This window comes from Burkholderia sp. ZZQ-2, assembly GCF_050768715.1.
Classification (GTDB): domain Bacteria; phylum Pseudomonadota; class Gammaproteobacteria; order Burkholderiales; family Burkholderiaceae; genus Burkholderia; species Burkholderia cepacia.
In genome coordinates this window covers 1-112,595 of the sequence record NZ_LDVA01000362.1, presented here as the reverse complement: position 1 = coordinate 112,595, position 112,595 = coordinate 1, and the positions used below count along the sequence as shown (strand labels likewise).

Annotated in this window: 103 protein-coding genes, 3 pseudogenes and 1 riboswitch (1 of these 107 running past the window's edge); of the genes and pseudogenes, 53 read left to right on the top strand and 53 right to left on the bottom strand. The window is 67.9% G+C overall.

Annotation, left to right across the window (positions count from 1 at the left end):
- Positions 1-621, top strand: the final stretch of a protein-coding gene (locus ABY44_RS36430; protein WP_060170705.1) for an alkaline phosphatase family protein. The gene continues 627 nt to the left of window position 1, outside the view; only the last 621 of its 1,248 coding nucleotides appear in the window; its start codon lies off the left edge, out of view; its stop codon occupies positions 619-621.
- Positions 618-860, top strand: coding sequence for a hypothetical protein (locus ABY44_RS36425; protein WP_060170707.1), 243 nt, complete (start codon positions 618-620; stop codon positions 858-860). The genes ABY44_RS36430 and ABY44_RS36425 overlap by 4 nt, the downstream gene beginning before the upstream one ends.
- On the opposite strand, the pseudogene ABY44_RS36420 reads toward ABY44_RS36425, so the two are convergent.
- The 7 genes and pseudogenes from ABY44_RS36420 to ABY44_RS36390 all read right to left on the bottom strand — a co-directional run.
- A pseudogene (locus tag ABY44_RS36420) lies at positions 831-1,046 on the bottom strand (MFS transporter); the annotation flags it as partial. The gene ABY44_RS36425 and the pseudogene ABY44_RS36420 overlap by 30 nt on opposite strands.
- Before the next feature lie 3 nt (positions 1,047-1,049).
- On the bottom strand, positions 1,050-2,081 hold the full coding sequence (gene dmpG / locus ABY44_RS36415; RefSeq protein ID WP_027791712.1) for a 4-hydroxy-2-oxovalerate aldolase: 1,032 nt from the start codon (positions 2,079-2,081) through the stop codon (positions 1,050-1,052).
- 16 nt (positions 2,082-2,097) lie between these two features.
- Positions 2,098-2,997, bottom strand: coding sequence for an acetaldehyde dehydrogenase (acetylating) (locus ABY44_RS36410; RefSeq protein ID WP_060170709.1), 900 nt, complete (start codon positions 2,995-2,997; stop codon positions 2,098-2,100).
- 13 nt (positions 2,998-3,010) lie between these two features.
- The gene (gene dmpE, locus ABY44_RS36405) at positions 3,011-3,793 is read right to left on the bottom strand and encodes a 2-oxopent-4-enoate hydratase (protein ID WP_060170712.1); all 783 of its coding nucleotides are present in this window, start codon (positions 3,791-3,793) and stop codon (positions 3,011-3,013) included.
- Positions 3,794-3,895: 102 nt separating this feature from the next.
- Complete coding sequence (locus tag ABY44_RS36400) at positions 3,896-5,278, bottom strand: DUF1329 domain-containing protein (RefSeq protein ID WP_060170714.1); 1,383 nt, start codon at positions 5,276-5,278, stop codon at positions 3,896-3,898.
- Between the two features lie 38 nt (positions 5,279-5,316).
- A complete protein-coding gene (locus ABY44_RS36395; RefSeq protein WP_060170716.1) occupies positions 5,317-6,882 on the bottom strand; it encodes a DUF1302 domain-containing protein in 1,566 nt (521 codons plus the stop codon).
- A gap of 153 nt (positions 6,883-7,035) precedes the next feature.
- Positions 7,036-7,815, bottom strand: a complete 780-nt coding sequence (locus tag ABY44_RS36390) for an SDR family oxidoreductase (protein WP_060170718.1) — start codon at positions 7,813-7,815, stop codon at positions 7,036-7,038.
- A gap of 139 nt (positions 7,816-7,954) precedes the next feature.
- Here ABY44_RS36390 and ABY44_RS36385 point away from each other — a divergent pair, with 139 nt between their 5' ends.
- From ABY44_RS36385 to ABY44_RS36330, 12 genes are all read left to right on the top strand, one after another.
- Positions 7,955-8,791: an alpha/beta fold hydrolase gene (locus ABY44_RS36385; protein ID WP_060170720.1), complete on the top strand. Its 837-nt coding sequence runs from the start codon at positions 7,955-7,957 to the stop codon at positions 8,789-8,791.
- A 66-nt stretch (positions 8,792-8,857) separates the two neighbouring features.
- Positions 8,858-9,646: an SDR family NAD(P)-dependent oxidoreductase gene (locus tag ABY44_RS36380; protein WP_027791706.1), complete on the top strand. Its 789-nt coding sequence runs from the start codon at positions 8,858-8,860 to the stop codon at positions 9,644-9,646.
- Between the two features lie 32 nt (positions 9,647-9,678).
- Positions 9,679-10,428 (top strand): electron transfer flavoprotein subunit beta/FixA family protein, encoded by a 750-nt coding sequence (locus ABY44_RS36375; protein ID WP_060170723.1) that lies wholly within the window; start codon positions 9,679-9,681, stop codon positions 10,426-10,428.
- A gap of 16 nt (positions 10,429-10,444) precedes the next feature.
- The gene (locus tag ABY44_RS36370) at positions 10,445-11,389 is read left to right on the top strand and encodes an electron transfer flavoprotein subunit alpha/FixB family protein (RefSeq protein ID WP_060170725.1); all 945 of its coding nucleotides are present in this window, start codon (positions 10,445-10,447) and stop codon (positions 11,387-11,389) included.
- Positions 11,390-11,391: 2 nt separating this feature from the next.
- On the top strand, positions 11,392-11,919 hold the full coding sequence (locus ABY44_RS36365; RefSeq protein ID WP_027791703.1) for a transferase hexapeptide repeat family protein: 528 nt from the start codon (positions 11,392-11,394) through the stop codon (positions 11,917-11,919).
- 94 nt (positions 11,920-12,013) lie between these two features.
- A complete protein-coding gene (locus ABY44_RS36360; RefSeq protein WP_060170727.1) occupies positions 12,014-12,262 on the top strand; it encodes a hypothetical protein in 249 nt (82 codons plus the stop codon).
- A gap of 42 nt (positions 12,263-12,304) precedes the next feature.
- The gene (locus ABY44_RS36355) at positions 12,305-12,712 is read left to right on the top strand and encodes a helix-turn-helix domain-containing protein (protein WP_155637844.1); all 408 of its coding nucleotides are present in this window, start codon (positions 12,305-12,307) and stop codon (positions 12,710-12,712) included.
- Between the two features lie 39 nt (positions 12,713-12,751).
- Complete coding sequence (locus tag ABY44_RS36350; RefSeq protein WP_021164379.1) at positions 12,752-13,051, top strand: hypothetical protein; 300 nt, start codon at positions 12,752-12,754, stop codon at positions 13,049-13,051.
- A 178-nt stretch (positions 13,052-13,229) separates the two neighbouring features.
- A complete protein-coding gene (locus ABY44_RS36345) occupies positions 13,230-13,874 on the top strand; it encodes a DUF1326 domain-containing protein (RefSeq protein WP_027791701.1) in 645 nt (214 codons plus the stop codon).
- Positions 13,871-14,662 carry a DUF2182 domain-containing protein gene (locus ABY44_RS36340; RefSeq protein ID WP_060170730.1) on the top strand — a complete coding sequence of 264 codons (792 nt, stop codon included), beginning with the start codon at positions 13,871-13,873 and terminating at the stop codon, positions 14,660-14,662. The genes ABY44_RS36345 and ABY44_RS36340 overlap by 4 nt, the downstream gene beginning before the upstream one ends.
- 66 nt (positions 14,663-14,728) lie before the next feature.
- A complete protein-coding gene (locus tag ABY44_RS36335) occupies positions 14,729-15,076 on the top strand; it encodes a copper-binding protein (protein ID WP_027791699.1) in 348 nt (115 codons plus the stop codon).
- 281 nt (positions 15,077-15,357) lie between these two features.
- On the top strand, positions 15,358-16,770 hold the full coding sequence (locus tag ABY44_RS36330) for a collagen-like triple helix repeat-containing protein (RefSeq protein ID WP_431643539.1): 1,413 nt from the start codon (positions 15,358-15,360) through the stop codon (positions 16,768-16,770).
- Positions 16,771-16,892: 122 nt separating this feature from the next.
- Here ABY44_RS36330 and ABY44_RS36325 read toward each other — a convergent pair whose 3' ends face one another.
- Positions 16,893-17,354: an Lrp/AsnC family transcriptional regulator gene (locus ABY44_RS36325; protein ID WP_027791696.1), complete on the bottom strand. Its 462-nt coding sequence runs from the start codon at positions 17,352-17,354 to the stop codon at positions 16,893-16,895.
- 116 nt (positions 17,355-17,470) lie between these two features.
- Between ABY44_RS36325 and ABY44_RS36320 the strand changes: the two genes are divergently transcribed.
- Complete coding sequence (locus ABY44_RS36320; protein WP_060170734.1) at positions 17,471-18,103, top strand: LysE family translocator; 633 nt, start codon at positions 17,471-17,473, stop codon at positions 18,101-18,103.
- Here ABY44_RS36320 and ABY44_RS36315 read toward each other — a convergent pair.
- The 8 genes from ABY44_RS36315 to ABY44_RS36280 form a co-directional block, all read right to left on the bottom strand.
- Complete coding sequence (locus ABY44_RS36315) at positions 18,100-18,525, bottom strand: DUF6331 family protein (RefSeq protein WP_059683668.1); 426 nt, start codon at positions 18,523-18,525, stop codon at positions 18,100-18,102. The two genes, ABY44_RS36320 and ABY44_RS36315, sit on opposite strands and share 4 nt — an antisense overlap.
- A 19-nt stretch (positions 18,526-18,544) precedes the next feature.
- On the bottom strand, positions 18,545-19,540 hold the full coding sequence (locus ABY44_RS36310) for an alpha/beta hydrolase (protein ID WP_059683666.1): 996 nt from the start codon (positions 19,538-19,540) through the stop codon (positions 18,545-18,547).
- Positions 19,541-19,562: 22 nt separating this feature from the next.
- On the bottom strand, positions 19,563-20,135 hold the full coding sequence (locus tag ABY44_RS36305; protein WP_021164256.1) for a TetR/AcrR family transcriptional regulator: 573 nt from the start codon (positions 20,133-20,135) through the stop codon (positions 19,563-19,565).
- A gap of 402 nt (positions 20,136-20,537) precedes the next feature.
- Positions 20,538-21,383: a GNAT family N-acetyltransferase gene (locus ABY44_RS36300; RefSeq protein ID WP_060170736.1), complete on the bottom strand. Its 846-nt coding sequence runs from the start codon at positions 21,381-21,383 to the stop codon at positions 20,538-20,540.
- A gap of 204 nt (positions 21,384-21,587) precedes the next feature.
- Positions 21,588-22,157: a YdeI/OmpD-associated family protein gene (locus tag ABY44_RS36295; protein WP_060170738.1), complete on the bottom strand. Its 570-nt coding sequence runs from the start codon at positions 22,155-22,157 to the stop codon at positions 21,588-21,590.
- A gap of 235 nt (positions 22,158-22,392) precedes the next feature.
- Positions 22,393-24,321, bottom strand: a complete 1,929-nt coding sequence (locus tag ABY44_RS36290; protein ID WP_060170740.1) for a TonB-dependent receptor domain-containing protein — start codon at positions 24,319-24,321, stop codon at positions 22,393-22,395.
- 83 nt (positions 24,322-24,404) lie between these two features.
- Positions 24,405-24,572, bottom strand: coding sequence for a hypothetical protein (locus ABY44_RS36285; protein WP_155633642.1), 168 nt, complete (start codon positions 24,570-24,572; stop codon positions 24,405-24,407).
- A gap of 91 nt (positions 24,573-24,663) precedes the next feature.
- Positions 24,664-24,856, bottom strand: a riboswitch (cobalamin riboswitch).
- Positions 24,857-24,945: 89 nt separating this feature from the next.
- The gene (locus tag ABY44_RS36280) at positions 24,946-26,004 is read right to left on the bottom strand and encodes an AraC family transcriptional regulator ligand-binding domain-containing protein (protein ID WP_431643538.1); all 1,059 of its coding nucleotides are present in this window, start codon (positions 26,002-26,004) and stop codon (positions 24,946-24,948) included.
- A gap of 167 nt (positions 26,005-26,171) precedes the next feature.
- Here ABY44_RS36280 and ABY44_RS36275 point away from each other — a divergent pair, with 167 nt between their 5' ends.
- From ABY44_RS36275 to ABY44_RS36255, 5 genes are read left to right on the top strand one after another with little or no spacing between them, the layout of a single operon-like run.
- Positions 26,172-26,516 (top strand): hypothetical protein, encoded by a 345-nt coding sequence (locus tag ABY44_RS36275; protein ID WP_059683657.1) that lies wholly within the window; start codon positions 26,172-26,174, stop codon positions 26,514-26,516.
- The gene (locus ABY44_RS36270) at positions 26,506-27,162 is read left to right on the top strand and encodes a Dabb family protein (RefSeq protein ID WP_060170745.1); all 657 of its coding nucleotides are present in this window, start codon (positions 26,506-26,508) and stop codon (positions 27,160-27,162) included. Before ABY44_RS36275 ends, ABY44_RS36270 begins: the two co-directional genes overlap by 11 nt.
- A gap of 44 nt (positions 27,163-27,206) precedes the next feature.
- Positions 27,207-28,199: an NADP-dependent oxidoreductase gene (locus ABY44_RS36265; RefSeq protein WP_060170747.1), complete on the top strand. Its 993-nt coding sequence runs from the start codon at positions 27,207-27,209 to the stop codon at positions 28,197-28,199.
- Between the two features lie 31 nt (positions 28,200-28,230).
- The gene (locus ABY44_RS36260; RefSeq protein WP_060170749.1) at positions 28,231-29,106 is read left to right on the top strand and encodes an SDR family NAD(P)-dependent oxidoreductase; all 876 of its coding nucleotides are present in this window, start codon (positions 28,231-28,233) and stop codon (positions 29,104-29,106) included.
- Positions 29,107-29,111: 5 nt separating this feature from the next.
- On the top strand, positions 29,112-29,936 hold the full coding sequence (locus tag ABY44_RS36255; RefSeq protein ID WP_060170751.1) for an SDR family NAD(P)-dependent oxidoreductase: 825 nt from the start codon (positions 29,112-29,114) through the stop codon (positions 29,934-29,936).
- Between the two features lie 33 nt (positions 29,937-29,969).
- Here the strand turns inward: ABY44_RS36255 and ABY44_RS36250 are convergent, their stop codons facing one another.
- The 5 genes from ABY44_RS36250 to ABY44_RS36230 form a co-directional block, all read right to left on the bottom strand.
- A complete protein-coding gene (locus ABY44_RS36250) occupies positions 29,970-30,218 on the bottom strand; it encodes a hypothetical protein (protein ID WP_059683648.1) in 249 nt (82 codons plus the stop codon).
- A gap of 139 nt (positions 30,219-30,357) precedes the next feature.
- Positions 30,358-31,332 (bottom strand): threo-3-hydroxy-L-aspartate ammonia-lyase, encoded by a 975-nt coding sequence (locus ABY44_RS36245; RefSeq protein ID WP_060170753.1) that lies wholly within the window; start codon positions 31,330-31,332, stop codon positions 30,358-30,360.
- A 66-nt stretch (positions 31,333-31,398) separates the two neighbouring features.
- Complete coding sequence (locus tag ABY44_RS36240; RefSeq protein ID WP_060170756.1) at positions 31,399-32,037, bottom strand: helix-turn-helix transcriptional regulator; 639 nt, start codon at positions 32,035-32,037, stop codon at positions 31,399-31,401.
- A 76-nt stretch (positions 32,038-32,113) separates the two neighbouring features.
- Positions 32,114-32,617 (bottom strand): YbaK/prolyl-tRNA synthetase associated domain-containing protein, encoded by a 504-nt coding sequence (locus ABY44_RS36235; protein WP_060170758.1) that lies wholly within the window; start codon positions 32,615-32,617, stop codon positions 32,114-32,116.
- A 317-nt stretch (positions 32,618-32,934) separates the two neighbouring features.
- A complete protein-coding gene (locus ABY44_RS36230) occupies positions 32,935-33,093 on the bottom strand; it encodes a hypothetical protein (RefSeq protein ID WP_196494411.1) in 159 nt (52 codons plus the stop codon).
- A gap of 107 nt (positions 33,094-33,200) precedes the next feature.
- Here ABY44_RS36230 and ABY44_RS36225 point away from each other — a divergent pair, with 107 nt between their 5' ends.
- The 3 genes from ABY44_RS36225 to ABY44_RS36215 all read left to right on the top strand — a co-directional run bounded on the left by ABY44_RS36225 (position 33,201) and on the right by ABY44_RS36215 (position 35,753).
- Positions 33,201-33,602 (top strand): TetR family transcriptional regulator C-terminal domain-containing protein, encoded by a 402-nt coding sequence (locus ABY44_RS36225; RefSeq protein WP_059683644.1) that lies wholly within the window; start codon positions 33,201-33,203, stop codon positions 33,600-33,602.
- A 141-nt stretch (positions 33,603-33,743) separates the two neighbouring features.
- Positions 33,744-34,613 carry a hypothetical protein gene (locus ABY44_RS36220; RefSeq protein ID WP_060170760.1) on the top strand — a complete coding sequence of 290 codons (870 nt, stop codon included), beginning with the start codon at positions 33,744-33,746 and terminating at the stop codon, positions 34,611-34,613.
- 174 nt (positions 34,614-34,787) lie between these two features.
- Positions 34,788-35,753 (top strand): alpha/beta hydrolase, encoded by a 966-nt coding sequence (locus tag ABY44_RS36215; protein ID WP_230948729.1) that lies wholly within the window; start codon positions 34,788-34,790, stop codon positions 35,751-35,753.
- Positions 35,754-35,945: 192 nt separating this feature from the next.
- On the opposite strand, the gene ABY44_RS36210 is transcribed toward ABY44_RS36215, so the two are convergent.
- Complete coding sequence (locus tag ABY44_RS36210; protein WP_059697296.1) at positions 35,946-36,365, bottom strand: NUDIX hydrolase; 420 nt, start codon at positions 36,363-36,365, stop codon at positions 35,946-35,948.
- 156 nt (positions 36,366-36,521) lie between these two features.
- Between ABY44_RS36210 and ABY44_RS36205 the strand changes: the two genes are divergently transcribed.
- Both ABY44_RS36205 and ABY44_RS36200 read left to right on the top strand, forming a co-directional pair.
- A complete protein-coding gene (locus tag ABY44_RS36205; RefSeq protein WP_060170763.1) occupies positions 36,522-37,286 on the top strand; it encodes an alpha/beta fold hydrolase in 765 nt (254 codons plus the stop codon).
- A 124-nt stretch (positions 37,287-37,410) separates the two neighbouring features.
- A complete protein-coding gene (locus tag ABY44_RS36200) occupies positions 37,411-37,776 on the top strand; it encodes a hypothetical protein (protein ID WP_060170765.1) in 366 nt (121 codons plus the stop codon).
- A gap of 86 nt (positions 37,777-37,862) precedes the next feature.
- Here the strand turns inward: ABY44_RS36200 and ABY44_RS36195 are convergent, their stop codons facing one another.
- Both ABY44_RS36195 and ABY44_RS36190 read right to left on the bottom strand, forming a co-directional pair.
- Positions 37,863-38,579, bottom strand: a complete 717-nt coding sequence (locus ABY44_RS36195; protein ID WP_060170767.1) for an EthD domain-containing protein — start codon at positions 38,577-38,579, stop codon at positions 37,863-37,865.
- 51 nt (positions 38,580-38,630) lie between these two features.
- Positions 38,631-39,143: a nuclear transport factor 2 family protein gene (locus ABY44_RS36190; protein WP_060170769.1), complete on the bottom strand. Its 513-nt coding sequence runs from the start codon at positions 39,141-39,143 to the stop codon at positions 38,631-38,633.
- Positions 39,144-39,355: 212 nt separating this feature from the next.
- Here ABY44_RS36190 and ABY44_RS36185 point away from each other — a divergent pair, with 212 nt between their 5' ends.
- From ABY44_RS36185 to ABY44_RS36165, 5 genes and pseudogenes are all read left to right on the top strand, one after another.
- Positions 39,356-39,856: a nuclear transport factor 2 family protein gene (locus tag ABY44_RS36185; protein ID WP_060170771.1), complete on the top strand. Its 501-nt coding sequence runs from the start codon at positions 39,356-39,358 to the stop codon at positions 39,854-39,856.
- Between the two features lie 50 nt (positions 39,857-39,906).
- Positions 39,907-40,773 carry an SDR family NAD(P)-dependent oxidoreductase gene (locus ABY44_RS36180; protein WP_060170773.1) on the top strand — a complete coding sequence of 289 codons (867 nt, stop codon included), beginning with the start codon at positions 39,907-39,909 and terminating at the stop codon, positions 40,771-40,773.
- A 9-nt stretch (positions 40,774-40,782) separates the two neighbouring features.
- Complete coding sequence (locus tag ABY44_RS36175; protein WP_060170775.1) at positions 40,783-41,538, top strand: SDR family NAD(P)-dependent oxidoreductase; 756 nt, start codon at positions 40,783-40,785, stop codon at positions 41,536-41,538.
- Positions 41,539-41,653: 115 nt separating this feature from the next.
- A pseudogene (locus tag ABY44_RS36170) lies at positions 41,654-42,430 on the top strand (glucose 1-dehydrogenase).
- 526 nt (positions 42,431-42,956) lie between these two features.
- Positions 42,957-44,822: a phosphoenolpyruvate carboxykinase (GTP) gene (locus ABY44_RS36165; protein ID WP_060170779.1), complete on the top strand. Its 1,866-nt coding sequence runs from the start codon at positions 42,957-42,959 to the stop codon at positions 44,820-44,822.
- Positions 44,823-44,919: 97 nt separating this feature from the next.
- Here the strand turns inward: ABY44_RS36165 and ABY44_RS36160 are convergent, their stop codons facing one another.
- From ABY44_RS36160 to ABY44_RS36140, 5 genes are read right to left on the bottom strand one after another with little or no spacing between them, the layout of a single operon-like run.
- Entirely contained in the window at positions 44,920-45,828 is a 909-nt protein-coding gene (locus tag ABY44_RS36160) for an NAD-dependent epimerase/dehydratase family protein (RefSeq protein ID WP_060170781.1), read from the bottom strand.
- A gap of 58 nt (positions 45,829-45,886) precedes the next feature.
- Positions 45,887-46,723, bottom strand: a complete 837-nt coding sequence (locus ABY44_RS36155; RefSeq protein ID WP_060170783.1) for an SDR family NAD(P)-dependent oxidoreductase — start codon at positions 46,721-46,723, stop codon at positions 45,887-45,889.
- A 37-nt stretch (positions 46,724-46,760) separates the two neighbouring features.
- On the bottom strand, positions 46,761-47,519 hold the full coding sequence (locus ABY44_RS36150; RefSeq protein ID WP_027791663.1) for an SDR family oxidoreductase: 759 nt from the start codon (positions 47,517-47,519) through the stop codon (positions 46,761-46,763).
- 40 nt (positions 47,520-47,559) lie between these two features.
- Positions 47,560-48,417 carry an SDR family NAD(P)-dependent oxidoreductase gene (locus tag ABY44_RS36145; RefSeq protein WP_060170785.1) on the bottom strand — a complete coding sequence of 286 codons (858 nt, stop codon included), beginning with the start codon at positions 48,415-48,417 and terminating at the stop codon, positions 47,560-47,562.
- Between the two features lie 3 nt (positions 48,418-48,420).
- Entirely contained in the window at positions 48,421-48,837 is a 417-nt protein-coding gene (locus tag ABY44_RS36140) for a nuclear transport factor 2 family protein (protein ID WP_060170787.1), read from the bottom strand.
- A gap of 460 nt (positions 48,838-49,297) precedes the next feature.
- Between ABY44_RS36140 and ABY44_RS36135 the strand changes: the two genes are divergently transcribed.
- Both ABY44_RS36135 and ABY44_RS36130 read left to right on the top strand, forming a co-directional pair.
- On the top strand, positions 49,298-49,507 hold the full coding sequence (locus ABY44_RS36135) for a hypothetical protein (protein ID WP_027791660.1): 210 nt from the start codon (positions 49,298-49,300) through the stop codon (positions 49,505-49,507).
- Between the two features lie 281 nt (positions 49,508-49,788).
- Positions 49,789-51,285: an FAD-dependent oxidoreductase gene (locus ABY44_RS36130; RefSeq protein ID WP_060170789.1), complete on the top strand. Its 1,497-nt coding sequence runs from the start codon at positions 49,789-49,791 to the stop codon at positions 51,283-51,285.
- 146 nt (positions 51,286-51,431) lie between these two features.
- Here ABY44_RS36130 and ABY44_RS36125 read toward each other — a convergent pair whose 3' ends face one another.
- Positions 51,432-53,090 carry an acid phosphatase gene (locus ABY44_RS36125; protein ID WP_027791658.1) on the bottom strand — a complete coding sequence of 553 codons (1,659 nt, stop codon included), beginning with the start codon at positions 53,088-53,090 and terminating at the stop codon, positions 51,432-51,434.
- 472 nt (positions 53,091-53,562) lie between these two features.
- Between ABY44_RS36125 and ftsH the strand changes: the two genes are divergently transcribed.
- Together ftsH and ABY44_RS36115 are read left to right on the top strand one after the other, a co-directional pair.
- Complete coding sequence (ftsH, locus tag ABY44_RS36120) at positions 53,563-55,545, top strand: ATP-dependent zinc metalloprotease FtsH (protein WP_124838498.1); 1,983 nt, start codon at positions 53,563-53,565, stop codon at positions 55,543-55,545.
- An 83-nt stretch (positions 55,546-55,628) separates the two neighbouring features.
- Positions 55,629-56,096, top strand: coding sequence for an OsmC family protein (locus ABY44_RS36115; protein WP_027791656.1), 468 nt, complete (start codon positions 55,629-55,631; stop codon positions 56,094-56,096).
- 7 nt (positions 56,097-56,103) lie between these two features.
- On the opposite strand, the gene otsA is transcribed toward ABY44_RS36115, so the two are convergent.
- The 3 genes from otsA to ABY44_RS36100 all read right to left on the bottom strand — a co-directional run bounded on the left by otsA (position 56,104) and on the right by ABY44_RS36100 (position 62,276).
- Positions 56,104-57,510 carry an alpha,alpha-trehalose-phosphate synthase (UDP-forming) gene (gene otsA / locus ABY44_RS36110; RefSeq protein ID WP_027791655.1) on the bottom strand — a complete coding sequence of 469 codons (1,407 nt, stop codon included), beginning with the start codon at positions 57,508-57,510 and terminating at the stop codon, positions 56,104-56,106.
- A 598-nt stretch (positions 57,511-58,108) separates the two neighbouring features.
- Entirely contained in the window at positions 58,109-59,728 is a 1,620-nt protein-coding gene (locus tag ABY44_RS36105) for a methyl-accepting chemotaxis protein (protein ID WP_027791654.1), read from the bottom strand.
- Positions 59,729-60,197: 469 nt separating this feature from the next.
- Complete coding sequence (locus ABY44_RS36100; protein WP_230948728.1) at positions 60,198-62,276, bottom strand: TonB-dependent receptor; 2,079 nt, start codon at positions 62,274-62,276, stop codon at positions 60,198-60,200.
- 420 nt (positions 62,277-62,696) lie between these two features.
- On the opposite strand from ABY44_RS36100, the gene adhP reads away from it, so the two are divergent.
- Positions 62,697-63,725 (top strand): alcohol dehydrogenase AdhP, encoded by a 1,029-nt coding sequence (gene adhP / locus ABY44_RS36095; RefSeq protein WP_027791652.1) that lies wholly within the window; start codon positions 62,697-62,699, stop codon positions 63,723-63,725.
- A gap of 64 nt (positions 63,726-63,789) precedes the next feature.
- Here adhP and ABY44_RS36090 read toward each other — a convergent pair whose 3' ends face one another.
- The 3 genes from ABY44_RS36090 to ABY44_RS36080 all read right to left on the bottom strand — a co-directional run bounded on the left by ABY44_RS36090 (position 63,790) and on the right by ABY44_RS36080 (position 67,061).
- Positions 63,790-65,259, bottom strand: a complete 1,470-nt coding sequence (locus tag ABY44_RS36090) for a sialidase family protein (RefSeq protein ID WP_060170795.1) — start codon at positions 65,257-65,259, stop codon at positions 63,790-63,792.
- Positions 65,260-65,715: 456 nt separating this feature from the next.
- A complete protein-coding gene (locus ABY44_RS36085) occupies positions 65,716-66,147 on the bottom strand; it encodes a MarR family winged helix-turn-helix transcriptional regulator (protein WP_027791650.1) in 432 nt (143 codons plus the stop codon).
- Positions 66,144-67,061: an alpha/beta hydrolase family protein gene (locus ABY44_RS36080; protein WP_060170796.1), complete on the bottom strand. Its 918-nt coding sequence runs from the start codon at positions 67,059-67,061 to the stop codon at positions 66,144-66,146. The genes ABY44_RS36085 and ABY44_RS36080 overlap by 4 nt, the downstream gene beginning before the upstream one ends.
- A gap of 355 nt (positions 67,062-67,416) precedes the next feature.
- On the opposite strand from ABY44_RS36080, the gene ABY44_RS36075 reads away from it, so the two are divergent.
- Positions 67,417-68,328, top strand: coding sequence for an ABC transporter substrate-binding protein (locus ABY44_RS36075; RefSeq protein ID WP_049117255.1), 912 nt, complete (start codon positions 67,417-67,419; stop codon positions 68,326-68,328).
- A 52-nt stretch (positions 68,329-68,380) separates the two neighbouring features.
- On the top strand, positions 68,381-69,475 hold the full coding sequence (locus ABY44_RS36070; protein ID WP_060170800.1) for an LLM class flavin-dependent oxidoreductase: 1,095 nt from the start codon (positions 68,381-68,383) through the stop codon (positions 69,473-69,475).
- A gap of 105 nt (positions 69,476-69,580) precedes the next feature.
- On the opposite strand, the gene ABY44_RS36065 is transcribed toward ABY44_RS36070, so the two are convergent.
- The 11 genes from ABY44_RS36065 to ABY44_RS36015 all read right to left on the bottom strand — a co-directional run bounded on the left by ABY44_RS36065 (position 69,581) and on the right by ABY44_RS36015 (position 80,929).
- A complete protein-coding gene (locus ABY44_RS36065; RefSeq protein WP_060170801.1) occupies positions 69,581-70,513 on the bottom strand; it encodes an ABC transporter substrate-binding protein in 933 nt (310 codons plus the stop codon).
- Positions 70,514-70,547: 34 nt separating this feature from the next.
- On the bottom strand, positions 70,548-72,335 hold the full coding sequence (locus tag ABY44_RS36060; RefSeq protein ID WP_081072577.1) for an amino acid ABC transporter permease/ATP-binding protein: 1,788 nt from the start codon (positions 72,333-72,335) through the stop codon (positions 70,548-70,550).
- Positions 72,336-72,399: 64 nt separating this feature from the next.
- Positions 72,400-73,752, bottom strand: a complete 1,353-nt coding sequence (locus tag ABY44_RS36055) for an LLM class flavin-dependent oxidoreductase (RefSeq protein ID WP_060170804.1) — start codon at positions 73,750-73,752, stop codon at positions 72,400-72,402.
- Between the two features lie 7 nt (positions 73,753-73,759).
- Positions 73,760-74,809 carry an LLM class flavin-dependent oxidoreductase gene (locus ABY44_RS36050; RefSeq protein ID WP_060170806.1) on the bottom strand — a complete coding sequence of 350 codons (1,050 nt, stop codon included), beginning with the start codon at positions 74,807-74,809 and terminating at the stop codon, positions 73,760-73,762.
- Between the two features lie 63 nt (positions 74,810-74,872).
- The gene (locus tag ABY44_RS36045; RefSeq protein WP_027791643.1) at positions 74,873-75,826 is read right to left on the bottom strand and encodes an ABC transporter substrate-binding protein; all 954 of its coding nucleotides are present in this window, start codon (positions 75,824-75,826) and stop codon (positions 74,873-74,875) included.
- A gap of 56 nt (positions 75,827-75,882) precedes the next feature.
- Entirely contained in the window at positions 75,883-76,443 is a 561-nt protein-coding gene (locus ABY44_RS36040) for a GNAT family N-acetyltransferase (RefSeq protein WP_431643537.1), read from the bottom strand.
- Positions 76,444-76,760: 317 nt separating this feature from the next.
- Positions 76,761-77,162, bottom strand: coding sequence for a type II toxin-antitoxin system MqsA family antitoxin (locus tag ABY44_RS36035; protein ID WP_060170811.1), 402 nt, complete (start codon positions 77,160-77,162; stop codon positions 76,761-76,763).
- A gap of 2 nt (positions 77,163-77,164) precedes the next feature.
- Positions 77,165-77,461 (bottom strand): type II toxin-antitoxin system MqsR family toxin, encoded by a 297-nt coding sequence (locus ABY44_RS36030; protein ID WP_027791640.1) that lies wholly within the window; start codon positions 77,459-77,461, stop codon positions 77,165-77,167.
- A 103-nt stretch (positions 77,462-77,564) separates the two neighbouring features.
- Positions 77,565-78,605, bottom strand: coding sequence for a succinylglutamate desuccinylase/aspartoacylase family protein (locus ABY44_RS36025; RefSeq protein WP_059697269.1), 1,041 nt, complete (start codon positions 78,603-78,605; stop codon positions 77,565-77,567).
- A 254-nt stretch (positions 78,606-78,859) separates the two neighbouring features.
- Complete coding sequence (locus ABY44_RS36020; RefSeq protein ID WP_027791638.1) at positions 78,860-79,135, bottom strand: hypothetical protein; 276 nt, start codon at positions 79,133-79,135, stop codon at positions 78,860-78,862.
- Positions 79,136-79,378: 243 nt separating this feature from the next.
- Positions 79,379-80,929: a sensor domain-containing diguanylate cyclase gene (locus ABY44_RS36015; RefSeq protein ID WP_059697268.1), complete on the bottom strand. Its 1,551-nt coding sequence runs from the start codon at positions 80,927-80,929 to the stop codon at positions 79,379-79,381.
- A gap of 505 nt (positions 80,930-81,434) precedes the next feature.
- On the opposite strand from ABY44_RS36015, the gene ABY44_RS36010 reads away from it, so the two are divergent.
- From ABY44_RS36010 to ABY44_RS36000, 3 genes are read left to right on the top strand one after another with little or no spacing between them, the layout of a single operon-like run.
- Positions 81,435-84,311: a xanthine dehydrogenase family protein molybdopterin-binding subunit gene (locus ABY44_RS36010; protein WP_060170813.1), complete on the top strand. Its 2,877-nt coding sequence runs from the start codon at positions 81,435-81,437 to the stop codon at positions 84,309-84,311.
- Positions 84,308-85,015: a (2Fe-2S)-binding protein gene (locus ABY44_RS36005; RefSeq protein WP_060170815.1), complete on the top strand. Its 708-nt coding sequence runs from the start codon at positions 84,308-84,310 to the stop codon at positions 85,013-85,015. Before ABY44_RS36010 ends, ABY44_RS36005 begins: the two co-directional genes overlap by 4 nt.
- On the top strand, positions 85,012-86,271 hold the full coding sequence (locus tag ABY44_RS36000) for a cytochrome c (RefSeq protein WP_060170818.1): 1,260 nt from the start codon (positions 85,012-85,014) through the stop codon (positions 86,269-86,271). Before ABY44_RS36005 ends, ABY44_RS36000 begins: the two co-directional genes overlap by 4 nt.
- Before the next feature lie 89 nt (positions 86,272-86,360).
- Here ABY44_RS36000 and ABY44_RS35995 read toward each other — a convergent pair whose 3' ends face one another.
- Positions 86,361-86,525, bottom strand: coding sequence for a hypothetical protein (locus ABY44_RS35995; protein ID WP_168799511.1), 165 nt, complete (start codon positions 86,523-86,525; stop codon positions 86,361-86,363).
- Positions 86,526-86,728: 203 nt separating this feature from the next.
- Between ABY44_RS35995 and ABY44_RS35990 the strand changes: the two genes are divergently transcribed.
- Positions 86,729-87,193: a hypothetical protein gene (locus ABY44_RS35990; protein WP_060170820.1), complete on the top strand. Its 465-nt coding sequence runs from the start codon at positions 86,729-86,731 to the stop codon at positions 87,191-87,193.
- 142 nt (positions 87,194-87,335) lie between these two features.
- Here ABY44_RS35990 and pal read toward each other — a convergent pair whose 3' ends face one another.
- The 4 genes from pal to ABY44_RS35970 form a co-directional block, all read right to left on the bottom strand.
- Entirely contained in the window at positions 87,336-87,827 is a 492-nt protein-coding gene (gene pal / locus ABY44_RS35985) for a peptidoglycan-associated lipoprotein Pal (RefSeq protein WP_027791632.1), read from the bottom strand.
- A 389-nt stretch (positions 87,828-88,216) separates the two neighbouring features.
- Positions 88,217-89,413, bottom strand: a complete 1,197-nt coding sequence (locus tag ABY44_RS35980; RefSeq protein ID WP_060170822.1) for a porin — start codon at positions 89,411-89,413, stop codon at positions 88,217-88,219.
- 279 nt (positions 89,414-89,692) lie between these two features.
- The gene (locus ABY44_RS35975) at positions 89,693-90,271 is read right to left on the bottom strand and encodes a hypothetical protein (protein WP_060170824.1); all 579 of its coding nucleotides are present in this window, start codon (positions 90,269-90,271) and stop codon (positions 89,693-89,695) included.
- 186 nt (positions 90,272-90,457) lie between these two features.
- Positions 90,458-91,450, bottom strand: coding sequence for a GlxA family transcriptional regulator (locus tag ABY44_RS35970; RefSeq protein WP_027791629.1), 993 nt, complete (start codon positions 91,448-91,450; stop codon positions 90,458-90,460).
- Positions 91,451-91,786: 336 nt separating this feature from the next.
- Here ABY44_RS35970 and ABY44_RS35965 point away from each other — a divergent pair, with 336 nt between their 5' ends.
- The 7 genes from ABY44_RS35965 to ABY44_RS35935 all read left to right on the top strand — a co-directional run bounded on the left by ABY44_RS35965 (position 91,787) and on the right by ABY44_RS35935 (position 104,944).
- Entirely contained in the window at positions 91,787-92,761 is a 975-nt protein-coding gene (locus ABY44_RS35965) for an NAD(P)H-dependent flavin oxidoreductase (protein ID WP_431643536.1), read from the top strand.
- 540 nt (positions 92,762-93,301) lie between these two features.
- Entirely contained in the window at positions 93,302-94,408 is a 1,107-nt protein-coding gene (locus ABY44_RS35960; RefSeq protein WP_021158777.1) for an ATP-binding protein, read from the top strand.
- Positions 94,409-94,416: 8 nt separating this feature from the next.
- A complete protein-coding gene (locus ABY44_RS35955) occupies positions 94,417-94,548 on the top strand; it encodes a hypothetical protein (RefSeq protein WP_269113162.1) in 132 nt (43 codons plus the stop codon).
- Between the two features lie 10 nt (positions 94,549-94,558).
- Entirely contained in the window at positions 94,559-97,045 is a 2,487-nt protein-coding gene (locus ABY44_RS35950) for a DUF5682 family protein (RefSeq protein WP_060170828.1), read from the top strand.
- A gap of 100 nt (positions 97,046-97,145) precedes the next feature.
- The gene (locus ABY44_RS35945; RefSeq protein WP_060170830.1) at positions 97,146-98,270 is read left to right on the top strand and encodes a vWA domain-containing protein; all 1,125 of its coding nucleotides are present in this window, start codon (positions 97,146-97,148) and stop codon (positions 98,268-98,270) included.
- The gene (locus tag ABY44_RS35940; protein ID WP_060170832.1) at positions 98,267-100,504 is read left to right on the top strand and encodes a hypothetical protein; all 2,238 of its coding nucleotides are present in this window, start codon (positions 98,267-98,269) and stop codon (positions 100,502-100,504) included. Before ABY44_RS35945 ends, ABY44_RS35940 begins: the two co-directional genes overlap by 4 nt.
- A gap of 168 nt (positions 100,505-100,672) precedes the next feature.
- Positions 100,673-104,944 carry a WGR and DUF4132 domain-containing protein gene (locus ABY44_RS35935; RefSeq protein WP_060171234.1) on the top strand — a complete coding sequence of 1,424 codons (4,272 nt, stop codon included), beginning with the start codon at positions 100,673-100,675 and terminating at the stop codon, positions 104,942-104,944.
- 199 nt (positions 104,945-105,143) lie between these two features.
- On the opposite strand, the pseudogene ABY44_RS35930 reads toward ABY44_RS35935, so the two are convergent.
- A pseudogene (locus ABY44_RS35930) lies at positions 105,144-105,381 on the bottom strand (transposase); the annotation flags it as partial.
- Positions 105,382-106,079: 698 nt separating this feature from the next.
- Between ABY44_RS35930 and ABY44_RS35925 the strand changes: the two are divergent.
- From ABY44_RS35925 to ABY44_RS35905, 5 genes are all read left to right on the top strand, one after another.
- Positions 106,080-106,322, top strand: a complete 243-nt coding sequence (locus ABY44_RS35925; protein WP_059522764.1) for a hypothetical protein — start codon at positions 106,080-106,082, stop codon at positions 106,320-106,322.
- A 179-nt stretch (positions 106,323-106,501) separates the two neighbouring features.
- Complete coding sequence (locus ABY44_RS35920) at positions 106,502-107,773, top strand: HlyD family secretion protein (protein WP_059697765.1); 1,272 nt, start codon at positions 106,502-106,504, stop codon at positions 107,771-107,773.
- Positions 107,774-107,784: 11 nt separating this feature from the next.
- Entirely contained in the window at positions 107,785-110,019 is a 2,235-nt protein-coding gene (locus ABY44_RS35915; RefSeq protein ID WP_060170834.1) for a peptidase domain-containing ABC transporter, read from the top strand.
- On the top strand, positions 110,020-111,447 hold the full coding sequence (locus ABY44_RS35910; RefSeq protein WP_060170836.1) for a TolC family protein: 1,428 nt from the start codon (positions 110,020-110,022) through the stop codon (positions 111,445-111,447).
- The coding region (locus ABY44_RS35905; protein WP_431643535.1) for an ACP S-malonyltransferase at positions 111,429-112,595 on the top strand (1,167 nt) is incomplete at its 3' end. The genes ABY44_RS35910 and ABY44_RS35905, both read left to right, overlap by 19 nt.

Sequence of the window (112,595 nt, the reverse complement as noted above, 5' to 3'; positions counted from 1 at the left end):
ATCTACCAGGACCAGACGGGCAATCCGGTCGGCCACGTGCCGCAGGTCGCGTCGCTGAAGGGCATCAGCTTCTTCGACATCGACGACCTCGCGCATTTCGAGGCCGATCTCGCGGCGGGCCATACGGCGCGCTATACGTTCATCGAGCCCGGTTACGGCGACATCGTGCACGGCACCTACCAGAACGGCAGCTCGCAGCATCCGATGGACGGCCTCGCCGGCGGCGACCAGCTCGTCGCGCGCGTGTATAACGCGATCCGCAATTCGCCGGTGTGGAACAGCAGCCTGCTCGTGATCTGCTACGACGAGCACGGCGGCTTCTACGATTCGGTCGGGCCGGGCGCCGCGCCGCCGCCGAACGATGGCGCGGCGGCGACGCTGAACGCGAGCGGCTTCGGGTTCGACGTGTACGGCGTGCGGGTGCCGGCGATCGTGATTTCGCCGTGGGTCGCGGCCGGGCAGGTCGACCATACGACGTATGACCATGCGTCGGTCGCCGCGACGCTCGAGCGGCTGTTCGGCCTGGCGCCGCTGACCGACCGCGACCGTCTCGCGAACGACCTGCTGGGGCTCGTGACGACTACGTGCCGGACGGATTGTCCGCAAAGGATCGGAACATGAGTACGACACCGGACCCGCGCGATGCGCTGCCCGTGCGCGACGGCACGAGCCTGATCGCGTACCTGCACATCCTGAAGAAAGCGCATGCGGCGCTGGTCGGCCATGACAAGGCCCATCAGCGCTTCAGCGAGATCGTGACGCGAGGGCAGGCGCGGCAATACATCGAGGAACTGATGCCGTCGCTGCTGCAGGCGCGCGAAGCGCATCGGCAGCGCAGGCACAGCCGGAAGCATCAATGATGCGGCGAGCGGCACCGATACCGAAGGTGCGAGCGCGCACAGCAGCGACGCGACGGTGAAGGGAGCCGTGCCCGCGATGAAGATGCGGCGCCGGCCGTGCAAATCGGCGAGCAGCCGGCCCGTCGGCAGCAGAAGCGAGGTTGCCGCGCTGCCGACGACCCGTTGCACTGCGCCGACGCCCGCGTTCGCTTACGCCACCACCTCCCGCGCCCGCACCATCGTCAGCGCCGCATCCTCGATCATGTCCTCCTGCCCGCCGACGAGCCGCTGCCGGCCCAGTTCGACGAGGATGTCGCGCGCGGGAATCCCGTACTTCGCTTCCGCGCGCTTCGCGAACAGCAGGAACGACGAATAGACGCCCGCATAGCCGAGCGTCAGCGCATCGCGGTCGAGGCGGATCGGCGAATCCATGATCGGCACGACGAGATCCTCGGCGACGTCCGAGATCGCGAACACGTCGACGCCCGTCTCGATCCCCATCCGGTCGCATACCGCGACGAACACTTCCATCGGCGTGTTGCCCGCGCCGGCGCCGAGGCCGGCCGCGGCCGCATCGATCCGGTTCGCACCGGCCGCCACGGCCGCGACCGAGTTCGCGACGCCCATCGCGAGGTTGTGATGGCCGTGGAAACCCAACTCCGTCTCCGGCTTCAGCGCATCGCGCACCTGGCCGATCCGCGCGGTCACGTCGTCGGGCAGCATGTGGCCGGCCGAATCGGTGATGTAGATGCAGTTCGCGCCATACGATTCCATCAGCTTCGCCTGCACGACGAGCTGCGCCGGCGACGACATGTGCGCCATCATCAGGAATCCGACCGTATCGAGGCCGAGCGTGCGCGCGAGGCCGATGTGCTGTTCCGATACGTCCGCTTCGGTGCAGTGCGTCGCGACGCGGATCGTGCCGACGCCGAGTTCGTGCGCCATGCGCAGATGCTCGACGGTGCCGATGCCGGGCAGCAGCAGCGCCGACACCTTCGCCTGCTTCAGCTCCGGGATCACGGCGCCCAGGTACGCCTCGTCGGTGTGCGCGGGGAAACCGTAGTTGACCGAGGCGCCGCCGAGCCCGTCGCCGTGCGTGACCTCGATCAGCGGCACGCCGGCCGCGTCGAGCCCGCGCGCGATGTTGCGCATCTGGTCGAGCGTGATCTGGTGGCGCTTCGGGTGCATCCCGTCGCGCAGCGACATGTCGTGGACGGTGATCTTCTTGCCTGCAAGTGACATCGTGTGACTCCTCGACTCAAGCGGTGGCGGCCGTCGCGGCCAGCATCTGTTCGGCGAAACGCTCGGCCGTGGCGGCCGCGGCGGCGGTCATGATGTCGAGGTTGCCCGCGTACTTCGGCAGGTAGTCGCCGAGCCCTTCGACCTCCATGAACACCGACACGCGATTGCCGTCGAACACCGGGCCGTTCTTCAGCGTGTAGCCGGGCACGTAGCGCTGCACTTCCTTGACCATCGCATGCACGGACGCGGTGATCGCGTCGACGTCGGGCGGGCCGTCGGTCAGGCAGTGGATCGTGTCGCGCATGATCAGCGGCGGCTCGGCCGGGTTGATCACGATGATCGCCTTGCCCTTGCGTGCGCCGCCGACCTGTTCGATCGCGCCGGACGTCGTGCGCGTGAATTCGTCGATGTTCTTGCGCGTGCCGGGGCCGACCGATCGCGACGATACCGTCGCGACGATCTCGCCGTATGCGACCGGCTGCACGCGCGACACCGCGTACACCATCGGGATCGTCGCCTGGCCGCCGCAGGTGACCATGTTCACGTTCACCTGCGCGCTGTCGAGATGCGCGTCGAGGTTCACCGGCGGCACGCAGTACGGCCCGATCGCGGCGGGCGTCAGGTCGATCATCTTCACGCCGAGCGCGGTGAGCTTGTCGGAGTTGTCGCGGTGCACGTAGGCCGACGTCGCGTCGAACGCGATGCGGATCTCGTCGGCGGCGACGTGCGGCAGCAGCCCGTCGACGCCCTTGTCTGTGGTCTTCAGGCCGAACTCGCGTGCCCGCGCGAGGCCGTCGGAGGCCGGATCGATGCCGACCATCCACACCGGTTCGAGCACCGGCGAGCGGCGCAGCTTGACCAGCAGGTCGGTGCCGATGTTGCCGGGCCCGATCAGTGCGCATTTGATTTTCTTCATCAGGATTGTTCCTTTAGATAAAGCGGACGTCGCAACTGCCGATGCCGGAGATATGCATCGACAGTGCGTCGCCGGCCGTGACCGGAATCAGTTTCGCGAGCGAGCCGGACAGCACGATCTCGCCGGCGAGCAGCGGTACGTCATACGCGGCGAGCGTGTTCGCGAGCCACGCGACCGCGTCGGCGGGATGGCCGAGCGCCGCATCGCCGCGGCCTTGCGCGACGGGCTCGCCGTTCTTCTCGATCGTCATCTCGCACGCGGCGAGATCGAGCGTGCGCGGGTCGACGCGCGTTTCGCCGAGCACGTATACGCCGCACGACGCGTTGTCGGCGACGGTGTCCTCGATGCGGATCGCCCAGTCGCGGATGCGCGAGTCGACGATCTCGAAGCAGGGCGCGACGGCGGCCGTCGCGGCGATCACGTCGGTGCGGTCGATGCCGGGGCCGCGCAGGTCGCGCGCGAGGATGAACGCGATCTCGCCCTCGGCGCGCGGCGCGATCAGCGAATCGGCGGCGATCGCTTCGCCGGCCGCGTAGTGCATGCCCGACAGCAGGATGCCGAAATCGGGCTGGCGCACGTTCAGCATGTCCTGCACGGCCTGGCTCGTCACGCCGATCTTCTTGCCGACGACCGCTTCGCCGTGTTCGACGCGGCGTTCGATGAAGCGCTGCTGGATGCGGTACGCGTCGTCGAGCGACAGGCGGCGCGCCCGGCCCGACAGCGGCGCGACCGGTGTGCGCGCGTGCCATGCGGCGTACAGCTCGTCGCCGAGCGTCGTATGCAGGCGGGAAGACATGAAAGGGCCCTCGAATGGAAATGGCCGCCGTCACGGGCGGCGTCGTGCGCCGGAGCGGGGCTCCGGCGCGTGGGTCGCGGGCATGCCGCGTCGGTCGGTCGATCAGTTGCCCGAACTGCGGATCGCGTCAGGCGAGAAATACGCCTCGTTGAACTGCGGGCTGTTGTCGAGCTTCGGCATCGGGCCTTCGTTCGTCAGGCGGTCGGCCATGTACGCGCCGGAGATCAGGTCGTGGAAGAACACCGCGCTCGGGTAGAACACCTTCGCGTCGTAGGCGTACAGCGACGTCGCGACGTTGGTGCGCCACAGCTGGCCGCGCGCGTCGTAGTTGTCCGCGAGCAGCGATTGCCACGAATCCTCGTCGATGTACAGCACGCGCTTCGCGTACTGGTGACGGTAGCCGCTCTTCAGCGTGGCCTGCAGCACCCACACGCGATGCAGTTCGTAGCGGATGTAGCTCGGGTTCTCGTGGCCCTTGGTCAGCAGTTCGCCGTACTTCACCGCGCTGTCCATCACCTTGTAGTTGTTGTACGGCACGTAGATCTCGCGCTTGCCGACGATCTTCCAGTCGTAGCGATCGCCGGGGCCGTTGTACAGGCGGTCGTCGTCGACCGTGCGGAAGCCGCCCGGGCCCTGCGGCTGGTCGTAGCCGTATTCAGGCGCCTGGCGCACGCGCCGCGTGCCGGGGTTGTACATCCACGTGCGCGACGAGTTGTCCGCGCCGGCCTTGTCCCAGTTCGTGAAGCCGACGATCAGCGAGCCGCGGTCGGACAGCGGCAGCTCCGTCGCGTTGCGGTAGTACGTGCGGTTGTTCAGGTCGCTCTTCACGTCGTACTTGCCGACGTTGCGCGGCGAGTAGATGTCGTAGCGCACCTTGCCCCACGCGATGTTGCCGTCGGAGTAGATGACCGCCTGGTCGTAGGTGGCCTGCTCGGTACCGATCGACGACGAGAAGCGCTGGTTCCACAGCAATTCGGCGGCGGTCTTCGGGATCGGATAGGGCACCGTCGGCGGCGCGTTCGTGAGGCCGTTCGCGTCGGACGTCATCGTCGAATCCGGCGCGTACGTGCGAATGTCCTTGTAGACGGAATCCGGATAGCGGAAGTCGCGGTGGGTCGGGTAGACGATGATCTTGAACGTGGCCGGATAGCGCTTGAACATCGCCTTCTGGCCGTCGGTCAGGTGCTCCGCGTACTGCGCCATGTTTTCCGCGGTGATCGTCGCGACCGGCTTCTCGCTCGCGTACGGATCGGGGTAACGGCTGCCGCGCTTGTACTGCACGTCCGGCGGCGTGCCGAGCCACTTGCCCGACCACTCGGGCACGCCGTTGTCCTTGCTCGCGGCGCGCACGGCGCCCATCGGGGTCAACTGGCCGTCGAGCGCCTTCAGGTCGTCCGGCGTGACCTTCGGGTACGACGCCGTCGCGGCGAGTGCGCACGCGGCGATCACCGACGCGCGCAGGAGGGGGAGACGAATTCGCTTCATGACAAATCCTCTTGCTGAGTGACGAGCGGCCGGGCCGCTCAGAAGTGGTAGGTCGCCGTGGCCAGCACGTAGTCGCGATCCGCGAGCGGGCGCGTGACCGGGTTCGGCGAGCCGAGGAACTTCGCATAGACGAGCGACAGCTGCAGGTTGCTCAGGCGCGTGAACGTCACGCCGGCCGTCACGCGGTGGTCGCCCTGGCCCGTCAGCGAGCCGAGCGCGCCGGCGAGCGGCGACGTGCCCGTCAGGTCGTGCGTGTAGGTCAGCGGCACGTCGAGATCCCAGCCGTTGAACACGTTCTTGTAGCTGAGCGTCCACGCGATCTCCATCGCGAGCGCGTTGCGCGAGTTGGCGAGCGTGGTCGACCCGTCGAGCTCGGAGATGCTGCCCGCATGCACGTACGTCAGTTCGCCGATCAGCGACTGCGAATTCGCGAGGAAGCTCGGCCCGATCGAGTAGATGCCGGACAGGTTGGTCTGCAGCACGTTCGCGCGGGTCGACTGCGGGCCCGTCGCGGTATTGACGAGCACCGCCGCGCCCTGGCGGTACGACACTTCGCCCGCGACGTTCACCGGGCCGACCTGCGTCGAGAAGCTCGCGCCGGTCAGCTTGATGTTGCTGAAGTAGGTCTGCTGGTACTGGAGCGTCGGGAAGTACGTGGTGACGACACTCGGGTTCATGTCGTTGTAGTGCAGGTGGTACAGGCCCAGCTCGGTGTCGCCGAGCACGCGAAAGCGCGCGCCGATCCCCCACTGGTTACGTGCGCTCGGCTTGTCGTCGGGGCCGCGCGGAATGATCATCCCGCCCGGGCCGATGATGAACTGCGCGCCCGGGCCGGTCACGTCGGAGTAGCTCCAGTACGTGCCGGGCGCGGTCAGCCGGTTCTGCTGGTACGAGAACTGGTAGTAGCCGAGCAGGCTGAAGTTCGGCGTGATCTGCCACTGCGTCGAGATCTGCGGCACCGGCAGCAGGATGTCCTTCACCTCGGCGCCGGCCATGTACGACTTGGTTGCGTCGGACGGCCCCTGTGCACCCGCGATGTTCGGGAAGAACAGGCTTTCGCCCCACGCGACCACTTGATCGCCGACCTTCACGTTCAGGCTCGTCGAACCGATGTGGAACGTGTTGTATGCATACGCGGCGAGCAGCGTCGTGTGGCCGCCCGACCAGTAGCGCGCGTCGCTCGTGAAATTGTTGTACTGGCCCGACTGGTTCACGGTGCCCGGCGCGTCGTTGTAGTTCGGGCGGCGATAGGCCTGGTCGTAGAACGTGTCGGCACGCACGAACACACCCCAGTCGTCGTGCTTCAGGTTCACTTCGCCGAGCAGGCTGACCTGGTTCTCGATCAGCTTGTTCTTCGCGAAGTTGCGGTCGCCGTCGTCGCCGTTGATGTTCGCCGGCGTGAGGAGATTGCCGCTCGGTGCGCGGGTGCGCATGCCGAGGCCGTAGCTGAGCGTGAACGTGTAGTCCAGCGTCGTGTCGGCGCCCAGCTCGATCGTGCTGCCGGCGTGCGCGCCGGGAACGGCGCACGACAGCAGCGCGGCGGCCAGCGTCGACAGCGTGGCGGTGGCCCGCTTGTCGGTACGGCGCGAAATCCGTTGATGCATGGTGTCTCCTCTTGGGGGTATCGACGACGGTCGACTATGTGTTGTCGTGAGAGGCAGAGTAGGGAGATCGCGGTAGCAGGGAATCGTCAAAATGAACTAGATGACTTCCCTAGGACTGGCAACGATCGCGCGATGCCGCGTGCGCGACGCGTGTCAACGCGCGTTGGCCTGTGCCGCCGACAGGAACGCGGGCCGTTCACCGCCGCCGTCGAGCCGCAGGTTCGCGCCCGACGTGTACGACGCGTCGGGCGACGCGAGAAAGAGGCACGCGGAGGCAACGTCGTCGGGTGTCGCGAGGCGGCCGGCGGGAATCGTCGCGCGGATCGCGTCGAGCGCATCGTCGTCGCCGTAGTGGCCTTCGGTGGCCGATTCCGTCTGCACGAGGCTCGGGCTGATCGCGCACACGCGCACCCGCGGCGCCCACTCGACCGCGAGCGACGTGACCGCATTGACGAGGCCCGCTTTCGCGGCGCCGTACGCGGCCGTGCCGGGCGACGGCCGCGACGCGCTGACGCTCGCGATGAACAGCATCACGCCGCCTTCGGGCTGCGGCTGCATGATCGCGTTCACGCGCTGCGCGAGCTGCAGCGGCGCGATCAGGTTCAGCCGCACGATCGATTCGGTGAAGCGCGGCGACGCATCGGCCGCAAGCGCGAACGGCGAGCCGCCCGCGTTGTTGACGAGCACGTCGAGGCCGCCGGCCTCCGCGCGGAGGGTTGCGAGCATCGCGTCGACCTGCTCGATGTCGCGCAGGTCGGCCGCGACGAATGCCGCCTCGCGGCCGCCGGCCGCGGGCGGCGTGCCGGGCGCGCTGCGTCCGCAGACGAACACGCGCGCCCCCGCCGCGAGAAACCGTTCGGCGATGCGCCGCCCGATGCCCTTGGTGCCGCCCGTCACGAGCACCGTCTTGCCGCTGTAGTCGAATCCGTTCATCGTCTGCCTCCGTTTCGGTGGGCCGATGATAGGAAGAAGCGCGCGCGGCTTCGTAGTCTGAAAGGATGATGCCGGCCGGCGCCGGCGACGCAATCATCGTGGTCAGGCATCCATCGAACGACGAAGGAGACAACCCGCGATGACGATCCCCACGACGCCGCCGGCCGGCATCTTCACCGACGTGCCGGGCGGCCTGCGCCTGCACCACTACGAGGCGGGCGAAGGCCGGCCCGTGGTGTTCATCCACGGCAGCGGCCCGGGCGCCAGCGGTTTCAGCAACTTCAAGCACAACGTGCCCGCGTTCGCGGCGGCCGGCCATCGCGCGATCGTCGTCGACCTGCCGGGCTACGGGCAGTCGTCGAAGCCGTCCGACGTCGCCTATACGCTCGATTTCTTCGTCGGCACGCTGCATGCGCAACTGGACGCGCTCGGGATCGGGCCGGCCGTGCTGCTCGGCAATTCGCTCGGCGGCGCGATCGCGCTCAAGTACGCGCTCGACTACCCGGACGAAGTCGACGGGCTGATCATGATGGCGCCGGGCGGCGTCGAGGATCGCGACACCTATTTCCGGATGGAAGGCATCCAGCGGATGGTGAAGCTGTTCACCAATCGCCAGATGAATGACGACACGATGCGCGAGCTGCTGACGCTGCTCGTGCATGATCCGGCGATCGTCACCGACGCGCTCGTGGCCGAGCGGATGAAGGTGTGCGTCGAGCAGCCGACCGAAGTGCTCTCGACGATGAGCGTGCCGAACCTGACTGGTGTGCTCGGCGACCTGCGTTGCCCGGTGCTGGGTTTCTGGGGAACGGACGACCGTTTCAATCCGGTCGGCGGCGCGCTGAAGTTCCTCGAACGCTGCCGCGACGCGCGTTTCGTGCTGATGAACCGGTGCGGCCACTGGGTGATGGTGGAACACGCCGACTATTTCAATCGGGAATGCCTCGATTTTCTTGCGGCGCGGAATACGCGATAACGCCGGATGCCCGCGAGGGCCTGCCCCGATGCGGGCGGGCCGTCTGAACACATACATGGAGACGACATGAAGCTCATCGAAGACCTGTTCGACCTGCGCGGCAAGGTGGCCGCGATCACCGGCGGCGCGCGCGGCATCGGCGCGGAGACCGCGCGCACGCTGGCCGCGGCCGGTGCGAGCGTCGCGATTCTCGACGTGCTGTCGCAACCGGCGGAAGCGCTCGTCGAGGAGATCCGCGCGCAGGGCGGCCAGGCCGCGTTCTGGTCGCTCGACGTGACGCAGGAGGCCGACGTGGCACGCGTGTTCGGCGAGATCGTCGCGCGCTTCGGGCGCCTCGACGTGCTCGTGAACAACGCGGGCATCGAAGGCCACAACGTGCCGACGCACGAGCTCACGCTCGCGCAGTGGCAGCGCGTGCAGGACGTGAACGTGAACGGTGTGTTCCTGTGCACGCGTGCCGCGATTCCGCATATCGACGCGGCCGGCGGCGGGTCGATCGTGAACCTGTCGTCGATGTACGGGATCGTCGGCGGGCCCGACGTGCCCGCGTATCACGCGTCGAAGGCCGCGGTGCGGATGATGGCGAAGGTCGACGCGATGCTGTACGCGGCGAAGAACATCCGTGCGAACTCGGTGCATCCCGGCTATATCCGTACGCCGATGCTCGAGGAAGCGTTCCGCCAGATGGGGCAGGATCCCGACAACGTGTTCGGCTACCTGCAGACGCACGTGCCGATGGCGAAGATCGGCAGCCCGCGCGACATCGCGGCCGGCATCCTGTATCTCGTGTCGCCGGCCGGCCGTTATGTGACGGGCGCGGAGCTCGTGATCGACGGCGGTTATACCGCGCGCTGACGCGGCGATCGCACCACAAGGGAGACGTGCAGTTGAAAGTGCTCGTGGCAGTGAAACGCGTGGTCGACGCGAACGTGAAGGTCGGCGTGAAATCCGACCGGACGGGCGTCGACATCGCGAACGTGAAGATGTCGATGAACCCGTTCGACGAGATTGCGGTGGAGGAGGCCGTGCGGTTGAAGGAGGCCGGTGTCGTGACCGAAGTGATAGCCGTGTCGGTCGGCGTCGCGCAGGCGCAGGAAACGCTGCGCACGGCGCTCGCGATCGGCGCGGATCGCGCGATCCTCGTCGAATCGAACGACAGTGTTGAACCGCTGGGCGTCGCGAAGGTGTTGAAGGCGCTGGTCGACAAGGAACAGCCGTCGCTCGTGATCCTCGGCAAGCAGGCGATCGACGACGATTCGAACCAGACCGGGCAGATGCTGGCCGCGCTGGCAGGTTTGCCACAGGCGACGTTTGCATCGAAGGTGAGGGTGGCCGACGGGCGTGCGACGGTTGCGCGCGAAGTCGACGGCGGCGCGGAAACGCTGTCGCTTCGACTGCCGGCCGTGGTGACCACCGACCTGCGTTTGAACGAGCCGCGCTACGTGACCTTGCCGAACATCATGAAGGCGAAGAAGAAACCGCTCGAGATCGTGCAGCCCGGCGACCTTGGCGTGGATGTGACGCCGCGTTTGAAAGTGCTCAACGTGAACGAGCCGCCGAAGCGCGCGGCCGGCATGAAGGTGCCGGACGTGCAGACGCTGGTCGCGAAGCTGAAGACCGAAGCCAGGGTGCTGTAACAGGGAACGCAACGAAATGACGATTCTGGTAATTGCGGAACACGACAACGCATCGATCAGGGCGGCGACACTCAATGCGGTGGCGGCTGCGCGGGTGCTCGGTGCGGCAGGCGGCGGTGACGTGCATGTTCTGGTCGCGGGCCACAACGCGCAAGCGGCGGCCGACGCGGCAGCGAAGATCGCGGGGGTATCGAAGGTGCTGCTGGCCGATGCGCCGCAACTCGAAGCGGGCCTCGCGGAAAACGTCGAAGCGACCGCGCTGAACATCGCGAAGGACTATTCGCACATCCTCGCGCCGGCGACGGCCTACGGCAAGAACATCGCGCCGCGTATCGCCGCGAAGCTGGACGTCGCGCAGATCTCCGAGATCACGGCGGTCGTGTCGGCCGACACGTTCGAGCGCCCGATCTACGCGGGCAACGCGATTGCGACGGTGCAGTCGAGCGACCCGATCAAGGTCATCACGGTGCGTGCGACGGGTTTCGATCCGGTGGCAGCGGAAGGCGGCAGCGCGTCGGTCGAGAAGATCGAGGCAGCGGCCGATTCCGGCAAGTCGCGGTTCGTGAGCCGTGAAGTGACGAAGCTGGACCGTCCGGAGCTGACCAGCGCGAAGATCATCGTGTCGGGCGGCCGCGGTCTGGGCAGCGGTGAGAACTACACGAAGGTGCTGGAGCCGCTGGCCGACAAGCTGAACGCGGCACTCGGCGCGTCGCGCGCGGCAGTCGACGCCGGCTACGTGCCGAACGACTACCAGGTCGGCCAGACCGGCAAGATCGTCGCGCCGCAGCTGTACATCGCGGTGGGTATCTCGGGTGCGATCCAGCATCTGGCCGGCATGAAGGATTCGAAGGTGATCGTCGCGATCAACAAGGACCCGGAAGCGCCGATCTTCAGCGTGGCCGACTACGGCGTGGTAGGCGACCTGTTCACGCTCGTGCCGGAAGCGGTCGCGGCGCTCTGACGATGCCGCTGTTCGAATTCAACGGAATGCGGCCGCGCGTCGATCCGTCCGCGTATGTCGACCCGAGCGCGGTCGTGATCGGCGACGTGACGATCGGCGCGCGCTGCTACATCGGCCCGCATGCGAGCCTGCGCGGCGACTTCGGCGCGATCGTCGTCGAAGACGGCAGCAACGTGCAGGATGGCTGCGTGCTGCATGTCGGGATCGGCGAGACGTGCCGGCTCGGCGTCAACAGCCACATCGGCCACGGTGCGATCGTGCATGGCGCGACGCTCGAACCCGACACGATGATCGGAATGAATGCGGTCGTGATGGACGGCGCGACCATCGGCGCCACGACGATCGTCGCCGCGTGCGCATTCGTGAAGGCCGGCTACGACGTGCCGCGCGGCGTGCTGCTCGCGGGCATGCCGGGGCGCGTCGTGCGTCGGCTGAGCGACGCGGAGATCGACGCGAAGGCGAACGGCACGCGGATTTATCAGCAGCTGGCGGCGGATTGCCTGAGGACGATCAGGCGGATCGACGCGTGAGCGAAGGGCATCCGGGGGCAGGATGCGACGGATTGCCGGGCAGGTTGCCGTTGCCGTAAGATCGGCACTGGCTTTCCACCGGCATTCGCGTCACATGAAAAAGAACGTCCGTTTGCGGCTCACGGTCATCGCGTCGGCTTTTGCTGTCTACAGCGTTTATATGCACATCCAGCAGTTCATCAGCGGCTGCGTGTGGGTCAGGGGCCATCAGCGCTGCAGCTTCGAAAACAGCGCGAATTTCGAAGGCTGGATGGATCTCGACCTGATGATCGCCTGTTGCTGGGTCGCCGCGGCGGTGGTGGGCTGGATTTCCGTCGCGCAGGCCACGAAGAAGCCGGGTTGAAGGCGGGCACTTCTGTCGCGCGAATCCGGGTTCTGTCAATCCGTGACAACGATCATCGGCGCCGCGCCGTCCGTGATCGACACGCATGTGCGGCTGCTCGAGGAGGCGACCGGCGTATCGTTGCTCGAGCGCGCGCCGCGCGGGCTGCGGCTGACGTCGGCCGGCAAGATACTGCCGGCGCCCCCTGCGCAAGACGCCGCCGGAATGCCGGCAGGTCGACCCCGTGTTCCGCCCCCATTCGATCGGGACGATGAAGCGCGTTGCCGGCGCAAGCGAAAGCATCGCGATCCTGAGCAAGTTCGATATCACCGCGTAGTACCGTCAGAGATTCCGATTTTCCGACCGATCCGCGATTCCGCGTTTCGCCGCGACGTGCTTGCGCTCTCGCGCCGCGAACGGCGCGGCCTGCTGCCGGCCGGCGTTGTGCATTTCCCCTCCGCGCCGGGATAATGATCCGGCGTCGCGCGCGATGCGCGAGGGGAGGCTCCCATGCAATTTCCGACGGGATCGGTGGTCGCGCTCAGTTCGGCCGCCGCGACGATGTTTTCGATGGGCATGCTGTTTCTCGGCTACTGGGGATTGCACGAACCGTTGCCCTGGCGGTTCGGCGATTACGTCGTGATCGTGCTCGCGCTCGCGGGTTTCGCGTGCCTCGCCAGCGTGCCGTTCCTCGCGACTTCGCCGATGAAGACAGCCGGCGACGAGTCGCGGATGCTCGTCGCGCGACGCGTGTTTCTGTGCGGCGCAAGTGCCGTGTGGTGTGCGATCGTCGCGTCGCTGGTCGTGTGACGTGCGGGCGTGACGTCTGGACCTGAGCGGCCGTCCGCGAGCCGGTCGACGCGCCATGCGCGACACCGGAATTCGCGGGTTTCTCCCGTCGTATCGATCATCCGTTCCCGCTTTGATTTCCCCGATGCCGTGCACTAGATTCGAAGCGTTCATGTGTTACAGCGCGCGAGGTGAAGCCATGACGCCGTGGGAGATTCAGGGCACCGAAATGATGAGCTGCAATTGCTCATACGGATGCCCTTGCCAGTTCAATGCACCGCCGACCCACGGCGGATGCGAAGCAATGGGTGCGATTTCGATCGACAGCGGCCACTACGGCGACGTGGTGCTCGACGGCGTCAGGATCGCGGTCGTGTTTCAGTGGCCGGGGGCGGTCCACGAAGGCCGGGGCAAGTGCCAGCCGATCGTCGACGAGCGTGCGAGTCCCGCGCAGCGCGAAGCGGTGCTGAAGATCATGACCGGTCAGGATACCGATCCGTTTGCGACGATGTTCGCGGTATTCGCGTCGACGCTCGAGCACGCGTTCGAGCCGATCTTCACGAAGATCGATTTCGACGTCGATGTCGATGCGCGGCACGGCCGGATTCATGTCGACGGCGTGTTCGACGTCGCGGGCGATCCGATCCGCAACCCGGTGACGGGCGCCGAGCATCGCGCGCGGATCGACCTGCCGAACGGTTTCGAGTACGAACTCGCCGAGATCGGTTCGGGCACCGGGCGCTCGCAAGGCAACATCGTGCTGAACCTCGACGGAACCTATGCGCAGTTCGCGCGGCTGCATCTGAACAACCACGGGCTGATCCGGCATCGCGCGGCGGCATGACTCCGTTCGACATCTGGCTCGGGCGCGAGCGCGTCGTCACGCTGCTCGGCATGGCCGCGCTCGTCGGCGTGTGCTGGTTCTACCTGTGGACCGGCGCGGGCACCGGCATGTCGGCGCTGCAGATGACGGCGATCGCGCTCTTTCCGCATCGGCTGCCGGGCGACATGGGCAGCATGGATCCGTCGCTGCCGACCGTGATCGCGATGTGGTGGGTGATGATGATCGCGATGATGACGCCCAGCGCGGCGCCGCTCGTGATGCTGTACCGGCGCGTGCTCAGGCATCGCGGCGCGGACGGCGCGGCGGCTGCGTTGACGTCGATGTCGCTGCTGGCCGGCTATCTGGCCGCGTGGTTCGCGTTCTCGGTCGGCGCGGCGTTGCTCCAGGAACTGCTGCAGCCGGCCGGGCTGATCTCCGCGATGATGCTGTGGTCGAAGAGTGCGGTGCTTTCCGCGGCCGTGCTCGCGCTGGCCGGGCTTTATCAATTCTCGCCGCTGAAACGTGCGTGCCTTCGGCAATGCCGCGCGCCGGCGGCCTTTCTGGTCGCGCACTGGCGTCCGGGCATCGCCGGCAGTTTCCTGCTCGGTGCGCGACACGGGATGTATTGCGTCGGGTGCTGCGGGATGCTGATGGCGCTGCTGTTCGTCGGCGGCGTGATGAACGTCGTGTGGATCGCCGCGCTGTCGGTGTTCGTGTTCGCGGAAAAAATCCTGCCCGGCGGCGAGCGCGCCGGGCGCATGCTGGGCGTCGTGCTGATCGCATGGGCCGGTGCGACGTTGTTCGTTTGAGCCGGGCATCCGCGTCGCGGCTTCGATGAACAACGGGAATGTCTTCGGAGCCGCGGGGGGCTGTCGATGAAGACCTGCTTTCACGCGTTCGCCGCGTGGTGCGCGGCGGCCGTCGTTGCGATGCCGGCGTTCGCGGGCAGCGACATGCCTGCGATGAGCATGGGGCGTTCGACGATGTCGGCGCCGGATGCGGCGCTGACCGATGCCGAGGTCAAGGAGATCGATGCCGGGCGCGGGCTGGTCATGTTGAAGCATGGCGCGCTCGACAACGTCGGGATGCCGCCGATGACGATGGCGTTCAAGGTCGGCGATGCGGCGATGCTGACGTCGCTTCATGTCGACGACAAGGTCAGGGTGCGGGTCGAAAGCGTGAACGGCACGCTTACGATTGTGAAGATCGTGAAGCGTCGGTGACGACGCGTGGCATGCGCAATGTGCCGGGACCGGCGGTGTGCGGTCCCGGCCGTTTTTTTTGGAGTCGTGCTACGTAACGCCGGATCGGTGTTACGTCGGTGCTGCCGGAACGCACGGTCGGATCGAACGCCGCGGGTGGAGGAGCGGGCGATGTGCTGCGCGGGAGTATGGCGTCGGCAGGGGCGCTGCGGTGCGGCGGCGGGATCGTTACCGGAATCGACGGGTATGGCACGCTAGATGCTTGCAGGAAGGATCGCGCTGAATTGCGGACGGGGGCTTCCATGCAAAATCATTTCATCAAGGCGAACGTTGCGTTCGCCGCCATTGCCGCGGCGTGGGCGCTGGCGGCTTGTGGCGGCAGCGATGTTACGGCGCCGAAGCCGGGTGGTAACAACATCGGAACGAGTACGAGCGGAACGGGCGGGACTAGTGGCACGAGCGGGACTAGTGGCACGAGCGGAACTAGTGGCACGAGCGGGACTAGTGGCACGAGCGGAACTAGTGGCACGAGCGGAACCAGTGGCACGAGTGGAACCAGTGGCACGAGTGGAACTAGTGGCACGAGCGGAACCAGTGGCACGAGTGGAACTAGTGGCACGAGTGGAACTAGTGGCACGAGCGGGACTAGCGGAACGAGTGGGACCAGCGGAACGAGTGGAACCAGCGGCACGAGTGGGACCAGCGGAACGAGCGGAACGAGCGGAACCAGCGGAACCAGCGGAACCAGCGGAACCAGCGGAACCAGCGGAACCAGCGGCACCAGCGGAACCAGCGGAACCAGCGGCACCAGCGGCACGAACGGAACCGGCGGCACAAGCGGCACCAGCGGAACCCCCGGCACGAACGGCATCATCAGTTCCGTCGGCGTGGTTGTCATGGATGCCGGCGCCACGATCAGCGGCGTGAGCCCGCCCGGAGTCGGCAAGGGCGTCACCACCGGCCTCGGCAACACGGTCACGGGCGTGGGCACGATCATCAGCGACACGTCGAACGCCGTGAGCAACGGCATCGGCCAGACCGGTTTCACGGCGAACCCCGTCGGCACGACGGTCGCCGGGCTCGGCTCCATCGTCGGCTCGGTCGGCAATCCGGTCGCCGGCCTCGGCGACACGGTGAAGGCGCTCGGCACCGGCCCGCTGTCGCCGTTGGCGCCGCTCACGACACCGGTCGGCGGCCTGCTCGACACCGTGTCCGGCGGCATCAAGACGGGCGGCACCATGCTCGGCTCGGCCCTGTCGTCGGGCCCGGTCCAGCAGACGACGCAGGCGATCAGCACGGCGATCACGCCGCTCGTCACGACTGTCGGCCGGGTCACGCAGCAGGTCGGCACGGCGACCGGCCTCGGACAGCCGGTCGCGGGCCTGCTCGGACAGATCGGCGGCGCGATCACGTCGGCGGGATGGAAGGTGACGTCCACGTCGCCCCAGCCGCTGGTCGGCGGCGTCGGCGGGCTCGTTCGCGCGGTCGGCAACACCGTGACCAACGTGGGCGGCCTCGTGAACCCGAGCGGCGCGAACGGCGCGGTGCCGGTCGCAGGCCTGGTGACGAGCGTGGTCGGCGGCATGCCGGCGACCGTTCGCAACGGTTCCGCGACCGGCGCGGACGGCGGCTCGCCGCTGGGTGCGCTTGCCAATCCGCTCGCGCCCATTACGGGGCTGGTGGGCGGCCTGCTTGGCGGCGTGGCCGGCAAGTAGCCGATCGGTCCGGATCGTCACGGCGGTAACCGGCCAGATGAAGATTGGCCTCCGGTTGCCGCCGGCCGGGATTGCTCGATGGTCTCCCGAGGAAAGCGGACCGGGCGGGGCCGCTCGATGCGTCAATCGCGAACGATGTCGCGCGGCGACGGCGGTCGCGCCAATCCGCGTGCGGGCAGAGGCGTCGACATCACGATCGACGTGCGTGTTTCGCCGTACAGGTTGATGCGTTCGATCAGTTGTTCGAGATGGGTCATGCTGATCGCGACGAGTCGCATCACATACGAGTCCGCGCCCGTCACGTGATGGCATTCGACGACTTCGGGAATCGTCTCCAGCAACCGGAGGAATTTCGCTTTCGCCGGTTGCGGCACCGTGATGCCGATCAGCGCGCTGACCGGATAGCCGGCGGCGGCAGGATTGATCCGCGCGGTGTAGCCCTCGACGACGCCGGCCGCTTCGAGGCGCTTCACGCGCTCCGTCACCGCCGGCACCGACAGGTGCACCTGGCGCGCCAGCTCCGTGTAGCTGATGCGGCCGTTGGCCTGCAACAGCGCCAGTACCTTCCAGTCCAGATCGTCCATCGCGGTGGAATTTTTTAAGGTAGAGCCGCCATTTTTCCTTAAAAACCGCATTCAGCGATGACCGGACTTTCCCTACGATGCCTGTTCAACGCGTCATATGTCGCAAGGAGCAGGCGATGCTGTTCATCAAGTCCGTCGTAATGGGGCTGTCGATCGCGGTGCCGGTCGGCCCGATCGGCATGCTGTGCATCCAGCGCAGCCTGAGCCGCGGCTTTCAGGCGGGATTCGCGACGGGCGTCGGCGCCGCGTGCGCCGATGCGATCTATGGCCTGCTCGGTGCGCTCGGCATCGCGGGTATCGTCACGGCGTTCCCGATGCTGACCGTCGGGTTGAAAATCGCTGGGGGCGCATTCCTCGTGTGGCTGGCGTGGGCCATCGCGCGCCAGGCGCCGGCCGCGTCGACGGCGCAACGCGACCTGCCGCGCACGACCGTCCTGCGCGATTTCCTGACGACGTTCGGCCTGACGCTGTCGAACCCGATGACGATCCTGTCGTTCGTCGGGATCTTCGCGGCGCTCGGCCCGCTGTCGGGGGCACGGGAAGGCGCGATGTGGCCGTCCGTGGCGCTGATGGTCGCCGGTGTGTTCACCGGCTCCGCAACGTGGTGGCTGTGCCTGAGCGGTACGACCGCCGCGTTGCGCACGCGGATGTCGTTCGGGTTCATGCACGGGCTGTCGCGCGTGTCGGCCGCGGTCGTCGCGGGGTTCGGCGTGATTCAGGTGGTCGCGGGCGTGCGCGGCGTCATTTAGGTCGATGCGTCGCGCGCATCGCGCTGCGACCGGATCGCGTCGATAGTCGTCCGGATATGCGCGAGCAACTCGAGTAACACCGCCTTCCTGAAAAACTGGTTCATCCGCGTGCTGACGACGAGATCGGACGGCAACGCGTCGATCGCACGCTGAACCGACAGCAGATCGTCGGCGAGCCGTGCCAGCGCAGCGCGATCGAGCGTGCTCACGGCAACCGCGATCTCGTCCGGCCAGAAACCGAATGCGTCGATGCCGCAGCATGCGGCGACACAGTCCGTCTCCAGTGCATCGATCAACGACATGACCCCGGCCAGACAGGGATCGATCGCGACCGCCTGCGCCTGCCCGCCCGACAGATCGCCGAATTCGATCCAGCGATCCGGGCCGATGCCGATGTCGTCCTTGTGGGGTTTGCCGTTCATCGTCTGACGCTCGACGGATTCAATTCAATGCAGGCAAATGCGCACGCACGAAGCGCGCGATTTCCTGGCCCAGTTCCATGTCCTCGGGTGCGCCCATGAACCCGCCATGCGGCATGCCTTCGAACAGGTGAAGCTCGGTCGGCACCTGCGCGCGCCGCAATGCGCGGTGCAGGCGGACCGCGTTCGACAGGAACAGGTCGCGTGTGCCGCTCTGGATGAAGGTCGGCGGGAAACCGGCAGCGAAATCGCCGAACAGCGGCGACAGATACGGATGCGCGAGATCGGCGCCGTTCGCGTAGAGCAGGTTGTTCGGCATCAGCGACGTCGGCAACACCACGTCGACGAGGCGGTTGGTTTCGAAGCTGTCGCCGGATTCGGTCAGGTCGACTTCCGGCGACAGCAGCACCAGCGCGGCCGGCAGCGGCAGCCCTTCGTCGCGGGCGCGCAGCACCATCGCGGCGGCGAGGTTGCCGCCCGCCGAGCGCCCGCCGATGACGATGTTTTCCGGTGCGTAGCGCTCCAGCACGTACGCATACGCGGCGATGCAATCGTCGAGTGCGGCCGGATACGGATGTTCGGGCGGCAGGCGATAGTCGACGCCGTAGCATCGAATGCCGAGCCGGTCGGCTTGCATCTGCGCGCCGGCGCGGCATGCGGCGCCGCCGCCGAGAACCAGCGCACCGCCATGCAAGTCGATGTACGCGCATTCGCCGGAAGCCACTGCCTCGGGCGTGGCGACGTGCACGTCCGCAGCGCCGGCCCGGATCGTCTCCACGCTTGAACGCAGATGACCGCCGAGCTGCTCGATGGCCGCCGCGTAGTGCGCGTCAGCGGCCGCCTTCACGCGCATCCATGCGTCGAAATCGTCCGGGGCAGGCATCACGTGCAGCGCGTTCAGCGGCACGCCGTCGCTGCCGACCAGCCGTTGCAACGCGGCTCGCGCCTCTTCGCTGATCGAGGCCGGGAAGGGGACGACACGGCTCGGCAGGACCACGCCGTCGGGTTGGTCTTTCATCGATTCAGCTCCGTTGGGCGAGTCATGCGGCGCAAGGCCAGTGGCGCAGCATCACGTCCAGCGCATCGAGACTGCGCAACCACGACGCGTCGGAAGCCGGTGCACTGTGCGAGAACCCGCCGGCGCTTTCGAGTGTGACGTAGCCCATGAAAAAGCCGCCGAGCAGGCGGATCGCATGCGGCTGCTCGGCTTCCGGCATGTCGTAGCTGCGCAGCACGGCCGAGGTCATCCTGACGAGCCGGCCGCCGGCGCTTTCAGTGGCGCGCTCGACGCTCAGCGGGTGGCGCGCGGCTGCAAAACGGCCGGGGTGCTCGCGCGCGTAGTCGCGATAGACGTTGGCGAGCGCTGTCAGCGCGTCCTTGGCGGTACGGCCGGCCAGTGCTTCGGTTGCGCGATCGGCGAGTTCCCTCAGCGCGAAGAGTGCGATCCGGCTCTTGAGGTCGTCGAAACTCGGGACATGAGAGTACAGGCTGGCGAGCTTGACGTCGAAGTGACGCGCGAGCGCTGCGCCGGTCAGGTGCTCGAAGCCGGTCTCATCGGCGAGCTGTGCGCCGGCTTCGACGAGTTTGTCCAGGGTGATGCCGGCGCGTGCCATGACAGATGCTATTCAAGTTAGTCAAGCGGCTAATTGTATTAGGTTTTGTGGGGTTGTCAATTTCCCGGGCGTGCCGGTTCTGCCTATGCGTCATTGGGGTGACGTGTTCCGGTGCGTCGAAGCGCTATGGCTTCATGTGATCGGGGATGGCCGCTTGGGTCGGGTGTCGTGCGTCAGGAAGCGGAGACAAACATGTGCCGGGCATGTAAGCCATATCCACCCGGCTGTCGCGGCGATCGGGATCTGCGTCGTCTGCGCATCACCCGTTCCGACGGGTGGCCCGTTGATGCCCGCACGATGCCCGTACCTGCCGTACAAGGGCCGTAGAGGGCGGAATTACCCAGCCACGCTTGCTGACGTTGCATCGCATAGCGACTTGGGCGTCCGCCCTGTTCGTGACGATTACCCCAGCTCGAACGACGTCACCCCGAACACGCGCTCGATTGCAATCGTCGGCGCGTCTTTCGTGTACATCCGCGCGGTTTCGAAGACGCTCGTCATGCCGTGCCGTTCCGCCAGCGCGACGGCTGCGGGGTTCGTTTCCGGCACGTCGAGCACGATGACCTCGCCGGGCATGCGCGCGGCCAGCGCGCGAAACAGCCCGGTGGCAACGCCAGCGTCGTCGGCGAACAGCGGGCCGACCTTGCAGCCCGCCTTGCAGCGGCGCACGACACCGTATCCGGCGATACGGCCGGCGTCGACGGTCACGAGCGCCACGGCATCCGGCTGCGCGATCCACGCGGAGACGAAACGCTCGCGTGCCGCTGGAAAGCACTGGCGGTCGTAGGCGAGCAACTGCTCGAACGGCACGTCGGCCGCGGCGGTCACATGCGCGCACCCGATGCCGTCCACGCGCCCCTGATAGCGGATGTTGCGGTACGCGAGCGCGAATCCGGACTTCCGGTAGTTCGCCTGCTGGGCCACGACACCATCGAGCCCGATGTTGCGATCGGCGAGGTAACGCATGCCGTGCTGCCAGATTCGGATGCCGAAGCCCTTGCCGCGAAACCCGGGTTTCACGATGTAGAGGCCGATGAAACCAAAGCGTTCGTCGTAGGCGACGGCGGCGAGGCACGCGACGGGCTCGCCGCGCCAGACGCCGACGAAGAACCCGGCCGGATCCGCTTCCCTGAAACAGGACGGATCATGCAGGCCGGGGTTCCAGCCTTCCGCCGCCGCCCATTCGATCGACATGGCCACCTCGTCGGCCGACATGGTGCGCACGATGAAGTCTTCGTATTGATCCATGATTCACCCCGGTCGCTGCGCTCGGGAATGCGCGTTGCGTTACGTGAAATGCATCGAGGAAGCGTGGGCCGGCAGCCCCGTGGCTGTCGGCCGGATCATCATAGTCCGAAGAATGGAACGAGTGTGTGATGACGGATGCCGAGCCGAAGCGGCCGTCATGGGTCATATACCCGACGTTCGGGAAAATATCCGTCGGCGAAAAATTCATGGATGGAAGGTTTCGCCACGCAGCAGCATGTCGATGAACTCCCCGATTTTGCGCGCCCTTGTTTCGGGCTTTTTGGCATTCTGTATGCGATACAGGATCGCATAGCGGTTACGGCTGTTCAGGGTTGCGAAGAATTTCCTGGCGCCGGGATTGGCGTCCAAGGCCGCCTGCAGGTCGTCCGGCACGGTCGAGTTGCTGGCCGACGTATAAGCAGCGTTCCAGCGGCCGTCCTTCCGGGCTTTCTCGATTTCGCTCATGCCGGGCGGGCGCATTCTGCCTGCGGCGATCAGTGCTTCAGCCCGGTCCTTGTTGAGTTGCGACCACAGGCTTTTTGCGGAGCGTGGGGTGAAGCGTTGCAACCAGTATTGGTCGTTCCCGGCCCGCTTTTGACCATCGATCCAGCCGTGGCAGAGGGCGCTTTCCAGCGCCTGTTCGTAGGTGACGGTTCGCTGCCCGGTGCCTTTTTTCGCGAGACGCAGCCATGCGCCGGTTGACGTGCTGCCGTTTTCCCCTAACCAGCTTTCCCATTCGATCTGACTGGCAAACGTGAGCGTGCATTCGGTCATGTCGATGTCCTGAATGGTGAGTACATCTACGGGGAAGGCGTCCGCAGTCTAACAGTGTTGATACGGACATTGACGCCCGTGGCGCGACCGAAAGACCGGCAGATCCGCAGTCACCAGCGCGTCGACCGGTTTGAGTCGGAATACCGTTTTCCATACCCGGTGACGGAAGCATCGAACACCGCTTCCCGACGGGAGACCTCGCCGCCCACCGCGCCAAGGCCTCCTCATTCACCCGTCAGAACGTGTAACTTACCTTCCCGAACGCCGTCCGTCCAAGCGTGTTGTATCCATACGCGGTCATGTACTGCCGGTCGAACAGGTTCGACACCGTCGCCGACACCGTCAGGTGCGAATTGATCCGGTACGACGCGCGCAGGCCCACCGTCAGGTACGACGGCAGATAGGTCGAGTTGGCCGGATCGTCGAACGTCGTGCCGCCATAAAGCAGCGACGCCCCCGTGCTCAACGCATGCAGGTGGAGTTCATCCCACGTGTGATCGATGTTGACGCTGACCGTCTGGCGCGGACGGCGGCTGAGCCAGGAGTCGTTGGTCTCGTCCTGCGGATTCAGGATCCCGACCGCGACGCTCACCGGCGTCGAGCGGCCGATCGTCCCCTTGTACGACAGGTCGATGCCGCGAATATGCGCGCGACCGATGTTCATCGGCGAGAACGTCGCCGGGTTGTACGCGATCAGGTTGGTGACCCGCGTGTCGTAGATCGCGGCCGTGAACGTACCGTACGACGTGTTCGCATCGACCGCGGCCTCGACCGACGTGTTGCGTTCCGGGCTGAGCCCCGGATTGCCGTAGCCGGGGTAGTACAGGTCGTTGAACGTCGGCAGCTTGAACGCATTGCCGTACGACACGCGCGCCGTATACACCGGCGTGATCGCCCACGACAGCGCCGCGTTACCCGTATTCACCGACTGCCCGGCGATGATTTCATGGCGCCCCGCGAGGAACATCGTCACGCTGCCGAGCGTCGCCGACTGATGCAGCGAGAACGCGGAATCGTTGCGCGTCGGTATGCCGTCCGGAATATCGACCGGCAGGAACGCCTGCTCGCGCGTGAAGTCGTACGCGAGCTTGGTCTCGCCCGACAGCGGCAGCCCGAACAGGTGGAACCCGCGTTCCTGATGCGTCAACGACGTCGACGTGCTGATGCGCTGCGAATTGATCTGGTCGGTCGGGATGGCCGGATCGCTCGCGTAGAGGAACTGGCGATCGTTCGCATAACCGAACGACTGGTCGAACTGCGTGTCGGGTGTGATGTCGAGATGGAACGCGATACCGGTCGTCAGCTGATGATCGAGCTGGCGGTTCGCATAACCGCTGTTGTCGTAGGACAGATCGGACCGGTGATACAGCGCGAACGTCGAGATCGACCAGTTGTCGCGCGCGTAGCCGAGGCGCGCATCGAGATCCTGCGCGTGGTACGGGTTGCGGCCGGCCTCATGGTACGGCAGCACGGGCCGCGTCGAGTCGATGCCGGCCGTGTTGTACGAGCGCAGGCCGAGCGAGTAGGTGAGCCCGCCGAGCGCGGCGAGCGGCCCGGTCGACGGCACCGTGCCCGACGTGCGGAGCTGCGTGTCGAACGTCTTGTTCGACCCGCCGCCGAACGACACGGTCGTCTGGTTCGGCTGGTTGGCGGCGCGGCGCGTGAAGAGCTGCACGACGCCGCCCATCGCATTGGCGCCGAACGACGCGGCAGCCGGCCCCGAAATCACTTCCACGCGTTCGAACGCTTCGGTCGGCAAGTCGGCCCACGGCGCGATGCCGGTGGTCGGCGAGCCGATCCGGATGCCGTCGATGAACACGGCGACCTGGTTGGCCGACGAGCCGCGGATGCTGACCGACGCGGACGAACCGGGGCCGCCGTTCTGCGAGACGGTCACGCCGGGCAGCGTCGCAAGCGCCTGCGTGATGCTCGGGTCGCTCGGCGACAGCCGGTCGAGATCGGTGCGCGTGAGCACCTGGGTCGTCGCATAACGCTGGTCGAACGACTCGGGCAGGCGCCGCGTGTCGGTCACGTTGATCGTCGGCAGGTCGGTGCCTTCGGCGGCCGGGGCCGGTTGCGAAACCGCGGTGTCGCCGGCGGCGTGGGCGAGGGGCGAGAGGAGCGCGGTCGCGGCGGACGTGGCAAGGAGGTGTCGAATCTTCATGAGGCTGTCGTTGTCGTCGGGCTGCGCTGGCGTCGATCGTGAACGGGCGGCGCGCAGCACCGGTCTTGTTATCGGTGATCGGGTTATCGCGCGACCGGGCCGGGCAGGCCGGTGTCGCGGGCGTCGGCGCGGCGCATGCCGGCGGATGCCGTCGATAGGGGACGGCACGCGCGTGCGGGCGGGCCGTGCAGGCCGGCGGCGTGCCGGCGCGGCGCTTCCGGTGCGGAAGCGGATGCGGTAACAATGGACATCGGGCGGATCCTGAGGTCGGGCCGTCCATGCAGCGGGCGACCGCCAACGGCGGTGCCTGGCGCGCCGGGACACCCCGCCCGGTGCGGCTGCCTGGACCTCGGGTCGATGGCAGGTCTCCTGGCTCGCGGGTCGTCATTCGTGCGGGCCTTCCCGGTTTCCCAGTGGCACGCAGTGGCACGAATTCACCGCTCACAGTTGCGGGGGCAGCCGCAGATTCGAGGCATGGCCTCTCCTGCGTTCCCTTTTGATCCCGTCTCCGGGCACCATCAGCGCGCAAGGGTAATGGCGTGCGCGCCGCCGCGTCAAATATCCGGCGACGCAGGGATGCGAAAAAACGTCATTGCCGGGCAAGACCTTTCGAAATCCTTTCTTTCAGGCGTCGGTGCCGCGTTTCATGTCTGATGAAACGGGGCGGTTCGAAGCCGTGCGATCGCGCCTGAACCGGCTCGGCGCGACCCCCGTCCACCGGACGAACGCGCGGCGAAACGCCTCCTCGCCGCCGAACCCGAGATGCGCGGCGACCCGCGCGACCGGCCAGTCCGATTCGCGCAGGCAGCGTTGCGCGGCTTCGGCGAGACACTGCTCCTTCAGCGCGTGATAACCGGTGTGCTCGGCCGCCAGCCGCCGCCGCAACGTCGCCTCGCTGACGCCGAGCCACGCGGCCAGTTCGGCGAGCGCCGGCAACGCCTGTTCGTGCGCGAGCGCCGCATCGAGGAAACCGCGCACCTGCTGCGTCCACGACACGACGGCCGGTGCCGCATCGATCAGGCGAAACGGAAAATCGACGAGAAACGCGTCGAGCTCGGCCGGCTGCCGGATCACGCGGCACGCGAGCCGCGCCGCATCGAACGCGAAACCGTAGGTCTTGCGGCCCACTTCAACCGGCGCATTGAACAGTCCGAGCAGTGGCATCGCGTCGTCGCGGCGCGGATGGCCGAGCCACACGTCGGTCGGCCGCAACGGCTGCCCGATCAGCCAGCCGAACAACTGCAGGTAGCAGAACAGCCCGGTCAGGTCGACCAGGCACGCGGCCGGGCTGCGCGTACGCCGCAGCGAATCCATCCGGAACAGCGCACGCCCGTCGCGCACCGCAAGCGTCAGGTGACCGGCGCGCGGCTGCAGCATTTCGCAGAACTCGGCCGCACAGCGGATCGCGTCGGCGAGCGTCGCGCAACTCAGCAGGCAGCGGCACATCAGGTCGACTTCGCGCTTGCGCATCGGCGGGTGACCGTCGCCGCGCGCGACCCGCGCCTCGAGCCGCTCGATCGCGTCGCGGTACAGCGCGACGAAATCGCCCGGTGTCGCCGCCGGTCGAGGTGGCTGCGCATCGCGGTCGGCCGGCGGCGCGCCGCTGCGCGTGAGTTCGCTCAGCAGGCGCGCGCCGAGGCCCGGCAGGACGCGGCCGCGGGCCGGCATGGCGCGCTGTTTCATGAGTTTCCCGATCTGATCGTTGCGACAGGGGCCGGTGAGCGGGCCGGTAGGGGCCCGCTCATCGCCGCCACGCAAGAATGCTATCCACGCCGGCCGCCCGCGGCCTCGCCGGAACGGCGTAGGCCGGCCGCCGATCCCTGTCACGAACGACCACGGACGACACGCGAATGATCCAGATCGTAGACGAAATCACGCTCGCGCCCGAGCGCATTCCCGACGTGCTTGCGCTGCTACGCGACCGCTACCTGCCGGGCCACGCGGCACGCGGGCTGACGGCGGCCGGCCACTGGGTGTCGCCGCCCGTTGCGGTGCCGGGGCAGCCGAGCACGCTGTGGCTGACCTGGCACGTGGCCGATGCGCCGGCCTACTACCGGATGCGCGCGCTGACGGATGCCGGCGTGGCTGGTTTCTGGATGGCGGTCGACGCGCTGTGCGACGTGCGCCGCCGCCATGTGATGACGGACGCCGATGCGCCGCTGCCCGCGCTGACGGAGGTCGATCATGCGGCATGACACGGCACAGGTGTTCGTGTCGGCGGATCGCGACGCCGGTGGCATCGAACGCGCGTTGCACGAAGCGGCACACGCGCTGGCCGGGGCGAAACGCGTGGCGCTGGCGCGCAACCAGGACGGCAGTTGGGGCGCGGGCGACTACACGCTCGACGTGCTGCGCGACGATTCGGTAGCCAACTGCACAGCCAACGGCGCGGCCGACGGCACGGCGGATTTCGCCGCGCTCGCGCAACTGCCTGGCATCGTACGCATCGACGGCGCCGTGTGCCGCGCGATCGGCGGCGGCCTGCGCGAACCCGCGCTGCGCGACGGCGTGTGGCGCACGCTGATGTTGCGCGCGCGGCCGCAGGCCGGCGCCGCGCAGGTCGCAGCGCTCGAACGCGAACTGCTGCGCATGCCCGCGTACATGCCCGGCATCCGCAACTGGCGCCTGAGCCGGATCGCGACCCCGGGCGCGTGGACACACGTGTGGCAGCAGGAATTCGCGCGCGTCGGCGATCTGCTCGGCGAATACCTGATGCATCCGTATCACTGGGGCTGGGTCGACCGCCGGTTCGATGCCGAAAGCCCCGACTGGACGGTCGATGCGATCTCGCATGCGTTCTGTCCGCTCGCGTCGAGCCTGCTGGCCGAGACGGCGGCGTGACGCGGCGCGCCCGCCAAGCTGACACCACCCCTGGAGACACGAAGATGCGAGCCCTGTTGATCGATCGCGCCGGTCATTCCGACGTCTTGCGGATGGCCGACGTGCCGGCACCGACGCCGTGCCCCGGCGACGTGCTGATCCGCGTTGCCTTTGCGGGCGTCAATCCCGCCGACTGGAAATGCCGTGAAGGCTACCTCGGCGCATTCATGCAGTACACGTTTCCGTTCGTGATCGGCTTCGACGCGGCGGGCGTGGTCGAAGCGGTCGGCGACGGCGTCGACGGTTTCGCGCCCGGCATGCGGGTGTTCGCGCAAACCGACGTCGGCGCGGGGCGCTGGGGCGCGTATGCGGAATACGTGGCGGTGCGCCACGACTCGGTCGTGCGCGTGCCCGACGCGGTGAGCCTCGCGGAAGCCGCCACGGTGCCGACCCCGGCGCTTGCCGCGTGGGCCGGCCTGTTCGACGACGGCGGCCTGAAGGCCGGACAGACCGTGCTGGTGCACGGCGGCGCGGGCGCGGTCGGCACGTTCGCGATCCAGCTCGCGGTGCAGGCCGGCGCGCGGGTCGCGGCGACGTGTTCCGCGCGCAACCGCGAGACGGTCGAATCGCTGGGCGCCGCGGCAAGCATCGACTATCGCGCGCAGGACATCGCGGCGGCGCTGCGCACATGGGCGCCCGGCGGGGCCGACCTCGTGCTCGACGCGGTCGGCGGCGACACGCTGCCCGACGCGCTCGACCTGCTGGCACCGGGCGGCACGCTGGTGAACATCATGACGCTCGCACCGGGCGATGCGCAGCGGCTGGCCGCGACGGCCGCCGAAGCCGCCCGGCGCGGCCTGCGCACCGCGATGACCTACAGCCGGATGCCGAGCGGCGCCACGCTCGGCCGGATCGCGACGCAACTCGAGCGGCGCGCACTGCGCGTGCCGCGCTTCGACCGATTTCCGCTCGAACAGGCGGCCCATGCCCTCGATCTCGTTCAAACGGGCGAGGCGAAAACGAAGCTGGTGCTTCATGTTGCGGATATCGCCGGTTGAGCGGCCCGCACGTCCATCACAGGAGACAACGATGACCGATACCCGAACCGGCGTGCTGGCCGGCAAGTGCGCGCTCGTGACCGGCGCAAGCCGCGGCATTGGCCGTGCGATCGCACAGCGCCTGGCATCCGAAGGCGCGATCGTCGTCGTGACGGCGCGCAGCCTCGCGCGATCGGCCACGACCGCCGGCACGCTCGCCGAAACGGTCGCGCTGATCGAGCAGGCGGGCGGTCGCGCGCTCGCGCTCGCGGCCGACCTGTCGAACGCGGCCGAGCGCGACGCGCTCGTCGGACGCGCGGCGCAGGCGGCCGGCGGCCTCGACATCCTCGTCAACAACGCGGGCGTGGCCGACTATGCGTGCGTCGACGCGATGCCGATGACGATGTTCGACACGACGATCGAACACTATCTGCGGATTCCGTTCGCGCTGGCGCAGGCCGCGATCCCGCTGATGCGTGCGCGCGGCGCCGGCTGGATCGTGAACGTCGGCTCGGTGACGGCGCTGCCGCCGCTGCGCCCGTTCGACGATTTCTCGCGTGCGGGCGGTGCGACCGTCTACGCGGCGGCGAAGGCGGCGCTGTCGCGCTTCACGCAGGGGCTCGCGGCCGAACTCGAAGCCGACGGCATCGCGGTGAATCTCGTCGCGCCGAGCACGGCGATCCGCACGCCGGGCGCCGCGCGCTACATCCCCGAAGGCTATCCGACCGAGGATGTCGCGTATCTCGCGGAAACCGCGCTCGCGCTGTGCAGCCTGCCGGCGCGCGAACGCACCGGCCTCGTCACGCACAGCCTGCATTTCCCGCTCGCGCAGCAGCTCGCGGTGCATTCGCTCGACGGCCGCACGGTGCTGCCGCCGCCGGTGATTCCCGCGTATGCGCATCCCCACATCGACCCCACAGGACTCTGATCGACATGACGAACCCGATTCGCTTCGACGGCGGCACCGCCGTGATCACCGGCGCGGCCAGCGGCATCGGCAGCGGGCTTGCACGCCATGCTGCCGGGCTCGGCATGCGCGTCGTGCTGGCCGATCTCGACCCGGTGAAGCTCGACGCATTCGCCGCGACGCTCGACACCGACGTGCTGTGCGTGCCGACCGACGTCAGCCGGCCGGAAGCTGTCGATGCGCTGGCGGAAGCCGCGTGGCAGCGCTTCGGCGGGGTCGACCTGCTGTTCAACAACGCGGGCGTGATGGCGACCGGCTTCAGCTGGGAAATCACGCCGGAGCGCTTCGAGCGCAGCTTCGCGATCAACGTGCACGGCGTGCTGAACGGAATCCGCAGCTTCGTGCCGCGGATGCTCGAACGCAACGTGCCGGCGCGCATCGTGAATACCGCATCGGTGGGCGGGTTCCTGCCGAGCCCGCTGATGTCGCCTTATTCGGCGACGAAATTCGCGGTGGTCGCGCTGACCGAATCGCTGTACGGAGAACTGAAGATGCTCGGTGCGCCGGTCGGCGTGTCGTTGCTTGCGCCCGGCCCCGTGCAATCGGGCATCTTCAACGACCCGTTCGGCGCGGTGCACGACCGGCCCGAAGTGCGTGGCTTCGTCGACACGATGCGCTCGATGCTGAACGCGCACGGGCTCACGCCCGACGCGTTCGCCGAGCGGGTGTTCGACGGCATCCGTGCCGGGCGCTACTGGCTGATTCCGCAACCGGAGACGATCGACGGCGCGCTGCAGCGGCGCACCGACGACATTCTGGCCGCGCGCGATCCGTCGTTGCCGTCGTTCTGAGGGCCGGGCGGCAGCGGCGCCCGGCGCGGGCCGTCACATGTGCGTGCCGGAATGCGTGCGGCCGCTCGGGTCGCCGCCGCGATCGGGGGGCGTATTGTTCTGGTCGATCTTCGCGAGCACGAAGCCGGCGTGCGGCAACGCGGCGGGCGAGCGGTGCGTCGCTTGCGCGATGGCGTCGTGCGGCGACGCGGCGGGAAAACCGGATGACGTCACGCCCGGTTGAGCGAACGCCGAAAGGGAAGCGGCCGCCAGGGCGGCGGCGACGATCGCGTGCGTTTTCATGGTGGCTCCTTCACGACTGACTGCGCGACGGATTGCGGGACAACGTAATCAGTCTAGGGCGCGAAACTTAACGCGGCGTGAAGGCGTGATGCGGCGGGATGCGGCGCGGATGACGGAATGGTCATGCGCGCCGCGATGGTCAGGCCGACGCCGACACCAGCGTGCAGAAGTTCTCGAGATCGACGTTGCCGCCGCTGATCACCACGCCGACGCGCTTGCCCTGCAGCGCATCCTTCATCCGTCGCACGGCGGCGAACGACAGGCAGCCGGTCGGCTCGACCACAATCTTCATACGCGTGGCGAAGAAGCGCATGCAGTCGACCAGTTCTGCGTCCGTCGCGGTGAGGATGTCGTCGACGTCGCGGCGGATGATCGGGAACGTCAGGTTGCCGAGGTGCTGCGTCTGCGCGCCGTCGGCGATCGTGCGCGGCGTGTCGATATGCACGATCGCGCCGGAGCGGAACGATTGCTGGCCGTCGTTGCCGGCTTCCGGCTCGACGCCGTACAGCGTTGCGTGCGGCGACAGCGCGCGCGTGGCGAGCGCGGTACCCGACAGCAACCCGCCGCCGCCGAGCGGCGTGAATACCGCATCGAGCGGGCCGACTTCGTCGAACAGTTCCTTGGCCGCCGTGCCCTGGCCGGCGATCACGTCCGGGTGGTCGTAGGGCGGGATCAGCGTGAGCCCGTGCCGCGCCGCGAGATCGCGCCCGATCTGCTCGCGATCCTCGGTGTAGCGGTTGTAGGTCACGACCTTGCCGCCGTAGCCGCGCGTCGCGGCGATCTTCGCGGCCGGCGCGTCCTGCGGCATCACGATCGTCGCGGGAATGCCGAGGATGCGCGCCGACAGCGCGATCGCCTGCGCATGGTTGCCGGACGAGAACGCGACGACGCCGTTGCGGCGCTGCTCCGCGTCGAAGCGCGACAGCGCGTTGAACGCGCCGCGGAACTTGAACGCGCCCATGCGCTGCAGGTTCTCGCACTTGAAGAACACCTGCGCGCCGAGCGCTTCGTCGATCGTCCGCGACGTCATCACCGGCGTGCGGTGCGCATGGCCTTCGAGCCGGGCCGCGGCGGCGGCAACGTCGTCGTACGTGGGGAGAGTCGGAGCGTTCATGGTCGTTTGGGGTCGGAAAGGTCAGTCAACAGGGACGCCGCGCGCACGGCGCGCCGGAATCCGGAATCATTTCGCATCGTTGTAGACGGTCGCGCGCGAGACGCCGAGATGCTGCGACACGATTTCCATCGCGCGACGCACTTCGAGGAAACCGTCGGCCTTCAGCGCCTGCATCAGCTCGCGGCGCTGGTCGGTCTTCAGTTCGCGCGGCGTCGTCGCGAGGCGCATCGCGAATGCGTCGATGCGTTGCCGGATCGCGTCCGCGCCGGCCGGGTCGAGCGTTTCGGCGACGGCTTCGCCGTCCGTGCTGCAGAACTGGTTCAGCATGCCCTGGAAGCCGCGGAACAGCGTGGTGTCGGCGTTCAGGCACAGCGCGGCCACGTAGCGGCCGGTCGAATCCTTGATGCCGATCGACGTGCTTTTCGCGGTGCGGCCGTCGGCGAAGCGGTTCGGGTAGTTCGCGAGCACTTGCGGGAAATCGTCGTCCGCGATGCGGGCGAGGCCGAGCTCGGTCGCGGGATCGCCGACTGCGCGTCCCGACAGGTTGTTGTGGATCGCGAGAATCGCGTGCTTCGGCGTGCGCAGGTCGTGAACCACGACCTCGGTGAACGGCGCGAACATCGCGCCGAGCCCTTCGGCAATGCGCTGCACCTGTTCGATCAGCGATGCCTGCTCGGACGGCGCCTTGTTCCGGGGGGGGGTCATGGTGGTTTCGCGTTCGGGGTTCGGATCGATGCGACGGCGTCGGGAAACGGGCGGCGGGCTGCGGGCGGCGGGCGAGTTACTCGCCGTCCGCCGCTTGCGGCCGCGTGATGTCGGCGAGCAGCGGCTGCGCGATCCGCACGTAGTCGGCCGCGTCGAGTACGACGGAGCGGTCGAGGCGGCCCGCGTTGAATGCAATCTCGGTGTTGTGTTCGACCAGTGCGGGATCGACGACGAGCGTCACGCCGGCGTCGAACACGAACGGCGGCACGGCGCCCATCACGCAGCGCGTGACGGCGGCCGCGAGATCGGGCGATGCGAGTGTCGCCTTGCGACGGCCGACCGCATCGGCGACCTTGCGGAAATCGATCTTCAGGTGGCCGGGAATCACCGCGAGCGCAGTGGAGTCGCCGCCGTCCTTGAACGTGCACAGCATTGCCTTCGCGCCCTGTTCGGGGCGTGTGCCGCGCAGCGCGGCGATCGCGTCGCATTTTCCTTCGGCCGGATGTTCCAGCACGCGGAATCGTGCGCCGGACGTGTTCAGCAGATCGCAAAGCGTGTCGAAAACGGGGTAGTCGCTCATGTCGCTCCGGGCAGGCGGGGCCGGGGAATCGAGGCGCGCCAGGGGGCGAATGCTTCAGCGTGCCAGTCGATGGATTGTCCAATTATAGACGTTTTGTCATGCGCGTGGCAAAGATGCGTGCGGGCGAGGCGTGGAGGGCGCTACGGGTGGGAAGGGGATCGACAAACAGTGGCGTTGCGCAATGTTGATGAGCGTCGGGGAATTTCCGGCGCGCGGCCCGTCGAAGAACGAGGATTTCGTGCGACGGGAATCGCGACGGGGTTCCGGCGCCAGCGTCATGCCGCCGGCCAGGACGGGAACGCGCGGATCCCCCGCCATTACTTCGTCAATCCTCGCTCCTCCCATCGGTCCCAGGTCTTCAGCGCTTGACGGGCCGCCCTGCCGAACAGGAACGACAGCGTGTCGCTTTTCATCGACATCGATTTGCGGTTCACGATCCAGAAGTCCGTCAAGGCCGTTTGCTTCCCGCTCAGCATGTCCGCGATCGTCCGGCCGTTGAGGTGCGTCAGGGCGACGCCGTGACCGAAACATCCACCCGAGTAGATGATGCGTTCGTCGTCGATGAAACCGATTTTCCGCGACGATGGAGGCCTACGCCAATACGTACGACAGTGTCAGCGCGGACACGTCGCTGACAGCCGAGGGCCGCCTGGAGAAAGTGGTCAGGTTGTTGCTCGAGGACGGCAAGCAGCCCCGGACGCAAAGCCTGTTCGTGAACTTCTGGGCACTGGCGCAGACTCAGGAGTTCGCGCGGAAAATGCTCGAAGAGGGATACGGGTTTCAACGGCGCGTGATCGCCGGATTCATCGAGGCCGTGAACCCGGCGCTGTCGCAAGCTGCGCTCGCGAGGCGAGCCGCGCTGGTTACCGCGCAGATCGAGGGGCTCATCGTGTTGATACCGCAAAGAAACCGGTTCCCGTCGGATATCAAGGGAATCGAGGACGATGCGGTGATGGCCGTTCTGGCTTTGGCCAAGGCGCCATGAATTGAATCGCTGCGATGCGGTTCGACGTCTCCGGCATCGGCTCGAGCGGTCGAAGCCCGTCGAGTCAGGCGCAGAGACATTGACGCGACGAAACTTGCTCGCAACTGGCTGGAAACAGGATCTACGAGGAGAACACGGGCAATGTCGATCGGCATGCAGGAAGCGCGCGGAGATGATTCATCCTTTGGGCGGCGAGACTCACGCGCCCGAAGAAGCAGGAAACTCGACTTTTCCATCCAAACGGTGCTGACGCTCGTCCTGGCGCTGGTCGCGCACTGCGCGTTTGCGTCGAGCAACGTGACCGACGACGAGCAGCAACAAGCTGCGTTGCGCACCCTGATGGGCACGGACCCGGCCCCGGCAGACAGTGTCAAGGGTGTCGCGCTGTCACCATGGGCACATGGGCCGTCGGCTTCAGGGCCGCTTTGGGTCGTGGCCGCATTGGTCCAGCGCCCGACCGAAACCGTCGACGCGGAGTTGTGGACAGGTGTGCTGACCCGCGACGGGCAAGGGTTCCGCCTGCTCGCGAGCGATCGGAGCGAGCGCGTCGATACGTCACCGATGTTATGGAGTGCATTCCTGGCCATGGACGTCATTCCCTACCGGATCAGCGCGCAGGAAACTGCCTTTGGCGTGCTCTTCGGCAATAACTACACGTCGACCGCGCATAGCGATTCGACCGGGATACTGAGCCTGTACCGTTATCGCGACGGCCGCGTGACGCCCGTATTCTCCGCGCTTACCGACTGGTCGACCTATGACAAGGACGGGGCTGCGGAATGTGAGGAGAAGAACGACGGAAAACGCGGGAAGCCGGGCGATGCCCGGCGGGATTCCTGTGATGCGGAAAATACGACGGAGACGCATTACGTGCTGTCGTTCAGTCCTCACATGACGAACGGGCACTACGACCTCCTTGTGCGTCCCAAGGGAAAGGCCGGGGCGGGCAAGTCCGCGCGTTTTACCTGGAACGGGAATACGTATCAGCCGCGCCGGTTCACGGGTGACTGACGGGCAAGAGCGGGGCGGCCTCGGTCAATTGCATCGGACGGGTGTCGGCCAGGTACGACGGCTTGAACGAGCCGCTTCCGTCGCTGGCAATTGATCGCGGTGTTGCCAGGACGTCGTGGCCATCCCAGGAAGACGTCGAGGGTTCATGCGCGGCCAGGGCCGATGGCGACGGCGATGTTCGCGAGCATCACAATGGCTTTCGCCCTTCATTCGAGAGATCCTTTACAAACCATGCAGACGGAAATCGAAGCACCGGGCCCGGCCGGCCCGTTGAAAGGCACGCTTTTGTCCCCGGGTTCCGGCGATGCCCCGGTGGTGCTGATCGTGCCGGGCTCGGGCCCGACCGACAGGAACGGTAACGCGCCGAACGGGGTTCAGGCGTCGACCTATCGATTGCTTGCGGAGGGATTGCGCGATGAAGGAATCGCGTCGGTTCGAATCGACAAGCGCGGCATGTACGGCAGCGCGTCGGCGATACCGGATGTCGATGACGTCACGATCGACGAGTACGCGGCCGACGTCCGTTCGTGGGTCACCGCCATTCGCGCGCGGACGGGCGCTTCCCGGGTGTGGCTGTTGGGCCATAGCGAAGGCGGATGGGTGGCGTTGTCGGCTGCCCGGCAAATGGACGACATCGGCGGCCTGATCCTGGTATCGACGGCAGGGCGCCCGCTAGGGCCCGTGTTGAGGCAACAACTGCAATCGAACCCGGCAAATGCTCCGATTCTTGCCAATGCAATGACGATCCTCGAATCCCTGGAGGCAGGTGAACGGGTAGACGCAGCCAGGATCGACCCGGCACTCATGCCGTTGTTCAGGCCGCAAATCCAGCGCTTCCTGATGAGCGAGTTGATCCTCGATCCGGCAGCGCTGCTGGCCGGTTACATGAAGCCCGTGCTCATCGTGCAGGGGGCGCGGGATATCCAGGTTGCCGTACAGGACGCGGAACTGCTGAAGCACGCCAATCCGCAGGCCGAAATGGCGCTGATCGCCGACGCCAATCATGTGCTCAAGACGGTTCGCACGTCGGCGCTGCAGGAAAACCTCGCCGCTTATTCGAACCCGGATCTGCCGCTGGCGGACGGCGTGGTGGCGGCAATTTCGGCGTTCGTGCATGCGGCGACAGCGAATCGGCGCTAGTTCCAGTCGAATCCGGTTGATCCGTCAGGGCGGCCTTTATCGAAGCAGGCACCGGTCAAATGACGTCGAGCGTCTGCTGTCGGGATGCGGGCATGGTCACTTCAACCAGCTTCAGTCGAACGCATCGATCAGGCGTCGGCGTAGCACGCGACATTCGACGGACAAACGTCAATCGCCGACAATCGTGCGCCGTCAACGATTCAGATAATCCGTCACGCGCGCCTGCAAATGCGTGATCGCATCAGTGAGCTGCAGATACGCGTCGACATCCATCAGCGTCCATTCCTGGCCTTCATTGCCGAAACGGATCGCGGCGATTTCCGCAGCGCTCAGCCAACCGGCGAAGAACCAGTGTGGCAGGCGGTCGGGCCGGCTCGACGGATAGACCCTGGACCAACCTATCCGGCTGCCCGGTATCGTCAATCCGAATTCCTCATGGAGTTCACGCAACACGCACGCTTCGGGCGTCTCGTTACCTTCCCTGCCTCCGCCCGGCAGGTCCCACAGGCCGGGAAACGGGATGTCGGGCTTGTCGTCACGTCGATAGACGAGAATGTCCCGGTCCTTGAAGAGCGCAATCTTCGAACCACTGAAGGGGGCAGGCGATTCCATGCATGATCCATATCGTGGAAGCGGGGCTGTCAGTGTAGATTCTCGGGTATCGACGCGTACGCTCGATTTGATATAAGCATCCGCGAGGCACGACAGCGATGTCAGGGTGCGGTACGGCCGATACGGCCGTTGAACATTGAAAGCTGGAAATCGAACATGAAGACTTTTGCCATAAGGAACGGCCAATGGGGAATCCGGTATCACGATCTCCCCGGGCAAGGGATACCGACATTCTTCGTTCACGGATTGGGGTGCGCGTCCTCCTGCGATTATCCGGGCGTCATGGCACAGCCTGCTTTGTCGGGGCATCGGGCGGTGCTGGTCGATCTGCCTGGATTCGGGTTCAGCGATCGGCCCGTGGACTTTTCCTACACCATTCAAGAGCATGCCGGAACGATCGTGGCGCTCGCCGATCATCTGGCGCTGTCGTCGCTCAACCTGTTCGGTCACAGCATGGGGGGCGCAGTGGCGATCGCCGCATCGATGCAGCTCGGTGAGCGGGTGCGGCATCTCGTGCTGGGCGAGCCCAATCTGGAGCCTGGAGGCGGCTTTTTCAGCAGAAAAATCGCGGCGATGACAGAGGCGGAATATGTGCAAGGCGGGCACGCCGCGCTGATCGCCGAATCCGCCGCCGGCGGCAGCGATATCTGGGCGGCTTCGATGTCGGCCAGTGCTCCGTACGCCGTCCATCGAAGTGCCGTGTCGCTCATCGAGGGCAGTCATCCAAGCTGGCGCGAGCAGCTCTATTCGATGAAGATGCCGAGAACCGTTTTGTTTGGAGCACGCTCGCTGCCCGATGTCGACACCGAACGTCTTCGCGCGGAAGGGGTGAACGTCGGCATCGTGGAAAACGCGGGCCATTCGATGGCCTGGGATAATCCGGCCGGGCTCGCCTTGGCGATCCGGCAGGCGCTCGAGTAACCGGAAAACCGGCGTCGGCAAGTGTGCCGTCATCGCCGCGACCAATGCCCGTTCGGTATGTCCGCTTTCGTAACCGGCTGCGAGCCGTCGTTCGATACCGGGCCACGACAACAGAAAACGAGCCATGACAAACCTGATTCGATTCCGTGTTCGACCGGTATTTCACGGCAGTGATCTGCTGGTCGAGATACTCGATGATCATCGTGCAGCGGATTTCCCGAGCATCGCCGCGATCTTGCAGGATGCGCTGCACGCTGTCGAGGTTCCGCATCCGTACGGCGTTGATGAACCCGTGGTCGCATTGTTTCACGACCGCTACTTCAGCTATTGGGCCTACGCCCGGGGCCACTATGAAATTGACAACGATATCTGGGGACTGTTCGTGACGGCGTCGATCGACAACTCATCCGTTATCGCGGACATCGAAAGCGCACTCCTGTCGACGGGGAAGTTCGTCAAGGAATACGTGGATTTCCGCAAGTTCGAGTGAGCTGAAGGGGCCGGGAAAGCCGGTGCGGCAATCTCGAACGACAACTCCCGGCGCCGGCAAGGATCGCCCCATGCGATCCCCCGAACTCACCCCCGCACTGCCTTCACCACATACTGGCTCGTCGGCACCACATCGATCTTGTCGAAGTCGATGAAGCGTCCACAGCTGTCCATCATCTCGGCCACATTGCGCTGGAATTTTTCGTCATCGCCGACCGCATCGAAAAACGCATGCGGATCGGTCATCGCCGCGGCGGGAAAGCATTCCTCGACGATCGCGTCATAACCGGGCGCCGCATGCGTGAGCGCGCGCATGACGACGTTCTGCACGTACAGGAAATTGTCCTGCGTATCGATCGCGACGCGCGTGTGATGCCCGTGCCACACGTCGAGCCATGCTTCGTGCGTGAGACGCGGCGGCCGCTTCAGGAACGCGAGCTGCGAGAAGCCCGTGGTGCGCTCGCCCGGCCGTGCCGGAAAGCGCGTATTCGGAATCGGCTGCGATTCGGTGACGAGATACGCAGCCATGTGCGGGACGATTGCACGCACCGCGTCGTCGAACGGCTGGCGGAACATCGCGTTTGCGCTATCGACCCACACCGCGACGATCCCGTCGATGCCCGGGTGCGTGTTGGTCTGCTTCAGGCCGGCGGCCGGCGCGACGTCCGCATCCGCGACGTTCACCTGCACGCCGTGCGCACCGAGCGACAGCAGCTTGTCGGCGAGTGGCGCGCGCACCGTGCGGCTCCATTGATCGGGCGCAGCCTGCGCGTCGCGCCACAACACGTAAATGACTTTCTCCATTGCTCCGGCTCCAGAGGGGAATGACGGGATCGGCGGCGTTGCCGCCGGGGTTCAGGAAGCGGTTTCGGGCGATCCGGCCGACGGATGTGCGTCCGGCGCGAACCGGTTCGCGGTCAGCGTGAACGACGGCGGAATCGGGGACGTGACGGTTTCGAACAGGCGCTCGTGGCGCGTCGCGTGAATGCGCCACGCGCCGTCGCGTTTCACGTACTGGTCGTCGTAGAACGCAGTGCCGTGCAGCAGGTAGTTGTCCTCGAGATTGATCGCGTGGTCCTCGAGAAACCACACGCCGCACGCATGATCGGCCGAGACCAGCGTGAGCTCGGGGTGATGGCCGTGATGCATCGTCAGGAAAGTCGGCTTGCCGATCAGCTCGCGCAGGCTCGACACGAATGCGTCGCGGCCGTCGTACACGTAGCGGCTGCCGTACAGGCGGGCCTCGCAGTCTTCGGTCAGGCAATCCGCGAGCAGCGCCCAGTCGTGCGTGTCGACCGCGCGGAAATACCGGTACTTCAACTGTCGGATCTGCTCGTACTCGTGGAGCGTGCGGGTCGTGTCGTCCATCGCCGGGTCTCGTGGTGGTGTCGTTCGATGGTAGGAACGAAGCCGCCTGCATCACATCGTCTGTTCGGACGAACGCGCCGTACGCATGCGCCCGGCGCTGCGAGGACGAATCGCCGGTTTCATCCGAACGGGTGATGGCCGACGCATCGCGCGGCGGTAACGTGGCATCGACGCGGCCATCGAACCGCTCCGGCACCGAACAAGGAGACAGGATGACCCTCATCGAATCGCTGGAAGCGCGTGTGCGCCGGCTCGAGGATGCCGACGCGATCCGCCGGCTGAAGGCGCGCTACTTCACGTGCTGCGACCGCAAGGATCCGCAGGGGATGCGCGACTGCTTCGCGCCCGGCCACGTGCACATCGACTACGGCCGCATCGGCACGTTCGACACGCGCGACGCGCTCGTCGACGTATTCGTGCAACTCGGCTGCCATCCGCACATCGTCGAGATGCATCACGGCGTGAATCCCGAGATCGACGTGCTCGACGACGTGCATGCGCGCGGCACGTGGGGCCTGCACTACCAGATGATCGACACGAACGCGCGAACGCTCACGCAGCTCGGCGCGTACTACGACGACGAATACCGGAAGATCGACGGCGAATGGAAGATCGCGGGCACGCGCTGCGTCGTCACGTCGACGCTGTCGGCCCGTTACGAAGGCGATGCGCCGGGCGTGCTGTTCGCCGGTGCGCAGCCGCCGGCCGCCTGACGCACGCCAGCGCCTTGCACATGACGCACATTCCACAGGAGACATCGAACATGACACAGAACCACGATGCGCCGGTCGCCGTCGTGACGGGCGCATCGCGCGGCGCGGGCAAGGGCATCGCGCGCGCGCTCGGCGCGGCCGGCATGACCGTCTACGTCACGGGCCGCTCGCAGAACGAAGGCGATGCGCCGCTGCCCGGCACGATCCACGAGACCGCGCGCGAGATCGATGCGCTCGGCGGCCGCGGGATCGCGGTGGCGTGCGACCACGCGGACGACGCGCAGGTGAAGGCGCTGTTCGAGCGCGTCGAACGTGAAAGCGGGCGGCTCGACATTCTCGTCAACAACGCGACCTATCTGCACGATCAACTGATCCTGCCGGGCCCGTTCTGGGAGAAGTCGCTCGACCTCGTCAACATCCTCGATGTCGGGCTGCGCTCCGCCTATGTCGCGAGCTGGCACGCGGCGGCGCTGATGGTGAAGCGTCGCAGCGGGCTGATCGCGTTCACGTCGTCGTTCGGCGCGAGCTGTTACATGCACGGGGCGGCCTACGGCGCGCAGAAATCCGGTGTCGACAAGTTCGCGAAGGACATGGCCGTCGACCTGAAGCCGTTCGACGTCGCGGCCGTGTCGATCTGGATGGGCCCGCTGCGCACCGAGCGCACGACGCGCGTGTGGGAAGAACACCCGGATCTGTACAAGGAATTCTCGCTCGTCGCGGAAAGCCCGGAATTCACGGGCCGCGTGATTCACGCGATCCATGGCGATCCGCAGCGCATGGCGTTGTCGGGGCAGGTGCTCGTCGGCGCGGAAACCGCGTTGCGGTACGGCATCGCCGATCTCGACGGCAAGCAGCCGCCGTCGTACCGCGAACTGCTCGGCGGGCCCGTGCAGGCGCATCCGGCGATCGTCGCTTAAGGAGTGCACATGGGCATCCTGAAAGGCAAGGTCGCGCTCGTGACGGGCGCGGGGCAGGGCGTCGGCCAGGGCGTCGCGCTGGCGCTCGCGGCGGAAGGCGCGCACGTCGCGGTGGTCGGTCGTACCCGCGACAAGCTGCTCGCGACCTGCGAGGCGATTCGCGCGCGTGGCGGCGTGGCCGAGCCGTTCGTGTGCGACGTGATGGACGCCGCGCAGATAGCGGCGTGCGTCGACAGCGTCGTTGCACGCTTCGGCGGCGTGCAGATCCTGATCAACAACGCGCAGGTCGTGCCGCTCGGCCGCCTGCTCGACGTAACCGATGCGGATTTCCTCGCGGGGCTCGAGTCTGGGCCGATCGCGACGCTGCGCATGATGCGCGCGTGCCATCCGCATCTGAAGGGCGACGGCGTGATCGTCAATTTCGCTTCGTCGGCCGCGGTGCGCTGGGATGCGTCCGGCTACGGCGCGTACGCGGCGACCAAGGAGGCGATTCGTGCGCTGACGCGCGCGGCTGCCTGCGAGTGGGGCGTGGACGGGATCCGCGTGAATGCGGTCGCACCGCACGCGTTGTCGCCGGGCCTGAAAGGCTGGGTCGAGGCGAACCCGCAGGAAGCCGCCGCGTTTTTCCGCACGATTCCGCTCGGCCGCGTAGGCGACTGCGAGCAGGACATCGGCCGCGCGATCGTGTTTCTGGCGAGCCGCGACGCGGCGTACCTGACGGGCGCGACGCTGCCGCTCGACGGCGGGCAGGCGTACTGGGGCTGACGGCGGCGGCTGACGGCGGAGGCGCGCGGCACCGGCCGCGTGCCGATCATGATCCGGCAAGTGCGTGCACGCCTGCGCGCGGCGGCCGGCAAACCGGAATCGAAGAGAGGACGACATGGGTCGACTGGAAGGAAAGGTAGCGATCGTCACGGGCGGTGCGCGTGGCATGGGCGCGGCGACGTGCCGGCTGTTCGTCGCGGAGGGCGCGCGCGTCGTGATCGGCGACGTGCTCGATGCGGAAGGCGAAGCGCTCGCGCGCGAGCTCGGCGACGCGGCGTGCTTCATGCGGCTCGACGTCGCCGACGAAGCGAACTGGGTGCGCGTGACCGAAGCGACGGTCGAGCAGTTCGGCCGTATCGACGTGCTGGTCAACAATGCGGCCGTGCTGACGTTCGGCGGCATCACCGAGCTGTCGAAACGCGATTTCGAGCGTGCGGTGTCGATCAACCTCGTCGGCACGTTCGTCGGGATCCGGACAATCGCGCCGCGCATGATCGCGCAGAAGCGCGGTTCGATCGTCAACATCTCGTCGGTGGACGGGCTGCGCGGCGCGAACGCACTGGCCGCGTACGTGTCGAGCAAGTGGGGCGTACGCGGGCTGACGAAGGTCGCGGCGCTCTAACTCGGCCATCAGGGCGTGCGCGTGAATTCGATTCATCCGGGCGGCGTGAACACCGCGATGTCGAACCCGACCGGCGCGCCGCTCGAGGAAATCAACAAGCACTATGCGAACGTGCCGCTGCAACGCGTCGGCCTGCCCGACGAAATCGCGCGCGCGACGCTGTTCCTCGCGAGCGACGAAGCGTCGTACTGCAACGGCGCCGAACTGGCCGTCGACGGCGGGATGGCGGCAGGCGCGTATTACCCCGGATTGCCGGGCGCGCCGTTTTGAGCGGGTGGGCCTGCCGCACGTTCTCGTCGGATGTTTGTGTACGCAACCTAATTCAGGGTTTGCCTGACTAGCGAAAACGTGAATTCGCACGGCCCGCGCGCTCGCTGGCTAAACGCGGGCGCGGCGGGCCGGATTTGCCGCTTCCGCGAAACCCTTGTTGGACGGCCGTCATGGCCGTTTCGTCCCCTGAAACGCGCGCAATGGCGTTGTAAAAATAATTCACAGGCAACCGGCGTGCCGGATCGCCGACATGATTGTTTCTTGTTGCAACGCAACGTTTGCCAAATAACGGCGATGGTATGCTGGTCGCCATGGAGTTGTACGGCAGGTTGCTTGCATGGCGAAACTCGCGTTCGCACCTTCTAACGAGACGTCACCTTCTCTCGCACGCATCGCGGCATCGACACGCGCTCCGCTCGCGTGTCCCGTCCTGCGCGCCGCCGCACCCTGCGCTCCAATCGCATCCCCCATCTCGCGGGCTCGCCCCGCATCCCCCATCCTCGCCCAATAATCTGGAGACACCCTCATGTCGCAAAACAATCTGGCCGAAGCGACGCACGGCCCGCTGATCGCTCCGCCGGCTTTCGTCAAACATCGCAAGCTGATCGACTGGGTGGCGCGCATCGCGGCGCTCACGGAGCCCGAGCGTGTCGTGTGGTGTGACGGTTCGCAGGAAGAATACGACGCGCTGTGCCAGGAGATGGTCGACCAGGGCACGCTCAAGCGGCTGAACCCGGCGAAGCGCCCGAACTCGTATCTCGCGCAATCCGATCCGTCGGACGTCGCGCGCGTCGAGGATCGCACGTTCATCTGCGCGGCATCGCGCGACGACGTCGGCCCGACCAACAACTGGATCGCGCCCGCCGAAATGCGCGAGACGCTCAACGGCCTGTTCCGCGGCTCGATGCGCGGCCGCACGCTGTACGTCGTGCCGTTCTCGATGGGCCCGCTCGGCTCGCCGATCGCGCACGTCGGCGTCGAGCTGTCCGACAGCCCGTACGTCGCCGTGAACATGCGCATCATGACGCGCATGGGCCGCGAGGTGTACGACGTGCTGGGCGAGGACGGCGATTTCGTGCCGTGCGTGCACAGCGTCGGCCATCCGCTCGAAGCCGGCCAGCAGGACGTTCCGTGGCCGTGCAATCCGGTCAAGTACATCGTGCATTTTCCCGAGACGCGCGAGATCTGGAGTTTCGGTTCGGGCTACGGCGGCAACGCGCTGCTCGGCAAGAAGTGTTTCGCGCTGCGTATCGCATCGACGATGGGGCGCGACCAGGGCTGGCTCGCCGAACACATGCTGATCCTCGGCGTGACGTCGCCGGCCGGCAAGAAGTATCACGTCGCCGCCGCATTCCCGTCCGCGTGCGGCAAGACGAACTTCGCGATGCTGATTCCGCCGCAGGGCTTCGATGGCTGGAAGGTCACGACGATCGGCGACGACATCGCGTGGCTGAAGCCTGGCCGCGACGGCCGGCTGTATGCGATCAACCCGGAAGCCGGTTTCTTCGGTGTCGCGCCGGGCACGGGCGTGAAGACCAACCCGAACGCAATCTCGACGCTCACGGAAAACGTGATCTTCACGAACGTCGCGCTGACGGAAGACGGCGACGTGTGGTGGGAAGGGCTGACCGACACGCCGCCCGCGAAGCTGACCGACTGGCAGGGCAACCCGTGGACGCCGGAGATCGGCAAGGAGACGGGCCGCAAGGCGGCGCATCCGAATTCGCGCTTCACGGCGCCGGCCGCGCAGTGTCCGTCGATCGACGACGACTGGGAGAACCCGGCCGGCGTGCCGATCGACGCGTTCATCTTCGGCGGCCGCCGTTCGACGACCGTGCCGCTCGTGACCGAGGCGCGCGACTGGGTTGAAGGTGTGTACATGGCCGCGACGATGGGCTCGGAGACGACCGCTGCGGCGGTCGGCCAGCAGGGCATCGTGCGCCGCGATCCGTTCGCGATGCTGCCGTTCTGTGGTTACAACGTCAGCGATTATTTCGCGCACTGGCTGAAGCTCGGCAAGCAGCTCGAAGGCGCCGGCGCGAAACTGCCGAAGATCTACTGCGTGAACTGGTTCCGCAAGGATGCGAACGGCAAGTTCGTGTGGCCGGGCTTTGGCGAGAACATGCGCGTGCTGAAGTGGATGCTCGACCGTCTCGAAGGCACGGGGGGCGGCGGTGAGCATGCGTTCGGCGTGTCGCCGGCGTACGAGGACCTGCACTGGGACGGCCTCGATTTCACGCGCGAGCAGTTCGACGCGGTGACGTCGATGAACGCCGACGAATGGCGTGAGGAACTGAAACTGCATGCGGCGCTGTTCGACATGCTGAAGCTGCGCCTGCCGGCCGAAATGACCGACACGATGAAGAAGATCGAGCAGCGTATCGGCGCCTGACGGCCCGCATCGACGTTGTCGTTCCGACGTCCCGCCGCCGGCATTCGTTGCCGGCGGCGGGACGTTTTTGCATCCGCGCCGCACACGCGTCGTTTGCCTACTGCGCGCGGCAATGCGCAACGACTTCATCGACCGCACGCTGCACATCGCCTCGCCGGTAGCGCAGCAGCGCGCTGTCGGCGGGATCGGGTTCGTACGACACGACGTTGCCGCGCCCCGTGTAGATCGCGATGTCGGGCAACAGCGGATGCTCCTGGTCGAGCGACGGGACGTCCCGCGGATTGCCCGCCGCGCGGAAGAAGGCCGCGAAGTAGTCGGCGAAGCTGAGGTTCTCGTCGCCGACGAGGTAGGCCTTGCCTGCTTCGCCGCGCTGCAGCGCGCCCCAGATCGCTTCCGACAGCGATTGCGTCGAGATGAAGTTGCTGCCGCCGGCCGGCCCGAACACGGGCAGCCCCGCGAACTGGCCTTGCGCATAGCCCGTGTAGGCAGCGAACATCTCGTTGCGCAGCCCCGGCACCGACCCGACGACGAACGGCGCGTTGACGCTGCAGACGGCGAACGACCGCGTCGCGAGCGCGCGCACACGTTCGTCGGCGAGATGGCGCGAGCGCACGTACGGCACCGTGTCGACGAGCGCCGGCGCGACCTGCGGATAGAAGCTGCCGACCAGCACCGCGCGCTTCACGCCCGCGTCGCGCGCGAGCGCGAAGAAGCGCGGCACCGCATCGACGTTCGCGCGCTCCCAGTGCGCGGCTTCGTCGGTGCCGGGCGGCAGGTGGCGAATGTCGTTGCCGGCCGCGAACACCACCGCGTCGAACGGCGCGAGATCGTCGCGCGTGAAGTTGCCGGCCACGTAGTCGCGCAGCAATACGTCGAACTGCGCGAGTGCGCTGCCGGAGGCGGGTGGCTTGCGTGCGGCGAGCGTGACGGGGTTGCCCTGCGCATGCAGGTGCAGCGCGGCATGGCCGCCGATGAGGCCGGTGCCGCCGACGATCAGGATCTTCATGGTGTCTCCGGTAGCGGCGTTTTCGTGCCGCGTGAAATGAACAGGCGGGCGGTGCCGCTCAGAAATTCAAGCCGTTGCCCGTGACGACGGGCATGTTGGTCCAGAAGCCGTTCGGGTCGCGATACCAGCCGGCCGCCGCGAGCGCGCCGCCGTCGACATGCAGCGTCGTGCCGGTGACCCACGCGGCGAGCGGGCTCGCCAGGAACAGCGCGGCACCCGCGATATCGCCGGCCGCGCCGAAGCGCCCGAGCGGGATCCAGCGCGGGATGTGCCCGCGATGCTCGGCCGCGACCATCGCGCTGACGGGCACCTGCGGCGTCTCGGTGGTTTCGGGGGCGATCTGGTTCACGCGAATGCCGGCCGGCCCGAGTTCGAGCGCGAGGCTTTTCGTGAAGCCGGTCAGCGCGGCCTTGAACGACGCGTACACGGTGCAGTTCGGAATGGCGCGAAAGCCTTCGATCGACGACACGCCGACGATGCAGCCGCCCGCGCCGCGCTTGCGCAGCAACGGCAGCATCGCGCGCGTGACGACGAACACCTGGCGCAGGTTCGCGTCGAACAGCCGCGCGATGTCGTCGTCGGTGCAGTCGTCGAACGGTTTCGCGATCTGCAGGAAGTCGCCCACATTGTTGACGAGCACGTCGAGGCCGCCGAAGCGCGCGTCGACGGTTCGTGCGAATGCATCGACCTGATCGCGACGCGTGACGTCCACGGTGCCGACGAGCGCGTCGACGCCCGCCGCTTCGAGCGCCTGGCGCACGTCCTGCGCGCGGGCCGGGTCGATCTCGGCGACCGCGACGCGCGCGCCGGCCGCGCCGAACGCTTCCGCACACGCACGGCCGATGCCCGCGCCGCCGCCGGTGACCAGCACGGTCTTGCCGTTGAATGAAATCATCGATGAACTCCTTTGAACGGGAGGGCAGCGCGTCGCGTCACAGCGACGACACCAGTTGCGCGTTGTCGATCCGCAGCTCCGCACCGTTCACGAAACGCGATTCGTCGGACGCGAGGAACAGCACGAGATTCGCGACGTCCCGCGGGTCGCACATGCGTGCCATCGGATCGCTGCCGATGCCGAGTGCGGCCGGATCGAGATCGGGCATCAGCGCCTGCGTCATCGGCGTCCAGATCCCGTCCGGATGGATCGAGTTGCAGCGGATGCGGTAACCGCTGCGCTTGCAATGCACGGCGACGCTGCGCGCGAGCGCCGTCACCGCGCCTTTCGACCCGGTGTATGCGCACATCATCGGCAGCCCGCCGAGCGCGGCGACCGACGACATCATCACGATCGAGCCCGGCGTGTCGTTGCCCTTCATCGCGCCGATCGCATATTTGCAGCCGAGGAAATAGCCGTCGGCGTTGGTGCGCATCACGCGCCGCCACGTGTCGAGGCTCGTGTCCTCGATCGAGCCGACCGGGCAGATCGCCGCGTTGTTGACGAGCACGTCGAGGCGGCCGAAGCGGTCGAGCGTCGATGCGATCGCCTGTCGCCAGCCGTCCTCGTCGGCGATGTCGTGGCGGACGAACAGTGCGGCGTCGCCGATCTCGCGTGCGAGCGCGCGGCCTGCGTCCTCGTCAATGTCGGTCAGCACGACACGCGCGCCTTCGGCGGCGAGCAGCAGCGCATCCGCGCGGCCGACGCCGCTTGCCGCACCGGTGACCAGCGCGACCTTGTTTGCGACTCGATTCATGGTCGGTCGTATTCCCTTGACGTTGAAAGAGGGCGGGCGCTCATGCGGCGCCCGGTGCGCGGCCGGCCCTGATCGCGTCGAGCGCGGCCGTGCCGTAGATCTGCGCGATCGTGTCGTCGACGCGCGGGTTGGTGCGCAGTTCGTGGCCGCCGTCGACCGCGAAGCTCTGGCCGGTCACCCAGCCCGACTCGGGGCCCGCGAGATAGCGCACCGCATGCGCGATCGCTTCCGGTTCGCCGAGCGTGCCGAGCGGGATCTGCTCGAGAAAGCTATCGACGAGCGCGCGGTTGTCGAACATCGGCGCCGTTGCTTCGGAGCGCGTGAGGCCCGGGCGCACCGCGTTCACGCGGATCTTCGCGCCGGCCAGTTCCTCGGCCGCGCCGCGCACGAGCGCTTCGAGCGCAGCCTTCGCGGTGCAGTACGCGGACAACCAGCGGAAATTGATCTGCGCGGCCGTCGACGAGATGCAGACGATCGCGCCGCCGCCGCTGTCGGCGAGCCGCGGCGCGGCGTGACGGATCGCGGCGAATGCGCTGTGCAGGTTCAGGTCGATTTCGGCGCGGAAGGTGTCGGCGTCGTGCAGCAGCAGCGGCCGGAAACCCGCACCGCCAACCGTCGGCACGACGATGTCGAGGCGACGGTCGAGCGCCCACGCGCAGTCGAGTGCGGCCTGCAGGTCGCCTTCGTCGCAGGCGTCGCCCGCATGGATCGCGACGCGGCTGCCGGGCACCGCGTCGGTCAGTTGCCGTTGCGTGCGTTCGAGCGCGTCGCGGCGGCGACCCATCAGCACGACGGCCGCGCCGTCGGCGACGAGCGCGTGCGCGCAGGCCGCGCCGATGCCGCCGGCGCCGCCCGTGACGACTGCGGTGCGGCCGTCGAGGGGAGCAGCGGTACGCATCGTTCAGCCCTCCAGCGGCAGGTCTTGCGACCAGTCGACGTGCAGCGTGCGCGCGGCGAAACGCCACGTGCCGCCGTCGAACACGCAGCGGTCGCGATAGCGCAGCCCCCAGTCGAGCTTGCGCTTCACGCCGTCGCGCACGTAGACGTGGCAGGCGACGCCATAGGTCTCGACGTCGGCCTCGCCGCCGTCGAGCGTCACGAGCTGGTTGTGCACGTGATGCTGGGTCGCTTCGTAGTGCTCGATCACGCGCATGCCCGTCACGATCGCGTCGCGGTCGTCGAAGCGGAAGCCGGGGCCGGCGAGCAGCGCATCGGGCGTGAAGAGGGCGGTGAGTCGCGGCCAGTCGCGCCGGTCGACGGCTTGCGCATAGCGGCACGCCAGTTCGTACAGCGCGTGGCGGGGATTCGAATCGGTCATGCAGTGCTCCCGTGGAAGAACGGAAAGAGTCGGCCGCGCCGCGAGTGCGGACGCGGCGGCATTGCGACGTCGAGGCGAAGGTTCGCATCGGACCGATGGCGACTCATCATCCATACGGAGCAGGGCGAGGGTCGGGGAAAACACCGGTGCCGGGTGCCGCGTGCCGCACGATCGCGCAAGGTTGGTGCGGCGCAGCGACCGGCGTGCAACAGGCGTCTGACGATTGGCGCCGCCGGCCGCGACAGGCGCGCAACGCGCCGCGTCTCCTCCGCGTGTGCGAAGCCGTCGCGCACGATGTTGCGATGCGACACGCCGTGCGCCCGCGGCTCAGCGTTTGCCCCTAGTCGAAATGGACGATGGCCGGCGGCCGGGCGCTGGCTACCGTGCAGTCATCCGGTGCCGCATGCGATGCACGCTGGACACGAACCGCACCAGCGGACAACCGGAGGGGACGACGATCATGAGACTGACGACTCGCAAGCTGTGCGTACTGGCGATGGGCACGTTCGCTGCCATGGCGATGGCGCGATACGGCGCCGATCAGGTTCCGTCGCCGCCGTATGCGGCTGGCATCCTGCAATGCCGCTCGGTCGACGCGAACGGGCTGCCGGCCGGCTGCGTGCCGATCGATCCGTCGCACTTCGGTTTCGCCGCGCTGCGCGGCATGTGACGTCGGCGCGGCCGCGCACCGCGCAGGCCGGAAGCCGTGGCGGCGCGATGGCGTACCGATGCCCTTCGCCGTGACCACGTCGGAATCATCGCGCGGGCCGATCCATTTGACGCGCATCGCGGCTTCAACCGGGCGCGGGACGCGTGCGTCGCGCACACGCACCGTCGCACGCCCGTCCCGGCATCGCGGCGACATCGGCAACGGGCCGCCTGTCAGGTCCTCGCCGCATCCACCGCTTTCCATCGTTTCCCTCAGGTTTCCTACACGCTGACCCATTCCTCATGTCATCCGACTATTCTCTGACTCACCCCCTGAACATTCGCGACGTGCATCGCTGGGATGCCGAACACGATGTCGTGATCGTCGGCTTCGGCGCGGCCGGCGCCTGTGCGGCGATCGAAGCCGCGCGTGCCGGTGCCGACACGCTGATCGTCGAGCGCGCCTCGAGCTACGGCGGCACGAGCGCGCTGTCGGGCGGCGAGATCTACCTCGGCGGCAGCGGCGGCACGCCCGCACAGCGGCAGGCCGGCTTTACCGACGACACCGAGGATCTGTACCGCTACCTGATGCTGGCCGGCGGGCGCGACGCCGACGAGGCGAAGGTGCGGCTCTACGCGAACGAAAGCCTGGCGCACCACGACTGGCTCGTCGCGCAGGGCCTCACGTACAAGAACACGTTCATTGCCGAGCGGATCGTCGAACCGGAGACCGACGATTGCCTGATCTGGTCGGGCAGCGAGGAAGCCTGGCCGTTCAGCGAGGCCGCGAAGCCGTGCCCGCGCGGGCACACGCCGCAATGGCCGGGCTGGGGCGGCGGGCAGATGCTGATGCGGGTGCTGGCCGAACGCGTGGCGGCGCTCGGCGTCGCGACGCGTTACGACACGCGCGCGCTCGCCTTGATCGTCGACGACGACGGCGCGGTGCGCGGCGTCGTGCTGCGCGCGTACGGCCAGACGGCATGCGTGCGTGCGCGTCGCGCGGTGATCCTGTGCGCGGGCGGTTTCGCGATGAATCGCGACATGGTGCGCCGGCATGCGCCGCAGTTCCTGCGCTCGGATGAACCGATCGGCAGCCCCGGCGACGACGGCTCGGGCATCCTGCTCGGCCAGAGCGCGGGCGGCGCGGCGATCCACATGGACCAGGGCTTCGTCAGCCTGCCGTTCTACGCGCCCGAATCGCTGATCCGGGGAATCTTCGTGAACGCGCGCGGCCAGCGCTTCATCAACGAGGACGGTTATCACGGCCGCACGGGCCATCACGCGTTCCACCAGGCCGGCGACCGCATCTACCTGCTCGTCGACCAGGCGACGTACCGCGAGCCGCCCGCGATTGCGCGGATCGGCATCGCGGCGGCCGGCGAAACGTGGGAGGAAGTCGAACGCGACCTGGAGATGCCGGCCGGCACGCTGACGGCGACTGTCGACGTCTACAACCGCCATGCTGCCGAAGGCGCCGATCCGCTGTTCCACAAGGCGGAGAAATGGCTGCAGCCGCTGATCGAGCCGCCGTTCGTTGCGCTCGATTGCCGGATTGACTACGCGTTCTATCCGCACTTCACGCTCGGCGGGCTCGACACGCTGCCGACCGGGCAGGTGGTCGACGCGGCGCGCGCGCCGGTGCCGGGGCTCTATGCGGCCGGCCGCACGACCTGCGGGCTGCCGCGCTGGGGCGCCGGGTACAGCTCGGGGCTGTCGCTGGCCGACGCGACGTTTTTCGGCCGGCAGGCCGGCCGTCACGCCGCGCAGGCGGGGTGCGACGCGCTGCGCAACGCCGCGTAGCGTTGGCCGGGTGGAAATGAACGACGCCCCGGGCAATCGCATTGCCCGGGGCGTCGTCGTTTCGGGCACCGAAGTGCCCAAGTGCTTGAGCGGCCCAGCGGCTCAGCCGCTAAGCGGCCAACCAGGCCAACCAGACCAGCCCGCCGTCAGCCGAGGTCGAGCGCGTTCGTGAGATCGCCCGGCGGCGTCGCGCCGCGCGCGGCGAACGCCTTGTTGCGCGCGACCACGCCGTCGAGCGGCGCGAGCCCGTGCACGCGGCTGATGAAGCGCAGGATCGAGTTCGTGTCGTACAGCGTGTGATCGACGAAACCCTTCTTCGCGAACGGCGAGATCACGAGCGCCGGAATCCGCGAACCAGGGCCCCAGCGGTCGCCCACCGGCGGCGCGACGTGATCCCACCAGCCGCCGTTCTCGTCGTGTGTCATCACGATCACGGTGTTGTCCCATTGCGGACCGCGCCGGATATGGTCGATCACCGTCGCGATGTGACGGTCGCCCGATTCGATGTCCGCGTAGCCCGCATGCATGTTCAGGTTGCCCTGCGGCTTGTAGAACGTGACGGCCGGCAGGCGGCCCGCGTCGATGTCGGCGATGAAGTGGTTGGTCGACGGCTCGTCGCCGAGCCCGGCGTCGCGCAGGTGCTTGCTGCGCGCGTCGGTGCCGGGCGCGTAGTTCGCGAAATAGTTGAACGGCTGGTGGTGGTACTGGAAATCGGGCACGGCGCCCGTGTCGCGATGCTCGAGCGCGTACTGCCACGCGCCGCTGTACCACGCCCAGTCGATGTTCTTTTCCGACAGGCGGTCGCCGATCGTCGCATAGCCCTGCGGCGGCATCACGCGATGGTCGGCCGGGTCCGCATACGCGGCGTTGCCCGGGTCCGGCGGCGGCACGTAGCTCGGCTGGTACGGCGGCGCCATCGTGTTCACGCCATAGCCGTCCGGCGTCAGCGGGCCGTCGCCCGCGAACTTCGGCGGGCCGTCGAGCGCGGACGCGGGCGAATCGTCGGCGAGCTTCAGGCGCGTGCCGGCCGGATCGTCGCCTTCGACCTTCGACAGCAGTTTCGCCGCGTGCGGATGCTTGTGCGCGTCCGGATACAGCGGCGGCTGCGCGGAGATCAGGAACATGTGGTTCATCCACGAACCGCCGAAGGCCGCCATGAAGAAGTTGTCGCACAGCGTGTACTGCCGCGCGAGGTTCCACAGCCGCAGCGTGTCGGCCGAATTGCGGTAATGGCCCATCACGAGGCCGCCCGAATCGGCCCACGCGGCGAACTGGTCGTTGCGGCCGCCCGCGATCTGCATCTGGTTCTGGTAGAAGCGGTGCCACAGGTCGCGCGTGATCACGCCGTTCGGTAGCGGCTTGCCCTGCGCGTCCGCGATCCGGAACGGCGCATTCGGCAGCTTGTCGATGTCGCGCTCGGCGATCGCGTAGCGCTTGCCATCCACTTCCTGCGCCTGCGGCACGAGCCCGCCCCAGATCTTCGGCAGCACGGGCAACGGCGTCTTGCCGTCGCGATCGAGCTGCTGCGCGTGCTCGGGCCGCACCTCGCTCAGCGGATGGCTTACGCCCGGGAAATCGCCGTACAGGTTCGCGAAGCTGCGGTTTTCCGCATAGATCACGACGATGTGCCGCACGCGCTGGCGCAACGCCTCGTCGACGCGCAGGTCGGCGGCGGAACGCGGCGCGCCGGTGGTTTCGCAGCCGCTGAGCGCGACACCCGCACCGAGCGCGGCAAGGCCGCCGAGCACGCGGCGGCGGTCGGGATCGGCGGGAAGGTCGTCGGGGCGATCGGGGGTGTCGTTCACGTCGTGGGTTCCTCGAATGGGCGGGTGGACGGGGCGTGATGCACGGCGGTGCCGCACAGGCTGCCGTGCCGCAGGATGGAAGGCAACGGCCCGTGTGGGGTATCGGCGCGTGCGATGCGTTTGTCACAAAAGTGTCACGAACGCGACTATAACGCGGCAACGGGGGCGGATGAAAGGTGTTTGTCGGACGATTCCCGTCGCGCCGCGGGCGATGCGCGACGCACTCGCGCGAACTAGACTTGATTCAGGGGCGGCGCGTCGCGGCGTGCCGCCCGGGCGAGGATTGCCCGGCGATGCCGGCCGACGGCGTTGTCGCGGCATCGTTGATGCGCAGGAGCGAGGCGAGATGGCACGCATGTATACCGCTGCCGCATGGCCGCCGATGCCGCGCGCGGGCTGCGCGCGTAGCCACGCACGTCCGCCGTGCCGCGGCAGCGCAGCGTAGCGCCGCGCGCACGTCCGGCCGGATGCCATGGACAGGAAATTCGACTACCCGGGATTGCTGATCGCCGCGGGCTTCTTCGTGCTGTTCGCCGCGCAGTTGCTGATGCTGCGTCCGTCGTCGGCGTCGATCGCGTACAGCGATTTCCACCGGCTCGTCGCCGCACGGCTCGTCGACGATCTCGAAGTCAGCCCCGCATCGATCTCGGGCACGCTGAAGATGCCGCAGGCCGGCGCGATGCTGCCGGCGTCCGACGCCTCGGCCGTGCAGCAGGCCGGTGCGCCGTGGCGGTTCACGACCAACCGCGTGAGCGACGAACACCTGACCGACACGCTGACCGCGGCCGGCATCCGCTATCACGGCGCGCCCGACACGAGCTGGATGGCATCGCTTGCCTCGTGGCTGCTGCCGCTCGTGCTGTTCGTGTTCATCTGGAACATGATGCTGCGCAAGCGCGGCGGGCTGCAGGATTTCACCGGGATGGGCAAGAGCCGCGCGCGCGTGTACGTGCAGCAGGAAACCGGCATCACGTTCGACGATATCGCGGGCATCGACGAAGCCAAGGCCGAGCTGCAACAGCTCGTCGCGTTCCTGCGCAACCCCGACCGCTACCAGCGGCTCGGCGGCAAGATTCCGAAGGGTGTGCTCGTCGTCGGCGCGCCGGGCACCGGCAAGACGCTGCTCGCGCGCGCGGTGGCCGGCGAGGCGGCCGTGCCGTTCTTCTCGATCAGCGGCTCGGCGTTCGTCGAGATGTTCGTCGGCGTCGGCGCGGCGCGCGTGCGCGACCTGTTCGAGCAGGCGCAGCAGAAGGCGCCGTGCATCGTGTTCGTCGACGAGCTCGACGCGCTCGGCAAGGTGCGCGGCGTCGGCCCGATGTCGGGCAACGACGAACGCGAGCAGACGCTCAACCAGTTGCTCGTCGAGATGGACGGCTTCCAGGCCGGCTCCGGCGTGATCATCATGGCCGCGACGAACCGGCCGGAGATCCTCGATCCCGCGCTGCTGCGGCCGGGCCGCTTCGATCGCCACATCGCGATCGACAGGCCCGACGTGAACGGCCGCCGGCAGATTCTCGGCGTGCATGTGAAGCGCGTGAAGCTCGCGGCCGACGTCGATCTCGGCGAGCTGGCATCGCGCACGCCGGGCTTCGTCGGTGCCGATCTCGCGAACGTCGTCAACGAGGCCGCGCTGCATGCGGCCGAACTCGGCAAGCCGGCGATCGGGATGGCCGACTTCGACGAGGCGATCGATCGCGCGCTGACGGGCCTCGAACGCAAGAGCCGCGTGATGAACGCGCAGGAGAAGCTGACCATCGCGTATCACGAGGCCGGCCATGCGCTCGTCGCGGAAAGCCGCGCGCATTGCGATCCGGTGAAGAAGGTGTCGATCATTCCGCGCGGCGTGGCGGCGCTCGGCTATACGCAGCAGGTGCCGACCGAGGATCGCTACGTGTTGCGCAGGAGCGAACTGCTCGACCGGATCGATGCCTTGCTCGGCGGGCGCGTTGCGGAGGAACTCGTGTTCGGCGACGTGTCGACGGGCGCGCAGAACGATCTCGAACGCGCGACCGCGATGGCGCGCCACATGGTCATGCAGTACGGGATGAGCGAGAAGATCGGGCTCGCGACGTTCGACGACGGCGATGTGCGCCAGGGCATGCCCGGCGCGTGGCATGCGGGCGACGGGCGCTGCAGCGAGCACACCGCGCGGATGATCGACGACGAGGTGCGCACGCTGCTCGCCGACGCGCATGCGCGGGTCGCGATGACGCTCGGCGAACGCCGCGATGCGCTCGAACGCATCGCGCGACGGCTGCTGCAATCCGAGGTGCTCGAGCGCGAAGCGCTGCAGGCGCTGATCGACGGGCGCGTTGAGCCGGCCACCGCGACGCCGGCTGCACCGGCACCGGACGACGAAGCCGGCGCACGCGGCGGCGCGATCGAAACGGAGCACGCGTCCGCGGTCGAGCGCGATTTCGTCGCATACGGGCCGCCACGCGAGCCCGAGCGCTGAAGGGGCCGCGAACCTGCGGGCGGCGCGCATCGATGCGACTGCGTGCCGGCATTCCTTTCCCAGTTGATCTGCGCGGAGTCGCCATGAGCGAGGCGCACATATCGGTCGATGTCGCGCAGCAGGCGCGCTTCTGTTTCGAAGTGGTGTTTGCCGGCACGACGCTGTCGCCGGTGCTCACCGACGAACCGCCGCCGCTCGGCGAAGGACGCGGGCCGAACCCGATCCGGTTGCTGGCCGCGGCGGTCGCGACCTGTCTCGCGGCGAGCCTGCTGTTCGCGCTGGAAAAGCAGCATGTCGATCCGCAGCCGATTGCCGCACGCATCGATGTCGACATGGTGCAGAACGAAGCGGGCAGGGTGCGCGTGGGCGCGATGTCGGTACGGCTGTCGATCGGCAGGACGTGGGCCGATCTCGCGGCGGCGACGCGCGTGCTCGATCAGTTCGATGCGTATTGCGTGCTGACGGAGAGCCTGCGAGAAGGCATTCCGGTGTCGGTCGACCTGTGCGATGCGAGCGGCGCGGTGCTCGGATACGCGGCGACGGACGCGTGAGCGCGCGTCAGGGTTCGGTCGCGGCCGCGACTTCGGCCGCTTCGGCGAGCGCGTCGAGAAAGCGCGTGCGCCACCAGTGCACGTCGCTCTTGCGCAAGATCGCCATCAGCGCCGCATGACGCTGGCGACGCTCCTCGAGCGGCATCGCGAGCGCACGCTGGATCGCCTGCGCGGTGCCTTGCGTGTCGTACGGATTGACGAGCAGCGCCGACTTCAGCTGCTCGGCCGCGCCGGCAAAACGCGACAGCACGAGCACGCCCGGATCGGCCGCGTCCTGCGCGGCGAGAAATTCTTTCGCGACGAGGTTCATCCCGTCGCGCAGCGGCGTAACGAGCGCGACGCGGCTCGCGCGATAAAGGCCCGGCAAGCGCTTGCGCGCGACGGTGCGGTGAATGTAGCGCATCGGCATCCATTCGAGTTCGCCGTAGTCGCCGTTGATCGCGCCGCACAGGCTGTCCATCTCGCGCCGCAGGTCGTCGTACGCGCCGAGATTTTCGCGGCTCGGCGCGGCGATCTGGATCAGCGTCGCGCGGTCGCGGTTCTCCGGATACTGTTCGAGCAACTCGCGGAACGCATGCACGCGCTGCGGCAGCCCTTTCGTGTAATCGAGCCGGTCGACGCCGACCAGCAACTGGCGCCGCGAATATTCGTCGCGCATCCGCTCGAACATGTCGAGGCCGTCGCGGTCGCGCGCGAGCGCCTCGAACTCGTCGACGTTGATGCCGATCGGGAACGCGCCCGCCGACAGCGTGCGGCCGAATGCACGCAGCCGGCCGTCCGGCAGCCGCGCCGCGCCGGCTTCCGCTTCGACGTAATGCTCGAAGTGGAGCAGATCCGACTCGGTCTGGAAGCCGACGAGATCGTATGCGAACAGCGAGCGCATCAGCCATTCGTGTTCCGGGATCGCGGCCATGATCGGCGGCGGCGGCATCGGGATGTGCAGGAAGAAACCGATCGGATTCGTACAGCCCATCGCGCGCAGCTCGGCGGCGAGCGGAATCAGCTGGTAGTCGTGGACCCAGATGGTGTCGTCGGGACGCAGCAGCGTGCGCAGCTTGCGCGCGAACAGCTGGTTCACGCGCCGGTAGCCGTCGGCGAAGCGGCGGTCGAACTGCGCGAGATCGAGCCGGTAGTGAAACACCGGCCACAGCACGTTGTTCGAATAACCGAGGTAGTAGGCGTCGTAGTCCTGCGGGTCGAGATCGATCGTCGCGAGCTGGATGCCGCCGACGTTCTGGATCTGCACGTCGTCGCCATGCGCGGGCTGGTCGTCGCTGCCGCGCAGCCTTCCGCTCCAGCCGAACCAGACGCCGCCGGATTCCTGCAGGCTGTCTTTCACGGCAACGGCGAGCCCGCCGGCAGCGGCTTTACGGGGATCTGCAATGCGATTGGATACGACGACGAGTCGGCTCACCAGCTCTCCTGACGATTGTTGGGGGAAGGTTCGTGCGGCCGTGGCGCGAGAAGCGGACGCCGCCATCGGCACGCGGTGTGCGAAGCGATGGGGCCGCAATACGATCGGACGGGAGTCAGGGCACGCGATTCGCCGTCCGAACGCGGAGTGCTTTTTTAAGCATACTCGTCATTCGTTCGTTTTAAAAGTCTGCGTCGGCGAGCGATGCGTGGGCGAACGCTGCGCAATCTCCATGTCGCCTGTGTGGCAACGCGCGATACATGGCCGGGATCGAAACTTGCGCAACGCTGCAAACGCGGCATGCGCGATGGCATGCGGAGGACGGGCATCGCGCGCGATCGTCCGTGACGATGCGTATTGCCGGACACGCGCACGATGCCGCGCCGGTCGGCAGAAACGACCGGCGACGACGCGGCTACGCCGACGGGCGAGCTACACGCACGCGTGCCGCGAATCGGAGAGGAGACGCGCGACGGCGCGCGTGCGAACCGTTCGAGCCGAACGGTGACGATGCACAGCGCATCGCGCGGTATGCGCAAGCGTGACGCAGGCGGGCCGGCGAAACCGCGTGCGCATCGTCGTCTCCTTTCGGTATCCGTTACGCGGCGGCCGGTTGCCAGTGATGCGCGGCGGGTTCCTGCGCGTGCGCGCCCGACGACGTCACGTGCGTGCCGGACGGCATCCGGAACGCGGCGACCGTTTCGGACAGCTCGCGACCTTGCGCCTCGAGCGACTTCGATGCGGCCGCGGCCTGCTCGACGAGCGCCGCGTTCTGCTGGGTCGTCTCGTCCATCTGCGTGATCGTCAGGTTCACCTGGTCGATGCCTCGGCTCTGCTCGGCCGACGCGGCCGCGATCTCGCCCATGATGTCGGTCACGCGCGCGACGGCCTGCGTGACGTCCGACATCGTCTTGCCGGCTTCGCCGGCGAGCGCCGAGCCGTCGCGGATCGTCTGTACCGACGCGTTGATCAGTTCCTTGATCTCCTTTGCCGCCGTCGACGAGCGTTGCGCGAGACTGCGCACCTCGCTCGCCACGACCGCGAAGCCGCGGCCCTGTTCGCCCGCACGCGCGGCTTCGACGGCCGCATTCAGCGCGAGGATGTTGGTCTGGAACGCGATGCCTTCGATGATGCCCGTGATGTCGGCGATCTTCGACGAGCTATGGCCGATTTCCGTCATCGTGTCGACCACGCGGCCGACCACCGAGCTGCCGCGATGCGCGACATCCGACGCATTCGCGGCGAGCGCGCTCGCCTGTTGCGCGTTCTCGGCATTCAGCCGCACCGTCGACGTGAATTCCTCCATCGTCGCGGCGGTTTCCTGCAGCGACGCGGCTTGTTCCTCGGTGCGCTGGCTCAGGTCGAGGTTGCCCGACGCGATCTCGCTCACGGCATGCGCGATGCTGTTCGACGAATCGCGCACGCGGCCGACGATGCCGATCAACCGCTCGTTCATTGTCCGCAGCGCTTCGAGCAGGTCGCGGGTCTCGTCGTTGCCGCTGACGTGGATGCGGCTGCCGAGATCGCCGTTCGCGACCGTGCGCGCGACGTCCACGGCCGAGCCGATCGGCACCGTGATCTTGCGTGTCAGCCACAGGCCGCCGCAGGCCGCGACCGCGACCGCGATCAGGCAGATGCCGGCCAGCAGGTTGCGCTCCATCGCATAACGATCCGCGAATTGCTGGGCGATCGCGAGTTCGCGTTCATGCGTATAGCTCGCGTAGGCATCGGTCGCGCGCACGAGCTGCGCGAGCAGCGGGCGGCAGTTGTCGTCGATGTCGGCGGTCGCCTCTTCTTTCTTGCCGGCTTGCGCGAGCCCGACGATACGCAGCGCGACGGGCCCGTAGCTGGATTCGATGCGGGCGATGTTGCCCACCAGTTCGCGCGCGCGATCGGAGGTGTCGGTCGCGTTCGCCATCATCTCCTTGAGCTTCGCGAGATGCTCCTGCACGTCCTTGTGCGCCTGGTTCACCTCGGCCAGTTCGAGCTCGAGATCGGACGGTTTGGTCACGAGCACGATGTTGCGTGCCGCGATCGCGCGCCGGTCGACCGCGGTTCGGATTTGCGCGGACTGGTTCGCCCGCGCGTTGATGCCGTTCATGTAGCGGGAAAACTCGGCGTTCGTATCGGAGAGTGCCTTGAGTGCCACGCCCGACACGATCACGACGACCGCGGCGAGCAGGCCGAAGCCGCCAAGGAGTTTTGTCTTGATGCTCATTCTGGCGATATTCACGTTGTGCCCCTGCGCATGTGGTTGGCAAATTGAATTTATTGTTCGACCAGATACGGGCTCGTGCCGGCATTAACGGGTATACCGAATGATTCTTTACCCTTCGAAAACCCTGATATTAGTTTTTTTAGCGCTGGAATCCTTTTCGGGCGGGTTTGCTGGAACCCGATCAGGAAGCGTCGAGGCGCCCGTGATTCAAAGGTTTATACGTGGAATTTGAAACCGGTTTTATCAGGCGAGGCAAAAGAGATCTTTTTGCTAATAATCGTCTGATGAATTTGTTTTTATTTATGGGTGAATAAAGTGGAATTCCCTTGCGCCCTGATTGGGGAGGGAACCGGTGCGCGTCGTCGGTATGTGTCGCGCGATGGGCGGCAATGTCCGGAAAGCGGAAATTCGCGACGGAGCGGGGGCGCCGCAAAGCGGCCCGCGGCGGGCGCCGCGGGCCATGAGAGGGTCAGAACGTGGTGCGCAACCCGGCCATCACGCTGCGGCCGCCTTCCGGCGCGAGGCCGCGCACGACCGAGGTCGAATAGCGGATTTCCTGGTTCGTCAGGTTGTCGCCGCGCAGGTACGCGAGCCAGTGCGTCGCACCGACGCGGAACTTGTAGGTCAGCATCACGCCGAGCGACGTGTAGCCGTCCGTCGAAAAGTCGTTGTCGGGCACGCGATGCTGCGACCACGCATGCGTGACCTGCGCGCGCGCACCGAACGGGCCGTAGCCGTAGTCGGCCGCGAGCGTCGCGCGCAGCGGCGCGATGCGCGGCAGCGGCTGGCCCGTATCGACGTTGCGTGCGTGCGTGTAGTCGGCCGTCAGCTCCAGGTCGACCGTATGGCCGCGCCGCGCGAAGGCGCGCCACTTGCCGTCCAGCTCGATGCCGTAGAACTCGGCGCGCACGCCACGGTAGATCGCCTCGTTGAGCGAGCCGTCGGTACCGGGCGCGACCGGTTCGCCGTCGTCGTCCACGACGCGGCCCGTGTTGTACTCGGTCAGGTAGTTCGAGAAGCGGTTGTAGAACACGCCGACGCTGCCGCGATTCGGCCCGCTCGCGTAGCGCAGCGACAGGTCGGTCGACACGGCCTTTTCCTTCGACGCGTTCGGGTTGCCGATCAGGAACTGGCCGGTCGCATCGTGCGGGCCGTTCGAATACAACTCGTAGAAGGTCGGCGCACGTTCGGTGTATGCGACGTTGGCCGCCACCGACCACACGGGCGTCAGCGAGAACAGCGCGCCGGCCGAGACGCTGCCGGCATTGAAGTCGCGCGGCTGCGCTCCCGCGAATTTCTCGACGCCGGCCGGATCGGGATCGACCTTCACGTGCTCGAAGCGCCCGCCGAGGCTCAGCTTGAGCGCCGGGACGACCTGCCATTCCTCGAGGCCGAACAGTGCGACGCTGTTCGTGCGCGTGGACGGCACGAGCAATTCGTCACCGAGCGCCGAGAACGTGTTCTGGCCGAACTGCACGCCGATCGCGCCTTCGAACGGGCCGATCCTGCGATGCCGCGCCTCGATGCGCGCTTCATAGCCTCGGTTGCGGAAGGTGGTGGCCGTCTCGCCGTTGTCGACTTCCTTGTGGCGATAGTCGGTGTACGCGAAGTCGAATTTCAGCTTCGTGAACGGCCCGCTCAGGTTGCGTATCTCGGAGGCGAGCGCGAGCCGTTCCTGGCGCATCCGCAGGCGCACGTCGTCCTCGGCGACGGAGCCGTAGTTCGACTCGTAGCCGCTGTACGACAGGCCCGCGAAACCGTCGGCCCACGTGTACGACGCGCCGACCGCGCCGCCATGCACGCGGCCGTCGCTGTTCGGCACGTTGCCGTACGGTTGCGGCGTGTCGGGGCCGTCGATCGCGCGTTGCTGGCTGCTGCGCGCATAGCCGGGAATCCGCAGCTTGCTCGTTTCGCGGTCGAACGCGTCGACATGGAACGCGAAGCGGCCGTTGCCGCCTTCGACCTGCGCGGCGCCCGCGCGTACCGAATTGGCGCCGCCGTAGCGCGCGTCGAGCGCGCCCGTCACGCCTTCGATCGCCTCGCGCGGAATCCGGTTGTCGATCGTGTTGACGACGCCGCCCACAGCATTGCCGCCGTACAGCAGCGCGGCCGGCCCGCGCACGATTTCGACGCGCTCGATCGACAGCGGATCCTGCGGCACCGCATGGTCGTACGACAGCGACGACGCGTCGTAGGCCGCGACGCCGTTCTGCAGCAGCCGGATCCGGTCGCCGTCCATCCCGCGGATGATCGGGCGGCCGACCATCGGCCCGTAGGTGGTGGTCGACACGCCGGGCAACCCGTTCAGCGTCTCGCCGAGCGAATCGGCCTGGCGGCGCGTCAGTGCGTCGCCGGACAGTTGCGCGGTCGGCGAGATCAGATCGGTGTCGCCGAGCGGGTTCGCAGTCACGAAGATCGGCGCGAGCGCAGTGGTTTGCGTCGGTGTCGGCGACGCGGGCGCATCGGCCTGCGCGTGCGCGACGGCGGCGAACAGCATCAGCGGGACGGGCGAGAGCGGGCGAAGCGGTAGACGAGGGAGGTCGCGCATGGTCGGTGAATCAGTTGGAATGAGTTGGAATCCGATCGGAAGGCGAGCCATGCGGGTCACGGCTGGATACGATATATTGTTGCGTCTGCGGCGCGCAGTGACCCGTCTGGATATGACTCGGCGTAACCCGGCCACCGGGATGAAACGGCTTCAGGTGGGCGAGAACGCAAAATGATATGTTATATCATTTCAAATTCCAAGCAAAACGGCGGCCGGCCACAGGGTTTCCGACAAACGGCTGAAATGGCTGCGAAAGCAGAGGCGGGCCGTCGACCCGGCGGCGCAGCGGCGGCTTGCGCGACACGTCCTGCCATGAATCCGCCGCCGGCGCGCACGATTCCTGCCCCGTTGACGCGTATCAATGCGTTCCGGTTTCGAGCCCGGATACTGGTGCGCTCATCGACCAGACAGGAGCGACGCATGACTCAAACCATGAAAGCGGCCGTGGTGCACGCGTTCGGCGAGCCGTTGCGCATCGAGGAAGTGCCGATCCCGACGCCGGGCCCTGGCCAGATCCTCGTCAACATCAAGGCGTCGGGCGTCTGCCATACCGACCTGCACGCAGCCGACGGCGACTGGCCCGTGAAGCCGACGCTGCCGTTCATTCCCGGACACGAAGGCGTGGGCGTCGTCGCGGCGGTCGGCGCGGGCGTCACGCACGTGCGCGAGGGCGACCGCGTCGGCGTGCCCTGGCTCTACACGGCATGCGGCCACTGCGAGTACTGTCACACCGGCTGGGAAACCCTCTGCCACGGGCAGCAGAACACCGGCTATTCGGTCAACGGCAGCTATGCGGAATACGTGCTGGCCGATCCCGATTACGTCGGCCATCTGCCGGCGCAGGTCGCGTTCGACGAGATCGCGCCGATCCTGTGCGCGGGCGTGACCGTCTACAAGGGCATTCGCGTCACCGATACGCGTCCGGGCCAGTGGCTCGCGATCTCCGGCATCGGCGGGCTCGGCCACGTGGCCGTGCAATACGCGCGTGCGATGGGCCTGCACGTCGCGGCCGTCGACATCTCGCCCGACAAGCTCGCACTCGCGCGCGAGCTGGGCGCGCAGCTGACGATCGATGCGTCGATCGACGATCCCGCGAAAGTGATCCAGAAGGAAATCGGCGGCGCGCACGGCGTGCTCGTCACGGCCGTGTCGCGCAGCGCGTTCGCGCAGGCGCTCGGGATGGTGCGGCGCGGCGGCACGGTGGCGCTCAACGGTTTGCCGCCGGGCGATTTCCCGCTGCCGATCTTCTCGAGCGTGCTGAACGGCATCACGGTGCGCGGGTCGATCGTCGGCACGCGGCGCGACCTGCAGGAGTCGCTCGATTTCGCGGCGGACGGGCTGGTGCGCGCGCATATCCATCGCGACCGGCTCGGCAACATCAACGACATATTCGCGCGGCTGCGCGAAGGGAAAGTCGACGGTCGCATCGTGCTCACCGACATGCACTGACGCGCATTCGAGCCCGCTGCCGCGACGCGACGGACGTCGCGGCAGCGCTGCGCTCACGCGTGCATCACGGCGCGAAGAACACGTCGGTGCGGTTCGTCAGGTTGCCCGCGCTGGTCTGCACGAAGAACGGGTGGAACGACGATGACGGCATCACGTCGAGCCCCTGGTAGTCGCCGATGAAGAAGCCTTCCGCGTTCGGCGCAAGCTTCATGTCGAACGGGCCGCCGACGCGCCGCTCGTCGGCGAACGTCGTGCCGCCGTCATGCGAGATCTTGCGCCAGAAACCGGTCGGCAGCGTCGTCGTGTTGCCGGCCTGCAGGTCGCGGAAGTCGTAGTAGGTGACCATCACGGCGCCCGTGTTGTCGACGCGCACCGACGGATTGAACGCGGGGCGCCCGGTCGGCGTGTTCAACTGCTGCGGCGTGCTCCACGTCGCGCCGCCGTCCTTCGACGTCGATACGGCGATCTCGTCATACGTGCCGCCGTTGAAGCGGCTGTCCTGCCACACCACGTAAAGCTGCCCCGAGGCCGGATCGATCGCGGGTTCCGGAATGATGTCGCCGGTGCGCACGGGCTCGCCGGTGTTCGGATCGGTGACGCCGACCGTCTGCAGCCCCGCGATCACCTGCGGCTTCGTCCACGTCGCGCCGTCGTCGGTCGACTTGATGAACGCGACCTTGCCGGCTGCCTTGCTGAACGGCGGCTGGATCAGGTCGAAGAAGTCGTAGAGCGTGCCGCTTTTCGGGTCGACGACGATCTGGTTGCCGATCGTCTGCTGACGCGACGGCACGTTGACGATCACCTTCGGGGCGCTCCACGTCTTGCCGCCGTCGACCGTCTTCGAGAACAGCGTCGGCCCGCGGTATGCGTGCGTATGCAGGTTCGCGTACGGGTTGCCGTTCGGCAGCTCGAGGCGGTCCCATACCGCGTAGGCCGTGCCGGCCTTCACCGGGTTCGCCGTCACCGATTCCTTGTCGTTGAAGAACTGCGTAGTCGGTTCGTCGTTCGCGATCAGCACGGCCGGGCTGCTCCAGGTCTGCCCGCCGTCGGTCGACACCGACGCGGCCACCGCGTTGGCATTGTTCGACTGGTTGAAGGAGATTGATACCGAATACGCGGTTCCGTCCGGCCCGAACGATACCCACGGATCGGACGCGCGCTCGTACTTCAGCCCGCCCGGCGCGCATGCGCTGAACGGCTGCGGCGTGCGCGCCCAGGTCGCGCCCGCATCGAACGTGTAGCCGGCGACGAGCCCGTGGGCGCCGCCGTTCGACCAGCGGTCCTGCTGCCACACGCCGATCATGTTCATCGGGTTCGCCGGGTTGACCGACAGCCACGGTTCGACCTCGGCATTCACGTAGTTCGTGCCGGGGCCGCCGATGGTGCAGGCGGCGAACGGGCTCGGGCCGGACACGACCACGGGGTCGGCATGCGCGGCCGCGGCGGCGGCCATTGCCACGGTTGTCGCGGCGGACAGGCGGGTGAGGCGGGTCAGGCCGGTGATAAGCGAGTGGGATACGGTCGAACGTCGCATGGACTGCTCCTCGTTGACGTGCGGCGGCGATGGCGCGGAGCGGCACGTCGCGTACCGGTACGCGGCGGCAACGGATGCCGTGCCGCGCGTCGGATCGTGTCGTTCAGGAAGCCGTTTCGGTCATCGCAATCCGCGTGTGCTGGATGCCGCCAGCACGTCGGTCAAGACACCTCTTCGTTTTCATTGCTTGTCGGGTGCGTCCAGGGAGGCGGACGCGACGGGAAGGCCAGTCCGTGCATACGGCGAATGCGTCGAAGTGGATTGAATGTAGGCGATCGGTATGCGGCGCGGGAGGCAATTTTTTGTAACAGTACGTAGCCGGAAAGCGTTGCCGAAACAGCGCTTCCGGGACGCAAGAATTTCCGCCGGAAAGTTCGGAAACCGAATCGAAAGCACGAATCGGAATCGCTATCGATTACGCGGATTCGTGCCGATGCAGTGCGCGGTCGGCGCGGTTCAGCGTTCGGCCGGAAAGCGATCCTGCAACGCGTGCAGCCAGCGCGCGACGACGTCGAGTTCGGCGTCGGAAAACCCGTCGCACAGCTTGCCGTTCAGCTCGCGCAGCAGCACGCGCGCGCGCTTGAGCGCCGCTTGGCCGTCGTCGGTCAGGTACAGCCGCGTTGCGCGGCCGTCGTCCGAATCGGCGTGACGCGTGATGAGGCCGGCCTTTGCCATGCGGTCGGCGAGGCCCGTCATCGCGGACGGCGCGAGCTGCAGCGCGGCGCCGACTTCGCCGATCAGCGCGCCGTCCTGCTTCGCGAGACAGAACAGTGCACCGGCCTGCGCGGCGCTCGCGCGCGTCTCGGTTTCGGCCTTGCGGTCGATCCAGCGCTGCACGCGCCGCTGGCCGATGTTCAACATGAAAAACAGTCGTCGGTCTTCGCTCAAGCTGGGTTCCCGGCTGCAATGGAAAGGGAGGGACGGCCCGCGGTGCGTGGTGCGTCGAGTGCCCGCGCGAGCCAGTCGGCCACGTCGGGCCACAGCACGGTGCCGGGCCGACTGCGAAAGAAGCCCATGTGCCCGACCGGGCCGCTGCCCGCCGCGCGCGGATCGATCTGGCGGCGTTCGACCTGCGCGCGGGTCAGATAGCTTACCAGCAGGCCGATCGCGGCCGGGTTCGCCCACGGATCGTCGTCGAAGCCGAGCGCGAGAATCGGCAACCGTTGCTTCGCGAAGCGCTCGGCCGCGCCGAGCGTCGGATCGTCGAAGAAATAGTGCGGCAGCGTCGTCCAGCGGCTCCATTCGCGGAACACGCCGGCCGGCATGTCTTCGCCGAGCCCGAGCCGCTTGCCGGGCACGTAGCCGAGCAGCGCCGACATCAGCGGACCGAGCACATGCAGGATCAGCCGCACCTTCAGGCGTTCGGCCGCCTGCGTGATCAGTCGCGTGCTGCCCGCATGCGCGGCGACGAGCACGGCCGCGCGCAGGTGCGGCGTGGCGGCGGACAGCCCGATCGCGTGCCCGCCGACGCTGTGCCCGACCGCCAGCAGCGGCACCCCTTCATACGCCTGCCGTGCCCACGCGGTCGCGGCACCCACGTCGAGCTCCATCCAGTCGCGCATGCGGGCCCGCAGCGCACCCAGGCGCGCGGGCCGCGATGCACCGATGCCGCGATAGTTGTAGGTGAGCGCCGCGAAACCGCGCTCGGTCAGGAAGCGTGCGAAGCCCGCATACAGCCGCTCCGGCACGGCCGTCGCCGGATGGATCAGCACCAGCGCGCGCGGCGCCGCGTCCGGCGTCCACAGCGTGCCGTGCAACGCGTAGCCGTCGGCGGCGGAAAACTCGATGGGTTGGGAGGTCATGGCCGTCCTCGTTCCGGGTAGTTATTTCGTATGCGAAATATAGTCCGGGATTTATTTCGCGCACGAAATATATGTCGAGGATTCATTCGAACCGGGTTCCCGGACGGGCGGCGGGCGGCATCCGGCGATACCGGTCACGTCATAAAACATTTGCATCTTTGCATAGAAGAATATTGCGTTTGTTTCATGGTGCGGATCGACGTATCTTCACCGGTTCCATCCGTTCCGCCGGCCGCCGGGCATGGCGGATCACGTGGCGCCGCCATCGCGCGGGCGCCCGCCAACCTTCCGGGAGATCACGTTGCTGAGCCGAATCGTCACGGCACTCTTGCTGGCGCTTGCCGCGCAGCCAGGCATGGCCAAAGACACCGTCACGCTGCGCGTCGGTGAACAGAACTACTTCAACATCCAGGCGTCGATGGAGGCGTCCGGCGTGCTGAAGGACCTGCCTTACACGATCGAGTGGAAGCACTTCCAGGCCGCCGCGCCCGTCGCCGAAAGCCTGAACGGCAATGCGATCGACGTCGGCTTCCTCGGCGATTCCGCGCTGCTCACGCTGGCCGCGCGCGGCGCGCCGGTGAAAGTCGTCGCGGTGTCGCGGCAGAGCCTCGACGGCGTTGCGATCCTCGTGCCGAAGAACTCGCCGGTGCGCACCGTCGCCGACCTGCAGGGCAAGACCATTGCCGTCTGGCGCGGCGCGTGGAGCCAGCAGCTCGTGCTGCGCGCGCTCGAACACGCCGGCCTGCGCGCGGATTCCGTCAAGTACGCGTACCTGATGCCGATCGATGCGACCAACGCGCTCGCGAACGGCTCGGTCGACGCCGTGTCGCTGTGGGAGCCGTTCGTCAGCACGCTCGCGCTGCGGCAGGGCGCACGGCCCGTGACGACCGCGCAGGGGCTGATGCCCGCGCTGAGCTTCGTCGCCGCGAACGAGCAGGCCGCAACGGGCAAGCGCGCCGAGATCACCGATTTCCTGAAGCGCGTGGTGGCCGCGCGCCAATGGGTCGACAGCCATCCGCGCGAGTATGCCGACCTGTGGGCGAAGCGCGCGAAGCTCGAGCCGGACGTCGCGTACCGCTGGCTCAACAATGCGCACCAGCGCGTGGGCCCCGTCGACGACACGGCCGCGAAGGATGCGCAGAACACCGCGGACTTCCTGCACAAGGCCGGCGTGATTCCGACCGCGTACGACACGGCGAAGCTGCTCGACCGCTCGTATGCGGGCGCGTTCGCCGCGCCCGCGCAGAAGACGGCCGCCGCGCAGTGAGCATGCCGCAACGCGTAGCCATTTCCGATCGACAACGAGAAGGACCATCGACATGCCCGTCGACATCATCGGCATGATCACCGCGACGCCCGGCGCGGAGGTCGACGTACCGGGCGGCGCCGCCGTCCAGCCCGACTACGTGCGCCGCTTCGCGCAGGCGCACGAGGCCGCCGGCTTCGACCAGATCCTGGTCGGCCATTTCAGCAACGCGGCGGACGGCTTCATCGTCGCGTCGTTCGCGGCCGCCGCGACCGAACGCATCCGCATCCTGCTCGCGCACCGGCCCGGCGTGATCGTGCCGTCGGCCGCCGCGCGCCAGATCGCGACGCTCGACGTGTTCAGCGGCGGCCGGCTCGCGCTGAACGTCGTGTCGGGCGGCGACGATGCCGATCTTCAGCGCGACGGCGATTTCGTGCCGCACGACGCGCGCTATCGCCGCACCGGCGAGTATCTCGACGTGCTGAAACGGATCTGGCAGGCCGACGCGCCGGTCGACCACGATGGCGCGTTCTACCGGCTGCGGGGCGCGTCGCCGCTCGTGAAGGGCGCGCAACGGCCGCATGTGCCGATCTATTTCGGCGGCTCGTCGCCGGCCGCGCTGGCGGTGGCGGGCGAGCATGCCGATGTCTACATGACGTGGGGCGAGCCGCTCGCGTCGGTGCGCGAGCAGATCGCGCGCGTGCATGCGGCCGCCGCGCCGTTCGGGCGTGCGCCGCGCATCAGCGTGTCGTTCCGGCCGATCGTCGCCGATACCGAGGCGGCCGCGTGGGAGAAGGCCGAGGCGATCCGCGAGCGCGTGCGCGCGGCGCGGCTCGCGAATGGCCAGCCGATCGACGGCCATGCGCCGCAAAACGCGGGCTCGCAACGGCTGATGGCCGCCGCCGCGCAGGGCGACGTGCTCGACGAGCGGTTGTGGATGGGCGTTGCGAACCTGACCGGCGCGCGCTGGAATTCGACCGCGCTGGTCGGCACGCCCGAGCAGGTCGCGCGTGCGCTCGGGGCGTATTACCGGCTCGGCGTATCGACGTTCCTGATTCGCGGGTTCGATCCGCTCGACGATGCGCTCGATTACGGGCGCCACCTGATTCCGGCGATTCATGCGCAGGTCGCGGAGCTCGACCGGCATTACGCGGCGGTGTCCGCGTAGGCGCATCGCGTCGTTGCGACGCAAGGGCTGCTTCGATTCGCCCCGGCATTCCCGTTGAGGGATGCCGGGGCGATGTCATTCGGGTGGTCGACGTATCGATGGCCTTCAGAACGACGGCAATCCCGGCGGATTGGTTTCCGCCCGCGCGATCGCCTCGCTCTGCAAACCCCAGCGCGCGAGCGCCTGTCCGTAGCGGCCGCTGCCGATCAGCGCGTTCGTCGCCAGCGTCAGCGCGGGCGCGAGCCCGCTGCCGCGCCGCGTCGCGATCGCCACGTCGGCGTTGGCCGGCCAGCCCGCATTGACGACGCCGACACGGCGGATCTTGCCGGTGCGCGCGGCCTCGTAAGCGAGCGACGCGTTCGGGTTCAGTTCGGCATCGGCGCGGCCCGACAGCAGCGCGACGCGCGACGCCGCATCGTCGTCGAAATATTGCAGCTCGGCCGGCTTCAGCCCCTGCGCCACGTTGCGCTTGTTCCACTCGAGCAGGATGCGTTCCTGGCTCGTCCCCGCGCCCGTGATGATGCGCAGGCCGGCGATGTCCTTCGGCTCGGCGATCTTTGCGATCGGGCTGCCGGTGCGCACGTAGAAGCCGTGCAGCCCGAGCCGGTAGGTCGTGAAATCGTATTTCTCCTTGCGCTTCTCGGTCACGCCGACGTTCGAGATCACCGCGTCGTACTTGCCGGACGTCAGCCCGAGCGGCCAGTCGGCCCATGCGATAGGCACCAGCACGAGCGTGCGGCCGAGCGCGTCGGCGACGAGCTGCGCATAGTCGGGATCGGCGCCGACCACGGTGCGCGCGTCGGTCGCGTAGGTCGACACGGGCGGCGCGTGCGGTGAAATCGCGACCGTGAATGCGCCGTCGTGCACCCAGCGGTAGCCGGCTGCCGCGCGGATCGCCGCGTCGTCGCGTTCGGCACGTACGCGGCCCGCCTGGCGCGGGTCGAGGTCGGCCGTCGCGGCGGCCGCATGCGCCGCGCGCCACGGCAAGCCCGCTGCCGCGACCAGCGCGGCGGTCATGAACTGGCGTCGGTCGGTCATCGTGCGGCCCCTCGGGAATCGGCAGCGGCGCGCATCACAGCACCCGCGACAGGAACGCGCGCGTGCGCGCATGCGTCGGCGCGTCGAGCACGACGGCCGGCGGCCCGGATTCGACGATGCGCCCGCGCTCCATGAACAGCACGTTGTCCGCGACTTCGCGCGCGAAGCCGATCTCGTGCGTGACGATCACGAGCGTCGTGCCCGAGCGCGCGAGTTCCTTGATCACGTCGAGCACCTCGTTCACGAGTTCCGGGTCGAGCGCGGAAGTCGGTTCGTCGAACAGCAGCACCTTCGGGCGCAACGCGAGCGCCCGCGCGATCGCGACGCGCTGCTGCTGGCCGCCGGAGAGCTGGCGCGGATAGGCATCGGCCTTGTCCGCGAGACCGACGCGAGCGAGCAACGTGCGGGCGATGCGCTCGGCGGCGTCGCGCGTGACGCCGCCGACGGCGACCGGTGCCTCGATCAGGTTCTCGAGCACCGTCAGGTGCGGGAACAGGTTGAAGTTCTGGAACACCATCCCGACGGCCGTGCGACGTGTCAGCACGTCGCGCTCCTTCAGCTCGTAGAGCACGTCGCCGTCGCGGCGATAGCCGATCAGTTCGCCGTCGATGTCGATGAAGCCGTCGTCGACGCGTTCGAGATGGTTGATCGTGCGCAGCAGCGTCGACTTGCCCGAGCCCGACGGCCCGACGATCACGGTCACGCTGCCGCGCGGCGCGACGAACGAGACGTTGTCGAGCACGCGCTGCATGCCGAACTGCTTCGATACGCCATGCACGGCCACTTCGCCGCCGGCGCGTGGCGCGACGGCTACCGTATCGGCCTCGCCTTCGGCGCGCACGAGCGAATCATCGCGGCTGGACCTGACACGCCGCCACAGCACGCCGAGGCGCGCGAGCGCGAACGTGACGACGGACGGCGGCGGGTTGCGCAGCGCGCCGCGCGCATAGTGGCGCTCGACCTGCACCTGGATCGCCGACAGCACGGTCAGGATGATCAGATACCAGACGGTCGCGACCATCAGCAGCGGAATCACTTCGAGATTGCGGCGATAGATCACCTGCACCGTATAGAACAGCTCCGGCATCGCGAGCACGTAGACCATCGACGTGCCTTTCGCGAGCGAGATCAGGTCGTTGAACGCGGTCGGCAGGATCGCGCGCATCGCCTGCGGCAGCACGATCCGGGTGGTCTGGCGGCCGCGCGGCAGGCCGAGCGCGGCCGCCGCTTCGAGCTGCCCCTGGTCGACCGCGAGAATGCCGCCGCGAATCACTTCCGCGGAAAATGCCGCGTGGTTCAGCGTGAGGCCGAGCACGGCCGCGAGGAACGGGCTGATCAGGTCGGTGGTCGGCGTGTCGAACCACACGATATTGGTGAACGGCACGCCGAGCCGCACATGCTCGTACAGGTAGCCGAGGTTGTTCAGGATCAGCAGCAGCACGATCAGCGGAATCGAGCGGAACAGCCACACGAAGGCCCACGCGCTCGCCGACAGCAGCCGCGAACGCGACAGCCGGGCCAGCGCGACGAACGCGCCCAGCACGAAGCCGAACACCGCGCCGAGCAGCGTCAGCACCAGCGTGCGTGCGAGCCCCGACAGCACCGGCGGCGACAGGAACCATTCGGCGAACACCGGCCAGCCCCATTGCGGGTTGCCGAGTATCGAATGCAGGACGATCACGATCAGCGCGACGGCGAGCACGGTGCCGGCCGTGCGCGACCGGTGGCGCGCGGGCACGATCCGGAAACGCGTGCCGGCGTCGCGCGCGCCGGGGGAAGAAAGCGGCGGCAGCGCGCCGCCGAGGTGGGTCGTGTCGCTCATGTCGGTGGAAATCCTCGAATCGGTCGGGCGGACGCGCCGCGCACGGGCGGCGCGGCGGCGGGTGTCAGGCGTGCGCTTCGGCCGCCGTTTCGGGCGACGCGTCAGGGACCGCGTGACGGCTTGCCTTGCGCGGCAGGCCGAGGTGGTCGCGCAGCGTCGCGCCGGGCAGGTCGCGGCTGTAGCGGCCGCGCGCCTCGAGCGCCGGGATCACGAGCTCGACGAAATCGTCGACGCCTTGCGCCTGCACCGCGAAGCCGAGAATGAAGCCGTCGCCGGCGCCCGCGTCGTGCCAGCGGATCAGCTCGTCGGCGACGTGCTCGGCCGTGCCGATGAAGTTCGGGCGCGGCGTGGCGACCGCGAGCGCCGTCTCGCGCAGCGACAGGCCTTTCTGTTTCGCGTCGGCCTTGATCCGGTCGGTGGTCGAGCGGAAGCTGTTGCGGCCGAGCTCGCCGAGTTCCGGAAACGGCGCGTCGAGCGCGTACTGCGTGAAATCGTGGTGATCGAAATAGCGGCCCAGATAGGCGAGCGCCTCGTCGATCGTCAGCAGGTCGCGGATCGCCTGGTATTTGTCCTCGGCCTCGGCGGCCGTGCGGCCGACGATCGGCCCGATGCCGGGGAAGACCTTCACGTCGCTGCCTTGCCGGCCGTGCTCGATCGCGCTCTGCTTCACGCGCCGCGTGAACGCGGCCGTTTCGTCGAGCGACGGCGAATGCGTGAACACGGCATCCGCGTACTTGCCGGCGAGCCCGATGCCGGTGTCGGAGGAGCCGGCCTGGAAGATCACCGGCTGCCCCTGCGGGGACCGCTGGATGTTCAGCGGGCCCGCGACCTGGAAGAAGCGGCCGTGGTGGTCGAGCGTGTGGAGCTTGTCGCGATCGAAGAAGCGGCCGGTCGCGCGGTCGCGCACGAATGCGTCGTCGTCCCAGCTGTCCCACAGGCCCTGCACGACGTCGAGGTATTCGTCGGCGATCTCGTAGCGCAGCTCATGATCGGGATGCACCTTGCCGAAGTTCTTCGCGGTGCCCTCGAGCGGCGTCGTCACGACGTTCCAGCCCGCGCGCCCGCCGCTGATCGCATCGAGCGACGCCAGCTGGCGGGCAACCGTGAACGGCTCGCTGTACGACGTCGAGATCGTGCCCGCGAGCCCGATCTTCTTCGTCGCGACCGCGAGCGCCGACAGCACGGTCAGCGGCTCGAAGCGGTTCAGGAAGTGCGGGATCGACTTCTCGTTGATGTAGAGGCCGTCCGCGACGAACGCGAAGGCGATGCCGGCGGCTTCCGCCTTGCGGGCGATGCCGATCGCGAAATCGAGGTTGATGCTCGCGTCCGGCGGGTTGCTCGGGTGCCGCCATGCGTTCATGTGGCTGCCTGCGCCTTGCAGCATCAGGCCGAAAGGAATCGATCGTCGGGTCGTCATGGGAGCGTCACGCGTTCTGGTCAGGGGAAAGGGAGCGGTCGGCCGCGAGGGCCGCCTGCAACGGCGTGCTCGACAGCGCGCCGCCGAGCCATTCGGCCGATGCGAGCCGCGCCGCGTAGTCGGTCACCGGCGAATCGATCACGAACGCGTCGACGTCGAGCCGCCGGCTCAGCGCATCGAGCGCGCGGTGCACGCGCTCGGGGGTATCGGCCAGCACCGTCGGGCGCAGCTCGTCGATGCGGTAGTCGGACGCGCCGCTCTGCCGTGCGAATTCGGCGGCCGCCTGCGCACTGGGGAGGTTGAAGCTTTGCCCGCCCGCGAGTTGCAGCTTGAAGATCTTCAGCGGCCCGATCAGTTGCTCGGCCTCGTCGCGCGTCGGCGCGGCCACCGCGTACAGCGCGACCAGCGGCCGTGTGCCGCCCGCGCTGCGGTACGCGTCGAGCGAGCGTTCGATGTTCGCGTCGTCGCCGTTGAAATGCCCCGCGTAGCAGAAGCGCCAGCCGTTGCGCGCGGCGAGCGTGCCGCTGTCCGGCGAGCCGCCGAGCAGGATGCGTTCGGGCGCCTGCGGCGGCACAGGCAGCGCGACCGCGCCGGCGAGCGGGTGATCCTCGGCCACGCCCCAGCCGAGAAACGCGTCGAGTTCCGCGAGCTGGCCCGCGAAGTCCGGCTTGCGCGCCTTGTCGTGGAACCACTGCAGTGCGCGCGTGGTCAGCGGCAACCCGCCGGGCGCCTTGCCGACGCCGAGGTCGACGCGGCCCGGCGCGAGCGCAGCCAGTACCTTGAACGTCTCGGCGACCTTGAACGGGCTGTAGTGCTGCAGCATCACGCCGCCCGAGCCGACGCGGATGCGCGACGTGTGCGCGAGCAGGTGCGCGACGACGATCTCCGGCGCGGAGCTCGCGAAGGCCTGCGTGCCATGATGCTCGGCGACCCAGAAGCGCTCGTAGCCGAGCTGTTCGGCGCGCTGCGCGAGCGTCGTGGTGAAGCGCAGCGCGTCGGCGGCGTTCGCGCCGTCGGCGATCGGACTCTTGTCCAGCAACGAAAGCGAGTAAGACATGGTGGGCGGCGTTCCTGCGTGAGCGTGAAGTAAGCGTGACGGGACGAAGGGCGGGCGTGGCGCTCAGCTCTTCGGCAGCCCGGGCGGATTCGTGCGCGACTGGTCGATCGCCTCGGACGCGAGGTTCCAGCGGTCGAGCACCTGCTGGTAGCGGCCGTTCCTGATCAACCCGTTCAGCGCGACGGTCAGCGGATCGGCGAGCCCGCTGCCGCGGCGCGTCGCGATCGCGATGTCGGCCGTGCGCGGCCAGCCGCCGCTGATTGCGCCGACGAGCCGCGTCTTGCCTTGCTGCGCGCTCTGGTATGCGAGCACCGAGTTCACGCTGAACACGGCATCGGCACGGCCCGACTGCACGGCGACGATGCGCATCGCCTGGTCGTCGTAGTACTGGATCTGCACGGGTTTCAGCCCGTGCGCGACGTTCTCGCGGTCCCACGCGAGCAGGATCTTTTCCTGGTTGGTGCCGGCGTCGGTCACGATACGCAGCCCCGCGACATCCTTCGGCTCGCGGATCGCCTGGATCTTGCTGTCGTTGCGCACGTAGAAGCCGACCTGGTCCTTGCGGTAGGTCGAGAAATCGAACTTCTGCTTGCGCTCCTCGGTGACGGTGACGTTCGAGATCACCGCGTCGACTTTTCCGGATTCGAGCGCGAGCGGCCAGTCGGCCCACGCGAGCGCGACGATCTTCAGCTTGCGGCCGAGGCTGTCGGACACGAGCTGGCCGACGTCGGCGTCGAAGCCGATCACCGTGCGAGCGTCGGTTGCATACGAACTGATCGGCGGCAGGCTCGGTGCGATGCCGATCGTCAGCGTGCCGGGTTCGGCGAACTTGAACGACGCGGGCACCGCGCGCTCGACTGCCGCATCGGCCACGCCGCGCGGGCGCCCGCGCTGTTCGGGGCTCAAGTCGAACGTGGCGGCGGCCGCGACCGCGGCCGCGGCGAACGCGGTCAGGCCAATCAACGCGGTGGCCAGCGTGCGCGCGGCACGTGAAGAAAACGGTACGGCTCGTTGCATGAAAGCGTCCTGTGGTGGCAAGCGGTAATCGGAGGAAGGCGGGGGCGCGGCGGCGGTCAGCGCGGCAGCGCCGGTTCGGGCACGGGCGCCCACAGGTCGGCCAGCGTCGACGTGCGCGACGGATCGGCGAGACCCTTGCCGAACCGCAGGTGGTAATGCACCTCGGGGGCGATCGACGAATCGAACAGCCGCGTATAGCCGGTGCGGTCGTACAGCGCCCATGCTTCGGGCTGGCGAAAACCGGTAGTCAGGTAGATGCGGCGATAGCCCTGCTGCGCGGCGCGCAGTTCGAGTGCCTCCACGATGATGCGTGCGAGGCCCTGACGGCGCAGGTCCGCGCGGGTCCAGATGCGTTTGAGCTCGGCGGTCTGCGCGTCGTAGCGCTTGAACGCGCCGCCGCCGATCGTCTCGCCGTCGCGCAGCAGCAGCACGAAAGCGCCTTCGGGCGGCGCGAACAGTTCGGCCGGATAACGCGCGAGTTCCTCGCGTGCGGACGCGTGGCTGTCGGGGCGATACGCGTTGTAACGGGTCGAATACTCGTCGATCAGTGCGTCGATCAGCGGTCGCGCGCGGACGTCGAGCGGCGTCGTGTCGATGATGCGGTCGGTCGTGGCCATGGGCATCGCGAAGGGCGCGCGATGCGGACGTTCCTGGCGGGGTGCGGGCACGCGGCCCGTCCGGTCTGTTCCGTTATCGCGACGCGGTTGTCGTGATGGCGGCGGCCGGTGCGTGTCCTGCTGGGATGCAGATGGCGGGCCGCCGCCGTTTTGAACACGTTAGCGGCGCGGCCGGCAAAGGCGAACGAAGCAATTTCGATAAGGATTTCGCGGCGGACGTCAGAAGGCTCGCAGCGGGAGTGGGGTGGCGATGACGCGGTGCATGCGCATGCATCGAAGCCGATGCACGCGCCGGTGCGATGCCGACATGCGAGCGCCTATGCGGCCCGGACTTCGGCGAGCAGATCGGGGTGACGATCGAGGATCTTCAGCAGTTTCACGAGGGCAAGCGGCGGATTCGTCTTGCCTGTTTCGTAACGGGAGAACGCATTGACGCCGCCGCCGAAAAGCTCGGCCGCCTCGCGCTGGTCGAGCTTCAGCTTCTTGCGTACCTTCGCGATGTAATTCGGGTCGACGATGGTGGCGTTCACCTGCTTGTTGAACTCGCTGATCGCTTCGCCGAGACGGGTCGCTTCGTCGAGATCCAGTACCGATTCCCCGCAGGCCGGGCAGAACTCGCCGGTGACAGCGCGGACGACAGTCGACCGGCCCTTGTAGGTATAAGGGATGTCGCGCGTGTCGTGGACCAGCTTCGCGGCACCGCATGCAGGACATTTCATTTTCATCGCTCCTTGAAAGACACGATCAGCACATCGTCGATCACCGTCAGTTTCAGGTACACGTCGCCACGCACCGTCAACGGCCGGTAGACGTCCTGCCAGATCGTGTGGTCGGCGTACGTCGTCATGCTCTTGTGGAAGTCGAGGTCGGTCAGCGACATCACGACATCGAGCGCCTCCCGTTCCGTGAAACCCAGCTGCCGCGCGCCGAGTACCGCGCTCGCGGTCAACCGTACCTGGCCGGATTCGACCAGCGCCTTGACGAGGGGCAGCTTGCAATGAGGCCTTCTCTTTTCCATTCGCGATATTAACCAAGTAAGTTAATTTGTCAAGTTGGTTAATGGCGAGCGCATGCCGTCCGCCATGACTGGCAGACCGCATGGAAAGGCGATGGATCCGGTTTTAGGCCGTCTGGCCGATGCTCGGCGGGGTCGACAATTCCGCCAGCTGGAACAGGCAATCGCCGCGCTGCACCTGTGCGGGCACGCGCTTGCACACCACTTCGCCGTCGCCCTTGAAGCGGTGCAGCACCGGCTCGCGCAGCGGCGTATCGGGGAAGTGCACCCACGCGGCCGGCTGCCCGGCCTTCACCTGATCGCCGAGTTCGACGAGCGGTTCGTACAGCCCGCGCTCGTACGCATAGACGAAGTGGCGATCGCCGTCGACACGCATGAAGCGCGTGACGGTGGGCGGCGCGTCGGGCACGAGCGCGCCGCGCAGCAGGCCGATGTAACCGAGGTAGTGCAGCAGCCCGTGGCGACCGAGCCGGATCAGCGACGGGTCGGCCATGCCGGCACCGCCGAGTTCGGTCACGATCGAGATCGCGCCCTGGCGGCGCGCGGCCGAGGCCGAGTGCACGGGATTCGGCGCGTGCAGCAGCGCGTTCTGCAACCCGAACGCGACCAGCAGCCCGTTGAGCTTCGCGGCTTCGTCGGCGTCGAGCGGGTCGATCGCGAGCATGTTGCCGCCCTGGTACAGCAGCGAACTGCCGCCCGAGTGCAGGTCGACCAGATACTGCGAGCGCGCCAGCAGGACATGCTCGATGTAGTGGGCGATCATCTGCGTCGGCGTGCCGGCCGGGTCGCCGGGGAAGCTGCGGTTCAGGTTGCCCTGGTCGAGCGGCGACACGCGCAGGCCCGCGTCCGCCGCCGGGAAATTCGCCATCGGCAGCAGGATCAGCTGCCCGCTGACCATCCCGGGCTCGATCTCGCGCATCAGTTGCGACACGATGATCTGGCCTTCGTACTCGTCGCCGTGGTTGCCGGCCATCACGAGCGCGACCGGGCCGTCGCCGTTGCGAATCGACGCGATCGGGATCGGCAGCCAGCCGTACGCCGAGCGGTGTACGGAATGCGGCAGCCGCAGGTAGCCCGCGTGCTTGCCTTGTGCGTCGAGATCGATTTCGCAGTGGATGGGATTGCGGTGTGAGGAGGAGGCGGTCATGGCGGCATCGTTCGATGAACGGAATCTGCCATCTTATCGGGAAACGACCGCTGCGCGCCGCGCCCGGCGCGAGCAGCGCCGAACGCCGTCAGCCGGCAAGCGCATGGAGGCATGCGGGGGAGTTGCAAAGCCGATACGCGGAACCCGGTGCGATGTTGCGGCGGTGAACGCATGCCGGCATGCCGGCCGGCCGCATTCGGGCCTGGTGTTTCGCGCCGGCCCTTGCCGCGACGGGGCCGGCGTGCAAGGGCGGCTTACCGGCCCGATGTTTCAGCTTCGAGACGTCCTTCTTCCCACAGTGCCCAGAAACGGCTGCCGGCGCGATACGGATTCGCGCGGCGCGCGGCGTGATCGGCGATGCCCTGGCGAAACGCGCCGTACAGCGTCAGCGGCGGATTGTCGACGCATCGGGCTTCGCGTGCGGCCGGCATGCGGCGTTCGGAAACGAGCCGGCGGATCAGCGATGCGCCGTCGATCACATCCAGTTCGTCGATGGTTTCGCTGCGGCTGAGGACTTCGACGGTATTCATGTTGGGTCTCCCTGACCACCTGTTTCCCTGACAGGGAGCAATAAGAGTGCCAGGTTCGAAAAGCCCTGCGCTGCCTCGATCGTGCAGGCTTCTGCAGCCAACGTGACGGGTGGCGGGCGCCGATGTTACGGAACACGTCACGTGACACGCGAGCGCGCGACGCCACGTGCGGTCACGTAAAGCGTTTCGGAATTGAATCGCCGGGAGGCGTCGACGCGGGAGAAAGAGGGCTGCGCGGCCGGGTCAGCTCGCGGTGGCCGGCGTGACCCGGCTGCTGCCGCTCGAATAGAAGCGGTAGATGCCCTTGCCGGCCGATTTCGCGTCGTACAGCGCGCTGTCGGCCTGCCGGATCAGTTCGTCGGGGGAGCCGTGCCCGTCGTCGAGTGCGATGCCGATGCTGATCCCCAGGATCACGGTCTCGCCGATCGACAGCGTGTACGGCGCCGAGATCTGCCGGATGATGCGCGCCGCGAGGAGCGAGCACGCGTGCATCGTCACGTCGTCGATCGCGACGACGAATTCGTCGCCGCCGATGCGCGCGGCCAGCTCGCCGGGCGGCAGCGTCTTGCCGAGCCGCTCGGCGACCTGCGTCAGCACGTCGTCGCCGGCCTGGTGGCCGAACCGGTCGTTGATCGCCTTGAAGCCGTCGAGGTCGAGATACATGACGGCGAGCCCGGACTCCGGCGTGTGTGGCCGGCTCGCGAGCATCCGCTTGAGTTCCGCATGCAGCTCGTGGCGGTTCGGCAGACCCGTCAGCGCATCGTGCCGCGCGAGATGCCGGATGTGCTGTTCGGTCTGGCGGCGCGCGGTGACGTCCTCGACGATGATCACCGCGTTGCCGTCCGGCACGAGATGGCGCGTCAATTCGAGCTGGCGGCCATCGGCGAGCACCAGGTCGAGCGGCGCGGGTTCGTCGCAGGCCAGCCAGATCTCGCACTGCGCGGCGAGACGGGCGCCGCCGGGATCGATCGCGTCGTTCGCGCCGAGCGCCGCGACGACGGCGGGCAGCGGCGTTTCGAGCATGATCTGGCGCGGCGAGCCGAACAGTTGCGCGGTGCGCCGGTTCGCGACGATCACGCGGCGCTCGCCGTCGATCATGCACAGGCCGTGCGGCATGTAGGTGAGCGCGGCGTCGAAGCGCGCGACGAGTTCGGCGTTGCGCTGGCGCGCGGCAATCAGCGCGACGAGCACGCGATAGTGACGCTGGACGACCGTGCGCATCGCGGCGAGGTAGATCACGAGCGGCGGCAGCAGCAGCCACGCCCCCGGCCGGTGGGCCAGCAACGCGCCGATGCCGATCGGCAGCACGCCGACCGTGACCTGCGACATCGCGAGCCGGGGCAGCGCCGAATTGCGCGACGCGATCCCGCCGAACACGCCGCCCGCGACCATCACCGACAGCGTGCCGAGCTCGACGTCGACGGCCTGCACGCAGCCCATCACGCCGAGACCGAGCACGAAGCACGCGACGAGCGACACGGGCGCATAGCGCATTGCCCAGTATTCGGCGCGGTCGTCGCCGCCGTCGCGTTGAACCGTGTACGCACGCGCGATCGAGAGCCGCGCGATGAGCAGGCCGACGTCGACGATCAGCCACGCGAGGCACCAGAGCTGCTGCAGCCGGATCAGCGCGACGGCCGCGACGAAGCCGCTCGCGAGCCCGGAGAGCGCCATCGGTCGGACGTCCTCGAACAGGGTAACGAGCATCGACGGGCGCAGCGCGGCCGTCACACGGTGGTTGCCGGAGGGGGGAGTGGCGAGAACGGAGTGCAGGAGAGATGCCCTGACTGCCATGGTTTTTGACCTCGACACGATGTCGCTTGATATCGCGATGGCTGGCGGCATCCGCACGGCACGTGGCGGATGCCCGGCCAGGCCGGATGCGCACGACATTACCATGAAATACGGGCGGCGCGGGTCACCCGGATCGCCCGGCGGACCCGCGTGCCGCGTCGGCCACGAGTCGTCAACCGCGCCCACGAAAGTCTTGCGCATTCGCCGGCGCCGGGGCAGCATCGTCGCGAACCGAACGAGGCTCGGCGATCGACAGGAGACAGGCGCGTATCCGCCGTGCGCGGTCGACACGAACGAAAGCGCCGCAAGCGGGCAGTCGATGCGACCGGATCGCCACCCGCGACCGGCTGTCGCAGCCCGGCTGAACACCGTTATAAGAAATTCAATAAGTATTTCATGCGGGAAATACTATAGGCGATATATCAAAAACAATGCCAGAATGCGCGCCGCTCCGAACGTCGCGACATCCGATCGCCGTCCGAGCCGCATCAGGAGGTTCCCCCCAATGAAAAACCACGGCCTGTCACGGCGGGGTTTTCTGAAAGCCAGCGTGCTGGCGGGCGTCGCAGTGTATGTCGCGCCCCTGGGCAGCCGCGCGTTCGCGGCGCTCTTCGAAGAAAAACTCCTCACCCCCGTCAAATGGGATAGCGTCACCGGCATCCCCCAATTCCGCATCGACGGCATCGCGAAGGTCACGGGCTCGAAAGTGTTCGCCCGTGACGTGCGCGCAGCCGACATGCCGCACTGGCCGCAGCAGCAGTCTCATGCGCTGATCCTGCGCGTCACGCAGGCCGACCGCACGTACGAAGGCTTCGACCTTTCGCTGCTGGGCGACGAACTGAAACCGGACCGCGTGGTCACGGCCGACGATCTCGTGCGCGACGGCGTCGCGTTTCCGGCGTTCTACGGCGACGACATGCTGCTGCCCGCCGGCAAGACGCCCGCGTATCTCGGCCATGCGGTCGCGATCCTCATCTACCACGACTTCGCGCGCTTCCGCTTCGCGAAGAACGCGCTCAAGTTCCGCGACGACGTGATCCGCTACGGCGCGGTCACGGGCCCGCTCGAGCGCGATCCGTGGGGCACCTTCCGCTACGTGCGCGTGGGCGGCAAGACGGCCTACGACGATGATGTCTATTCGAGCCTGAAGGACGCGCCGATCTTTCCGAGCATGATGCGCAAGCACCTGCCGGTGTGGCCGGACGGCAAGGAGCACGGCAAGCTCGACGAGCAGGGCATGTTCCTGGCTGGGCAGATCGCGAGCGAGCTCGACCATCCGTCGGCCGACTGGCTCGTGTTCGACCGCGAGTACAACACGCAGTCGGTCGACACCGCCGCGCTCGAACCGGACAACGCGAACTGCTGGTACGACGCCGCGACGCAGTCGCTGCACCTGGTCGTGCCGACCCAGTCGCCGCTCGAAGTGGCGGAGAACGCGGCCGCGATGGTCGCGAAGTGCCGCTTCCCGGTGAAGAAGCTGTTCGTGCATCCGTGCTACACGGTCGGCTACGGCTCGAAGGATCACTTCAACGTGCCGTTCTACGGCCTCGTCTGCGCGCTGTACGCGGACGGCCGCCCGGTGCGTTTCGCGAACGACCGCTACGAACAGTTCCAGACGTCGCTGAAGCGTCACGCGTTCAAGATGCATTACCGGATCGCGGTGGACCGCAACACCGGCCTGCTGCAGTCGTTCAAGGGCGACTTCGAGGCGAACGGCGGCGGGCGCTCGAACTTCTCGCCGTCGGTCGCGATGGTCGGCGCGACGGCCGCGCAATCGATCTACTACTTCCCGAAGAGCGACCTGGCCGCGGTCGCGATCGCGTCGCGCGCGATCGACGCGGGTTCCGCGCGCGGCTACGGCACGCTGCAGAGCATGGCGGCGACCGAGATGGCGGTCGACGAGATCGCCGCGCAGCTGAACATCGACCCGATCGATTTCCGCCTGCGCAACGCGCTGCGTTCGGGGATGAAGAACACGCAAGGGGCGATTCCCGCCGGCGCGCTGCGCGTCGACGAGGTGCTCGAACGCTCGAAGCAGCATCCGCTGTGGACGCGCCGCGCCGCGCGCAAGGCCGAATACGAGGCGGCGAACCCGGGCAAGCGCTACGGCGTCGGCTTCGCGTGCGTGCAGAAGGACTTCGGCACGGGCGCGGAAGCGTCGTTCGCGAAGGTCGAATTCGACGAGAACGGCAAGGTGTCGCTGCGCCACACGGCTGCCGAGATTGGCACCGGGATGTCGACGTCGCAGGCTGTGGCCGTCGTGAAGTGGCTCGGCCGTCCGGCGACGGACGTGCAGGTCGCCGTGACCGAATGGCCGGACCTGCCGGTCGAGACCAGCGGCGATCCGTACATCATGTCGCAGGCCGACCAGGATCGCCTGAGCGCGAATCCGCGCTGGTCGCCGAGCTATGCGTCGCCGTCGAGCGCGACGAACTCCGCGTACTACTTCACGCACAGCACGCGCGAAGCCGCGCGCGCGGTGTTCCGCTACGGCCTGTGGCCGGCGGCGATGTCGATCTGGACGCGCGGCCTCGGCGGCGGCCAGGCCGCGCCGTACACGATCCGCATCGAGGACGCGCGCTGGGTCGACGGCAAGCTGACCGCCGACGGCCTCGAGCCGCTGTCGTTCGAACAGCTCGCGAAGCAGGCGCATGCGCTCGGCCTGCCGACCGGCGCCGTCGTGCACGTGTTCAACCGCTGGCAGTGGACCGACGCCGAGTTCGAAGTGGGCGGCGTGGTCGATCGTTTGCCGATCGACGGGCTGTCGCTGCGCGTCGGCGCACCGAAGACGGGCGACAACGGCCCGGTGCCCGGCACCGCCGCGCCTGCCGGCGCGACCGCGATGCGCGGCACGCTGGCGCCGACCGCGAACGGCTACCGCGTGCTGGACCGCAAGCGCGTGTTCATCCCGCCGACGAGCCGCAACAACGCGGCCGTCACGTACTACACGGCGGTCGGCACGCTGGTCGAGCTGGCCGTGCATGAAGCGACCGGCAAGGTCGAGCTGCTCACGCATCACTCGATCATGGAATGCGGCAACCAGATTTCGCCGCAGCTCGTGTCGGGCCAGTTGCAGGGCGGTCTCGCGATGGGTATCGGCCACGCGTTGCACGAATACCTGCCGCTGTATGAAGACGGCCCCGGCAACGGCACGTGGAACTTCAACCGCTACCAGCTGCCGCGCGCGTCCGACGTCGCCGTCTGGACGCAGACGGGCGACGTGCTGCCGCCGCTGTCCGAGACCGATCCGCCGAAGGGTGTCGCCGAAGTGGTGATGATCCCCGTCGTCGGCGCGATCGTGAACGGCATCGCGCACGCGATCGGCCATCGTTTCACCGACCTGCCGGTGACCCCGCAAAAGATTCAGGAGGTGCTCGCATGACGACCGCCCAAACCGCGGCTTCGGCCGCGAGCGCCAGCGCCGCTGCGACCGGCGCTTCCGCACCGGCCCAGGCTTCGGCTGTACCGGCTTCGGCACCGGCCTCGGCCCCGGCTGTGCCGGCACCGGCATCGGCCGCCGTCGAGCGTCCGCTCGTCCGGTTCCAGTCGAAACCGCTGTCGATCAACATCAACGGCAAGTCCGTCGGCCCGATGCAGGTGCCGGAAGGGCTGATGATGATCGAGTTCCTGCACGAATACGCGGGCCTCACCGGGTCGCGGCTCGGTTGCGGGCAGGGCATCTGCCACGCATGCGTCGTGATCGTCGACAAGCCGGACGGCACGAGCGAGGAAATGCGCACCTGCATCACCGGCGCGCATTTCTTCCACGGCCGCACGATCCGCACGATCGAAGGCCACGCGAAGCGCAACGAAGCGGGCGAAGTGGTCGAGCTGTCGCCGATCCAGCAGAAGTTCCTCGAGCACTTCAGCTTCCAGTGCGGCTATTGCACGCCGGGTTTCGTCAACGCGGCGACGGTGCTGATCGAACGCTTGAAGCGCGAGCCGGTTGCGAAGGCCGACGTCGAGCGCACGATCACCGAGGCGCTCGATGCGCACCTCTGCCGCTGCACGGGCTATGTCCGCTACTACGAAGCCGTCAAGGACGTGGTGCTGACGACGCCGGGACTCGTGAAGGACGCCGCATGAAACGCACATTCGCTCATCGTGTCGCGCGGGCTGCGGGCCTTCCCGTGCTCGCGGCGGCTTGCGCGCTGCTGCTCGCCGCATGCGGCGGCCACGACGCACCGGCCTCGAACGCCGCTTCCGGCGCGCCCGGTGCCGACCCGGTCGCGCGCGGCCGCTATCTCGTCAAGGCCGCCGACTGCGCGGCCTGCCACACCGCGAAGGACGGCGCGCCGTTCGCCGGCGGCGCGCCCCTCGAATCGCCGTTCGGCACGTTCTACGGCTCGAACATCACGCCGGACAAGGATCACGGGATCGGCAACTGGAGCGCCGACGATTTCTACGCCGCGCTGCATGACGGCAAGGCGCCGGGCAAGCGCCTGTATCCGTCGATGCCGTACACGTCGTACCGGCAGCTCACGCGTGCCGATTCCGACGCGATGTACGCGTACCTGAAGACCGTCAGGCCGGTCGCGCAGGAAAACCGCGAGCACGAGCTGAAGTTCCCGTACAACCTGCGTTTCGGGATGGTCTTCTGGGACATGGTGTTCCTGAAGGACAGCCTGCCCGATGCATCGACCGGCCAGTCTGCCGACTGGCAGCGCGGCCGCTATCTGGCGGGTGCGCTCGGCCACTGCGCGGAATGCCACACGCCGCGCGCGTTCACGGGCCAGCTCGACAGCGCGAAGCCGTTCGCGGGCGCGGCGCTCGGCCGCGTGGCCGCGCCCGACATCACGCCGGCCGGCCTTGCCGCGCGCGGCTGGACGGGCGCCGACCTGCAGACGTTCTTCGGCGTCGGCATCGCGCCGCAAGGCTCGGCATTCGGCGAGATGTACCCGGTCGTGCACCTGAGCACGCAGTACATGACGAAGGACGACCTGCGTGCGCTGTCCGTGTACCTGCTGGGCGACACGCCGCCCGCGCCGCAACCGGTGAAGCCGGTGTCGGCCGACGCCGCGCAGCTCGCGGCCGGCCGCTCGGTGTATCTCGCGGTCTGCGCGGGGTGTCACGGCTTCAACGGCGAAGGCAAGCCGCACGTGGCGGTGCCGATGAACGGCAATTCGACGGTGCGCCAGGGCGACCCGCGCAACCTGCTGGTCGCGATGCTCGACGGCATCGGCGAGCAGAAGTTCGCCGGGTTCGAGAACCTGCAGCCGATGCCCGGTTTCGCGCACACGCTGAGCGACGACGAACTCGCGCAGCTCGCGAACTACCTGCGTGCGACGTGGGGCGGCCAGCCGGCGAGCGTCACGCCGGCCGACGTGAAGGCCATGCGTTAAGTCGTGTCGCCGGGCGGGGCGTCGCGCGCGATTCAGCCGGTTTCCGGTGCTCGTGCGCGACGCGTCGCCCGACTGCTCGCAGCGGTTCTTCAGTAGCCGCTGCCTCCTCCGCCACCGCCCGTACCTCCCGCGCCACTGCCGCCGTACCGGCTCATGCCCGGCCCTTGCGGCGCGCCGCCACCCGACGTACAGCCTGCCGACAGCACGAGCACCAGCGCCGCGACCAGCGCCGCGGCCAACGTTGCGGATCTCATTTCCACCTCCTTGCAACGCGCAGGCCGCGGGAAAGGCCGGTTCGCATGAACCGTGCGTCTGCGCGCTGAAGAAACGTTTCGGGCGGGCCGTTTATTCCATGCCTTTTGCGGATCGTCGAATGCGAGGGGGGCGGATCGGTGTCGTCGCACGGCGTGTTGATACACTGCGGCACGCCGCCATTCCGGTTCCGACCACGAAAAACATGAGTGCCGCCGCTGAACGTCCGTCGTCGCGTCCGTTTCGTCCCGCCGTGCTCGGTTGCGTGTCGTTTGCCGTCGGCGGCCCGCTGGTCGCATCGCTCGTTTGGCCGGCCGTGATGTTGGTCGGGTGGTCGTTGATCGACGGCCCGTCGTGGGAGGAACTGAAAGTCAGCGCCGGCATGGTTCCGCTGATCTTCTTCGCGTCGTTCCTGTTCGGCTATTTCCTGCCGGCGGCCGTGACCGGCGGCATCATGGGCGCAATCGGCACGCGGCTCCGGCGGCGCTGGTTCGTGCTGCTGGGGATGGTCGTCGGCGCCGGCGCGATGATCGGTTTCGTCGAACTCGAGGGTTACCTGATGAAAATCGACCAGTTCAGCGACATCGACGCGATCGCCACGCTCGATGCGATCGTGACGTCGGCCGTGATGTCGCACTGGCTGCATCGCCGGCTCGATCGCCGGCGTTGAGCACGAAGCGTTGCGCGATCGGCCGCCTTCACGTCGATCGCGTGCAGGCGGCGGGCAAGGGCGGCGCCGCGCGGCCGCTTGCGCGGCCAGCGGGCTACCATGCCGTTCCTGAAGCGAATGCCGCCGTCACGGCGGCCCGGGATCAACGGTAGACGAGATCCGCGCGGCGATTCTGTGCCCACGAATCCTCGTCGTGGCCGAGCGCGACCGGCTTTTCCTTGCCGAGGCTGACCGCCTCGAGTTGCGTGGCTTGCACACCGAGCGTTTCGAGCGCGCTCAGCACGGCCTGCGAACGGCGTTGGCCGAGCGCGAGGTTGTATTCGGACGTGCCGCGTTCGTCGGTGTTGCCCTGGATCAGCACGTGCCGCGCCGGATGGCTGCGCAGGTAGTCGGCGTGTGCCTGCAGCAGCGACTGGTATTCGGGCTTGACGGAGTACTGGTCGAAATCGAAGTAGATGCTGCGCTTCGCGAGCGGGCTGTTCGGATTGTTGAGCTCGTCGGCCGTCACCGTTGCGACGGCTTCGCTCGAGGGCGCGGGCTCCATGCCGGCATTCTCGGGTGTCTTGGCCGCATGGTGGCAACCGGCCAGCAGTACGACGGTTGTCAGGACCGCAAATCGGTTCGTTTTGCTCATCGTTCGTCTCCAGCGGTTGACTGCATTGAACGCGTGGGGCGTGCGATCGGCACGCCCGTATCCGGCCGAACGGCGCGAAAGATCCGGCATCTACGACGTGAATCGTGTTCGTAAGCCGGTGGTGCGCCATATGAAAGAGTGTTGCGGCCGGAACGCCAAATTTCGGCGTCGCTGCAAACAGATTAGGAAAAATGTCACAGCGTGACCAGTTTCTCCGCATTTATTTGCGTCGACGCCACAGACCGGGCGGCATTCGTGCCGTCACGCGGCGCGATGCCGTTGCGCAAAGGCCGCGCACGGGCACGGCCTTTGCGGCTCGGAGCATGACGCTCGAGCGGTGCCGAAACGCATGCCTTGCGCGGATGGCGTAGCGACGCCGTGCTTCGTCTTCAGAACTTGTGCCGCAGCCCCAGTGCGACGACGACCTGGTTGCTGTTCGCCGACGGCGTCAGCGTCCAGACGGTCGCGTTGAACGCGGGGTTGCCGTTGCCGCCGCTCACGCTCTGGTAGACCCCCTCGAGATACGCGTCCGTGCGCTTCGATAGCGCATAGTCGGCTTGCGCGACGACCTGGTTCCATTTGGGGCGCGTCTGGCCGGTGCGCGTGTCGAAGCGGCCCATCGTGTACGTGTACGCGGCCGAGAGGCTCAACGCACGCGTGACGGCGAAGCGCCCGTCGACCGAGAAGTTGTCGAACACCAGCGATTCCCCCTTCAACGGCGCGATGCCGCTGCCCTGGAGCACGCCCGTCACGCCGTCGGTGGTCGAGTGCGACCACGCGGCGCCGACCGAATGCGGCCCGAACGCATAACGGCCGGCCGCGGCCCAGATCTGCTGGTTGCCGCCCGTGATCGTCGCCGAGCCGTCGACCGTGCTGAGCGCACCGTTCGGGTTCGGCGCATTGCGGTCGCGGCTGATCTTCAGGTAGCCGGCGCCGAGCTTCAGCGGCCCGTTCGCGTACGACACGCCCGCGCTCCATGCCGCGTTGTTGGCGAACTGGCCGGCCGTGTTCGAGAAGCCGTACATCGCGCCGAACCTCAGCCCGCGATACGTCGGGCTCGTGTACTTCACCGCCTGGTTGATGCGGAGGTTGCGGTTCGAATCGTCGTTGTCGTACGGATGAACCGCGAGGTTGCCGCCCCAGCCGGGGCCGGACGCGCCGAGCGGCGTCACGAAATCGAGGATCAGGTCGTACTGGCGGCCGAACGTGAGCTCGCCGGCCGTCTTCGAGCTCACGCCGACCCATGCCTGGCGGCCGAACATGTCGACGCCTTTCTGCGACAGCGCGCCGGTGGTGCCCGAGAAACCGTTCTCGAGCCCGAAGATCGCGGCCATCCCGCCGCCGAGATCCTCGCGGCCGCGCAAACCCCAGCGCGACGCGTTCAGGGCGCCGCTCGTCATCGCGACGGTGCCGCTGCCCGGCGAGCCGGCGCCGTGCGTGCGCTGGTTGGTCGCGTAGGTGATCGACGTGTCGATCAGGCCGTACAGCGTCACGCTGCTCTGCGCGTGTGCGCCGTCCGACGCGAAGGCGGTCAGGCAAGTGGCAACGGCGGTCCCCGCGAGTCGCGTGCTGGCGTGTTTATTCATCTTGTAGGAATGCAAAGAAGTTTTTTATCAATTTACCGGCGCGGTGGCCGGCGGATCGAGCGGCCATTATTGGAGATCGCGCGGCGGTCGATTAAGGCGTTGCACAGGAAAGGTCCTCTGCGAAATCGCGTGGAATCGCGGCGGGACGAAGGCGGGGAGGGTGCGGTTCGGCGGGAAACCCGTCGCCGGGTTTGCGATGCATTCGACGGTTCGACGGGAAGTCGGGTGATTCAGTTGACCATCGCGTGATCGTCCGTCGGGCGATGGCCGACGGGGAGCCTAGCGGCGGGCAACCGGCAGCGCGGCTTCGATGCCACCGCTGCGATACGCGGCACGAACGGCGACCGCCCTGGCTTCGAGTGCTTCCGGTGAGAGCCAGGGCCGCAAGCGGACCGCGACGCGCGGCAACGCGGCAAGCTGATCGCGCAGGCGCACGATCGACCGGCAGCCACGGAATGCCGACGACCCGGCGTCGGGGCCGCACGCGGCTTCCGCAAGCTCGGCCGCCCACTCGACGCCGCGGTGGCGCCTGACTTCGTCGAGGTGCGGCAGATGGCGCGCATCGCCCGATAACGCGATCAACAGCGCGGCCCAGTGCGCGCCGCGCCATCCAGCGTTCATGTCGGCCGTGAGGTCGGCCAGCAGCGTGTCGTCCAGCACGGACAGGCTTTGCCGGCACAGGTAGTGGAAGTCGAGCGGCTGGTAGCGGACCTGCGGGTAGTCGCGCAGCACATGGCCGAGTTCGGCGCCGGTCTCGACAGCAGCGGCCAGGAACCGTTCGGCCGGAGCCGGGCGGTTTAACTGCAGCGTCGGCACGCTCCGGTAGAGCCGGTAGATGTCGTCGGGGTGATAGTGCATCGCGAATGTCGGGGTGATCGACTGGCGCGCGCGGGGCGCCGTTCAGGTTGTCTGCTGATCGCCGGGCAGCAGCGCCGCATGACGCCGCTGCATTTCATCGGGCTCGACCGCTTCGATCGTGGGCCCGATCGGCCAATCGTAACCGAACGGGTCGCGAATCTTGCCGGAGCGCTCACGTCGCGTTGTCTACGATTCCCCCGTGGGGCGAAAGCGATCGCGGTATGCGCCGGGGCTGAGGCCGACCTTGTCCTTGAACAGTCGGCAGAACGAGCTGGTATCGCTGTATCCCACCTGGGCCGTAATCCGCTCGAGGCTGAGATCGCCGGCCTCCAGCAGGCCGCGCGCGGCTTCGATGCGCAGGTTCTGCAAATACCGCAATGGCGGCTGATTCAGCGCCGCGCGGAATCGGCGGATGATCGTGCGCTCGCTCACGCCGAGCTCATGCGCCATCTCCGACATCTTCACGTCCTTCGTCATGTGCTTCTGCAGCCAATACTGCGCGCGGTGAACCAGCGAGTCGGCGTGTTCCTTGTCTGCCAGCAACGGGAGATACGGCAATTGCTTCGTCTGGCTGACGTCGATCAGCATCGTCTTCGCGCACTGCGCGGCGATGGCCGCGCCGCAGAAGCGCTCGATGACATGGATGGTCTGCAGCAGGTAGGACGCCGATGCCCCGGCACAGATCAGGCGGTCGGCTTCGGTGACGACGGGTTCCAGCTGAAGGTCGACGCGGGGAAACCGGCTGCGGAACTGATCGGCCAGCCACCAAGTGGTCGTCGCGGGCCGTTCGTCCAGGAGGCCGGTTCTGGCCAGGACGAACGTGCCGGTGCAGTTCGCCGCAAGGTAGGCCCCCGCGTTCCATTGCGAAACCAGCCAGTCGCATGCGGCCGACTGTCGTGCCAGCAACCGGTCGAAGGCCTTGCCGCTTGCGTAATGCGCACTGGGAATGAAAACCAGGTCGAACTTCTCGCGCGGCCGGATCGGCTCCGTGTTCAGTTGCAAGCCGTTGCTCGCCATGACCGGCTTCCCCGTCGGAGAAACGAACCGCCATTCGAACTGCGCATTGCCATCGCCCCTTTGCCGCCGCCAGTGCGCGTTCGCGATCTGCAGGATGTCGGCGAACCCGCCCAGGCTGGAAGCGTAGCAATCGTCATACGCAAGAATGGCGGCGCGGGGCATGATGTGTCGGATATCGCATTCAATGTGTCAGTTTCGCCAATGTACGGCAGTTCGGCCCGCGAGGAAACTGGTCGTGTCAACCTGGCGCCGGTTGGCGGGCAGCGACAGAATCGCCATGCGGCCGGCAGCGCGCGGGAGGCGGCATCGTGTGCCGTCCGGGTCGCGAGAAGGCCAATGTGGCCGCCCCCGGGTACCGCCAGGCGTATTCGTTGCCCGGCAGCGTGGATTTCCGTCGGCGTTGCACCGTCGATTCAGCCGCGCAGTGACATGCGTCGGGGCCGCAACGCGTGCCCTGCATGCGAAGGCGCTTTCGTCTCAACCTGAACCGCAAACATCATGAAAACCAGGATCACCGAACTCTTCGGCATCGACTATCCGATCATCCAGGGCGGCATGCACCATGTCGGGTACGCGGAGCTGGCCGCAGCAGTCTCCAACGCCGGTGGACTCGGCATCATCACCGGCCTGACCCAGCGCTCGCCGGCCGATCTGGCCGCTGAAATCCGGCGTTGCCGCGAAATGTCCGACAAGCCGTTCGGCGTGAACCTCACGTTCCTGCCGACCGTCACGTCCCCCGACTATCCCGGCTATATCCGGGCCATCGTCGAAGGCGGGGTCAAGGTGGTCGAAACGGCCGGCAACAACCCGCAGCCCTACCTGGCCGCGCTCAAGGAAGCGGATATCAAGGTGATCCACAAGTGCACGTCGATTCGCCACGCGCTGAAGGCCGAGTCCATCGGCTGCGATGCGGTCAGCGTCGACGGATTCGAATGCGGCGGCCATCCGGGCGAGGACGACATTCCGAACTTCATTCTGCTGCCACGCGCCGCCGAGGAACTCAGGATTCCGTTCGTGGCCTCCGGCGGCATGGCGGACGGCCGGTCGCTGGTTGCGGCACTTTCGCTCGGCGCGGACGGCGTCAACATGGGAACGCGCTTCGTCGCCACCCGCGAGGCGCCGGTGCACGAGAACGTGAAGCAGGCGCTGGTCGCGGCCTCCGAACTCGATACGAGCCTGGTCATGCGCCCGTTGCGCAATACCGAGCGCGTGCTGCGCAATGCCGCGGTCGATCGCATTCTCGAAAAGGAAAGCAGGCTCGGCGCCGGCATCCGGTTCGACGATATCGCTGAAGAGGTCGCCGGCGTGTATCCGCGCATCATGAAGGAGGGCGCGCTCGACGCGGGCGCGTGGTCGTGCGGGCTGGTCGTCGGCCTGATCCGCGATATCCCGACCGTGAAGGAACTCGTCGAGCGCATCGTGAGCGAGGCGACGGAGATCATCCGCAGCCGCCTGGCACGTATCGCGGTTTGATCCGGATCGGCGACACGGGATGCCGCCGGCGCGATGCCGGCGAGGATTCGTGCGGGATGTGGTCGACGAGGGCCAACCGGGGGACCGCGGCGATGACCGAAAGCGTGCGGTTGGTGGCCACTGTATCGATGTAGAGTCTGTCGCGTCGTCGGTTCAAGTCGCCTCGCGGCGCGACCGGGCTCGGGCAACTATGTCCGCCGTGAACTGAATCACTTCACGACGGCCGGGTGCTCGTGTGTTCAATGACTTCCCGTTGTCGAATCGGGTAACCCGGGTTGCCTGATTCCGCTTTCCCCTCCGGCAGCGCCCCCCGAACATCATCCGGATTCCAGCCTGGCCGACGCCACCGCGTTGCGCCACGCGAGCCCGATGCGGTTTCTCCCGGGCTCGGCGCATCGCAAGCCGGCGCCCGCTCCGGCGATCGGCCCATGAGATGACAAATACCGTCATCGACGGATCGAGATCTTGCGCGCGGCGATATAATTCGCGCTCCGAGGGCCTTCGAGCCCGACCGCGAATACAAGACAAGAAGAAGCAGACATGGCTCCGTCTCAACCGCATGCATTGCAGCGACCGCCCGCTGAAGTCCTGTATGCCGATCAGCTCGCGCAGCTGAAGGCGCAGGATGGCGCCCAACCACGCCCGCCGGGCTGGCAACTGAGTCTGACGGCCGCCCGCGCATTCATTGCCGGCGATCGCTCGCTCGGCATCGCGCCGAAGGTGGTCGCGCCGATCGCGAGCATCGAGCGCATGCTCGTCACGCTCGCCACCGGGCGCGGGCTGATGCTGGTCGGCGAGCCGGGCACCGCGAAATCGATGCTGTCCGAGCTGCTGGCGGCCGCGATCAGCGGCACGTCGACGCTGACGATCCAGGGCGGCGCATCGATCACCGAAGACCAGATCAAGTACGGCTGGAACTACGCGTTGCTGATCAACGAAGGGCCGAGCCCGCGCGCGCTCGTGCCCGCGCCGCTGTACCAGGGCATGCACGACGGCCGGATCGTGCGCTTCGAGGAAATCACGCGCGCGCCGCTGGAAGTGCAGGACTGCCTGCTCGGCATGCTGTCGGATCGCGTGATGGCCGTGCCCGAACTGCACGGCGAACACGGGATGCTGTACGCGCGCGAGGGCTTCAACATCATCGCGACCGCGAACACGCGCGACCGTGGCGTGAACGAGATGAGCGCGGCGCTCAAGCGGCGCTTCGATTTCGAAACCGTGTTTCCGATTCTCGACTTCGACAGCGAACTCGCGCTCGTGCGCGAAGCCAGCGCGCGCCTGCTGGCCGGCAGCGGCATTCCGGCGGCCGTGCCGCAGCCGGTGCTGGAACTGCTGGTCACCACGTTTCGCGATTTGCGCGGCGGGGCCGGCGATGCGGCGGGCAGCGACGGCGCGATGGACCGGCTGACGGCGGTGATGTCGACAGCCGAAGCGGTGAACGTCGCGCATGCGGTCGGCGTGCGCGCATGGTTTCTCGAGCAGCGCGAAGGGTCGCCGCAGGATCTCGTCGACTGCATCGCCGGCACCGTGGTCAAGGACAACGCCGACGACCGCGCGAAGCTGCGCCGCTATTTCGAACAGAAGGCCGCCCGGCGCGAAGGGGCGCACTGGCGCGCGTACTACGCGGCACGCCACCGTCTGCCGTGACGCGCGACATGAGTACGACCGATCGCGGCGGCATGCGCGGGCCGGGACGTCGTGCGCCCGATGCGCATCGCGTGCACGGCGACAAGGGTAGGTCGGGCGGCGTCTCGTCCGGCGCCCCCGCACGCATCGTCTTCGACTGACAGGCGCCGCATGCAGACCGTGACGCCCGGCCAGCCGCACATCGTCGGCATCCGCCATCACAGCCCCGCGTGCGCGCGGCTGGTGGCCGAGCGCATCCGCGCCCGGCGGCCGCGCTACGTGCTGATCGAAGGGCCGGCCGACTTCAACGGCCGGCTCGACGAACTGTATCGTCCGCACCGCCTGCCGATCGCGATCTACAGCTATCTGTCCGGCGATACCGCGCATTACGGCTCGTGGACCCCGTTCGCCGAGCATTCGCCGGAATGGCAGGCATTGCAGGCGGGGCGCGAAGTCGGCGCGACGGTTCGGTTCATCGACCTGCCCGCGTGGCACGCGGCGTTCTCGCGGCTCGAGAACCGCTATGCCGATGTCGCGGACGCCGAACACGAGGCCCGCGCCGACGCATACGAGCGCGCGCTGGCGGACACGCTCGCGGTGCAAGGCCGCGATGCGCTGTGGGATCACCTGTTCGAGGACGTCGGCGATACGCCGGACGCGCTGGACGAACTCGCGGCGCGCCTGTCGACCTACTTCTCGCATCTGCGCGCCGACGATCCGGGCTCGCTCGGCAACCAGGCACGCGAACGGATGATGGCGCGCTGGATCGCGTGGGCCGTCGCCGAAGCCGACGGGCAGGCGGACGACGTGCTGGTCGTCTGCGGCGGCTATCACGCGCCGGCACTGGCGACACTCTGGCGCACGCAGCCGGTTGCGTTGCCCGATACGCCCGAACCCGGCGCGATCGACGGCGATGCCGGTGCCGTGCCCGACGAACGGGACGCTGACGCCGGCGCGTGCGAGACGGATTCGACGACCGCCGACGCGGCCGCGCGCAGCGTCCGCTACGGTTCCTATCTCGTGCCTTACACGTTCAAGCGTCTCGACGCGTTCGCGGGCTACGCATCGGGGATGCCTTCGCCGGCTTATTACCAGTGGGTCTGGGCCCACGGCGCGGAAGCGGCGGCGCGGCGCGTGCTCGAGAACGTGATGCAGCGGCTGCGCGCACGCAAGCTGCCGGTATCGACGGCCGACCTGATTGCCGTGCACGTGCGGGCCGAAGGGCTGGCACGCCTGCGCGGCCACGCGAGGCCGTTGCGTTGCGACTGGCTCGACGCGCTGGCCGGCGCGCTGGTGAAGGAGGCGCTCGACGCGCCGCTGCCGTGGACCTATCGCGGGCCGCTGCGGGCCGGCACCGATCCGGTGCTGGTCGAGGCGATGGATGCGCTGGCGGGCGACGCCGCCGGCGAGCTCGCGCCCGGCACGCCGCAACCGCCGCTCGTCGCCGCGGTGCGCGACGAGCTGGCCGCGCTCGGCATCGTGCTGCACGGCACGCTGACGCTCGACCTGCTGACCGACCAGGGGCGCGCGCGCAGCCGGGTGCTGCACCGGCTGGCGCTGCTGCGCGTACCGGGCATCGTGCGCCGCCAGGGCGCACGGCTTGCGATGTCGGGCGAACGCGACGAAGTCTGGCAGCTCGGCGAGCCGCTCGAGCAGCAGGCGGCGCTGATCGAAGCCGGCGCGTGGGGCGCGACGCTGTCCGACGCGGCACGCGCGCGGCTCGAGGATGAATTGCGTGAGGCGGGCGGCCGCATCGCGCCGCTCGCGGATGGCCTGAACCGCGCCGCGTGGGCCGGGCTGGCAGCGCTGAGCACCGCGCTGCTGGACACGCTGCACGATGCGGTCGCGCGCGAGCAGCGCTTCGAGTCGCTCGCCCCGGCGCTCGGCAACCTGCATACGCTGCTGCGTCACGGCCATCTGCTCGGCATGAACGATGCACCGGTGCTGCGGATCGTCGTCGAGGCCGGGTTCGATCGCGCGCTCTGGTTGCTGGAGCCGGCCGCCGCGCTGCCGCCGGCCGATCTCGACGCCCACGTGCAGGGGCACGTCGCGCTGCGCCGGATCGTGGCCGACGTACTGGCCGGTGCCGACGGTGTCACCCACACGCCGCTCGCGCTCGAGCCGTTGCGCGCGCTGGCCGTCTGGCGGCGCAAGGCAGCCGATACGGCGGCGGCGCCCGCGAGTCGCGGCGCGGCGCTCGGGGCGCTGCTCGGCCTGGCGGGGCAGGCCGGCGTCGACGACGATCAACCCGTCGCCGGCATCGACGACGCGATGGCGCTGCTGCGGGCGATGCCGGCCGCCGCGCTCGGCGATGCGCTCGGCGGTTTGCTTGCGCTGGCGCGCGAGACGCTGGCGAGCGCACCGGCTTTCGTCGCGGGCATGGATGCGACCGTGCGCGCGCTCGACGACGCCGATTTCGTGCTCGCGTTGCCGGGCTTGCGCAGCGCATTCGCGTGGTTGCCGCCGCGGGAGCGCGGGCAGCTCGCGGACCAGGTGCTCGCGCTGCACGACGCGACGCACCTGTCACGCCGCGTGCTGACGGAGCGGCACGCGGACGATGCGTCGCCCGAGGAGGCCGCGCACGCCGCGCGCATCGAAGCGCAGGTGCTCGGCCGTCTGCGCCGCTGGGGGCTCGCGCCCGATCCGGAGGCGTCGTGAATTGCCGACCGACAGGCCGCCGCGCGTCCGGCTTCTGCTTCCCTCACCACGATGTCGCGCCGTCACGACACGGTGCGGCGCGTTTTCCGCGAGTCCTGCCATGCCGCTGAACATTCCCGGTCCGCTCGAACGCTGGCGCCTGCTGCTCGGCGAACCGGCCGAAGCCGCATGCGGCACGCCGGGTGCGGACGCGCGAGCCGCCGATGCGGCACTCGACTGGCTGTACGGTCGCGACGACGACCGGGCACAGCGCGGCGAGCGCGGGGCCGGCCTCGGGCCGTCCGCGCTGAGCACGCCGGACTGGATCAACACGATCCACACGCTGTTTCCGAAGGAGGTGATCGACCGGCTCGAGCGCGACGCGGTCGAGCGTTTCGGCATCGACGAAGTCGTCACGAACCTCGAGGTGCTGGAGCGGATCGAGCCGTCCGAATCGTTGCTGCGCGCCGTGCTGCACACGAAGCACCTGATGAATCCCGAGGTGCTGGCAGCCGCGCGGCGGCTGGTTGCCGAGGTGGTCCGGCGAATCATGGAGCGGCTGGCGACCGACGTGCGGCAGGCCTTCAGCGGCACGCGCGACCGGCGCCGGCGCTCGCGGATGAAGATCGCCCGCAATTTCGACTACACACGCACGCTGGCCGCGAACCTGCGTCACTGGCATCCCGAGCGGCGCAAGCTGTATCTCGACACGCCGGTCTTCAACAGTCGCACGCGTCGCCACGCCGAGCCGTGGGACATCGTGCTGCTCGTCGACCAGAGCGGGTCGATGGTCAACTCGGTGATTCACAGCGCGGTGATGGCCGCGTGCCTGTGGCAATTGCCGGGCATGCGCACGCGGCTCGTGGCCTTCGACACGTCGGTGGTCGACCTGACCGCCGACGTGTCCGACCCGGTCGAGCTGTTGATGAAGGTCCAGCTCGGCGGCGGCACGGACATCGCGAAGGCCGTCGCGTATGCGCAATCGTGCGTCGCGAATCCCGCCCGCACGATCGTCGTGCTGGTCAGCGATTTCTATGAAGGCGGCAGCGGCTACGAACTCGTGCGCCGCGTGAAGGCGCTGGCCGAGAGCGGCGCGCGCGTGCTCGGGCTGGCCGCGCTCGATTCGGCTGCCGAGCCCGCCTACGACCGCGAGATGGCCGCGCGGCTCGTGAACGCCGGCGCGCAAATCGGCGCGATGACGCCCGGCCAACTGGCCGCGTGGCTCGCCGAGAAGGTGCGGGGATGAGCGCGCCGATCCGCGACGACCTCCTCGAACTGACGCCCGAAGCGCTGACGGCGCTCGCCAACGCCGGGTTCGTCAAGCGCGCACAGAAGGATGTCGCCGCCGGCGCGGTGCCGGCGCTGGCCGTCGACGGCGACGGTACGGTGCACGCGTCGTTCGCCGACGGCGTGCGTACCAGCCTGCCGCCGGGCCGGACCTTGCGCGACGCGGCGTGCAACTGCACCGCGAGCGGCATGTGCCGGCATCGCGTGATGCTGGTGTTCGCCTATCAGGCGAGCATGCAGGGGAACGAAGCGGCTGCCCCGGGCGAGGTGCGAGCAGGCGGAGACGACAGGACGGGGCAGGCCGATACGCGCGATGAATCGATCTGCAATCTGGACGATGTCGCACGCGGCGCAACAGGCGCCGGTTCGGACGATGCGCCGCCGGGCGACGACACGAACGGCACGTCGTCCGCGGATCGTGCATGGAGCCCCGCCGATTTCGACGATGCCGCGCTGGCGGCGAGTTTTGCGCCGTCGGTGCTCGAACAGGCCACGCGCATGGCGGCCGCGCGGCCTGCTGTGACCGTGCAGCCGTGGTCCGGCGCACAGTCGTCGCCGGTTGCACGCCTGCCGATGTGCACCGTGCGGTTCTTCTCGCGACGTTCGCTCGCGCATGCGCGTTGCGACTGCCGGCAAGGCAGCGGCTGCGCGCACGTCGTGCTGGCCGTCTGGGCATTCCGACAGGCCGGGGCATCGGCCGATGGTTTATCGGAGACGATCGTCGAGGTGCGCCCGCCGGCCGGCGAAGCAGACGAGTGTGGCGACGACCGGTCGCCGTTGCGCGACGACGCGGCGCACGCGCTGATCGCCGACCTCGACAGGCTGGTACACGCGCTGTGGCTGGACGGTTCGAGCCAGCCGCCGATCGCGCTGGCCGCGCGCGTGGAGTCGCTGCGCGGTCGCCTGCGCGAGCGCGGCTGGCAGTGGGTCGACGACGCGCTCGACGAAGCCTGGCAGCTCGTGCACGCGCAGCATGCGCGCAGCAGCCGCTTCGAGCCGCTGCGGCTCGTACGCGTGCAGGCCGAACTGTGGGCGCGCCTGCGCGCGGCGTTGTCCGCCGCGACGCAGCGCGAGGGGGCCGCCGTGCCGGCCCGCCAGATGCTCGGCATTGGCGTGAAGGGCGAGGTCGAACTCGATCATCTACGGCTGGTGTCGCTCGGCGTCGAGCTGTGGGCCGACGACGCGGAAGAGGGGGCGAGCGTGCTGTTCGTCGATCCCGATACGCAGACCGTGATGGTGCTGACGCGCAACTGGCCGCGTGCCGCCGACGTCGCGGCCGGCGGCCGTGCGCCGGATCTGGCCGGCCGCCGCGTCGCGGGTTTCCCGTTGCGGCAGATCGCTGCCGGGCAGGTCGTCACGAAGACCGCGAAGCGGCGCGCGAACGGTGCGGTCGACATCGCGGCCGGCATACGGCAGACAGGCGTGCTGCCGCTGTCGCCGACCTCCTGGGACGATCTCGTCGCGCCGATCCGCCAGCCGGGCATCGCGGCGCTCGTCGCGCACCTGCGTGACGCGCTGCCCGACTTCGTGCGGCCGAGACAGGCGGCGAACGGTGCGGCGGCCGGCGCGGCCGGGTCGCTGCACGTGGTCGCGTTCGAGCCGATGGTCGTGCGGTCGGTCCATTGGGATGCGGCCGCCCAGGTGCTGCACGCGCGGCTCGCGCAAGGCGAAGGCGGGACGGCCGATGTGGAAGGCAACGATGTGCTGCACCTCGCGCTGCCGCATCGCGCCGTGGCACCCGGCGCGGTCGATGCGCTGGCGCGCGCGCTGTCCGGCGAATGGGGCGCGTTGCGCGCGCTGGCGGGCACCGTCCGGCTGCATGCGGGCACGGCCGTGATGCGGCCGCTGGCCGTGTTGACCGCGCAGCGCGCCGTCGTGCTGCAGACCGAGGCGACGGCGCCGCAACCGCTGCCGCTGGCCGGCGGGCGCGAGTCGTTGCCCGCGCTGGTCGCGCTCGCGGAGGACACGCTGGCGCTGCTGGCCGAGTGGCTGCGCCAGGGCATGCGCCATCAGGGCGGCGGCGCGATCGAGCGTGCGCTGGCGCAGGCCACGCGACTGGAGCGGGCCGGCCTCGCGCACGCGGGGCGGCTGCTGCGCACGCTGGCCGACGGCCTGCGCGGTGCGCAATCGGCGTCGATCCTGGCGCAACTGGGTTCGCTGACGTTGCTGCTGCTGGGCATCGTCGAGCAATGACGGCATGACCGTCGAACGGGCGAGCAGGCGGCGCCCGACACCGCGAGTCGTCGGGCAGGCTGCACGGCTCGCGGGATGAATGAACGAGAGGGCGTCATGGCTGCGTTGCGGCCATGGCATGCGGGCGCGGCATCGTGCCGCGTCGTCGATCCGAGTGAGAGGGAACGGATGCGTCGTTTTGAACTGATCGAAGGCAACTCCAGCAAGTTCTGGGAAGTGGAGCAGGAAGGCTCCGGGCTCAATATCCGCTGGGGCCGCATCGGCACCGCGGGCCAGAGCCAGACGAAGTCGTTCGCGGACGACGCGAAGGCGCGCGCCGCGCTCGACAAGCTCGTCAAGGAGAAAACCGGCAAGGGCTATGCCGAAGTCGCGGTAGCGGCCGGCGCCGGCATCGGCGCGACTGCCGCCAAGCCGCCGGCCGCCGCGTCGTCGGCAACCCCGGCCGCGGTGCCGCAGGCGTCGACAGACGCGGAACCGGCCGCGAACGCGCAACCCGCGGCGGCGAAGGCCGCGAAGGGGGGGCCGTCCACGCCGTCGGCCCAGCCGGCGGCATCGACGCCGCCTTCAACGGTTTCCGGCGCCACCGCCGCCGCCGCCGCGCCCTTGCCGCCCGTCGCTGCCGAAGGTTTCGACGCCCAGTGCGAGCGTGTCTTCGAGACCGTGCGCGCGCAGATCGCGAACGGCGACCTGAAGCCCGGCGAGACGTTGACGGTTGCCGTGATCAAGCGCCGCTACGACGTCGGAGACCAGGGCGCCGCGATGGCGCTCGACCTGCTCAAGTCGCGCCGCCTGCTGCATGGCTGGGGAGCGTCGGCGAGCGTGCACGAGCACGGGCAGGCGACTGCCGTGGCGCTCGGCGAGTGGTTGGCGTCCCAGGCGGCCGCCGTGCCGGCGCCTGCCGCACCCGCCGTCGCCGACGCAGGCGCACCGCCGTGGCTGATGCACGGCGATCCCGTGCGGCTGTCGCCGCAGATCCTGCGCGAAGCCTATGCGTCCCGCCGTTTTCCCGTCGAGGTGACCGTGCTCGACGTGCGCGCTGCGTGGCTGAAGATCGAAGGCAAGGACGGGTACTCGATCGACATCGGCGCGACCGACGCGGCGCTGCGCCCGGCCGTCCAGCGGATGCTCGACCGGCTGGCCGCGCGTACGCCGATCGCCGGGCCGGTGGCGGACGCGCAAGCCGACGCCGCGCTGTTCGCGCTGGCGATGACCGTGGGCGACTATCACGGCGAAACTGCGATCGGCCGCCCGGTCGCCGACTACCTGGTTGCGCAATACGGATTGACGGGCGCGATCGACGTGCTGCTCGACGCGTTGAAAATCCACGTGCACGCCGATTACGACCGTCAGGCGCAGCGCCGCCTCCATCGTTTCTCGACGAATGTCGAAGGCCCGGTGCGCGAGAGCTGGCGCGGGCCGATCGTCGGCGGCGAGGCGGCGCTGCGCGAGCATCTTGCCGCGGCGAGCGAGGCGGAATGGCAGGCCTGCGTCGACAGGATCGAGGCCGCGTTGCCGGCGCTGCACCCGACCCGCCAGCCGATACCCGCACTGTTGTTGCCCGATGCGCCGCAGTTGTCGAATGCGCTGGTGCGCAGGCTGAGCGCCGAACGCGACGTGCCCGATACGCTGCACTGGATGCTGCTGACCGCGACCGATCCCGACGCGATCGCGGTGGTCGGGAGAATCCGGCCGAACAGTTATGGCCGCGAGTTCTGGGGAATGTCGCGGATGGTCGCGACCGTGCTGCGCGAGCGCGGCACGGCCGCGTTCGACGTGCTCGAACGCGGCGCCGCCGCCGACGAGGCGGGCGACGCGCTCGCCGCGATCGGCACGCCCGACGCGGTGGCCGCGCTGGCGAGGGTCGCCAGCGGTTCGAAGGGCGCGCTCGCGCGCCTGTCGCTGTCGCTCGATCGCTGGCCGCTGGCGGGCATGGTCGCGCTGTCGCGGCTCGTGGCCGCGGGCGGCAAGGATGCCGGGCTGCTGACGCCGAGCCTCACGCGCCTGTTGCGTGCGCATACGGCGCACGTCGACGGGCTGCGGCCGTGGCTCGACGCACCGGCCCAGGCCGTGATCGACAAACTTCTCGCGCTGCTGGCCGGCCCGGCCGAGGTCGCATCGGCCGAGGAATTGCCGGGTGTGCTGGCCGCGCCGCCCTGGCTTGCCGCGCGGCAGAAGCGGGCGGCGGCGCTGACGCTGGAGCCGCTCGAACTGGCGGCGGTCGAATGCTGGGACGAAGCGAAGCGCAACCAGGCGAAAACGCCCGACCAGTGGGAAGCGAAGCGGCTCGCCGCGGCGTCGAAGGACACGATGATGCTGATCGACGGCCTCGGTTTCGACGCGAGCAAAAAGTACTACGGGCCGCTCGGCGAGGCGGCGGCGAAGGCGATCCGGCAAGGCGACGCACCGGCGTTCGTCGCCGCGTGGCGCGCGATGATCGACGCGCGTAAGCGCGAGCGTTACTTCTGGTACTGGCTGCGCGCCGAATACCTGACGCTGTTGCCGGCCGCGGTGGCCGTCGACATCTGGAACGCGGTGGCGGGCGAACACAGCACGGCGGGCGTGAACCTGCTGATGGCGACCTTCGGCCTGCCCGCGTTGCCCGGCCTCATCGCAACCGTGCGCAACAAGCCGACCGAGAATTTCGGCTACGCGCTGAATTACGGCGCCGTCGAATGCGCGCCGATCGCGGCCCGTGCGTTCGCGAAGCTGAAGACCTTGCGCGACGACGGCCGTGCGTGGCTGCTGAAGTTTCCGGAGCATGCGGCCTGCGGCCTGATCGCGCCGTCGCTCGGCAAGCCGGGCGAAGCGCGCGACTGCGCCGGCGCTGCGCTGCGTTTGCTGCAGGCGAACGGCCACGAGGCGTTGCTGATCGACGTCGCCTCGCGTTATGCCGACGACGCGGTGCCGCAAGCGGTGCGCGCCGTGCTCGACGAGAGCCCGCTCGACCGTTTCCCGACCAAGCGCAGCAAGCTGCCCGAATTCTGGCAGCCGCGCGGCTGGCGCCGGCCGGTGCTGAAGAACGGCAAGGCGCTGCCGGACGACGCGCTCGACCATCTCGGCCAGATGCTGACGTTCCCGACCGGTGAAGGCGTCTACGGCGGCATCGACGTCGTGAAGGACGCGTGCACGGCGGAGTCGCTGGCCGATTTCGCGTGGGACTGCTTCAACGCATGGCTCGATGCCGGCGCGCCGGGCAAGGAGGGTTGGGCGCTCACCGCGTTGGGCCTGTTCGGCAACGACGACACCGCGCGCAAGCTGACGCCGCTGATCCGCACGTGGCCCGGCGAATCGGCGCATGCACGCGCGGCGACCGGCCTCGAAGTGCTGGCGTCGATCGGCAGCGACGTCGCGCTGATGCTGCTCAACGGCATCGCGCAGAAGGTCAAGTTCCGCGCGCTGCAGGACCGCGCGCGCGAGAAGATCGATGCGATCGCGGAAGCGCGCGGGCTGTCGTCCGAGGAACTGGAGGACCGTCTCGCGCCGGATCTCGGGCTCGACGAACAGGGGACGATGCTGCTCGACTTCGGGCCGCGTGCATTCCGGGTCGGCTTCGACGAGACGCTCAAGCCGTATGTGCGCGAGACCGGCGCCGACGGCGTGGCCGGCGCGCGGCTCGCGGATCTGCCGAAGCCGAAGAAGACCGACGATCCCGTGAAGGGCAAGGAAGCGGTCGAGCGCTTCAAGGTGCTGAAGAAGGATGCGCGCACCATCGCGAGCCAGCAGGTCGCGCGGCTCGAGGTGGCGATGTGCGGGCGCCGCCGCTGGACACCCGAGGTGTTTCGCGCGTTTCTCGCCGAGCATCCGCTCGTACGCCATCTTGTCCAGCGCCTTGTCTGGGGTGTGTACGAAGTCGACGACGGCGGCAACTTCGGCGGCACGCTGAAGGCCTGCTTCCGCGTGGCGGAAGACGGCACGGCGGCGACGGCCGACGACGATGCGTTTACGTTGCCGGAGGGCGCGACGATCCGCATCGGGGTGCCGCATGCGCTGGAGATCGCGCCGGCCGATGCCGCCGCATTCGGGCAGGTGTTCGCCGACTACGAGCTGCTGCAGCCGTTCGCGCAGCTCGGTCGCGACGTGTACCGGCTGACCGACGACGAGCGCAACGGGCGGCAGCTCGAGCGCTGGAAGGGCGTCAAGGTGCCGACCGGCCGCGTGCTCGGGCTCGTCAACAAGGGCTGGCGGCGCGGCCAGGTCGAGGATGCCGGCTGCATCTGGTATTTCACGAAGCCGCTCGGCGCGGGCAAGGTGATCGAACTGTCGCTGGACCCGGGGATCTTCGTCGGCGCGGTCGACATGAATCCGGATCAGCAACTCGGCGCGTTGCAGGCCGGTTCGCCGTCGAACTGGGGCAGCATTCGTGAGCCCGATGCGCTGTCGACGCTCGACGAAATCTCGGCAAGCGAGTTGATCCGCGATCTGGAGGGGATGCGGGAGTAACACGTGACATCTGGGTTGATGCGTCGGGGCGAACGGGTGTGGCGATCGCGGGTGTCGACAGCGCCCGGTTTCTCGCAAATCAAACTGATCGGGTGTGGTGCAGATTCTCGTTCTCCGGAGATCAAATGCGGAAACCAGAGCAGGGACGTGGCGAATGCGTAAGCGGAGGACGGCATCTCCCGCGCGCGCAATAGCGTCCAGATCTCGAGTTCCGGAATGCGTTGCCGATCCGGCGTGATTGCCTTGCCCTGCGGCGTGACGCCCTGACGCTCCATTTGAAGCCGGCGTACCCAGCGGCGCAGTACCGTCTCGCCGACGCCCCCCGAGCGACTCGTTTCCATATGGCTATAGCTCTGGTCGAGCACCAGACACGCGGCTTGCTGTTTGAATTCCGGTGAAAACGTACGACGTCGTTTGGCATCTGACGGCGCATCCATCCGAGTCGGGCGACGGCGACCTCCGACCAGTCAAGGGGACCGGATCTACCGTGAAGACATGACCTTTCCAGAATCAACTGGGGGCATTCAATCACGGCATGCAAGCCTGGAATCGATAATAAAAATAAGTAAATATCCTCAAAATATCGGGTTTGCCCCATGGTGCGGTATCGTACAAAGGGAGTCCGAAAAGTGACCGATCATTGGTTCGTCTGATTCGGCGCTGTAAAAATCTCAGAGGTGAAATCTGATGTCGATCATCCAATCAACGACGTTTAGCTGATTAGATGAACGGCATTTAGCACGCAATTATTATCGGGCGCGGGCTCGATCGGGCAGTCGTTCTCGTTGAAATTTCGTACTCCGTGGCATGCGGGCACCGCGACATCCATGCGCGGAAGCACTTGCACGTCCATTGCCCGGCGTCTTTCAGTCGGACGCCCGCCGAGGCGATGGCTGCTCGCATATCGCCGCTGAATGGCCGACGTCGAAAGGTCGATCGATTCATCCCGGTCGACGGGGTTTTATGCGCTTTTTGAGCAGGATTGAATGCATTGGTTTGATTTTGCTCGAGCGATGGATGCGCCGAGTCGTTAAAAGTTTAAATGTATTTAACGTGTTGATCTGCGCCGCAATTGCGGCGTTGTTCGATGCCCCGCTAGATGGATTATCTAGCATTTTGAAACTGGAGAAATGCAATGCAAGAACTGAATCAACAGCAAATCGCACAAGTTTCCGGCGGCTACTACAGCGGCCCGGGCATCCCGTCCGCGTTGGGCAACATCATCGAATGGGGCGGCAGCACCGCGGAGAGCATCGGCAATGCGCTGACGTTCGGCATCTTCGCCGCACCGGTCAAGCAGGCATACAACATCGGCGAGACGATCACGACCGCCGCGGTGAACCTGCTGGACGGCCTTTTCGGCGGCCCGCAGTACTGAGTTGCCTGCATTGAGGCGACGCGGTAGCCGCCGCGTCTCCCGATGATGGAACTGACGATCCGGTATGCACGGGTCTTCTTTGTATACCGGATCGCTTTTGCCTGTTCCGACGCGTGGAAGCGGAATGGACGCCGATACCGATATTGGGCGACATGTTGTTTGGCGACACGTTGGTGAAAATGGAGTTCGGTCTCTTTCGTTCTGAAGCGGCACAGGCTCGGCGCATGCGGGTGCTGGGCGACATCGTGCTGGTGCATCCGCTGTCCATGACGCTGCTGACGGTCGTCGCGATGGTCATGGCCACCTGCGTGGTGCTGTTCTTCGCGTTCGGTACATATACGCGACGCACGACGGTCTCCGGCGTGGTGATGCCGGATGCGGGGCTGGTCAAGGTCTATGCATTGCAGCCGGGCATCGTCGTCGAGCGCGACGTGAAGGAAGGGCAGCGCGTGACGCGCGGACAGACGCTCTATACGGTATCGACCGACTTGCAAAGCGCCGCGCAAGGCGCGACGCAGGCCGCATTGATCGCGCAGGCGCGGCAGCGCAAGGCGTCACTGCTCGCGGAAATGGACAAGACCCGCAGCCTGCAGCAGGACGAGCGCGACACGCTGCGCGCGAAGATCGGGAACCTGAAGGGCACGCTCGCGCAAATCGACGACCAGCTCGCGGCCCAGCGGTTGCGTACCTCGATCGCGGCCGACGGCGCAACGCGCTATCGCGGCCTGCTCGCGCAGGATTACATCTCGAAGGACCAGGCGCAGCAGCGCGAGGCCGACCTGCTCGACCAGCAGTCGAAGCTGAACGGGTTGCTGCGCGACCGCGCATCGACGCTCCAGTCGCTCACCGAGGCGAGCAACGAACTGTCGGGGCTCGGCTTCAAGCAGCAGAACCAGCTCGCGCAGATCGACCGAAACGTGATCGACGTCGACCAGAACCTGATCGAAAGCGAGGCGAAGCGCCGGATCGTCGTCACCGCGCCGGAGGCGGGCATCGTCACGGCCGCGATCGCCGACGTCGGCCAGTCGGTCGATACGTCGCGGCCGCTCGCGAGTGTCGTGCCGGGCGGCGCGCGCTGGCAGGCGCACCTGTTCGTGCCGAGCACGGCGATCGGCTTCGTGCGGGTCGGCGAGCCGGTGCTGGTCCGCTATCAGGCGTTTCCCTATCAGAAATTCGGCCAGTACGGGGCCACGGTCGTGTCGATCGCGCGCACGGCGCTGTCGGCGGCCGAACTCGCGAACGACGGTGGCCCGGCGGCGACGCCGGGAGAGGGGCGCGACGCGACCTTCTACCGCGTGATCGTCGCGCTCGACGCGCAGCACGTCACCGCGTACGGCGCGCAGCAACCGTTGCAGGCCGGCATGACGTTGCAGGCGGACATCCTGCAGGAACGCCGGCGCTTGTACGAATGGGTGCTCGAGCCGCTTTACAGCCTGACCGGCAAACTCTGACGGGCGCACGCATGCGATTACTCGATCGACTCTCGTTCGGCCTCGGCCGCAAGCTGCCGATGGTCCTGCAGACCGAAGCGGCCGAATGCGGCATCGCGTGCCTCGCGATGATTGCCGGCTATCACGGCCATCACGTGGATCTCGCGACGCTGCGCACACAGTTTCCGGTCTCGCTGAAGGGCGCGGGCCTCGGGCGCGTGATCGAGATCGCGCAGCGCCTGTCGCTCGGCACACGTGCGTTGAAGCTCGACATGGCGCAGCTCGGCCAGTTGCGCCTGCCGTGCCTGCTGCACTGGAATTTCAACCACTTCGTCGTGCTGGAGGCAGTGAACGGCAAGACCGCGACGATCCACGATCCGTCGCACGGCATTCGCAAGGTGTCGCTCGCCGACGTCTCGCGCGGGTTCACCGGCGTCGCGCTGGAGCTGTGGCCGAACGCCGGCTTCGCGCCGCGCGCGGCGCGGCCGGCGGTCAGGCTGCGTGAACTGCTGGGCCCGGTGTCGGGGTTGTCGCGTTCGCTCGCGCAGATCCTGGTGCTGGCGATCGCGCTCGAGGTCTTCATGCTCGTGCAGCCGTTCTTCCTGCAATGGGTGATCGACGAAGTGATCGTCAGCGCCGATCGCGACCTGCTGACGGTGCTCGCGCTCGGCTTCGGCCTGCTGCTGATGATGCAGCAGGCGACCGGCGCGATTCGCGCGTGGGCGCTGATGTATGTCGGCGTCACGCTCAACATCCAGTGGCGCGCGAACGTGTTCACGCATCTGCTGAGCCTGCCGGTGCGCTATTACGAACGCCGCCATCTCGGTGACGTTGTGTCGCGTTTCGGCTCGATCGACACGATCCAGCAGACGCTGACCACGTCGTTTCTCGGTGCGGTGATCGACGGACTGATGACGCTCGTCACGCTGGCGATGATGTTCGTATACAGCCGCACGCTCGGCCTCGTCGCGCTGGCGACGATGGCGTTGTACGCGCTCGTCCGATGGATGTGGTACGGCCCGTTGCGGCGCGCGACGGAGGATCAGATCGTGCACGCCGCCAAGCAGCAAAGCCATTTCCTCGAGACGGTGCGCGGCGTGAAAACGATCAAGCTGTTCAACCGCCAGACGGAGCGGCGCGCGAGCTGGATCACGCTGCTGGTCGAGCAGGTCAATGCGAGCCTGCACGTGCAGAAGCTGCAGATTTTCTATCAGCAGCTCAACGGGCTGCTGTTCGGCATCGAGAACGTGCTGGTCATCTGGCTCGGCGCGCGGATGGTGATGGACGGCCAGTTCACGGTCGGCGTGCTGATGGCGTTCAACGCATACAAGAGTCAGTTCGACAGCCGGGTCGGCAGCCTGATCGACAAGTATTTCGAGGTCAGGATGCTGCAGTTGCAGGGCGAGCGGCTGGCCGACATCGTGTTCGCGGAAGCGGAACCCGACGCGAGCCTGCGCAGCGTGCCGGGCGAAGCGGACTCGCTCGACCCGAGCATCGAGATCGACGGGCTGTCGTTCCGCTACGCGGACGGCGAGCCGCTGGTGCTGGACGGCGTCAATGCGACGATCGCGGCCGGCGAATCGGTCGCGATCGTCGGGCAGTCCGGTTGCGGGAAGACGACGCTGATCAGCGTGCTGCTCGGGATTCACGAGCCGACGGGCGGCGCCGTGCGCATCGGCGGGCTCGACGTGGCCAGGCTCGGCATCGAGCGGCTGCGCGCGCTGGTCGGCACGGTGCTGCAGGACGACGTGCTGTTCGCGGGGTCGATCGCGGAGAACATCAGCTTCTTCGACCCGGAAGCGGATCCGGACTGGGTCGCTGAATGCGCGCGCATCGCGGCCGTGCACGACGACATCGCGGCGATGCCGATGGGCTACAACACGCTCGTCGGCGACATGGGCACCGTGCTGTCTGGCGGCCAGAAGCAGCGCGTGCTGCTGGCGCGCGCGCTGTACAAGCGGCCGCGCATCCTGGTGCTCGACGAAGCGACGAGCCATCTCGACATTCAGCGCGAGATGCAGGTCAATGCGGCTGTCACGCAGCTCGCGATGACGCGGCTCATCGTCGCGCACCGGCCGGAGACGATCGCGTCCGCGCAGCGCGTCATCATGCTGCAGGGCGGGAAGGTCGTGCTCGATCAGTCGACCGCGGCGATGCGCGCGGCGGTCGCGGCGAAGTCGCGTGGCGGCGAGCCGGCCGCGACCCGGCCGGCGCCGCACGATGCCGGTCCGGTTGCCGGTCCGGTACAGCCGGTGGCGGGGCGCTAGATGATGAAGCGACCCTTCGCCGTCGTGCTGACCGCCGTTGCGCTGGCCGCCGCGCTGCCCGCGGGCGCGCAGATGCTCGACGTCTATCGCACGCGCGACGACGTCGCGGCGACGCAGGCCGGGTCGATGGCATCGGCCACCGCATGCGGCGCACGGCGCCTCGACGACCGGCCGATCGCGCTCGAGGACGCGATCCTGCTGGCGATCTGCTCCCATCCGCAACTGAGCCGCACGTGGGCGGACGCACGGGCGGCGACGGCCGAGGTCGGCGTGTCGAAGGCCGCATACCTGCCGACGCTGAACGCGACGGCCGGTATCCAGCGCGACAACGTGAACACGACCTATACGGGCGGTTTTTCCGGCGATCAGCGCAGCACCAGCCGCTACGGCATGCTCAACCTGAGCTGGGTGCTGTTCGATTTCGGCAAGCGCGGCGCGAACCTCGACCGCGCGCGTGCGTTGCTGCGCGCGGCCAATGCGGCGCACGACGACGCGTTGCAGAGCGTCTTCTACGACGCGGCGCAGGCGTTTTATGCGCTGCGCGACGCGCAGGCGGCGCTCGAGGCGGCCCAGGCGGTCGAACGTGCCGCGCAGGAGAGCCTGGCCGAAGCAAGCGCGCGACACGACGGCGGCGCAGGCACGCTCGGCGACGCGTTGCAGGCGCAGACGACCTATCGCAAGGCACTGCTCGATCGCGTGAGCGCGGAGGGCGACCTGCAGAACGCGATCGGCACGCTCGCGACGACGCTCGGCGCCGACGCCGACACGCCGCTGCGCATCGCCGATGCGGAACCGTCGCCCGATCGCGACGATTTCACGCGCGGCGTCGCGAACCTGATCGCCGAAGCGAAGCGCGATCACCCGAAGCTGATCGCCGCGCGCGAGCGGCTCGAAGCGGCGCGCGACCAGATCCGCGCGGTGCGCGCCCAGTCGCTGCCGACGATTTCGCTGATGGGCAGCCTCACGCGCAACAACCCGTCATACCAGCAGCAGCCGTCGCTGTTCCAGTTGCAGAGCAGTCACAGCAACTCGATCGGCATCCAGATTTCGATTCCGCTGTTCGAGGGCTTCGCATCCGGGTATCGCATCGCGGAGGCGAAGGCGCAGGCCGATGCGCAGGAAGCCGACGTGCGCAATACCGAACTCAAGGTGTCGCTCGACGTGTGGAAGAGCTACCAGAGCCTGCAGACCGACACGACGAACCTCGACAACTCGCAGCATCTGCTCGACACCGCGCTGCATTCGCTCGAGATCGCCCGCGGCCGCTACAAGGCCGGGGTCGGCTCGTTCACGGAACTGCTGAATGCGCAGTCGGCGCTCGCGGATGCGCGCCGGCAGCGCGTGCTCGCGGTGTCGAGGTGGCGGACCGCGAGACTGAAGCTGGCCGAGAGCCTTGGGAGACTGGGATTATGGAACGACGCAGGTTGAACGGCACCGGGCCGAACGCGGGCGACGCGCAAGCGCACGGCTGCGCGTTCCTGTTCCCGGGACAAGGGGCGTTCTATGCGGGCGCGTTGCGGCAACTCGGGCACGAACACCGCAGCGTGCGGCAGACGCTCGACACGATCGACGCGGTCGCGAGCGAGCGGCTCGGCCATCCGCTGACCGGCGCGCTGTGGCGCGACGACGCGGGGCTCGATACGTGGCTGCGCGACGCGCCCGACCTGTTGCAGCTCGGGATCTTCGGCGCATCGGTCGGGATGTTCGGCGTGCTGCGCGAACGCGGCATCGTCCCCGACCTGCTGATCGGACACAGCTTCGGCGAAATCGCGGCGCTGGTGTGCGGCGGCATGTATTCGATCGAGCAGGGCGCGCGGATCGTGTGCGACAGGATTGCATCGTTGCAGGCCGCGGCACCGGCCGACGGCATGATGGCCGCGATTTCGGCCGGCGCCGACGCGACACTCGCGCTGATCGACGCGAGCGCGCTCACGCACGGGGTGCGCAACGTCTGCATCGCGGTCGAGAACCATACGTCGCAGACCGTCGTGTCCGGCCCGCGCGACGCGCTGGAAGATTTCGTCTCGGCCTGCGCGGCGCAAGGCGTGACCGCGCAGACGCTCCGGTCTCCGTATGGCTTTCATCACCCCGACCTGGCCGGCGCGCGCGCGCAGTTCGCCGCGCGGCTTGCCGCATATCGGCCCGGCGCGCTCGCGATTCCGGTGTATTCGCCGATCCTCGGCCGCCGCTATAGCGGCGCCGACGATCCCGGGATGCGGCTCGCGTCGCATTTCGTGATGCCGGTGCGCTTCGCGGACGCGATTCGCGCCGCGCGCGCGGACGGCATCGACCGCTACGTCGAGTGCGGCGGGCTCAATGCGCTGGCGCGCATCGTCGTGCGCATCGTGGGGCCGGGCGCGGTCAGGACGTTCGGCGGCCCGTCGAACGTGGCAGAGGAATCGAGCGTCGTCACGACGATCACCCGTTATTTCCAGGAGGACACCATCATGAAAGACGATATTCGCATCGGCAACGCCGGCTCCGGCTTCGACGCGTTCTGGCACGCGCGCGGACCGCACATCGTCGACTGGCTCAAGGGCGAACTGCGGCACGCGTTCGACGCGGCGGGCGCGGTG

What these genes read in the sequence shown, in the direction of transcription:
- ABY44_RS36335 (WP_027791699.1), top strand. Translation starts at nt 14,729, where the DNA reads ATGAAGACCTGCTTTCACGCGTTCGCCGCGTGGTGCGCGGCGGCCGTC.
- ftsH (WP_124838498.1), top strand. Translation starts at nt 53,563, where the DNA reads ATGGACAGGAAATTCGACTACCCGGGATTGCTGATCGCCGCGGGCTTC.
- ABY44_RS36155 (WP_060170783.1), bottom strand. Translation starts at nt 46,723, where the DNA reads ATGATTTCATTCAACGGCAAGACCGTGCTGGTCACCGGCGGCGGCGCG.
- ABY44_RS35965 (WP_431643536.1), top strand. Translation starts at nt 91,787, where the DNA reads ATGAAAACCAGGATCACCGAACTCTTCGGCATCGACTATCCGATCATC.
- ABY44_RS36320 (WP_060170734.1), top strand. Translation starts at nt 17,471, where the DNA reads ATGCTGTTCATCAAGTCCGTCGTAATGGGGCTGTCGATCGCGGTGCCG.
- ABY44_RS36115 (WP_027791656.1), top strand. Translation starts at nt 55,629, where the DNA reads ATGAGCGAGGCGCACATATCGGTCGATGTCGCGCAGCAGGCGCGCTTC.
- ABY44_RS36105 (WP_027791654.1), bottom strand. Translation starts at nt 59,728, where the DNA reads ATGAGCATCAAGACAAAACTCCTTGGCGGCTTCGGCCTGCTCGCCGCG.
- ABY44_RS36255 (WP_060170751.1), top strand. Translation starts at nt 29,112, where the DNA reads ATGACGAACCCGATTCGCTTCGACGGCGGCACCGCCGTGATCACCGGC.
- ABY44_RS36005 (WP_060170815.1), top strand. Translation starts at nt 84,308, where the DNA reads ATGACGACCGCCCAAACCGCGGCTTCGGCCGCGAGCGCCAGCGCCGCT.
- ABY44_RS35910 (WP_060170836.1), top strand. Translation starts at nt 110,020, where the DNA reads ATGATGAAGCGACCCTTCGCCGTCGTGCTGACCGCCGTTGCGCTGGCC.
- ABY44_RS36245 (WP_060170753.1), bottom strand. Translation starts at nt 31,332, where the DNA reads ATGAACGCTCCGACTCTCCCCACGTACGACGACGTTGCCGCCGCCGCG.
- ABY44_RS36280 (WP_431643538.1), bottom strand. Translation starts at nt 26,004, where the DNA reads ATGAAACAGCGCGCCATGCCGGCCCGCGGCCGCGTCCTGCCGGGCCTC.
- ABY44_RS36040 (WP_431643537.1), bottom strand. Translation starts at nt 76,443, where the DNA reads ATGGCCACGACCGACCGCATCATCGACACGACGCCGCTCGACGTCCGC.
- ABY44_RS36345 (WP_027791701.1), top strand. Translation starts at nt 13,230, where the DNA reads ATGACGCCGTGGGAGATTCAGGGCACCGAAATGATGAGCTGCAATTGC.
- ABY44_RS36425 (WP_060170707.1), top strand. Translation starts at nt 618, where the DNA reads ATGAGTACGACACCGGACCCGCGCGATGCGCTGCCCGTGCGCGACGGC.
- ABY44_RS36350 (WP_021164379.1), top strand. Translation starts at nt 12,752, where the DNA reads ATGCAATTTCCGACGGGATCGGTGGTCGCGCTCAGTTCGGCCGCCGCG.
- ABY44_RS36180 (WP_060170773.1), top strand. Translation starts at nt 39,907, where the DNA reads ATGACACAGAACCACGATGCGCCGGTCGCCGTCGTGACGGGCGCATCG.
- ABY44_RS35980 (WP_060170822.1), bottom strand. Translation starts at nt 89,413, where the DNA reads ATGAATAAACACGCCAGCACGCGACTCGCGGGGACCGCCGTTGCCACT.
- ABY44_RS36285 (WP_155633642.1), bottom strand. Translation starts at nt 24,572, where the DNA reads ATGTCCATTGTTACCGCATCCGCTTCCGCACCGGAAGCGCCGCGCCGG.
- ABY44_RS36185 (WP_060170771.1), top strand. Translation starts at nt 39,356, where the DNA reads ATGACCCTCATCGAATCGCTGGAAGCGCGTGTGCGCCGGCTCGAGGAT.
- ABY44_RS36315 (WP_059683668.1), bottom strand. Translation starts at nt 18,525, where the DNA reads ATGAACGGCAAACCCCACAAGGACGACATCGGCATCGGCCCGGATCGC.
- ABY44_RS36400 (WP_060170714.1), bottom strand. Translation starts at nt 5,278, where the DNA reads ATGAAGCGAATTCGTCTCCCCCTCCTGCGCGCGTCGGTGATCGCCGCG.
- ABY44_RS36145 (WP_060170785.1), bottom strand. Translation starts at nt 48,417, where the DNA reads ATGCGTACCGCTGCTCCCCTCGACGGCCGCACCGCAGTCGTCACGGGC.
- ABY44_RS35915 (WP_060170834.1), top strand. Translation starts at nt 107,785, where the DNA reads ATGCGATTACTCGATCGACTCTCGTTCGGCCTCGGCCGCAAGCTGCCG.
- ABY44_RS36275 (WP_059683657.1), top strand. Translation starts at nt 26,172, where the DNA reads ATGATCCAGATCGTAGACGAAATCACGCTCGCGCCCGAGCGCATTCCC.
- ABY44_RS36140 (WP_060170787.1), bottom strand. Translation starts at nt 48,837, where the DNA reads ATGACCGATTCGAATCCCCGCCACGCGCTGTACGAACTGGCGTGCCGC.
- ABY44_RS35970 (WP_027791629.1), bottom strand. Translation starts at nt 91,450, where the DNA reads ATGCCCCGCGCCGCCATTCTTGCGTATGACGATTGCTACGCTTCCAGC.
- ABY44_RS36000 (WP_060170818.1), top strand. Translation starts at nt 85,012, where the DNA reads ATGAAACGCACATTCGCTCATCGTGTCGCGCGGGCTGCGGGCCTTCCC.
- ABY44_RS36385 (WP_060170720.1), top strand. Translation starts at nt 7,955, where the DNA reads ATGACGATCCCCACGACGCCGCCGGCCGGCATCTTCACCGACGTGCCG.
- ABY44_RS36365 (WP_027791703.1), top strand. Translation starts at nt 11,392, where the DNA reads ATGCCGCTGTTCGAATTCAACGGAATGCGGCCGCGCGTCGATCCGTCC.
- ABY44_RS36010 (WP_060170813.1), top strand. Translation starts at nt 81,435, where the DNA reads ATGAAAAACCACGGCCTGTCACGGCGGGGTTTTCTGAAAGCCAGCGTG.
- ABY44_RS36070 (WP_060170800.1), top strand. Translation starts at nt 68,381, where the DNA reads ATGCCCGTCGACATCATCGGCATGATCACCGCGACGCCCGGCGCGGAG.
- ABY44_RS36130 (WP_060170789.1), top strand. Translation starts at nt 49,789, where the DNA reads ATGTCATCCGACTATTCTCTGACTCACCCCCTGAACATTCGCGACGTG.
- ABY44_RS36370 (WP_060170725.1), top strand. Translation starts at nt 10,445, where the DNA reads ATGACGATTCTGGTAATTGCGGAACACGACAACGCATCGATCAGGGCG.
- ABY44_RS35990 (WP_060170820.1), top strand. Translation starts at nt 86,729, where the DNA reads ATGAGTGCCGCCGCTGAACGTCCGTCGTCGCGTCCGTTTCGTCCCGCC.
- ABY44_RS36065 (WP_060170801.1), bottom strand. Translation starts at nt 70,513, where the DNA reads ATGACCGACCGACGCCAGTTCATGACCGCCGCGCTGGTCGCGGCAGCG.
- ABY44_RS36200 (WP_060170765.1), top strand. Translation starts at nt 37,411, where the DNA reads ATGACAAACCTGATTCGATTCCGTGTTCGACCGGTATTTCACGGCAGT.
- ABY44_RS35955 (WP_269113162.1), top strand. Translation starts at nt 94,417, where the DNA reads ATGAGTACGACCGATCGCGGCGGCATGCGCGGGCCGGGACGTCGTGCG.
- ABY44_RS35940 (WP_060170832.1), top strand. Translation starts at nt 98,267, where the DNA reads ATGAGCGCGCCGATCCGCGACGACCTCCTCGAACTGACGCCCGAAGCG.
- ABY44_RS36300 (WP_060170736.1), bottom strand. Translation starts at nt 21,383, where the DNA reads ATGGATCAATACGAAGACTTCATCGTGCGCACCATGTCGGCCGACGAG.
- ABY44_RS36190 (WP_060170769.1), bottom strand. Translation starts at nt 39,143, where the DNA reads ATGGACGACACGACCCGCACGCTCCACGAGTACGAGCAGATCCGACAG.
- ABY44_RS36015 (WP_059697268.1), bottom strand. Translation starts at nt 80,929, where the DNA reads ATGGCAGTCAGGGCATCTCTCCTGCACTCCGTTCTCGCCACTCCCCCC.
- ABY44_RS36235 (WP_060170758.1), bottom strand. Translation starts at nt 32,617, where the DNA reads ATGAGCGACTACCCCGTTTTCGACACGCTTTGCGATCTGCTGAACACG.
- ABY44_RS36220 (WP_060170760.1), top strand. Translation starts at nt 33,744, where the DNA reads ATGTCGATCGGCATGCAGGAAGCGCGCGGAGATGATTCATCCTTTGGG.
- ABY44_RS36025 (WP_059697269.1), bottom strand. Translation starts at nt 78,605, where the DNA reads ATGACCGCCTCCTCCTCACACCGCAATCCCATCCACTGCGAAATCGAT.
- ABY44_RS36230 (WP_196494411.1), bottom strand. Translation starts at nt 33,093, where the DNA reads ATGCTGAGCGGGAAGCAAACGGCCTTGACGGACTTCTGGATCGTGAAC.
- ABY44_RS36060 (WP_081072577.1), bottom strand. Translation starts at nt 72,335, where the DNA reads ATGAGCGACACGACCCACCTCGGCGGCGCGCTGCCGCCGCTTTCTTCC.
- pal (WP_027791632.1), bottom strand. Translation starts at nt 87,827, where the DNA reads ATGAGCAAAACGAACCGATTTGCGGTCCTGACAACCGTCGTACTGCTG.
- ABY44_RS36175 (WP_060170775.1), top strand. Translation starts at nt 40,783, where the DNA reads ATGGGCATCCTGAAAGGCAAGGTCGCGCTCGTGACGGGCGCGGGGCAG.
- ABY44_RS36030 (WP_027791640.1), bottom strand. Translation starts at nt 77,461, where the DNA reads ATGGAAAAGAGAAGGCCTCATTGCAAGCTGCCCCTCGTCAAGGCGCTG.
- ABY44_RS36160 (WP_060170781.1), bottom strand. Translation starts at nt 45,828, where the DNA reads ATGAAGATCCTGATCGTCGGCGGCACCGGCCTCATCGGCGGCCATGCC.
- ABY44_RS36225 (WP_059683644.1), top strand. Translation starts at nt 33,201, where the DNA reads ATGGAGGCCTACGCCAATACGTACGACAGTGTCAGCGCGGACACGTCG.
- ABY44_RS36020 (WP_027791638.1), bottom strand. Translation starts at nt 79,135, where the DNA reads ATGAATACCGTCGAAGTCCTCAGCCGCAGCGAAACCATCGACGAACTG.
- ABY44_RS36360 (WP_060170727.1), top strand. Translation starts at nt 12,014, where the DNA reads ATGAAAAAGAACGTCCGTTTGCGGCTCACGGTCATCGCGTCGGCTTTT.
- ABY44_RS36075 (WP_049117255.1), top strand. Translation starts at nt 67,417, where the DNA reads ATGGCCAAAGACACCGTCACGCTGCGCGTCGGTGAACAGAACTACTTC.
- ABY44_RS36215 (WP_230948729.1), top strand. Translation starts at nt 34,788, where the DNA reads ATGTTCGCGAGCATCACAATGGCTTTCGCCCTTCATTCGAGAGATCCT.
- adhP (WP_027791652.1), top strand. Translation starts at nt 62,697, where the DNA reads ATGACTCAAACCATGAAAGCGGCCGTGGTGCACGCGTTCGGCGAGCCG.
- ABY44_RS36045 (WP_027791643.1), bottom strand. Translation starts at nt 75,826, where the DNA reads ATGCAACGAGCCGTACCGTTTTCTTCACGTGCCGCGCGCACGCTGGCC.
- ABY44_RS36205 (WP_060170763.1), top strand. Translation starts at nt 36,522, where the DNA reads ATGAAGACTTTTGCCATAAGGAACGGCCAATGGGGAATCCGGTATCAC.
- ABY44_RS35945 (WP_060170830.1), top strand. Translation starts at nt 97,146, where the DNA reads ATGCCGCTGAACATTCCCGGTCCGCTCGAACGCTGGCGCCTGCTGCTC.
- ABY44_RS36270 (WP_060170745.1), top strand. Translation starts at nt 26,506, where the DNA reads ATGCGGCATGACACGGCACAGGTGTTCGTGTCGGCGGATCGCGACGCC.
- ABY44_RS36310 (WP_059683666.1), bottom strand. Translation starts at nt 19,540, where the DNA reads ATGAAAGACCAACCCGACGGCGTGGTCCTGCCGAGCCGTGTCGTCCCC.
- ABY44_RS36250 (WP_059683648.1), bottom strand. Translation starts at nt 30,218, where the DNA reads ATGAAAACGCACGCGATCGTCGCCGCCGCCCTGGCGGCCGCTTCCCTT.
- ABY44_RS36325 (WP_027791696.1), bottom strand. Translation starts at nt 17,354, where the DNA reads ATGGACGATCTGGACTGGAAGGTACTGGCGCTGTTGCAGGCCAACGGC.
- ABY44_RS36395 (WP_060170716.1), bottom strand. Translation starts at nt 6,882, where the DNA reads ATGCATCAACGGATTTCGCGCCGTACCGACAAGCGGGCCACCGCCACG.
- ABY44_RS36410 (WP_060170709.1), bottom strand. Translation starts at nt 2,997, where the DNA reads ATGAAGAAAATCAAATGCGCACTGATCGGGCCCGGCAACATCGGCACC.
- ABY44_RS36240 (WP_060170756.1), bottom strand. Translation starts at nt 32,037, where the DNA reads ATGACCCCCCCCCGGAACAAGGCGCCGTCCGAGCAGGCATCGCTGATC.
- ABY44_RS36380 (WP_027791706.1), top strand. Translation starts at nt 8,858, where the DNA reads ATGAAGCTCATCGAAGACCTGTTCGACCTGCGCGGCAAGGTGGCCGCG.
- ABY44_RS35975 (WP_060170824.1), bottom strand. Translation starts at nt 90,271, where the DNA reads ATGCACTATCACCCCGACGACATCTACCGGCTCTACCGGAGCGTGCCG.
- ABY44_RS36090 (WP_060170795.1), bottom strand. Translation starts at nt 65,259, where the DNA reads ATGCGACGTTCGACCGTATCCCACTCGCTTATCACCGGCCTGACCCGC.
- ABY44_RS36295 (WP_060170738.1), bottom strand. Translation starts at nt 22,157, where the DNA reads ATGACCGAATGCACGCTCACGTTTGCCAGTCAGATCGAATGGGAAAGC.
- ABY44_RS36080 (WP_060170796.1), bottom strand. Translation starts at nt 67,061, where the DNA reads ATGACCTCCCAACCCATCGAGTTTTCCGCCGCCGACGGCTACGCGTTG.
- ABY44_RS36210 (WP_059697296.1), bottom strand. Translation starts at nt 36,365, where the DNA reads ATGGAATCGCCTGCCCCCTTCAGTGGTTCGAAGATTGCGCTCTTCAAG.
- ABY44_RS35920 (WP_059697765.1), top strand. Translation starts at nt 106,502, where the DNA reads ATGGAGTTCGGTCTCTTTCGTTCTGAAGCGGCACAGGCTCGGCGCATG.
- ABY44_RS36055 (WP_060170804.1), bottom strand. Translation starts at nt 73,752, where the DNA reads ATGACGACCCGACGATCGATTCCTTTCGGCCTGATGCTGCAAGGCGCA.
- ABY44_RS35925 (WP_059522764.1), top strand. Translation starts at nt 106,080, where the DNA reads ATGCAAGAACTGAATCAACAGCAAATCGCACAAGTTTCCGGCGGCTAC.
- ABY44_RS36340 (WP_060170730.1), top strand. Translation starts at nt 13,871, where the DNA reads ATGACTCCGTTCGACATCTGGCTCGGGCGCGAGCGCGTCGTCACGCTG.
- ABY44_RS36050 (WP_060170806.1), bottom strand. Translation starts at nt 74,809, where the DNA reads ATGTCTTACTCGCTTTCGTTGCTGGACAAGAGTCCGATCGCCGACGGC.
- ABY44_RS36165 (WP_060170779.1), top strand. Translation starts at nt 42,957, where the DNA reads ATGTCGCAAAACAATCTGGCCGAAGCGACGCACGGCCCGCTGATCGCT.
- ABY44_RS36330 (WP_431643539.1), top strand. Translation starts at nt 15,358, where the DNA reads ATGCAAAATCATTTCATCAAGGCGAACGTTGCGTTCGCCGCCATTGCC.
- ABY44_RS35935 (WP_060171234.1), top strand. Translation starts at nt 100,673, where the DNA reads ATGCGTCGTTTTGAACTGATCGAAGGCAACTCCAGCAAGTTCTGGGAA.
- ABY44_RS36265 (WP_060170747.1), top strand. Translation starts at nt 27,207, where the DNA reads ATGCGAGCCCTGTTGATCGATCGCGCCGGTCATTCCGACGTCTTGCGG.
- ABY44_RS36135 (WP_027791660.1), top strand. Translation starts at nt 49,298, where the DNA reads ATGAGACTGACGACTCGCAAGCTGTGCGTACTGGCGATGGGCACGTTC.
- ABY44_RS35995 (WP_168799511.1), bottom strand. Translation starts at nt 86,525, where the DNA reads ATGAGATCCGCAACGTTGGCCGCGGCGCTGGTCGCGGCGCTGGTGCTC.
- dmpE (WP_060170712.1), bottom strand. Translation starts at nt 3,793, where the DNA reads ATGTCTTCCCGCCTGCATACGACGCTCGGCGACGAGCTGTACGCCGCA.
- ABY44_RS36305 (WP_021164256.1), bottom strand. Translation starts at nt 20,135, where the DNA reads ATGGCACGCGCCGGCATCACCCTGGACAAACTCGTCGAAGCCGGCGCA.
- ABY44_RS36390 (WP_060170718.1), bottom strand. Translation starts at nt 7,815, where the DNA reads ATGAACGGATTCGACTACAGCGGCAAGACGGTGCTCGTGACGGGCGGC.
- ABY44_RS36035 (WP_060170811.1), bottom strand. Translation starts at nt 77,162, where the DNA reads ATGAAATGTCCTGCATGCGGTGCCGCGAAGCTGGTCCACGACACGCGC.
- ABY44_RS35950 (WP_060170828.1), top strand. Translation starts at nt 94,559, where the DNA reads ATGCAGACCGTGACGCCCGGCCAGCCGCACATCGTCGGCATCCGCCAT.
- ABY44_RS36150 (WP_027791663.1), bottom strand. Translation starts at nt 47,519, where the DNA reads ATGAATCGAGTCGCAAACAAGGTCGCGCTGGTCACCGGTGCGGCAAGC.
- ABY44_RS35960 (WP_021158777.1), top strand. Translation starts at nt 93,302, where the DNA reads ATGGCTCCGTCTCAACCGCATGCATTGCAGCGACCGCCCGCTGAAGTC.
- ABY44_RS36195 (WP_060170767.1), bottom strand. Translation starts at nt 38,579, where the DNA reads ATGGAGAAAGTCATTTACGTGTTGTGGCGCGACGCGCAGGCTGCGCCC.
- ABY44_RS36260 (WP_060170749.1), top strand. Translation starts at nt 28,231, where the DNA reads ATGACCGATACCCGAACCGGCGTGCTGGCCGGCAAGTGCGCGCTCGTG.
- ABY44_RS36100 (WP_230948728.1), bottom strand. Translation starts at nt 62,276, where the DNA reads ATGCGCGACCTCCCTCGTCTACCGCTTCGCCCGCTCTCGCCCGTCCCG.
- ABY44_RS36290 (WP_060170740.1), bottom strand. Translation starts at nt 24,321, where the DNA reads ATGAAGATTCGACACCTCCTTGCCACGTCCGCCGCGACCGCGCTCCTC.
- dmpG (WP_027791712.1), bottom strand. Translation starts at nt 2,081, where the DNA reads ATGTCACTTGCAGGCAAGAAGATCACCGTCCACGACATGTCGCTGCGC.